The following is a 115,343-nucleotide window of genomic DNA, read 5'->3' as shown; positions in this document are numbered from 1 at the left end:
AATATATTAATTGGTGAATCAAATTAAATAAAACTTATCGTAAATTAGGTTTATGAACTTTTAATATAAAAATTAAAATTTGGAGGTGTTATTAATGATATTAAATGGAGAACAGAGAGAGTTTAGAGCAAACATAACAGTATCGGAGCTTTTAGATGAACTAAAGATAAATTCAGATAAAGTTGTCGTAGAAGTGGATAGAGTAATTCTTGATAAAAATGAATACGCAGTTAAAAACTTAAGTTCTGAATCTGAGGTGGAATTAATAAGGTTTGTAGGAGGCGGCTAAAATGAAGATATATGTAAATGAGGTAATTAGGGAAGTTTCAGATGATAGTACAGCCTATTCCATAAGAGAGGTCTTTAAAGCAGATGCAGATATCTTGATATATAACTCCTTTCCATTAAAGCAAGATATAAAAGTTAAGGAATTTGATAAGATTGTTTTAATAAAAAGAGGAGAGATGCCTTCGAAAGAAGAGCTAGAGGCTCTTATGGTCGCAAGACATACTCCTTTCGTTCATGAAGAACTTAAAAAAGCTAAGGTTGGGATTGCTGGACTTGGAGGTCTTGGTTCAAATGCAGCGGTGTCTTTAGCAAGAATGGGGATCGGGAGTCTTCTGCTTATTGATTATGACATAGTTGAACCAAGCAATCTAAATAGACAATATTATTTCGTAAGACATATTGGTATGAAAAAAACTGAAGCAATGAAGGATATAATAAGAGATTGCAATCCTTTCGTTGAGGTTGAAGTAATAGATATGAAACTTGATGAAAATAATATAAAAGATGTATTCAAAGACGTAGATATAATAATCGAAGCTTTTGATGATCCTACTGCAAAGGCAACTATAGTGAGAACAGTGTTAAGTTCAATGAAAGACAAAAAGATTATAGCAGCTTCTGGGGTTTCTGGGTTTTATAGCAGTAATACAGTTGTAACTAGAAAATTAAAGGACAACCTGTATATGGTAGGAGACTTAGAGACAGAGGCAGGAATAGGTTGTGGGCTTATGGCTTCAAGAGTTGCAGTTGCAGCTAATCATGAAGCAAACGCAGCAGTAAGAATTATTTTAGGGGAGGAAATATAATGGAAGATTTATTAAATATATGTGGAGTAGAACTTAAAAGCAGACTTTTTGTGGGGACTGGGAAGTACGGTTCAAATAAAATAATACCAGATATAATAAAAGCTAGTGGAACTCAAGTTGTCACTGCTGCCTTAAGAAGAGTTAACTTTAGTGATGAGGAAGAAAATATACTAAGTTATATAAATAATTGTGTTATAATGCCTAACACTTCAGGTGCAAGAAATGCTGAAGAGGCAATAAGGCTTGCTAGAATAGCAAAAGCTGCAGGCTGTGGCAACTGGGTTAAGATTGAGATTATGTCAGATAATAAATATTTACTTCCAGATAATTATGAAACTATAAAGGCTACAGAAGTTCTAGCTAAAGAAGGTTTTATAGTGCTGCCATATATGAATCCAGATATTATGGATGCTAGAAGAATGGTAAATGCAGGAGCGGCTGCTGTAATGCCTCTTGGAGCACCTATAGGAAGCAACAGAGGAATTAGAACAAAGGAAATGATACAAATACTTATTGATGAGATAAAAGTTCCAATCGTAGTAGATGCAGGAATCGGTAAGCCATCAGATGCTGCAGAAGCTATGGAAATGGGAGCTGAAGCTGTACTTATAAACACTGCGCTTGCGACAGCAGGAGATCCAGTACTTATGGCTGAAGCTTTTAAACTTGCAGTTGAAGGTGGAAGAAAAGGTTATTTAGCTAAGTTAGGTGCGGAGAGACCTATGGCTGAAGCATCATCACCATTGACTGGATTTTTAAGATAGGAAGTGAAATAAATGAGTTTTTACGATATAGCTAAGGAAGTCCAAGATTATAATTTTGATAACTTTCTTAACAACGTAACTGAAGATAGAATAGCACATATATTAAAGAAAGATAGGATAAGTAAAGAAGATTTTCTAAGCTTGCTATCACCAGTGGCAGAAAAATTCTTAGAGCCTATGGCACAAAAAGCACATAATCTTACTATGAGCAATTTTGGAAAATCAGTAGTTTTGTATACTCCACTATATATTTCAAACTACTGTGTTAATAGATGTGCTTATTGCAGCTATAACTTAGATAATAGTATAAATAGGCAAAAGCTTACTATGGATGAAATAGAGAAAGAGTGTAAAATTATATATGAAAGTGGACTTAGGCATGTTATCCTTCTTACTGGTGAGTCTAGATTTCATAGTCCAGTATCTTACATAAAGGATGCTGTTAAGATAATGAAAAAGTATTTTAACTCAATAGCAATAGAGATATATCCTTTGGAAGAAGCTGAATATAGAGAACTTGTAGAAGCAGGAGTAGATGCACTTACCATATATCAAGAAACATATGATATGGAGGTTTATGATAAGATACATCTTGGAGGTCCTAAAAAAGATTATAGATTTAGATTAGAAACACCAGAGAGAGCTTGCAAGGCAGGTATAAGAGGAATTGGTGTTGGTGCATTGTATGGACTCACTGACTGGAGAAAGGAAGCTTATCTTTCTGGACTTCATGCAAAATATATTGAAGATAATTTCCCTCATATGGAGATGAATATCTCTATTCCGAGAATAAGGCCTCATGCAGGAAGCTTCACTGACTTACAAGAGATTAGTGATAGAAACTTAGTTCAGATAATGCTTGCTTCTAAGTTATTCCTCCCTAGAGCTGGAATAAATATGACAACTAGAGAAAGTGCAGAGTTTAGAGATAACCTTATTCCATTAGGGGTAACAAAGATGTCTGCTGGGGTGTCCACGGAAATAGGAGGACATACCAAGGAGAAGGAAAGTAAAGGTGATGGACAGTTTGAAATCTCTGACACAAGAACAGTAGAAGAGATAAAAAACATGCTTTCATCAAAAGGATACTGTGCTGTTTTGAAGGATTGGGAATAAGTTTATGAATAAAGGAATTTATGTTATTACTAACAGAAAGTTAATTCAAGAAGGAACTCTTACAGAAATTATTGAAAGCGGTGTAAAAGGTGGAGCAGCAGCTATCATACTACGCGAAAAAGACCTAGATGCAGACTGTCTTATGGAAATTGCAATTAAACTAAAAGAAAAGGCGAAAAGCAATACATCATTATTCATAATTAATGGAAACTATGAAGTGGCAAAGCTTGCTCAGGCAGATGGATTACATTTAAGTTTCAATAATTTCATGAGTTTCCAGGAAGAATTTGATGGGATTTTAGGTGTCTCTGTACATTCTCTTGAGGAAGCTAAATTAGCAGAGCAAAATGGGGCAAACTACTTAATAGCTGGTCACATATTTGAAACCTCTTGTAAGGAAGGCTTAAAAGGAAGAGGATTAGATTTTTTAAAGAAAATATGTGAAAGTGTAAGAATACCTGTTATAGCTATAGGTGGAATAAGCGAACATAACATAAGCAATATAATGAACTGTGGTGCTTATGGTGCTGCAGTAATGTCATCTGTGATGCAAAGTAAAGATCCAGAAAATTATATATGTAGTTTAAGACATAAGTTGAATTTGTAGATAGTATAAATACCTTTAAATAAATTTTTAAAAATTGGTTTGAAGGTATTTATCTTTATAATATATATTTTGCAAGGTTTCTGATGTGAGTATAAAACAGGTTTAGAGATATGTATTCTATAAGTATGAAAATATACCATGAAAATGTATTAAATTAATGTTGATAATTGGGACAAGTTTTCAAGTATATTGTGTAGTGATGCGTTAGGGCGATGATTTTGAAGAAGGAATCAGAGAACAAGTTTTAAGTATATTTTGTAATAAATATAAAACATAAATACAAACATAAATATAAATATAAATATAAATATAAATATAAATATAAATATAGATAGAAATTTTAATTAATCGATTAAAGTATATTTATTTCAATATTTTTACGAATATAACTTATTAAATCTCATATATTTTTATATTTTCTTACAAAAATCCAGAGAAGTTTTGAAAATTGTCTTTGTTGGAACTTGTATAGCTTTAAAATCATTATTATAGAAATAATGAATATAAAAATTATAAAATTATAAAAATTAATATATTGGATATAAAATCAATATATTGGATATAAAAACTAATATATGTAGTTGCTGACTAATCTGAGCCTATCGGTGTTAATGAAGTTATTATCCGCTACTGAATAATTTAATAAAATATTTTTACAATTTGAAATTTTATCTATATTTAGAAGTACAAAGTAACGAAGATATCTTTCTAGATATTTTGTGGCTACTCCGTGAAATCTGCAAAGCAAAGAGTTGAGGTTTGGTCTGAAATATCTTATTCTCAGGTCAACGTCTTTTTTGTCTATGTGAGCTTTAGTGTATAATTTCTGAAGTTTATTATATTTTCTTGCAAGAGCTTTTAAATAAGAATTTTGATATGCTACTATATATGAAGCTTTATCTATTTCTGGATAGACTTTTTCGTTGAAAATGCGCATAGTACAATTGTTTTTAAAAGCTGGTTTGACAGCCATATGGTTATCTGATCCAGTTGCTGCAACAATCCAAATAGTCTCTCTTGTAGTATCTTTTGGGACAAACTTATCTGTTGAATCTAATTCATCGCTTAAATACATTTCTTCAATATTATTTTCTAAATTTCTGCAACCTTTAAAGTTTTCTTTTACAGGAGCTATTCCAATATGAATTGTTCCTTTTAGGTTTTTAAGGTTAATATCATCTAAAGTTAAGCTGTGGAGTATTTTGTGTCTCCAATAAAAGGCTGTTACTAAGCTAATGCCTAACTTTTTTGCACAAAACCTTAAAGATTTAGTCTCTACGAATAACTCTATAAATTTTATCCATGTACTCGCATCTTTTTTTGAATAACTCCATAATGAGTTAGTTGTTTTTGAAAAAGTTCTCTTACAATCTTTGCATATATACCTTTGTATTCCGTTATAAAATCCATATTTAACGTATTTTTTTGAATTACATTCAGGACAGCAGTCCACAAATCTTGTCTTATAAAAATCTTTTTTCAGTATCTTATTTTTGCACAAGTCTAATGTTTTTAGCTTTGTATGGTGATTGATCAACAGAAACACCTCTTCAATGGAATATTTAAACTGTAGTTATTATTTAAATACTTGCCATTTCTATAAGTTTTTAATCATTATCAACATTTCTTTAATACATACTCCAATGAGTCAAATATTGTGTTAAGTAGAGAGAAGGGAGTATCAAGGTTATAAAAGTTACGAAAATTATGAAAAATTTAAGAACTTATCATATCTATAATACCTATTGTAGGTAAAGGATAGGCTGCCCTTATAAAAATACAATTAATATGAGTTCCAGTACTGAGTGCAATAAAGTGTGTTTATAGTTTATATATAAGTTATAATTCATTAATTAACTAAAGCATTTCCTTTGATAGCTTCAAGAAAGCTTTTAATGCAGGAGAAAGCCACTTATCTTTATGGTAAAGTACCTGTGATACAATTCCAAAATCAGGGCCAACCCAATTTAAGGGAACTAATCTTCCTTGGTTTAATTCTTCATCTACAGCTACCTTAGGTAAAAGTGTTATTCCTAGTCCGCTCATAGTAAATTGTTTTATAGCTTGAACACTTCCAGTTTCCAAAACTACATTTGCCTTTAGATTATAACTGTTTAGGATATTCTCAAATACAGCTCTATAACTACAACCTAGTTCAGTTAATATAAGTGATTCTTTTGCAATGTCTTCTGGCAAGATTTCTTTCTTTTCCAATAAAGGATGGCCGGAAGCTGCTAAAAGAAGCATAGGCTCATCTAAGGATATTTCAGTTATAAAATCATTGGCTTCTATTCTAGTCCCCAAAGAGAAGGCCACATCAATAAAGTTGTCACGAAGAAAATGTCTAAAGTCAGTGCAGTTTCCAAACTTCATAGATACTTCAACATTAGGATAAAGTTTTCTGTACTCCTTTAGTATTTCTGGAAGTCTAAGTACGCATAGAGATTCAGCAGCGCCTATAGTTAGTACTCCGCTAGGGACATCTTCACTGGTCAAAACATTCTTTATCTCTGAAGAAAGTTTAATCATCTGTTTTGCATAAGGTAGCAGTTTTTTTCCTTGATGTGTTAAGGTTATATTTTTTCCTATTCTTTCAAAAAGTTTTACGCCAAGTTCATTTTCTAAAAGCTTGATTTGAGTGGTTATAGTAGATTGTGCATAACCTAAGGAGTCAGCCGCTTGAGTAAAACTTTGTAATTTACATATAGTGATAAAGGAATTGAGTTGTTTTAAATCCATAATATCATCTCCGTTCAAATTTTCCTCTCAGCACCTAGAGGAGTTTTTAAAATAGTTTCAATATTGAAGTGATACATCTAAATATACCATTAACATAAGATAATAATGTAGTATAAACTATAATATAGTATTATCAAGAAAATTGAACATATCAATCAAAACTTTCAATTTTACTAATGCATATGGTCATGATACCATATATTTAGATAAAACTGTATGGTGAAGCATAATAAATTTAAACAATTTCTTTATCAAATCCAAGAAACAATATAATTAGAATTAGGAGTGAATGATATGAGTGATAAGTTAAGAGTAGGGCTTATAGGCGGAACTGGGATGGTAGGACAAAGATTAACTATATTGTTAGATAATCATCCATGGTTTGAAGTTAAGGTTATAGCAGCCAGTGAAAGATCTGCTGGACTGACCTACGAAGAAGCCGTTAGGAATAGATGGAAGATGGAAAAACCTATCCCAGAAGTTTTGAAAAATATAGTTGTAAAGGATGGAGCGGCTGTAGAAGAAATATCTAAAGAGGTAGACTTTGTTTTCTGCGCTGTTTCTCTTAATAAAGATAAAACAAAGGAACTTGAAGAATTATATGCAAAGCATGAAGTTCCAGTGGTTTCATGTAATTCAGCTAATAGAATGGTAGAAGATGTTCCAATGGTTATTCCGGAAATAAATGGAGAGCATATTGAAATAATTAATAGTCAAAGAAAAAGACTTGGTACTAACAAAGGATTTATAGCAGTAAAACCTAACTGTTCAATTCAAAGCTATGTACCGGCAATAAGTGCTTTATCTGAATTTAAACCTAAGAGTATACTAGCATGTACCTACCAGGCAATTTCAGGAGCAGGAAAAAATTTTGAGGACTGGCCTGAAATGTTAGATAATGTTATCCCTTATATAGGAGGAGAAGAGGAAAAAAGTGAAAATGAACCATTAAAAATATGGGGGCAAATGAAAGATAATAAAATAGAGAATATTAAAGAACCAATAATAACAACTCAATGTATTAGAGTACCAGTTACTGATGGCCATTTAGCAGCAGTTTTTGTAAGCTTTGAAAGTAAACCGTCAAAAGAAGATATAATAAAGCTATGGGAAAATTTTAATATACCAGAGTCAGTGAGAACTCTTCCAAGTGCTCCTAAAAAATTTCTTAAATATTTTGAGGAAGCAGATAGACCACAAACAAGGCTTGATAGAAACTTTGAGAATGGAATGGGAATAACAATAGGAAGACTTAGAGAAGACAAGGTATATGATTATAAGTTTGTTTGTCTTTCTCACAATACTTTGAGAGGTGCAGCTGGTGGGGCAGTATTAATTGCAGAACTTCTAAAAGCTCAAGGATATATATAGTAGAAAATCAAGATTTTGTGTTAGTTGAATATAGAGTTATGGAAATTTCGCCTAGGAGGTAGTTATCCTAGGCGAAATTTATTAGCTGCAAGAAGCTTGCTTTGTTTTTTTTATTTTAAAGTGTGCCAATATTAAAGTAACAACAGGTATTATAACTTGAAAAGGAAAAGCGTAGTATTTGTAAACAGATAATGCCCAGTATTGCATTTCCATAGTACTATCATAAAGAATATAAGCTAAGTAGCTCATCAATAATCCTGTTTGAATTATTAAGGATTTGTAATCTTTAAGTCCAAAAAGTTTACTAATTCCATTGCTTGTAGCTATTAGGCAAATGCTAACCTTTATGAATATTGCGCTTACAAAAACTATTGCTACTGAAACCTCTACACGTTGAATAAATTCTCCTAAATGTATCCTGCTTATAGCAACATAAGAAGGAAAATATAGGAGTTTTAATGTACTTGGACCTAATACCATTATGTTTCTCATTGAAATGTATACAATGAAAGCTGAAGCTATAACAACTCCTTTAATAAGCACCTTATAGGAAGAGGTTCTTCTTTCTAAGCAAGAAAAAACTCCTGTAAAAACAACTACTTCAGCAAAAGGAAATGAAAAAGCTGAGAAGGTACCATTTAAAAATTGGCTAAGTTCTAAATCAAAAAAAGGCTTTAAATAGTGAAATCTCATTTGAGATATTACTAAGCTTGCAATTATAAATACAAAGGTTATGCAAATTATTAAAAGGATTCGTGAAGTTCTGGCCATGACTTCTACTCCATGAGTAGAACTCCAGATACATAATAATGATAGACACATTATGGTTACAATCATTGGTGTTTCTGGCAAAGCAAGAGTATTCATGAATTCTGCGAAGTTACGGATGACCAAGGCTCCTAAGTGAAAAAAGTACCATATGTATATAACACAAAGGAATTTACCTACATACTTTCCATATAACAATGGAAAGATATCAAATATATCTTTTTTGGGAAACAAATATAAAATTCTACAATATACTAGTAACAGCGGTATCACTAAAATAGTTGCTGCTATAATAGCAAGCCAACTGCTATTTTTGGCTTCTCCAGCAGCACCAAGTATCATAGTGCTGCCAAATACAAATAGAATGACTGTGTTAAGGGCTAGCTTATCACAAACAACTTCGTTCTCCATAATTACCACCTGTATAATTATTTTTGTATTATAAACTTGAAAAAGTTTTCTATAGGTTTAGCAGGGCTAAAGATATCTATTTTAAGAGCCAATGAAACAGCTATAATAAAAGATAAAATACACATTAAGCTACTTATATAAAAATCTTTTTTAAGACCCTGCTTAAATAGATTTACTTGATCTACTAAAACAATTACTATATAAAATAAAATAACTACTATTAACATATTAATCACCTATTTCTAGCGGTTTAGAAGTAGTAGCACTATTTTTTATCTTTACTTTGGAGGTTACAGATATTGGCAGTTCCTTAAATCTATCGCTCCAAGATGTGGATAGCTTTTTCCATGCCTTTGGCATATCTTCATGTACTTTTGTTCCAAAACCAAATATATCACTGCCATATTCTTCTTGAACTTTTCTTATTGAGTTATATATGGAATTTTGCAAAACCAGAGAAGCATTTCTTTCTATTTCTTTTCTCTGTTCCTCTTTATAAAATTCAATTAAAGGTTGGTCTTCGGCGATAGATACTACAGTTTCTGTCATAATATTAATATTAAGAGAATCGCCCTTTAAAACAGGTTTGATTTTAGTTTTACTTTGAAATATCTCTAAGGTAAGAGGTTTTTGGTTTTCTGTATATACTAACAGAAGACCACCTTTGATTTTATTAAGAGCAAAAAGTAAATATTTAGTCTCAGTTCCTTCAATGATGCCGATTAGAGTATCTTTTTTAAATATAGCAATTCCGTCTATACTCGGAGTTGGGATTCCAGACTGTTTGTTTAAGAAGACTCTTGGAACAGTAGCACTTTTACCTGGTTGTATTAAGCTATCAGCAAAATCCCAAAGATCTAGTATAGGAGCTCTAGAAGCAAGTTTTTGATTTTTTAATTGCCGTGACAGTTCTAATGACATAATCTTTCCCGAGGTTGGCGAAGCGGTGATTATTTCCTTAGCAGTTTTTTCGGTAGAAACTAATAGATACATATCTGACCTAGTTTCAGCGTCTCTAATGAACCAATCAATAATATTTCCAAGGCCCTCTCTTGCTAAAGAGGTACTAACTATTATACACTTAGCGTGGCTCCAGTAAAGCTTTCTATCAGAGATTGTAATCATATTTCGTGCTATATCAAAAATAGAATCACCAGTGAGAGTGATATACCTTGGGACTGATCTTGAATCTTTACCGCTTTCAATATCTATAATTTCAGCTGTCATTTCGTATTGTTTAGTAGTTTGACTCCTATCAATAGCTACTCCAGCAACTATAGACATACTTTCTATCTCTCTATAGTTCCAGCAGCCTGTTAGATTAACGCTAATAACTAATATCATCAAGATTGAAATACATTTTGAGATTTTCATTATATCACCTGTTTTTTTCTTTAATACGACCTTTTACAGAAACCTTGTAATTGTGTAAGCTTAGATACCACCAAGGAGCTCTTATAGGTGAATCTGATATAGAGTCAGAACCGAATGAACCTACAGTATTCATGTAATTAACCCCAAAGGAACGCAAGCTCATGAGATATACTATAAAGCCTATTACTCCAAAGAGATAACCATAAATTCCTAAAAAAGCTGATAAAATAAGAAAGATAAATCTTAGAAATATAGTAGCACCAACTATTTTTATATTTAATAGGCCTACGATTCCTGTTATAGCTACAATTATAACCATAGGTGCACTTACAAGCCTAGCATCTACTGCTGCTTGACCGAGTACCAATGCTCCAACTATACTTATGGCTTCTCCTAAGTCCGAGGGTAATCTTGTTCCAGCTTCTCTTAAAACCTCGAAACTAAAAATCATTAATATAGCTTCTACAATTGTTGGTAAAGGTACGTTTTCTCTGGCTGCATAAATACTAAGTAATAAATTTGTGGGTATCATTTCTTGGTTGTAGGTTACTATGGATATATATAGTGCTGGAACACTTACTGTAAATATAAAACCAATTATTCTTATAATACGATTGAAAGACATAAATAAATAATTGTTATAATAATCTTCACCAGATTGAAAATATTCGACGAATAAAAAAGGAACAGTTAATGCAAAAGGAGTTCCATCAACCAATATAGCTATTCGACCTTCAAGAATTTTCCCAACTACAACATCGGGTCTTTCTGTACTTCCAACGGTTTCAAAAGGAGAAAATTTAGCATCTTGTATCATTTCTTGAATATATTGAGAATCAAGTATACTGTCAATATTGATTTGATCTAGTCTGGTAATCAATTCATTTAATATCTTGTCTTGCACTTTACCTTCTATATAACATAAACATATATTCGTATTAGTTTCTGCACCTAGTCGTTTAAATTGAAATTTTAAATTAGTACTTTTAGCTCTTCTTCTTATTAATGATAGGTTAATCATTAGAGATTCTGTAAACCCTTCTTTTGAACCCCGTAGAGCTTTTTCAGAGGTTGGTTCATTTATAGCTCTAACTTTAAAATCCTTTGAATCAATTATAAGAACAGATGAAGAGTGGTCCACTAGAAGGATAGTATCGCCACCTATAATACAATTAATAATTTCATATATATCCGTAGACTCTTTTACATCGCTAGAAGGTATAATCTGATTCATAAGTTTATAAAAAATATTATCTGGATTATCTTTAGAAAGATCAGCATTCAAAATAGGTTTTATAATATTTTCACTTATGTAATCATCACTTACCATTCCATCAATAAAGATAGTAGAACATCTTATACTGGTTTGATATTGATTTTGAATGTTTCGTATCCTTAACGTATCATCCTTCGTAAATATTTGTTTAAACAACTCAATATTTGAGTCAAGTGAAGTTGAAAGCTTCTTATTATACTCAGCTTTTGATGGATTTTGTTTTTTTGGACCATCATTTGTACTCAATAATGTGACACCTCCTTCTAAGGTTCACTCTATATAATCCTAATTGTCATTCTATAAATACATAAAATTAACGGATATTGATGTAAAAATATATAACTATTGTTTCTATATAAGGTTTTATTTATTCATATTAAAAGTGGCATGTAATGAGCTAGATATATTTAATTTAGACAATTTAGTAATATAAGAACTTCTTCCTTACAGTTTTGTAAGGAAGTAAGTGATTTTGTAAGTGTACAGATATAGAGTAGAAAAGTAATAATGGATATAATTAGAACATGATAAGTGATGTTGACTTATAGAAAAGTTAAGGGAGAGATTTATAAATGGAGATATTAAAGGTAGAAAGTTTAAATAAAACCTACGGAAAAGGAGATAACAAGGTTGAAGCTCTTAAGGGTGTGAGTTTATCTATAAATAAAGGTGAATTTGTAGCTATAGTAGGGGCTTCAGGGTCTGGAAAGAGTACTTTATTACATCTTCTAGGGGGGTTAGATATACCGACTAGTGGAAAAGTAGTAATTGATGGAGAAAGTATATATGACTATAAAGAAGAAAAGCTAGCTATATTTAGGAGAAGAAAAATAGGCTTTATATTTCAGTTCTTTAACTTAATACCTGTACTAGATGTGGAAGAAAATATTTCGTTACCAGCACTTTTAGATAATGAAAAGGTTGATAAAAATTATTTAGCTGAAATTGTTGAGATATTAGGATTAACAGATAGAAGAGGACACTTACCTTCGGAGCTTTCAGGAGGACAGCAACAAAGAGTATCTATTGGAAGAGCGCTCTTAAATAAACCTTCAATAATACTTGCTGATGAACCTACTGGAAATCTTGATAGTAAGAATTCAAAAGAGGTTATAGAGCTTCTAAGATTTACTGCACGAAAATATAATCAGACACTAATACTCATAACCCATGATGTAAATATAGCAACTATGGCGGACAGGGTTATAACTATAGAAGATGGAATGATAGTTTCTGATAAAACATTGAAAAGTAAATAAGATTAGAGGCGAGGGAGAAAAGTTATGATAAGTAGCTATAAAGAAATAACTGGACGATATTTAAAAGCTAATAAAAAGAGAGCTCTGCTAACCATTATAGGAATAGTATTGTCAGTGGCATTAATCTCAACAATTGGGTTGTTTTTTAAAGGAATGCAACAGGTTGAACTAGATAATGCCAGAGAAAACTATGGTTCATTCCATGTTATGTATAAAGACACCACTGATAAGGTATTTGAACAGGTTGTAAACAACCCTAAGGTGGCAAAATACGGATATTATAAAGTAGATGAAGAGATAAAACTAAAAGACGATATAATCGCAAGTAAATTAGTAACTACAAATAAGGCGTTAGAGTTACTACCATTTAAAGTTAAAGAAGGACGAATGCCTAAAAATGAACAGGAAATTGCTGTTGAGAGATGGGCATTAAGCCATATAGCACAGTCAATAGCAGTTGGTGATAAAATAAATATTGGTGATAAAGACTATACGCTTGTAGGAATACTTGAAGATAGCTTTTCTATCCAAGACGGAAATAGAGCAAGAATAATTACAAAGAATGATAATTTATCTAAAGAAGATTCAATACTTTTAGTACAGGTTAAATCAGGTACAAATCTTAGAAAAGCAGTAAATGAGCTCACAAAGATAGGAGACGAGAAAAAGGTTTCAGAAAATGGACCAGTGTTGAGAATGGAAGGCGCTGGTAGAGAAGGCGATGGATTAGGTGGTTTATGGTCAGCTGTAATTATAATAGTTTCTATTGTAGTAGTTTGTACGGTAGCAGTTATATATAACTCTTTTCAAATTGGTGTTGTTGAGAGAATGAAGGAATTTGGTCTTTTAAGAGCAGTTGGAACTACACCTAAGCAGATAAGATTCATAGTACTTAAGGAAGCTACTATACTTGCTTTCATAGCGGTTCCTATTGGGTTAATATTTGGAATAATAGCTATATCTATATTATCGTTTGTATTTAAACTGATAGGTAGTGATTCTGTAGTAGCTACAAAGCTTGTAATAAGCCCAAGTATTCTAATAGTTAGCTTTGTAGTTGGTATTATATCTGTTTATCTATCTGCGCTATTGCCAGCTATATTTGCAGGAAGAATATCTCCGCTTTTGGCTATAAGCAGCAGAAGCTCAATAACAAAAGGAAAGATAAAAAAGACTGAAAATAGAATAATTAAAAAACTTTTTGGTTTTGAAGGTTCTATGGCTGCAAAAAATATAAAGAGAAATAGAAAAAGATATAGAATAACTGTATTTTCTATAGTTATAAGTATAGTTCTTTTTATAACCTTTAGTTCCTTTATGGATATGACCCTTACTGTAACTACTGAGCCTAATGAATCAAGAGATATACATTTCACAATCTATAATAATGATTACGATGAACACAAAACTAATACTAGTCTAAATTCTATGATTGAAGATGTAAAGAAATTAAACCCTGTAAAGGATGTTTATAAAAATTATAGATATTATCAATTTAAATCAGTAATCGATAGCAGCAAGGAACTAAAGGAAGTTAAGAATATAGGAAATATATATGAAAGTATAAATTATAATGGTAAGAAGCAAACTTCAGTAATTTCCTCGGTTCAACCTTTTGACGATAAATCTTTAGAAGCATCAAAGAAGTACTTAGTGGAAGGTAGTATTGATAAAGATAAATTAGAGAAGGAAAATGGAGTAATTTTAATAAAAAAGGACCGAATAGATAATGAATCAACTAAGAAAAAGTATTTAGGACCTATAGCTAATATTAAAGTTGGAGACCAGATTTCAATACAGTACGATGAAACCACTAATGTTTCAAGCGAATCTGAGGCAGAGGTGAAACAAAAGGAATTTGGAGAAGGAAAAGTAATAACTGTTAAAGTTATGGGAATAGTATCAACTGATCCTTTTGATAATAGTGGTAACCCAAGTGGTCTAAAACTTATTACAACAGAAGCGCTTACTAAGAAGTTTGTAGAGAAGGATAAGCTTGACCCCACTTCTCTATTAATAAAGATTAAAGATATAAAGGCAGATAAAACCGCAGCAGAACAAATAGAGAATCTTACTAAATCCAATACTTCACTTCACGTATACAATCAAATAGATAACAACAGGAGAGATAAAGCAAGTAACTTAATGATACAAATACTTATATATGGATTTATCACTGTAATTTCTCTTATAAGTTCAGTAAATATAATAAATACCATAACTACAAATATAATCTTAAGAAAGAGAGAGTTTGCAGCACTTAAATCTATAGGGCTTACTCAAAAAGGACTTAAAAAGATGATTGTACTAGAAGGTATTTTATATGCCGTAGCAGGAACCATATATGGCTCTATAATAGGCTGTGGATTGTCATATTTATTGTATAGGGCAATTGGGGGTGTGAGAGAGTTTGCATGGAAAGTGCCTATTGGTGCCATGATTATATCATTTATTGGATCATTAATAGTTGGATATTTATCAGTGCTTTCACCACTTTCAAGAATTAAGAAAACTAATTTAATAGAAGCTATACGAGAAGAATAACATTTATTTGTATGATAATCACTGAATATCAGAGAGGATATACGAATAGGAGGATCTATGAATAATAAGAAGAAGATTTTAATAGGTGTGGTAGTAGTTCTCTTCCTAGTAGCTATTGATGTCATGAAATTTAGCAGTAGATATAAGATAGATATTAATAACAAATCAGATAAAACAGCGAATAACTTAGAATTAAGATATAAAGTTAATGGTAGTATACAAAGTATATCAGAGCTAGAACCTAAAAAGCTTTGGGAGTATAAGGTCAACACCAGTGAACTTAAGAGTGAAGATCAAATATTGTTAACATACAAAGATAGTAAGGGCAATTACTATGAGCATTATTTAGTTGGTTATCTAGAAAAAGGGTATAGGGGAAAAGTTAATGTGGTTATAAATAAAATTGATGATTATGGTAAGTTAGAAATGAAGATAGAATAAGCAAAGGGGTTGTATCATTAGGTGTTAAATACATCATAAGTTATAAGCCAAGATAATGGGAGTTTGTCTTACAGAACTGTAAGACAAACTCTTTTTTTTGTAAGTCCATATTTATGGTGTACTAGGGTTAGCGAAGATATAATTAGTACATAGATAAGAGTTAGTGAAAAGTTTCTTTGAAAATATAAGTTTTATTACGAATTGGTACATCCATATATAACGGAAATAGAAAATAATAAAAATATTACCAACAAAGGAGAAGTTATCATGAATAAATTTATAGAAATAGTTAAAGTAGTATATTTGTGTATAGGATTAATGTTTTTTGCAAAAGAAGTAATTAATAATAGTAATGAAGATTTAAATCAAGATTTGCAGAATTATGGTATTTCTATATAATTATATGTAAGAAACAGTAATAAACTTATATTATTTAGTGAGGTGCATAAAATGGCAACTACGCTTCTGTTAGTAGAAGATGATCAGTCTTTGGCTCTTGGAATAGAATTTACTCTCAAAGATGAGGGGTATGATGTATTTAAAGCTTCAACCTTAGCTGAAGGAAGAGATATTTTTAAAAGTAAGAATATAGATTTGATAATACTTGATGTAAATTTACCAGATGGAAGTGGATATGAGTTATGTAAGGAGATAAGGAAAGACAGTGAGGTCCCAATTATGTTTCTAACTGCATTAGATGAGGAAGTAAATGTGGTTTTAGGGCTTGAAATAGGTGGAGATGATTATATAACAAAGCCTTTTAGGGTAAGAGAATTGTTATCAAGAGTTAAAGTTCTACTTAGAAGAACTGCTAAGAATCAAACAATTGGTAATAGATTAAAAAGTGGAGATATAATAGTAAATACTTCTAGTGCCACTGTTACTAAAAATGATAAAGATATAGTTCTTACGGCTCAAGAGTATAAACTCCTATTAATTTTCATAAATAAGCATGGAGTTCTAATGAAGAGGGATGAGATATTAGAGCAATTGATAGAAGGATCAGAAGCTTTCTTTGATGAAAATACATTAGCGGTTTATATAAAGAGAATAAGAGAAAAGATAGAAGATGATCCAAAACAGCCAGAATACATAGTTACTCAGAGAGGACTTGGGTACAAGTGGAATAAGGAAGTAGATAGTTTAGTTTAGGGAGAATTTAATATGAAAAAATATTTTGCAAATCCTGAGCTTAAATTAAGCTCAGTTATTCTTTTTTTATTAACAACAATATTTTTATTTATTACTTTATTTGCTTTAAAAATCTACAATAATAATCTCAAGGATGATTATATAAAAAGTGTTGGAGCTATTACAGCTAGAGTTATAGAAAAAGATCCATCCTTAGAAAAAGAAATTGTTCCACTTATAACAAGAGAAGCAAGTAAAGAGGAAAGAGAAAAAGGAGCGGAGCTTATAAAAAAGTATGGACTTACAGAAAGTTTAGACAATGAACTTTTTCCTTATATAAATGATGTTAGCAAGAAAAATAACTATACTATAATATTTATATTTTTATTTATAACTTTAATATTCTTCACACTTAATTATATACAGTACTCTTTTTTTTATAAGAGAATAAGAAGATTGACTTTAGGTGCTAAAAAAGTTATTGAAGGGGAGTATGAGATAAATATAAATGAGAATAAAGAAGGAGATTTTTCAAAGCTTGCAGTGTCGTTTAACTCAATGAAGGATATTATAAGAAATAATATAACAGAACTTGAAAAAGAAAAGCAGTTCTTAGTTGACTTACTTTCAGATATATCACATCAGTTAAAGACACCTCTTTCATCAATGATGGTTTATAACGATATACTGCTTAGTAAGGAGTTAGAAAAAGAGCAAAGAGAAAACTTTTTAATAAATAACGCTAATCAGCTTGATAGAATGAATTGGCTTATACAAAGTATGCTAAAGTTAGCAAAGCTAGATGCTAAAGCTATAGAATTTGATAAAGAAAGTCAAAGTCTTAATGAGACAGTAAGTGAAGCAATAAATGCACTTGATACTAAAGCTGATAAAGCTGAAGTGAAGATTAACTTTCAAGAAGATAGAGACATAGTATTCTATCATGACAGACTATGGTTAGAAGAAGCTATAATAAATATAGTTAAGAACGGAATAGAACATACACCTAAAGGAGGAACAATTGATATAACACTAGAAGAGAATCCGGTGTATAGAAGAGTCATAATTAAAGATACTGGTGAAGGTATAAGTGAAGAAGATTTGCCAAGTATTTTCAAGAGATTTTATAAGGCAAGAAACTCAAAAAAAAGTAATTCGGTAGGTATAGGATTAGCACTAGCTAAGTCAATAGTAGAATCTCATAATGGAATTATAGAGGCAAAAAGTAAATTAGGCGTTGGAACGAAGTTTATATTAACCTTTCACTGTTATAATATCTAAAACTCAATATGTTGATGCATTAAGATTAAGAAGCCCATATAACTTAATAGTTGAGTTTAGGAAATTTATATTTTAAATAAAATCTATAAAAGAAATTTTAAACGATTTTGATGTATAAAAGCTTCGTTTGTAGTTATGCACAAAAACCTAGCGTTTTTTATGGAAATTGCATTAAAAAGTGGATAATTATTAACATATTATTAGCATAAAAGATATAATTTATTAATAATTATTGTTTATAATAATATCATAGGATTATGAAATGAATAAGTTAGCAAAATGCCATTAACAAAAGAGCGTTTAATGTTATTGATCCCCTAATAAATAGCAGCTAGATTACCCCAATCTAGTTGCTTTTTAAACTATATAGATGTAAAGGATTTTATGTAAGATAAATACCAATAACAATATCTCGTCTTTGAGGAAGTCCACATAAATACTTATATGTTCAGTGAGAAATGTATCTTTAAATTTCTCGTGGATTGAATGTAAGAATTTTAGAATTCAAAGGGTATTACATATTATTTAATTAATAAAAGTGGAGAGAGAGTATGAGAAAAACATCTAAAAGTATTTTTGTTATCTTATTTGCTATGATAGTTTTTTTTACATTTCAAGTCATTAGTGTATACAAGTATTTTTCTAGCGTAAGGTCTACTCTGAAGAATAATTTCAGTATAGATGTTCCGAAACCCAAACATGAGATTAAGGTGATGTGTGATATACAAAGAATGCCATCAGAAGGAAGAGCCTATTCGGTTTTAGAATATGATGAAAACAATGCTAAAAAACTAAAGGATTTTAGTAAGTGGAAGTTAGTTGATGAAGAAAGTAAGGATGAAGTAAATGAGTTTGTAAATAGGTTTAAAGATTGTCTAGAGGTTAATAATAATGAGAAAGTTGAGTCTAGTAAATATATCCCACAAGTACAGGAAAAGACTTTATACTATTTTAAGTTAAATAAAAATGATTATGCAATTTTACTATTCAATGAAGACGAAAAGAGAATATATGTGTTAGAATATATTGATAGGTTTGAGAAATATAGTATGAGTTTTAAAAATTGAACAGTAGGAGTGATATAAATGAAGTCCTTAGTGGTTTTCTATTCTCTAGAAGGGGATACTAAATTTATTGCAGAAGCTATTAGTAAAGAATTAGGTGGAGAAATTGCTGAGATACAACCAGTTAAGCAAATACCTACAAGTGGATTTAGGAAATACTTATGGGGCGGAAAACAAGTCATGTTTAAAGATAAACCTGATATTGAGGTTATAGATAAGGATTTATCTAAATATGAGCTTATTGTTCTAGGAACTCCAGTATGGGCAAGTAGATTTGCACCTGTGTTCAATACTTTTCTAGAAAAGCATCAAATTGAAAATAAAAAAATTGCTTTGTTTTGCTGCCATGGTGGAGGAAAAGAAGGAAAGACTTTTGGGGATTTTAAAGAAAAGCTAAAAGGAAATGATTTTGTAGGTGAGATGGACTTCGAAGATCCTCTAAAGAAAGATAAAGATGAAAATTTATTAAAAGCAAAACAATGGATAAGAGATATAAAAGATAGATTGTAGTGAAAAATCCCCAATATGACTATAGTAATAGTTATATTGGGGATTAAATTTTAAAAGTAGCAACCAATAACGAAAATATTTCCAAATAATACATAAGAATTATTGATAATAATAAGATAGTTTGGTAAAATAAACACGAACATATGTGCGTGGGTGGTGAAATCTTGAAGATTGTTGCTAAGAATATAGAAATGTTAGCTTGGTTTGATATAAGTGGTAAACCTCATCCTGTAAGTTTTAAGGTTAGTGAAGGTAAAGATTATGTAATTAAGATTGATAGAGTAATTAAGTTATATAAGGAGCGAATAGTAGGAAATGATATGTTTATATTCGTATGCCAAAGTTTAATATCAGGCAATGAAAGATTATATGAGATTAAGTACGAGATGAGTACTTGTAAATGGATATTGTTTAAGTTTTAGGATATGTTTAAGATAAATCTTTGCGTAAACTCATTAAGGATGAACAACTCTAATCCTAAAAAAATAAATTCAATTGTAGAGTTGTTCACCTAAAGAGCGTTGGATGACTAATCAATTAATTTCAACACAGTGCTTTAACAGCGCCAAGTTTTAAAATCTGTAAGTATGATATAAATATTATTAAAGCTTATAAAGCTATAAAGAGTCTAGGGGAGTCCCCTAGACTTATTGAAAAGATAAATATTTTATTCTGAAAAACTGCTCTTTGTTATTAGCGCATTTATATAGCCTTTAAGTTCGCTATCCTCTACAGAGCCGTTTGATAAACCAAGTAATGCTAATACAAGAACTGCTATAGCGTTATTATCTACTCTAACAGTTACTCTATTGTTGCCTATATCTCCAAAGCTGATACTTTCAGTTTCATAGTCGAATTGGCCTTGAAGCTGTCTTTGATCTTGGTCTTGATCCTGATCTTGGTCCTGATCTTGATCTTGATCCTGAAGTTGTCTTTGACGTTGATCTTGGTCTTGAAGTTGTCTTTGATCCTGTTCTTGAAGTTGTCTCTGTAATTGAGCTTGAACTTGAGCTTGCTCTTGTAATTGAGCTTGTAATTGTTCTTGTTTTTGTACTATTAACTGAAGTAGTTCATATACTTCAGAAGGAGTCCTTTGTTTATCACCATTACTATATGCCATTATTTACACCTCATAATTTTATCATATTGTTTGAAGTTTATTAGTTGTAACAGTATTAAAGTTGTCCATTATTGTGGCGTATGAATAAAAGCTATTTACACGTCACTGACTAACTTGGTTAAAAGCCTCATATAAATAAGTCTTATAGTATAATATATGTTTAAATAGCTAATATGTTCTTAGAAATTTGTAATATAGATTAATGAAAATTTTATTATAAAATAGTATATATAAATTTTGAATAATATGGAGTTTGAATAAAGAATGGCGAAGCTCGAATGAATGATAATACTTATATGGAATATCAAGATGTTATTTGTAATAATGGATAAAGATAAGTTAGTTTCCAATAGATATATATAATAAGAATCCTAATTCTGAGCAACATACTAGTGTAATAAAAATTAATTATGATAAGGAGGAAATTATCATGGCAAGCAGAGGAAATAGAATTTTAGTTCCAGAAGCAAAAGACAAATTAAGTCAATTTAAGTTTGAGACAGCAAGAGAACTAGGGGTTAACTTAACTGAAGGCTACAATGGTAACTTGACTTCAAGAGAAAATGGTTCAGTAGGCGGATATATGGTTAAGAAGATTATAGAAAGCTATGAAAATGGTCTTAAATAGTACTTCTTTTCAAGCAGGGTAGAATAAAAAGGTTATTTACATACATTGGTGATATATAGTTACAGGCTAAAAAATAAAAGTAAAGCAGCTCAACCTGGAGCTGCTTTATTGTTGTATAGGAATATAAAAAATTTATTCCTGTTAATACTAGATATTTTAATGGGGTTAGAAGTTTTTTTATAGCTATAAAGCAAAGACTTAAAACTTATTCGTTTGTAAGTTTACTTATATGAATTGGGAAAGACACATGTTCAAAAATAAGCTTATTGAAGAAGGTTGCTTCAGCGACTTGCTTGAAAGGTTAAATAAAAATTGTCTATGTAAAATATTGGAAGGAATTTTAACATTCATATAGAAATAATAATATAAATATATATGTTTTTTAAGGGGTGAGCGAAGTGATAATAATAGCTTTAATATCTATAGGTGCTTTGATAAAGAGTATATCAATGTATTTAAATTCTTCTGCAGTGAAAAATATGAATGCAAATAACTTAAATATTAGAGTAAATAAATTATACTGTATTTATGGAATCGTTCTTATTTTATTCTCTACTCTGATAGCTCTTTTAGGCAGCTATGTAAATGTTGTGAAGGAAAATGTTTTTATTTCATTTATATCAGCAATATTTCTTTGTGTAGGAGCGTATATGGTGTTATATTGGAAAAACGTTGATATATATGTAACTGACAAAGAAATAAAATATATAAGTATATTTAAATCAACAGAAGTTATAAAATGGGATGAAGTAACTGATATTAGATTTAGTTATATGACAAGAGAATTAATTATGGAAGCATACGATATTAAGATAAAAATAGATATTTCAAATTCATCAATAGAGGCCTTCTTAGATATTATGAAGCAAAATATAAGCCAGTACTTTTATACGGATGCTATAGAAAAAGTTCAAAAACATAAGAAAGTTATGCAGCTTAATTAAACCTTAGCAATTATTTATTAAATATAAGGAAGCTGTTAAAAAAATTTCGCTGAAGAGGATTACTTCAGCGAAATTTTTTTATTTAAATCTAGTGAGTATAAATTAAGTTTTACATAAATTAAACCAACAAGTAAGGCTGATTTACATAAAGATACAATGGTGTATAAAGAAAAATATAGATATAAAGAATAAAATTCATTTTTATGAAGAAACTATAGAAAGATGTGAAAAATTCATAAAATATTAATAGAAATTTTACATTGACAAAACAAAACAAATAGTGATAAAATATTTGGTTAATTTGACAGTAAGGTTATTTAGAGGTATAATAGAAATAGGAAAGAGGGTGTTCATATGGAAAAGAGTAAGACATTATCTTCCATAAGGAAAGACATAGAAGGTCATATTGGTGAAAAAGTTATACTTAGAGCTAATGGAGGACGAAGAAAGGTTCTAGTTAATAATGGTGTACTTGAGAGTGTGTACCCAAGTATTTTTGTTATTAGATTAGAAACTGACACCCAAAGGACTGTGACATATAGTTATTCAGATGTATTGACAAAGACTGTACAGCTTGTATTTAAAGGATAATTAAAAACCTCGTTTTGTGGATTTGAAGTTATATATTTATGACTATGTTGCAAGTATAAATTTATTTTGTGATATAGGATTCATAATTATAAACTTTAAATCCCTACGAGGTTTTTAGTTTTTTTATTTAATATAACATAAATATTTTATTGAAAGTTTATTTAAAAACTATAATCAAATTAAACGTTTACAAATAAAACAAAAAAAGAAAGATGGTGGGTTTCCATCTTTCAACTATGGTATAAAAGGGTATTGAGAATTTATGAGAGGTTATATGGTCAATAACCATCTTTATAATACGACATATTTTTTAACTTGTCAACCTAAAAAATAAAAAAACTTGTTTGCTTTCGACAAAATCTGCAGAAATAATTAAGCAAATTTATATAAAAATTTAATCATAAATTTGAATCCTCCAGTGTATACATTATAGTAGGTATATTATGGGAGGGATAAAATTGGCAGGATTAGATGTGATAAAAGAAAATATCGAATGTGAACGACTTTTCAGTATAAGCTCATCTGATGCAGTATTGAAAGGTGAATACTTAATTCCGGATACCCATCCGGACGTGGTGAGGATACTTACCGTAGAGGCTAAACCTGTTATTACTAACAAGGAAGTAGTACAGGAAAGGGTTTATGTTGAAGGACAATTGGAGTACAATGTAATCTATTTAGCAAAAGAAGATGAAGGATTAGGAGTCCATACAATTACTTATAGCGATAAGTTTGCAAACTATATTGATGTTGCCGGCGCTGAACATAGAATGGTATGCGATGCAGAAAGTGAAGTTGAACATATTAATTCAAACATAATAAATGAAAGAAAAGTTAGCTTAGAATGTATTTTCTCAACAAAATGCACTGTATATAAGAAAGATAACTTTGAGTTTGTAAAAGATATTGAAGGTTCTGGCGACATTGAAATTAAAAAAAGAGTTGAAGCATTTGATAAACTTGTTTATGAAAAAGGTTTTGATTTATCAACTAAAGCAAGTTTACAAATTGGAATGGATAAACCACAGATAGGAAAGATCATCAAAATAAATGTGCAGCTTCATAAAAAAGAAATAAGGGCTTTAGAGGGTAAGGTTCAAGTATCTTGTTATTGCAAATTAGATCTATTATACAAAGCCGCAGATTCAAGAGAATTAGTTCCTATAGAGGATGATTTGTTTTTAACAAAAGAAGAAGAGGCAGATAGCGTTTCTTCAACTATGATAACTGATGGTGAGTTCAGAGTTACAGGAACTGAATATAGTATTAGTCAAGATGATTTAGGTGAAGCTAGAACCCTCGATATTGAGGTGCTACTAGGTGGACAACTAAAAGTATACAGCAAAGATGATTTAGAAATAATTGAAGATGCGTATTCTCCAATTAGAAATATGGAACTAAAGAAAGATGATGTGGAGATGACGGTGCTGCATGGTCAAGGAAATAATGAGACTATTATAAAGGACAATCTAGAGCCAGAAGAAAATTCTAATGAACCATTACAAATCTTAAGCACCACAGGAGAAGTAGTTTCATTGGAAAATAAGATTGTTGATAATAAGGTTGTTATAGATGGTATTGTAAATGTTAATGTAATATACAAAACTGCTGATGCAGAGAATAATGTTGCAAATATGAAGTCTGAAATTCCATTCACTACAGCTGTAGATATACAAGATATAAAGGATAATATGAAATCTATAGTGAAAGCGTGGATAGAGAGTCTTCAGGCATCCATAGAAGCACATACAATTGCAATAAAGGCAGTTATAAATGCAAGCGCTAAAGTATATCTTTTGAGCAAAAAGCAATATATTTCAGAAGTAGAAGAAAAAGAAGGCGAAGTTGCAGGTAAGAAAGCATCTATAACAATCTACTCAGTACAAAAGCATGACACTCTTTGGAGTTTAGCTAAGAAATTTAATACTACCATGGCTGAATTATTAAAGATAAATAATTTAGAAGGACCAGATTCAATTTGCGTAAATCAAAAGCTTATAATACCTGGAAGAGCTGTGATATAGATTCTATAGACAATTAATATTAATTTATAAATGAACTTTTAAGTGAGAGTATGCTTAAAAGTTCATTTTTTTTGATGTAAAGAAAAGTGTGGAAATTTTATAGCTATTAAACCTACATATTTCAATCGATGAAAAGACCTGTTGTTAAAAATTGAAAGTATTTTTTATATATTGGTAGGTAAAAATATAATTACTGCTGTTTTATGTAGTAGTACTATTACTTTAAATTATGAAGGACATTTATAACAAACCTAATTGTGAAAGGCTTTATTTATTCTCAGTAAAGGATATGTCAATTATTTATGGAGATCGTATATACTCTGCTTGATGTAATCTTGGTTACTAACTTCCATAAAGATAAATAACTGCTAAGTAAAATTTATTTGTCGAGCGAAAAGCCATTATGATAGTTAAGTTTATATTATAAAAGCTTTATTTAATAGAAATAGAATTTTTATTAAATAAAGCAATAACGATAAAAATGAAACGACGATTAATGTGTTTATCTGGAGGTAACTGGTAAATGAATAAATCTAAGGAACATGGTTAAAATAGAAAAATGAATGATTAGAGGTGATTTTTTGGTGAATATAAAATCTGAAGGAAATTTAATCATTATAGGAGGAGCAGAAGATAAAGAAGGAAATAAAGAGATATTAAAATATGTATGTTCTAAAATAAATAAAGAAAATGATGTATTAGCTGTGGCTACCATAGCTACAGAGAAACCTGAAGACGCAAAAGATAAATATAAAAAAGTCTTTACAGAATTAGGAGTTAAAAATATAGAGATATTGGATGTGCAACATAGAGATGATTGTACTCTGCAAAAAAATATAGATATAGTAAGAAAAGCTTCTATCATATTTTTTACCGGAGGAGATCAGTTAAGAATAACAAGTATAATTGGAGGAACGCCAATATATCAGGAGATACTTAGTGCTTCTGAAAGAGGTTGTTATATGGTTGGGACTTCAGCAGGAGCATCTGTTATGAGTGATACTATGATTGTGACTGGTGATGATGAAGAATCCCCTAGAAAATGTACTTTAAAAATGTCGCCAGGTCTTGGACTTGTGAAAAATATCATAGTAGACCAACATTTTTCTCAAAGAGGAAGAATAGGAAGACTTTTAGGTGGAGTGGCACAAAATCCTCAGGCTTTAGGAATAGGCATTGACGAGGATACTGCTATAGTTATACGTAAGGATGATCATCTTAAAGTTATAGGTTCAGGTGCAGTGTATATTTTGGATGGAAGTCAGATAACATATACAAATGTTTCTGAGCAGCATCAAGATGATTTGCTTAGTATTTTTAATGTAAAAATGCATGTTCTAGCTAAAGGACATAGATTTGATCTAGTTAGTAAGGCACCTTTTGAGGAGGAAAGTAATTAAAATGAAGCTTATTAAAGAAATAGTTTATGATGGGAAAAACATATATTCCCATAAGAAGTGCATAAGAGCAGATGTTGATTTGGAAGGTTATTGTGAGATTCCAAGTAAAGATATTCCTAATTTTAATGATACTCTTGTAAAGATGTTACCAGAATTAAATAAGCATAGATGTGGAATTGATGAGGATAATGGATTTGTAACGAGACTAAAAGAGGGTACATATCTTGCTCATATATGCGAGCATATTACTATTGCTATTCAAAATATATTAGGTATAGATGTAGCTTATGGGAAAGCGCGAGAGATAAAAGATGACCTGTATTATATGATAATTCAGTATGAACATAAAAATACGGCATTAGGAGCTATATATCTTGCGATTGATTTAATAAATTCTTTGATAGAGCAAAAAATGATTAACTTAGAGGAAAGGATAGAATGCCTAAAGAAAACAATGTCACAAGAGATGATGGGGCCAAGTACTAAAGCTATTTGTGATGCAGCACAAAAAAGAAAGCTTCCAGTTCTTAAGCTTGGAGATGGTGGAATGTACCAAATAGGGTACGGGAAGCAAGGGAAAGTTATAGCGGCAGCCTTAGGAGATTCTACTAGATGCATAGGAGCTGATATAGCTTGTGATAAGATGCTTACAAAACAGCTTTTAAAAGCTCAATTTATCCCTGTTGCTATAGGTGAAAAAGTATTCAATACTATAGATTTATTGCAAAAAGCTGATTATATAGGATACCCAGTAGTATTAAAACCTCAATTTGGAAACAAGGGTAAAGGGGTTATACTAAATATAACTGATCAAAAATCGTTACTTAAAGCTTATAAGGCTATAAATGATGATTATGAAGATATAATTATTGAAAAGTATATAAAAGGGCAGGATTATAGAGTCTGTGTCGTAAACAATAAAGTCATAGCTGCTGCAAGAAGGTTACCTCCATTTGTAATAGGAGATGGAACTACTAATATTAAAGACTTAATAAGAAATTTAAATAGTGATCCTAGAAGAGGGGAAAAGCATGAAAAGCCATTAACAAAAGTTAAGATGGATGAATGTTTAATTAACTGTATAAAAAAACAAGGTTTTAATATCTCATCTATACCAGTAAAAGGTGAAAGAGTGTCTTTGAGAGAAAATGCTAATTTATCTACCGGAGGTATATCAATAGATTGTACTGATGAGATATGTGAAGAAAATATAAAGTTATGTATTAGAGTGGCAAAAACCATAGGTTTAGATATTTGTGGGATAGATATATGTACAGAAAATATATCAGAACCAATCTTAGGTAGAGGAATAATAGTTGAGGTGAATGCAGCTCCTGGAATTAGAATGCATCATTACCCAACCTTTGGCGAAGAGAGAGATGTAGCTGGGGCAATAGTAGATATGATGTATGAAGGAAATCCTAAAAACATACCAGTTATTTCTGTAACTGGTACTAATGGCAAAACTACTACAACTAGGTTAATATCTCATGTAATAAGTCTTATGGGATATAGTGTTGGTATGACAACAACTTCAGGTGTAGTTATTAATGGAGAATATATTGATACCGGTGATGATACTGGTCCTAAAAGCGCAAAATCGGTATTGTTAAATAGAGATGTGGATGTAGCGGTGCTTGAAACTGCTAGAGGTGGAATAGTTAGAAATGGATTAGCTTATGATGTTGCAGATGTAGGTGTTATAACAAATATCACTGAAGATCATCTTGGAATAGATAATATAGATACAATGGAACAATTGGCTTTTGCCAAGGCTTTAGTTGCTGAAGCCGTTAAAGAAGAAGGGTATGCTGTTATAAATGTAGATGATATATGGAGTGTTAAGGTTTTAGATAGAATAAAAGATAAAAAGAAGATACTATTCTCTATGAATAGAGATAACCAATATATTAGAGAAAATATTATGCAAGGCAATCCTGTTGTTTATGCTTCTGATGGAGCTATATATGTTGAAAATGATAATAAAAGATATACGGTATGTATGATAAAAGATATCCCAATAACTAAGAATGGTAATTTAAAGTATAATATATATAATTGTTTAGCTGCATGCAGTGCATTAGTTGGTATAAATTTAGATTATGCGATAATTGCTAAGGGTTTAACAACCTTCTTTAGTGATGAAAACTCAAATCCAGGAAGGTTTAATGAGTATGATATAAATGGAACTAAGATTGTTTTAGATTATGGGCATAATATAGATGGGTATACTTGCGTTTTAGATGCTCTAAAAAGCATGCCTCATAATAGATTAATAGGAGTAATAGGTGTTCCAGGTGATAGAAACGATGACAGTATACAAAGATTAGGTGCTCTATCAGCTCAGTTTCTAGATAAGATATATATAAAAGAAGATTTAGATAAAAGAGGGCGGAGAGAAGGAGAGGTTGCAGATATTCTCTTAAAAGGTGTATTGGAATATAAAACACAAAAAGACATACATGTAATACTTGATGAAGTAGTAGCATTGGATAATGCTTTAAGTGATTCAATTCCTGGCGATGTAATAGTAGTATTCTTTGAAGAGTTTGAAAGGCTTGTTAATTATATCAAAGATAAGTCAGAAGAAGTAGTTGATTTAATCGAATTAGAAAATGTAGTTCATATGTAAAAAATTATTAGTTATAATTAAATAATCAAAGAGATCTACATAAAAACAACAGTGTGGTAGCTTAATTTAAGCTTCAGCTGTTGTTTTTTACTGTATAGGAAAGTGTAAAATTATCGTAAACCCAGTTTAGAGTTGTTTTATTGATTATATAAGATGAAATCCCATAAAACTATATATTGCATTTATTGCGATAAAATATATAATTATTATAGAACAAGGGGAAGGGTTGAAAATAAATGATACTAAAAGCTTATGCTAAAATAAATATAGCCTTAGATGTTATTGGTAAAAGAGAGGATGGTTATCATTTATTAAGAATGATAATGCAAACAATTGATTTATATGATGTTGTTCATATAAATAAAGAATTGAATAGTAATGATATAATTATAACTTGTGATAATCCCTTTATACCAACTGACGGTAGGAACCTTTGCTATAAAGCGGCTAAACTTTTTAAAGAAAAGTATAATATTTCAAGTGGAGTTAAAATTGATATAATAAAAAAAATACCAATGTCTGCAGGTATGGCTGGTGGAAGTACAGATGCTGCTGCTGTAATTAAAGGTATGAATGATATATTTGAAATCAATGCAACTGAAGAAGAACTTTTGGCTTTGGGGCTCCAGATAGGTGCGGATGTGCCTTATTGCATGAAAGGTGGAACAGCGCTTTGTGAAGGAATAGGAGAGCAAATTAAGCCTCTTAAGTCTTTTAAAAATTATATATTAGTTGTTGTTAAACCTCCATTCGGTGTATCCACTAAAGAAGTATATGGGTTACTTGATGTAAAACGTATATATAAGCACCCTAGAATAAACAATTTAATACACGAGATGAACTCAGGTAATATAAAGTTTGTAGCTGAGAATATGAAGAATGTATTAGAAAACGTAACTATCAGAAAACACCCTTTAATAAAAGGAATAAAATATAGTATGATTAATTTAGGTTGTTTAGGAACATTGATGAGCGGTAGTGGACCTACGGTTTTTGCTTTCTTTGAGGACATGGTAAAGGCTCAAAATTGTTATGACAAAATGAAAGAAAGATATAGAGATGTATATATAACTAGAACAATTTAAAATAAAGATGTATAAAGTAAAACCCCTTTGGCAATAATTACAAGTGTCAGGGGGTTGATTTTTTATGAAAAAAATATTATTTATTGTAACTATTATATTCTCATTAACTATAGGTATATTTTCCTATAATACTTTAAATAAGATAACGGTATATGGACAGGAAGATGGAAGTTCCGTAAGTGATGAAATAAAAGATAAATTAATAAGATTTCACGTAATAGCAAATAGTGATGATAAAAAGGATCAAGAATTAAAGCTTAAGGTAAGAGATGAGATACTAAAATATATAACTCCAAAGTTAAAAGACTCAAAATCAATAGATGAATCAAGGAAGATATTAAAGGAAAACGATGATCAAATCAAGAAGATAGCAAGTAAAGTAATAAAGGATAATGGTTATAGTTATTCGGTAAATAGCACCTTAGATCATGAAAATTTCCCGGTAAAAACTTATGGTAATATAACACTGCCTCAAGGCAATTATGAAGCTTATAGAGTTATAATTGGATCTGGGAAAGGACAAAATTGGTGGTGTGTTATGTTTCCACCTATATGCTTTATTGATATAACAAAGGGACAAGTGTCCTATGATGAAACTGAAAAGCAAATGAAAAGAGTTTTATCAGACAAAGAGTATGACGAAGTGGATAATCAAAGTAAAGTAGGGAAAGATAGCTCTAAGGATAAGGTAGAATTCAAATTTAAAATAAAAGAAATCTTTGATGATATTGTAAAAAAAATATAGCGTAATAAGGTTCTGTTTCTAACGATTAATTTGTTTCGAAATAGAACCTTAAAATTTTTTATAAATAAATATTTTATTTAATACTTGAATAAAGGCATTAAAATTATTAAACTATTATATAGTTGTAATTAATATGCTTACAATGCAAAAAAGCGTGTGTAGGCTAGGAGGAAAAGATGAAGAAGAAGGCAATAATTTCAATAGCAAGTAATCAAGTGCCAGCTGATAAAGAAGATCTTATTGAAGTGGTAACTCCAGGGGAGTTTTTAATTAAAGAAGATGGATATGAAGCAGTATATGATGAAACGGAAATATCTGGTATGGAAGGAACAAAGACTAAGATCTCTATAACTTCGAATGAGTTGATTCTTGAGAGGGAAGGTACTACTGCAACTAAGATGAACTTTCAAAAAGATAGTAGTTCAGTAAGTCTTTATAATACTCCTTATGGAATGTTAGAACTTAAAATAGATACTAAAGAGTTGAAGATAGACATAGATGAGTATGGTGGAGATGTATTTATTGATTATGATTTAAGTGTAAGTGGTCAAGAAAGCAATAATACTCAACTGAAAATAAATATAAAGACAAAAAACTAAGATATAACAGATCGGCTGTTTTTACACTGTTTATTAAAAAAATAGAGAAAAACTTATGGAAAGGTTTGGTGTTTGTTATTTGCGATTCTTTACTAAAGGAATTGTCTATAACAAATTCTAAATCTTTTTTAGCGCAAAGAAAAGATTTAGCTTTATACCGATTAAACCTATATATTTCAGTGTGGTTACAATCTTCTTTGAATATACAGTGGAAAACATAAACTTTATAAGTGAGATTGTAAATATTCACTGTTAAGATAACAAACTAATTATGTTATATGTATTAGTGCAAATCCTCATAATATAAAAATATAAATTTAGTGAGAAGGAGTTTAATCAGCAAATCAATTGGCAATAATTACAATATAAGTAGAGGTGAGGAAGTTGTATGGTAGATACTATAAAATAATTGAATTGTTATGCCAGTATCATGGAATTGACATAAATGAACACAAAGACTTTTTGAGAAGCAGAGAAAATAAATATATGTTTTTGTTATTGATGAAGAAGTATGATTGCATAAAAAAAGAAGAACTGTTAAACATATTGAGAGCTAAGTCTTCTAGAAGCATTAATTATAATGTGAAAAAGGCTGAAGAAAAGTTTTTGATAAATAAAGAATTTAGAGATAAATATCTATATGTTGAAGAAGAAATAGAAAAAATGCTATAAAAACATAAAAAAAAGACTAGAATAAGAATCTGATATGTGATAAAATACTATCATTGTGTTTAAGACAACAATTATCCATCTTAAATGGTGGGTAATAACTATTATAATAAATAATTATTACAGTGTCAATAGTTTTTTTAAATAGATTCTTAGGAGGAAAAAGTATGAGCAAGAGAACCACAAAGTATGTATTTGTCACAGGGGGAGTAGTTTCATCTTTAGGTAAGGGAATCACTGCTGCGTCTTTAGGAAGATTGCTTAAGAATAGAGGAATGAAAGTATCAATACAAAAGTTTGATCCATATCTAAATGTGGATCCAGGTACTATGAGTCCATATCAACATGGAGAAGTTTTCGTAACAGATGATGGCGCTGAAACAGATCTTGATTTAGGTCATTACGAAAGATTTATCGATGAAAATTTGACTAAGAACTCAAATGTAACTACAGGAAAAGTATACTGGTCTGTTATCTCTAAGGAAAGAAAAGGTGAATACTTAGGCGGAACAGTTCAAGTAGTTCCTCATATAACTAATGAATTAAAGAATCGTGTTTATAGAGTAGCTAAAGAAAAAGATATAGATGTAGTAATAACTGAAATTGGGGGAACTGTTGGAGATATTGAATCACTTCCTTTTTTAGAAGCTATAAGACAAATTAAGTATGAAGTTGGTAGAGAAAATGTGTGCTTTATACATGTTACACTAGTTCCTTATCTAGGAAAAGCAGGAGAGTTAAAGACTAAACCTACTCAACACTCAGTTAAAGAATTAACAGGAATAGGTATACAACCAGATATTATTGTTTGTAGAGCAGAGAAACCTTTATCAGATGATATTAAGAATAAGATAGGTTTATTCTGTAATATAGATGGAAGATCAGTTATACAAAATCTTGATGCAGAAGATTTATATGAAGTGCCACTTATGCTACATAATGAAGGTTTAGATAAATTAGTTGTTGAAAAGTTAAATTTAGGATGTTGTGATATTGATAATACACAATGGTCTCAAATGGTAGATAGAATAAAGAGTATTTCTAAAGTGACTAAGATAGCTTTAGTTGGTAAGTATGTAGAGCTTCATGATGCATATATTTCCGTAGTTGAAGCTTTAAATCACGGCGGATTACATAATGATTCTAAGGTTGAAATAGAGTGGATAAATGCAGTTGATGTTACTGCCGACAATGTAAATGCTTTACTTTCAGGAGTTGATGGTGTTTTAGTGCCAGGAGGTTTCGGAGATAGAGGAATAGAGGGCAAAATAGAAGCTATAAGATGGGCAAGAGAAAACAAAAAGCCATTCCTTGGTATATGTTTAGGTATGCAATGCGCTGTTATTGAGTTCGCTAGAAATGTTCTTGGATACACTGGAGCTAATTCATCAGAAATTGATCCGGAAACTAGTTATCCTGTAATTGATTTAATGCCAGAGCAAAAAGATGTAGAAGATCTTGGCGGAACTATGAGACTTGGATTATATCCATGTAAATTAGAAGAAAATTCTTTCTCGAAGGTAGCTTATTCAGATAGTCTAATATATGAAAGGCATAGACATAGATACGAATTTAATAATGAGTTCAGAAGTTCAATAGCAGATGCGGGAATGGTGATAGCTGGAACATCTCCAGATGGAAGACTCGTAGAAGTGGTAGAGATAGCAGACCATCCTTGGTTTGTAGCTGTTCAATATCACCCAGAATTGAAATCAAGACCTAATAGACCACATCCATTATTTAAAGATTTCATAGGTGCTGCTATAGCTAATAAATAATATATTTAAGTTTAGGTTTAACAAGAGGGGCTCTTGTTAAACCTTTTTCTTAATTATTTTAATATAAAGTTTAAGTGAGTTACTTATGTAAACAAAAAGTAACTGTTTATTTTACTAAAAAACTATACATTTTGTATATAAATAGTGAATAAAATTATCATTATTACTCAATAATTATATATATGAAAAAAATACTTGAAAATATGTTTCTAATAAAGCATAATATAAATGCTAATTGTATTATATATGTTACTGGAGCTAAATTGTGTTTAGTACAGAATAAATGTTCAAAAGACCAAAGTTTTTCTTGTTAGTCATTTCTAAATATTTTCAGTACTAATAAATAAAAACCAAGAAATTTCAAAATAACAGATCGATAAAATGTAATTTATGGATTAATAATATTCCTCTTAATATATTATTATGTTTATTTATATTGATTGCAGGCTGATATTTAGTATATTACAAAAACTTCAAATATGTAACAATTCAAAAATTTCAAATTAATAAGTTTGGAAGACTTATATGTTTTAGATTTTAGATATAATTAACCTTATATTTTCATTTCTATGTATTTCCTTTATTGATTCCCTTAAAAAAATATGGAGGTGTCATTTTGACAGCAGAATTTTACGAAAAGAAAACCTTAACTGAGCTAAGAGATTTAGCTAAAGATTTAGGGATAAAAAATATTTCAAAAAAGAAAAAAAGTGAGCTTATTGAAGAAATAGTTAAAAGTTCTCCGAATGTTATAAATAAAGATGGGGTTGAACTAAGAGAAAAAATTGCCCCTAAGTCAACCGATATAGAAAAAGAAGCAAAAGTAGTTGATAGACCTGTAGAAAGAATAGAGGAAGTAAAAGCTATTACTGAAAAGGTTGAAGAGCAACAAGAAAATGTAAGTGAAGAAAAAGTAGAAGAAAAGAAAGAACGATTAAAGGAAATGATCAATACCTCTAATTCAGCTAGAGGAATATTAGAGATAATGGAGACAAACAATTTTGGATTCTTAAGATGTAGGAATTATTTGACTTCAGATCAAGATATATATGTATCGCCATCTCAAATAAGAAGATTTAACTTGAGAACTGGGGATGAAATTGAAGGTAAAGTAAGAGAAGCAAAAGAAGGCGAAAAATTTAAGGCTTTATTATATGTAGAAAGAGTTAATGGAGAGAGACCGGAAACTGCTATTGGAAGAAAATACTTTGAAAACTTGACTCCTATTTATCCAAATGAGAGATTAAGATTAGAGACTAATGATGAGAAGGACTTATCATCAAGACTTATGGATCTTGTATCGCCTATAGGTAAAGGACAAAGAGGAATAATAGTTGCTCCACCGAAGGCTGGTAAAACAACTTTACTTAAGAAGATAGCGCAAAACATATCTAGAAATTATCCAAGTGTTACATTGATGGTTTTATTAATAGATGAGAGACCAGAAGAAGTTACGGATATGCAAAGAAGTATACATGGTGAAGTAATATACTCAACATTTGATGAGGAACCAATAAATCATACTAGAGTGGCTCAATTGGTTTTAGATAGAGCTAAAAGAATGGTTGAACACGGCAAGGATGTAGTTATTTTGCTAGATAGCTTGACTAGGTTATCTAGGGCTTATAACTTGACAATAAATCCAACAGGAAGAACTCTTTCAGGAGGATTGGACCCAGGAGCTCTTATAATGCCTAAGAAATTTTTCGGTGCAGCGAGAAAGATAGAAGAAGGTGGAAGTCTTACAATACTTGCAACAGCTCTTGTTGACACAGGTAGTAGAATGGATGATATGATTTTTGAAGAATTCAAGGGAACTGGAAATATGGAAGTTCACTTAGATAGAAAACTTCAAGAAAGAAGAATATTCCCAGCTATTGATATCTATAAGTCTGGAACAAGAAAAGAAGATCTACTTCTTAATGATGATGAAAAAGAAGCAGCATATGCTATAAGAAAAGTAATGTATAGAGAAGGTAATGTTGAAAGTATAACTGAAAAATTGATTGCGTTACTTTCAAAAACTAAAAATAATAAAGAATTCTTAAATATGTTTGATAAAAGTATTTTAGATAACAATTCAAGATAAAAATAAACAGGCTGTAAGTAAGGATACTTACAGCCTGTTTATTTTTCTAGTATATTATCAGCTAACGAAACTATAGCTTCTAATGAAAATTCTGAAGAAAGTCTGTAAAGGTTTTTCTTTAAAGTCTGTAACTCTTCAGGGCCTTCTATTAATTTGTCTAAGGAAGAATTTAAGTCTTTGAGATTATCCACATATATAGCACAACCTTCATTGGTTAGAAATTCAGTGTTTTCTGTTTCTTGACCAGGTATTGCGAAGGGAATCACAAGTGGTAAGTTTTTGACTATTGATTCTGTAACTGTGAGTCCACCGGGTTTTGAGATAATAATGTCGCTGTAATCCATTATTGCAGATATATCATTGGTGTAACCAAGGATATGAATTTTTTTATCTTTAATAGGAGACGAATACGAACTTAGAAGTTTATTTTTCAGGTTAGTATTCTTTCCACAAACAACTGTTATCCTAAGTTTATGTTTATTATTCACTAGTTCCTTAAGTACATAATATATATTTGTAAGTCCCATACTACCGCTCATAAGAAGTATATTGAAATAATCAGAATCTTTTACTTCTGCATATTCATGATTTTTAGTGTAGAATTCTCTTCTTATTGGAATTCCGTAGGGAAATATTAAATTAGAGTTTATCCCACGAGAAATTAAGTCGTTTTTTGTATACTCACTTCCGGTTACATAAGCATCTACATATTCAGATACATAAGTATAATGAGCTTTAAAGTCAGTTACTACAGAAATAAAAGGCAGTTCTGTAAGCTGATTTTTTTTAAGCATAGATACTACATTTATTGTAAAGGGGTGAGTGCCTATTATTAGATCGGGTTTGTTTTCGTCTATAAATTTTAGTAGTTTTCTTGAGGTTTTCCAAAAGGAGACTTTTATTATGTTATTCATAGATTTTATATTAGTAGCTTTGTAAAATGTACCGTAAAGGTTGGGTGCCTTTGTAGCAAATAGTTCATAACCTACAACGAGAACATTATTAAGTAATTTACTGCTATTATATAAAAAATCATATTTAATAACTTCATATCCAAACTGGGAAAAGGTTTCAACCAAAGAGTCTGCCGCCTGATTATGACCTTGTCCTGTAGATGCTGTTAAAATAAGAAGTTTCTTCATGTTTCTCACTCGCTTTGCTGATAAAATAATATAAAAATTGTTTTTAGAATATAGGTTTAATTTAATTTATATTTTAACATTTATTTCATAATAAAGATATAAAATTTCGTTTTATACCAGAATCTAGAAGTTAGAACTATTAAGTAACTAACAAATATATGAGAAAAAATCAGTTGATTTGGTTAAGGTTAACAATTATATAAGGCATCTTCAAAAATAGCTAATTAGGTACTAGCTATTTTTGAAGATGCCTAAATTCCAAACAAAAATGGGAAAGAGTTTATCTTTCCCACGATTGCTACTTTTCAAGACCAAATCTCTTCTTGAATTTATCAACTCTACCGCCAACATCAATGATTTTTTGTTTACCAGTGAAGAATGGGTGGCATTTAGAGCATATTTCTACTTTAAGTTCTGATTTAACTGAACCAGTTGTAAATGTGTTTCCACATGCGCACTTAACCACAGCATCGTTGTGGTATTCTGGATGTATGCCTTCTCTCATCTTGTTCACCTCTTTCGAAATAAATACTGTCGCTTTTGCAACTACTAAAGTATAGCATGACATAATACGTGAGTCAATAAGGAGGTAATAATAAATATGTCTATTAAACTACAGTTATGACATTTCATGATTGATGAAGAATATTTTACTAATTGACCAATCAATTATAAACAAAATAGAATAATCTTATGTATAGTATAGATAATAAATAAGATTTGATAATTGATAAGCTAATTCTACATGAATCTATATTTTAATAGATGCAGGTAGAATTAGTTTGCTTTGAAATGTAGAGCTTCCTTATATAATATAATATGTTCTTAAGACTGTAATATATTTAGATAAATTTAGAATGTAAAATTAATATATGAAGTGGTTCATCTATACATATAATGATATAATCATATCAAACACGTTTGAGGATGAAAAAAGGAGATTATTTTATGAGTAAATTATATTTTAGATACGGTGCTATGAATTCAGGCAAGTCAACTCATCTTATGCAGGTGGCATATAATTATGAAGAGAGAGGAATGAATATTTTAATTATAAAATCATCTACGGATAAAAAAGGTGGAGACAAGCTAGTATCTAGATTAGGTGTAGAAAGAACTGTAGATTTACTTGCTAAAAAAGATGACAATATTTTTGAAAAAGTATCTCAATGGGTAGAACTAAATGGCAAAATACACTGCATCTTAGTGGATGAAGTTCAATTTCTAAAAAGCTACCAAATAGATCAGCTACTTGAAATTGCTGTAGTTAAGGATATACCTGTAATATGCTATGGTTTAAGGACTGATTTTCAAATGAATGGTTTTGAAGGTAGTGAAAGACTACTATTAATTGCACATAGTATAGAAGAGATGAAGACCATATGTAACTGTGGAAATAAAGCTATATTAAATGGTAGAAAGATAAATGGTCGTTTTGTTTTTGAAGGTGAGCAAATAGCTATAGATAATGTTGATGATGTAGAATACGAGTCTTTATGTGGAGATTGCTATTTTAAATATAAAAAAACAAGGAATGAATAACTATAAAAATATTTAGTATAAAAGGATGGTATATATGAGGAAAACTAAGGTTGGAGGCCAGGCGGTACTTGAAGGAGTTATGATGCGAGGGGCTAGTGGTTTAGCAACAGCTATAAGAACTCCTAATGGAAATATAGAGGTTGATTTTAAAAACACTGTACCAGTATCTAAAAGATATAAGATACTTGGTGTGCCTGTAGTAAGAGGTTTTATATCTCTTGTGGATTCTATGGTGGAGGGTATCAAATGTATTAATTACTCTGCATCTTTTTTCGAAGAAGAGGAAGAACCATCAAAGTTTGATAAGTGGATAAATGATAAGTTTGGTGAGAAAAGTAATGATATAATAATGGGGTTTACATTATTGATATCTTTAATATTTTCAGTTGCGCTATTTGTAGCTATACCTACTGCAATTACTTCATTGTTCAAACATTTAGGGATAGGTGTAGTAGGACTCAATATGATTGAAGGTGTAATAAGAGTAATAATACTTTTAGGATATATGTATATAATAGGAAGACTTGACGACATAAATAGATTGTATCAATACCATGGTGCTGAGCATAAGACTATATTTTGTTATGAAAATGAGATGGAACTTACTGTGGAAAATGTAAAGAAGTTTGAAAGATTTCATCCAAGGTGTGGTACTAATTTTATGCTTCTAGTAATGCTAGTTAGTATATTTGCTTTTTCTTTTACTGGGTGGAACTCGCTTCCGGAGAGAATACTATCTAGAGTGATTTTGCTACCTTTAGTTTCTGGAATAACTTTTGAACTTATAAGATGGATTGGAAAAAGCGAAAGTTTCTTATCCCAATTAATAGCAGCACCAGGGTTAAAGCTTCAGAATCTGACTACTAGGGAACCAGAGGATGATCAAATTGAAGTTGCTATAAGAGCGCTTAAGGCAGCTGAAGGAATAAAGGATGATGAAACTATTGGTAAGCTGCTCAGTAAAGGTAATGAAACGCTTAAAGCAGCGGAAATAGATAGTTATGTTTTGGATTGTCAACTTATTTTAGGAAAAGTAATAGAAAAAGATAAACTTTATTTAATTACTCATAGGGAAGAATTGGTTGAAGAAGAAAAATGCAAAGAATTCTACGCTCTAATTGAGAAAAGAGAAAATAAAATGCCTATAAAGTATATTCTTGAACAAGCAGAGTTTTACGGAATAGAGTTACATGTTGAGAAGGGTGTTTTAATACCTAGAGCTGATACGGAGGTTTTAGTGGATGAAGTTTTGGGTATAATTAAGGATGGAGAAGTAATTGACTTATGTGATTTGTGCTGTGGTAGTGGTGCTATAGGTATTGCCATAGCAAAAAATCAAGAAAATGTTAAGGTAGATTTTATAGATATAGAAGATACTCCTGAGTTGGTTACTAAAAGAAATATAAGTGAGTTAAGCCTAGGGGGAAGATGTAGATTTATAAAAAGTAATCTACTAGAAGAAGCCATAAAAGAAAATAAGATTTACGATATAATTGTATCTAATCCACCGTATATTAAGGAAGATGTTATTCCTACATTAATGGAAGATGTTAAGGATTATGAACCTATCATAGCTCTTAGTGGAGGAGAAGATGGTCTTAATTTTTATAGAAGAATAATTGATGAAAGTATTCAGGTTCTTAAAGAAGGTGGAACAATAGCTTTTGAAATTGGATATGATCAAGGTGAAGCTGTAAAAGAATTACTAGTTGAAAAAGGATATAAAAATGTTAAAATAGTTAAGGACCTGGCATCGCTTGATAGAGTTGTAACTGCAAATAGATGATGTAAGTCAAATGTTACCGAACGGGGACAACTTTAAGACGGAAACTATAGTTTAAGGATAAAATGGTCTGTATATATTTCCTATTGATATGATAGGAATATATATGATATAATAAAAAAATATGAAATTTATTATTACGGAGTGATAGGATGATATTAGATAGATTAAACTTTATAGAAAATAAGTATGATGAACTTTCAGTAAAAATATCAGACCCATCTATCATGGCTAATCAGAACGAGTGGAGAAAACTTTGTAAAGAACATGCGGAACTAGAAATAGTTGTGAATAAGTATACACAATATAAAGATGTTTTAGATGAGATAGAAACCAATAAAGAAATGTTAGCTGAAGAAAATGATAGAGAAATGAGAGAAATGGTTCAAGAAGAGATAAAAGATCTTTCTGAACAAAAAAATGCATTAGAAGGTGATTTGCAAGTTTTATTACTTCCAAAAGACCCTAATGATGATAAGAACGTATTTATAGAAATCAGAGCAGGTGCTGGTGGAGAAGAAGCAGCGCTGTTTGCTGCAAATCTTTTTAGAATGTATACAAGATATGCTGAAAACCATAGATGGAAAGTTGAGCTTATGAGTACAAATGAAACTGATATTGGTGGATTTAAAGAAGTTGTATTCATGCTAAAGGGTGATAGCGCATATTCAAGACTTAAGTTTGAATCAGGCGTTCATAGAGTTCAAAGAGTTCCAGATACAGAATCAAGTGGTAGAATTCATACATCAACTGCTACGGTGGCTGTACTACCTGAAGTTGATGATGTAGAATTAGATATAAGTGAAAAAGATATTAGAATTGATGTATTTAGAGCATCTGGTCACGGTGGACAGTGTGTAAATACAACAGATTCAGCTGTAAGAATAACGCATCTTCCAACAGGACTTGTTGTATCTTGTCAAGATGAAAAGTCACAGCTTAAGAATAAAGAAAAGGCTATGAAAGTTTTAAGATCAAGACTTTTTGAAAGAGCTGAGGCTGAAAGAGCTGCTGGTATAGCTGAAGATAGAAAGAATCAAGTTGGAACAGGGGATAGAAGTGAAAGAATAAGAACATACAACTATCCACAAGGAAGAGTGTCAGATCATAGAATTGGATTAACGCTTTATAAACTAGATTCATTTTTAAATGGAGACATGGAAGAAATGATCCAAGGTCTTATAACTGCAGACCAAGCTGAAAAGATGAAAGCTATGGGAAATACTGAGTTTTAATTAGTTTGATTTTTAAGCCTTACATGAAAATGTAGGGCTTAAATAATACGATTAATAAAGGAGAGTAGCTACTATGCATATCTCAAAGGCGGTAAAGAAACAAAAAAAGTCGTATAGATTATTTTTGTTAAGTATGTTATTTCTCTTTTTTTCTCTACCTATAATAGTATTTCTTCTAGGGAAAACTACAATATTTTATACTAGTTATTTGACATTTTTAGAGGTCTTCATATTAATTGCTATTTTAGCTGTTGCAAATAGTATAGCTATTGATTTTAATTGTTCAAATAACAAGCTAAAGATAAGAACAGGAATTTTGAAAAGTGAAAATGTTATATTATGTGATAAAGTTGTTTTAGTACATACTGAAGGAAAAGACGAAAATATGGAAATTATAATTGTCACTACAGTAAAGCTTAGAAATAAATTTATGAAGCCTATAACAAAAAACTTTTTTAAAAAGTATCCTTACGTTGCAAATGAGTATAGAAAAATAAAAATACTTAAGCCTGAAGAACTATATTATTTTACTATTATAAAACATGGAGGACTCTTAAAATATCAGTTGTTAGATTTGGTATATAGGAATTGTGTTAAAGCAGTATATACGGATCTAAGTATAGAGAATGTAAAAATTGCAAGAGGCCAACTTGAGATTTAAGATCTAGAGGAAGTGAATTGTTTTGAAAACAGAAGTGAGAATAATTAATAATATTGAAGAAAATGTAGAGGATATTAAAAGAGCAGCAGAAAGCATAAAAAATGGTGGGACGGTAGTTTTTCCAACTGAAACAGTATATGGACTTGGAGCTGATGCTTTAAATGAGAATGCAGTAAAAAAAATATTTATTGCAAAAGGTAGACCTCAAGATAATCCGCTTATTATTCACGTTGCAAGCAAAGATATAGAGAAGTATGTTGAAGACATTCCAGAAGTTGCAGAGAAACTGATGAGTAAGTTTTGGCCAGGACCTCTTACTATTCTATTTAACAAGAATGCTATTATACCGGACATTACTTCAGCAGGACTTAGCACTATTGGAATAAGAATGCCAGAGGATAAATTAGCACTTAAGCTTATAGAGTTTTCTGAAACGGCTATTGCAGCTCCATCTGCAAATATATCTGGTAGACCGAGCCCTACTGATATATATAGATGCATTGAAGATTTAAATGAGAAGGTTGATTTTATAATTGGAGGCAATGAGAGCAATGTAGGATTAGAATCAACTATAATTGATTGTACAGTAACTCCGCCTTGTGTGCTTAGGCCTGGAGGTATAACTTTAGAGATGCTTAAAAAAATAGATCCTGAGGTGTATATAGATGCTGCAGTTATGAAGAAACCATCCGATGATATTAAACCTAAGGCGCCAGGTATGAAGTATAGACACTATGCACCTAAGGCAAAGGTTTCAATTGTTGAAGGTTCTTTAGAAAAAAGTGTTGAAAAAATAAATGAAATAGTGCAAAATTATATAGAAAAAGGGTTTCGAGTTGGTATCATGGCTACAGAAGAAACTAAGAATTTATACAAAGAAGGAAATGTTATTTCACTTGGAAGTAGAAATAATATTGAGGAAGTAGCCAAAAGTCTTTTTGAAACATTAAGAAAGTTTGATGATTCGGCAGTAGATTATATTATTAGTGAGGCATTTACTGAAGAGGGGATAGGTCTTGCCATAATGAATAGATTAAGAAAAGCTGCTGGGTTTGATATAATAAAAGCTTAAATTGGAGGGAAGTATGAATATTCTTTTTGTGTGTACAGGTAACACTTGTAGAAGTTGTATGGCTGAAGCTATATTTAACAGCAGCTGTGATATAAATGGTGTAAGAGCATATTCAGCTGGTATTTCAATAGTTCCTGGTAGCAAAACTTCCAAGCACTCTGCTAGTTTAGTCATGAATAATCTATCTTGCGATATTAGCGAAAGATCAGCAGTGCAGTTAACTTCCGATATGATAGAAAGCGCTGATTTAATATTGACTATGACTAGCTATATGAGAGATTTAATAGCTTCAAATTTCCCTAAAAAATCGAATAATGTATTTTCATTATGTGAATATGCTGGCGTAAAGGGCGAGATTTCAGATCCATACGGCGGTTCTATTGACGTCTATTCAAAAACATATGATCAATTAAAAAATATAATAGGTAAAGTATTGGTAAAAATAAAGGAAGATAAAGGCATTTTTTAATGCTTTAGTCTTCTTTTTTTATAAATTTTGGAGGTGTAATTATGAAAATAGCAATTGGAAGTGATCATGGTGGATTCAGGCTTAAAGGTGAAGTTATAGAGCACTTAAAATTAAAAGGGATAGAAGTAAAGGATTTTGGTACATTAACTGAAAGTTCTTGTGATTATGCAGATTATGCCATTCAAGTTGCAGAAGCAGTAGTGACAAAACAGTTTGATTTTGGTATATTAATTTGTGGCACTGGTATTGGAATTTCTATAGCTGCAAATAAAGTTCCAGGAATAAGAGCTGCAGTTTGTGCTGATACTTTTAGTGCACATGCTACAAGACAACATAATGATGCTAATATTTTAGCTATGGGTGAAAGAGTGGTAGGCACTGGATTAGCTTTAGATATTGTTGATACTTTTCTTTCAGCTGAATTTGAAGGTGGAAGACACACAACAAGAATAGATAAAATAGCTGATATAGAAAAAAAATATAATAGATAACATTGGAGGAATTTTTTTATGAGTAAAGTTACACAAATTGGACATCCGTTAATATTACACAAACTAGCATTTATAAGAGATAAGCACACAGGTTCAAAGGATTTTAGAGAGTTGGTTTCAGAAGTTTCTATGCTTATGGCATATGAAGTTACTAGAGATTTTCAAATGGAAGAAGTGGAAATAGAAACACCTATATGCAAAACTAAATGTAATATGTTAGCAGGTAAAAAGGTTGCAATAGTTCCTATTCTTAGAGCAGGACTTGGAATGGTTGATGGTATGCTTAAACTAATACCAGCTGCAAAAGTAGGACACATAGGTTTATATAGAGATGAAGAAACTTTACAACCAGTTGAGTATTTTTGTAAATTACCTCAAGATATAGCTGAAAGAGATATAATAGTAGTAGACCCTATGCTTGCAACTGGTGGTTCCGCTGCTGATGCAATAACTCTTTTGAAAAACAAGGGTGGTAAAAATATCAGACTTATGTGCTTAATATCATCACCAGAAGGAATCAAACATGTAACTAGTGTTCATCCTGATGTAGATGTTTATGTTGCAGCTATAGATGAAAAGTTAAATGAACATGGTTATATAGTTCCTGGACTTGGGGATGCTGGAGATAGATTATTTGGTACTAAGTAAGAGGGCGTTATGCCCTTTTTACTAATTTGGGGTGGAGTATAATGGATAGAAGAGATAAACACAATTATTATTTAGATATTGCAGAAACTGTTCTAGAAAGAGGAACTTGTTTAAGAAGAAATTATGGATCTATAATAGTAAAAAATGATGAGATAATTTCTACTGGATATACTGGAGCACCAAGAGGTAGAACCAACTGTATTGATTTGAAAAAATGCAGAAGAGAAGAACTTAACGTACCAAGAGGGACTCATTATGAACTTTGCAGAAGTGTTCATAGTGAAGCAAATGCAATTATAAGTGCTTCTAGAAAAGATATGATTGGTGCTACATTATATTTAGTAGGTAAAGATGCAAATACAGGTGAATTTGTGAAAGATGCCAATTCATGTGCGATGTGTAAAAGGCTTATTATAAATGCAGGTATTGAGATGGTTGTTATAAGGGATACTAAAAATGAATTTAGGATTGTTTATGTAGATGAGTGGATAAACAAAGATGACTCACTTAGTACTCAAACAGGTTATTAATTTTTTTGTTTTAAATTAACAAAGAGTTGCAAAATACATAATTATAATATAAACGTATATGAAACATAAATTTGCATAAGTTAGTTTGTGATAATTAAAATAACAACAACTTAAGTGTTGTTAAAATGTTCAAATTTTCATAGGTTTGATTTAGGAGGAATAAATTTGAATACTATAAAGATTATGACTATATTTGGAACAAGACCAGAAGCAATTAAGATGGCACCGTTAGTTAAAGAACTAGAAAAGAATAGTAATATTGTCTCTAAGGTGTGTGTAACTGCTCAACATAGAGAAATGCTTGATCAGGTGCTTGAGCTTTTTGATATAGTACCTGATTATGATTTAAATATAATGAAGACTAAGCAGACATTAACAGGTATAACTAATAGAGTGTTAGAGGGGCTTGAAGAAGTGTTTGAGGCTGAGAAACCAGACATGATACTAGTTCATGGGGACACAACAACAACCTTTGCTGGTGGGCTTGCTGCGTTTTATAAGCAGATTAAAGTTGGTCATGTTGAGGCGGGACTTAGGACTTTTGATAAGTACTTTCCGTTTCCTGAAGAGATGAATAGAAAGTTGACAGGAGCTATAGCAGACTTGCACTTTGCTCCAACTAAAGGGTCAAAAAATAATCTTCTTAGGGAAGGAATAACTGAAGAAGATATATATATAACAGGTAATACTGTAATAGATGCTATGAAACATACTGTTGAAAGTAATTATGTTTTTGAACATGAAGAACTTAACTATATAGATTTTGACAATAAAAAGGTAATAATGATTACTGCCCATAGAAGAGAAAACTGGGGCGAAGGAATAGAAAATATTTGTGATGCTTTAAATCATATAGTTGCAGAAAATAAAGATGTAGAACTTGTATATTTAGTTCACTTGAATCCTGTTGTTAAAGATGTAGTTTTTAGCAAGCTTGAAGGAAAGGAAAGGATTCACCTTCTTCCTCCTCTAGATACAAAACAAACTCATAACTTAATCAATAAGAGTTTTATGGTAATGACAGATTCAGGTGGACTTCAAGAAGAAGCACCTCATCTAGGAAAGCCAGTTCTAGTTCTTAGAGATGTAACTGAAAGACCAGAAGCTGTTGAGGCTGGTACAGTAAAGCTGGTTGGTACTGATGTGGAGACGATAGTAAGAGAGGCTAATGCATTAATAAACAATGACGAAGCATATAATGAGATGAGTAGATCGATAAATCCATATGGTGATGGTAAAGCGTCTCAAAGAATAGTTAAAGCTATATTAAAGTATTTTAATGTAACTTCAGAAAAAGTTGAAGAGTTCTAATCTTGTTATTTTTTTAACTGGAAGTAGTGATTTTACTACTTCCTTTTTTATTTTATATTTATTATATTGTAAGGTGCTATTTTTGCTACAAAACTATAGATAAATGTATATATAAATATATGAAAATTCATACAAACACTTTTATTTTGAAAAAAAGTATGGTAAAAATTCTAATATTGTTAATCATTATTAATTACAAAAAGATATATATTACCGTGAATTTCTTGATTATATAAATAAATGAAAAAAGATTATTTCGCTTTAAATTGCCATTGAAGATAATAATTAGTGAAAATAACAACTGTGTTTTAGATTGTGTTTTTTTTAACAATAGCTATTGATAAATATATGAAAAATAGTTATAATAAATAAAGAAGTTAAATATTGATAAAAAATTGTCTAATAATAAATAAACCTAGGAGGTAATTTTCATGAGAGAAGTTGTTATTGCAAGTGCAGTTAGAACTGCAGTTGGTTCATTTGGTGGAGCACTAAAGGACGTTCCAGCTGTAGATTTAGGAGCACTAGTTATAAAAGAAGCATTAAATAGAGCTGGAGTAGATGGAGCTTTAGTTGATGAAGTTATAATGGGTAATGTTATTCAAGCTGGACTTGGTCAAAACGTTGCAAGACAAGCGGTTATAAAGGCAGGTCTTCCAGTAGAAGTTTCAGCTATGACAATAAATAAGGTATGTGGATCAGGGCTAAGAGCAGTTAGTTTAGCAGCTCAAATGATTAAAGCAGGAGATGCTGATGTAGTAATCGCTGGTGGTATGGAAAGCATGTCTCAAGCTCCATATTTACTTAAGACTGCAAGATTTGGTCAAAGAATGGGCGATGGTAAAATGATCGACTCTATGATAAATGATGCCTTAACTGATGCTTTTAACAACTATCACATGGGTATTACTGCTGAAAATATAGCAGAACAATGGAATCTTACTAGAGAAGAGCAAGATGCTTTTGCAGCTGCGTCACAACAAAAAGCTGAAAGGGCTGTAAAAGAAGGAAGATTTAAGGATGAAATAGTTCCAGTTGTAATTCCTCAAAGAAAGGGAGAACCAAAAGTATTTGATACTGATGAATTCCCAAGATTCGGAACAACTGCTGAAACACTAGCTAAACTTAAACCTGCATTTAAGAAAGACGGAACAGTAACTGCAGGTAATGCTTCAGGTATAAATGATGGAGCTGCGGCATTTGTTGTAATGAGTGCAGAAAAAGCTGCAGAGTTAGGAATCAAACCATTAGTTAAGATAGTTTCTTACGGATCAAAAGGTCTTGATCCAACAATAATGGGATATGGTCCATTCCATGCTACTAAGAAGGCTTTAGAAGTTGCTAACTTAACAGTAGAAGATTTAGATTTAATAGAAGCTAATGAAGCTTTTGCTTCCCAAAGTTTAGCTGTTGCTAAAGACTTAAACTTTGATATGAGCAAAGTTAATGTAAATGGTGGAGCTATTGCATTAGGACACCCAGTTGGAGCTTCAGGTGCAAGAATACTTGTTTCATTACTTCACGAGATGGAAAAAAGAGATGCTAAAAAAGGTTTAGCTACTCTATGCATCGGTGGAGGATTAGGAACAGCTTTAATAGTAGAAAGAGTATAATTAAAACAGCCCATTGTAGGGCTGTTTTTTACTGTATAAAGATATACAACTTCGATCCGAAATCTATTTTTAAAACTCTCACGGATTCTGGTGAGAGGATTTAAAAATAATAAGTTTTACCACGAAGCTGTACAGCTATATATAGAAATAAACAACGAAAGTGAAACCTTCATAATGCTTTTTTGTTTTGAAAGGTTTTAGTAATAGTCAGTTGTTAACTCAGATGACGGAATATGTCAAGTATTTATATTTTGACTAAAATAAGTTCTTTATATTATGAATAAATATAGTAAAAATATATAGAATAATTATGAGTTGAAATATATCTAAAGTTTGAACTACGCACTTGAAAACTAAAATTTGTGGTTAATGAAAAACGTTTATCTAAATTTAGATTAAACTAACAGAGTATAATCTAAGTGACTAAAGTTGGTTAATTAATGTAAGAAGCAGATGTTAAAAATAGCAATAAGCAAATATGCAAGAAAAAGTGCGAAAAGATTCAGTGGATTTTAAAACTTTTATTATGGTTAAGAATGAAGAATTCATTAGATAAAGCATGTTCAGAGTTGTTTTGATACTGAATGGTGCAATAATATAAAAATTTTTTTTGAATAATTATAATAATGTTTATTCAATTGTGTTAAAAGATTTTAATATTAATATCTTGAAAAGTTTAATGTAATTCAATATAGTGTTAAAAAATAATGATTTATAAAAAACTTTATGTAATAAAATGTATTAAATGTAGTTTTGAAAATGTTATCATAGAGTATATTGTAGAAAAAAATATATTTTTAAATATTCGGAAAAATGATTGATTCTATAATATATGTTGCGGAAAAAAAGAAAAATGAAATTTCCAAGAGATATAGGACGTATTAGTGAATTACTAAGAGGTAATTTCACTTATTTAGCTTAAATAAGCTATTTAAGAACGAAATCAAAACTTTAAAGTAAGGACATACAGTAATATAATAATTTCGTGCTCGACATTAGGGGAGAATGATATGGATCGAACGGTATCAAAGTTTATTTTCGGAGTTTTTAGAGCAAACTTACTTATAGGGTTAAGTATTTCACTATTACTTACGAAATTATATAATATGAGCGTAGCGCTAGCGTTTTTTACAGGCATAGTAGTCTCATCAACAATATTAATAATTAAAGGTTATAGTATACATACTTTACTTAATTTTTCGAAAAAGAAAAGTGTTTTATTGGCATATATAGGTTATATGCTCCAATTTGTAATCATTATTGCAGTTGCTTTTTTATTTATTAGTGATTATATTTGTTTGATAGCCTATATACTGGGTACATTAGCTCAGTTTTTAGGTATTATTTTATATTGTTTTATAGATAGGAAAGGAAGTGATTAGGGTTGGTAGAATTAGATCCCATTATTGTTTACAAAGTTCCTATTGGCGGAACGACATTTAATATAACTTTGGCTCTAGTTATAGAATGGATTGTCTTGGTTATTATTGCAGCAGCATGCATAATTTCTACAAGAAATCTTAAAAAGATTCCAGATAAAAAACAAACTGTGCTTGAAGCCATATATGAATTTGTAAATAATACTGTAGTAGATAATATGGGTGAGAGCTTTAAAAGTTTCGTACCTTACATTGGTACAATTGGTGTTTATCTGTTATTTTTGAATCTTATAGGTCTATTAGGATTCAAACCACCGACTATGAATATTAATGTTGTTATTTCATTTTCGTTGATGACTTTTCTTTTAGTTCATGGAACTGCAATTAAGAGGGTAGGATTTGGACATTACTTAGGTGGATATGCAAAACCATTTTGGCCTATGTTACCTCTTAATATTTTGGAGAGAGCTATTTTACCAGTTTCATTGAGCCTAAGACTTTTTGGTAATATTTTAGCTGGAACTGTTTTAGTTGAACTAATATATTATGCACTTCATCACATAAGTTGGTTTGCCCAATTAGGTATTCCGATATTATTTCACGGATACTTCGATATATTCGATGGGCTTATACAAATGGTCATATTTGTAATGTTGACCATGATAAATATTAAAATTACAGTTGAGCATTAAAAACACATTTTTAAGGAGGATTTTGGAATGGATATTAGATTATTAGGAGCAGGTATAGCGGTATTAGCAGGTCTTGGAGCAGGTATAGGTATTGGTATTGCAACAGGTAAAGCCGTTGAAGGTATATCAAGACAACCAGAAGCTAGTGGTAAGATAACAACTACATTATTGATTGGTGCTGGATTCGCAGAAGCAACAGCTATTTATGGACTATTAGTATCTATATTATTAATATTTGTTGTAAAGTAACGTTAAAAGCTATTAGTAGGCAAATAAATTATTGTTTGGAATTTTAAATATAATAATTAGTTTTGCTCCGAAGGGAGGCTAAGATGTAGATGTTGGAGATAAAATGGCCAGAGGTCTTAGCAGCATTAATTAATCTTTTGGTTCTATATGCTATTGTTAAACACTTTTTCTTTGGAAAAGTAGGTAAGGTAATTGAGGATAGACAAAGCGATATACAATCAAAGCTTGATAAAGCTGATGAGGACACTGAAAAAGCTAGAATGTTATTATTAGAAAACGAAAGAGTTTTAAGATCTGCTAAGGATGAAGGTAAGAAAATTACTGAAGCTCAAAAACAAAAAGCAGATAAGATTTATGAAGAAATTGTAGAGCAAGCAAAAACTGAAGCTCAAACTTTATTAGATAGAGCCACAGTAGAAATAAACAGAGAAAAGCAGAAAGCAGAACAAGAAATAAGAGAGCAGGTTGTCGATTTAGCAGTGCTTATTTCTACAAAAGCTCTTGAAGAAAGTATTGACGAGGATAAGCATAAAAAACTTATCAATGACTTTATTGCTAAGGTAGGTATCTAATTATGTATGAATATTTAGATAGAAGATACGCACTTGCTCTTTATAAAATAGCAGAAGAAAAAGGAAAAGTTGAAGAATATCTTCAAGATCTTAGGGAGATATGTGATTTAGTTTACAATAATCCTGACTTCTTTGAAGTTATTAAACATCCGCAAATAAGTACAAATAAAAAGAAGAAGACTTTTATTAATATATTTAAAGAAAAAATTGATGATGAATTACTTTCTTTTCTATTAATATTAATAGAAAAAGATAGAATTCTTTATTTAAGACAAAAACTAGATCAGATGGAAAAAATCTATCTAGAAAGAAATAATACACTTATCGCAAACGTGAAAAGTGTAATTCCTTTAGAAGAGATACAATTAAAAAGTTTGAAAGAAAAGCTTGAAAAGAAATATGATAAAAATATTATCTTTGAGCAAGAGATTGATAAGAGCATAATAGGTGGACTTTACGTTAGGGTCGGAAATGACGTTATTGACGGAACAATAAAGCTAAAGCTTGAAGAGATGAAGGGCCTAATGCTTAAGAGAGAATAGAGGTGAATCCATGAATATTAAACCGGAAGAGATAACATCTATAATTAAAAGAGAAATAGAAAAATACGAAAAGCAAATCGAAACTGTAGATTCAGGTACAATTATTCAGATCGGTGATGGTATTGCTAGAGTTTACGGTTTGGATGATTGCATGGCAGGTGAACTTCTTGAATTCCCTAACAATGTCTATGGAATGGCTCAAAATTTAGAACAAGATAACGTAGGATGCGTTCTTCTAGGTTCTGAAGAAGGGATCAAAGAAGGGGATATTGTTAAGAGAACTGGAAAGATAGTTGAGGTTCCAGTAGGAGATGCCTTAATTGGAAGAGTTGTAAATTCATTAGGTATACCAATAGATGCTAAAGGACCAATAAAGAATGATGGTTACAGACCAATAGAAACACCGGCTCCAACTATAATTGATAGAAGTTCAGTTAATGAACCTCTTCAAACTGGTATAAAAGCTATCGACTCAATGATTCCAATCGGAAGAGGTCAAAGAGAACTTATAATTGGAGATAGACAAATTGGTAAGACTGCTATAGCTATAGATACAATCTTAAACCAAAAAGGTAAAGATGTTATATGTATATACGTAGCTATAGGTCAAAAACAATCTACAGTTGCTCATATATTTAACACTTTTACTGAAATGGGAGCAATGGATTATACTATAATAGTTGCATCCACTGCAGCTGATTCGGCACCACTTCAATATCTAGCTCCATATGCTGGATGTTCAATGGGTGAATATTTTATGAATCAAGGCAAACATGTATTAATAGTATATGATGATTTAACTAAGCATGCTGTAGCTTACAGAACGATGTCCTTACTACTTAAGAGACCACCAGGAAGAGAAGCTTATCCAGGAGATGTTTTCTACATTCACTCAAGATTACTTGAAAGAGCAGCAAAGTTGTCTGCTAAGAATGGTGGAGGTTCATTAACTGCGCTTCCTATAATAGAGACACTAGCTGGTGATATCACGGCTTACATTCCAACAAATGTTATATCCATAACAGATGGTCAGATATTCCTTGAGTCAGAACTATTCAATGCAGGTCAAAGACCAGCGGTTAACTCAGGTATGTCGGTTTCCAGAGTTGGTGGTAATGCACAAATAAAAGCTATGAAACAAGTTTCAGGTACCTTAAGACTAGAACTTGCTCAGTATAGAGAACTTGCAGCTTTTGCTCAATTTGGTTCTGACCTCGATAAAGATACTCAAAGAAGACTTGAAAAAGGTAAGAGACTAATAGAAGTGTTAAAGCAAGATCAATATTCAGGTATGGATGTTGAAAAGCAAATAATAATCCTTTATGCTGCTGTAAATGACTTCTTATCTGATATAAAAGTATCTGACGTAAAAGCGTTTGAAAAAGACTTCTTAGAATATATTGATACACATCATAGAGATATTCCAAAGTCAATTGCTGAAGGTAAAGTTTTAACTGATGAAATTAAATCAAGCCTTGAGCAAGCAATAGCAGAATTTAAGAAGATATTTTTAGCATAGCTTTTTTAAGCTATGCAATCTTTTAGGAGGTGGAATGGATGGCAGGAGCTGGACTTTTAGATATAAAAAGAAGAATTAAGTCAGTAACCAACACCAAAAAGATAACTAAAGCCATGGGACTTGTTGCCACTTCTAAACTAAGAAAAGCTAGAATGGAATTGGAAACCAATAATAGATATTTTAATTCTATCCAGAAAGTTGCAGACGAGTTGATAAAGTCTATAGATGATGATAATAGCAGTAGTTACATAAAAGGAAATGAATCAGCGAAAAAACTGTATATTGTGCTTACTTCAGATTCTGGTCTGTGCGGAGGCTTCAATCATGGTGTGGCTTCTAAGTTACATGAAGTAGCTGGTTTAGATACTTTAAATAATGTTGTTATGGTCGTTGGTCAAAAAGGTATATCGTATGTAAAAAAATATGGCTTTGAGACAACAGCTGAATATGTTCAAATTCCAGATGTACCTACTGTTAAAGAAGCAAAGACTGTAGTTGAGCATGCTTTAAGGTTATATAAAAACAATGAAGTTGGCGAAGTTAATGTAGTATATACTCATTTTTACTCACCAGTTAAACAAGTAGTAACTGTTGATAAACTTTTACCAATAGTTAAAGATGAAGACAAAAATGCAAAAAGAAGTGATTTCTTAATAGAGCCGAATAATTCATCAATTGTTGAAAATACATTTAATGTATATTTTAGGGGGAAACTTCTTAATTCATTACTTCATTCTAAGGCAAGTGAACAAAATTCAAGAATGCAAGCTATGGACGGAGCTACTAAGAATGCTAATGATCTTTTGGATGCATACAATATTAAATATAATAGAATAAGACAAGGCGCTATTACTCAAGAAATTAGTGAAATAGTGAGTGGAGCAAATGCGCAAAAATAGTGAGGAGGTATACTAATGCCTGGCAGTATAGGAAAAGTAGTTCAGGTTATAGGACCTGTTATTGATATCAAATTTGATACAGATGCACTTCCTAATATATACAATGCTATTGAAATAGATATGGGAGACCATACAGTAATAGCAGAAGTTGAACAACATATTGGAGATGACATAGTTAGAGCAATAGCTATGGAAGCTACAGAAGGACTAAGAAGAGGTATTGATGCTGTTGATAGCGGAAAACCAATTACTGTTCCAGTTGGTCAAAATGTTTTAGGAAGATTATTTAATGTTTTAGGAAAGACTATGGACCAAGAAGGAGACGTTACAAGTGAATTTAACTATCCTATCCATAGAGCAGCACCAACTTTTGCTGAACAATCTGTTGAGCCTGAAATGTTTGAAACTGGAATTAAGGTTATAGATTTATTAGCACCATATCAAAGAGGCGGAAAGATAGGCCTATTTGGTGGTGCAGGTGTTGGTAAGACAGTTCTTATACAAGAACTTATAAATAATATAGCAAAGCAACACGGTGGATTATCAGTATTTACAGGTGTTGGTGAAAGATCAAGAGAAGGTAATGACCTTTTAGCCGAAATGAAAGAATCAGGGGTTATCAAAAAGACTGCACTAGTATTCGGTCAAATGAATGAACCACCTGGAGCAAGAATGAGAGTTGCTCTTACAGGACTTACAATGGCTGAATATTTCAGAGATCAAGGCCAAGACGTACTTTTATTTATAGATAATATATTTAGATTTACTCAAGCGGGATCAGAAGTTTCAGCACTTCTTGGAAGAATGCCTTCTGCCGTTGGATATCAACCAACTCTTGCTACTGAAATGGGTGCTTTACAAGAAAGAATTACATCAACGAAGCATGGATCAATTACATCGGTTCAAGCAGTTTATGTGCCTGCCGATGACTTAACTGACCCAGCTCCAGCAACAACATTTACACATCTTGATGCAACAACAGTTTTGTCAAGAAGTATTTCTGAACTTGGTATCTATCCTGCAGTTGATCCACTAGATTCAACTTCAAGAATTCTTGATCCAAGAGTTGTTGGTAGAGAGCACTACGATGTTGCTTCAAAAGTTAAACATATACTTGAAAGATATAAGGAATTACAAGATATCATAGCAATACTTGGTGTTGATGAACTTTCAGAAGAAGATAAATTAATAGTTGGAAGAGCTAGAAAAGTTCAAAGATTCCTTTCACAGCCATTTACAGTTGCAGAGCAATTTACAGGAATGCAAGGAAAATACGTTCCAATTGCTGAAACTATAAGAGGTTTTAGAGAAATACTTGAAGGAAAACATGATAATCTTCCTGAGTCAGCTTTCTTATTTGTAGGGTCAATAGACGAAGTTGTAGAAGCTGCAAAGAAGATGTCCTAATTAGGGCACATAGAGGAGATTAATTATGAATACATTTAATTTACATTTAATTACTCCTAATAGAGAAATATTCTCTGGAGATGTTATTAATATTCTTTCAAAAAATAGTGATGGTGACTTTGAAATTTACTCAAATCACGTTGCTTATATAACTAATACAATACCTACAGTAACTAAGTTTGTGGATGCTAATAATAAGGAATATTCTGTGGTTACTTCCACAGGAATAGTTCAATTTAAAGATAATGAGCTGATTTTTGCTTGTGATTCGGCTGAATGGCCTGAGGAAATAGATGCTAGAAGAGCAGAACAAGCTAAAGAAAGAGCAGAAAAGAGACTAGAAGGTTCTGTAGATATAGATGTATATAGAGCTAAAGTAGCCTTAGCAAGAGCTATGGCTAGATTACAGATAAAGAAATAGGCTCTTAAAAAGCAAGTCAATTGATGACTTGCTTTTTTTTATAGAAAAAGCTAGAAAAATAAAACTTATTTTCATAAAATAATTTATAATAGGAGATGCACAAAAAACGCTGAGAAGATAATTTTAGCGGTTTTGTTTTCTAAAATTAAATAAATATTATTTTTACTTATATAATTTATGATTAATTAACAGAAACTAAATGTACTGAAAAATACAAAATAATATAAGTGACATTTAATGTAATATTCACACTTTTTACCAAAATAGATATATTAATAATATATCTATTAATATTCAAGTAGATTTAAGCTTGTGTAAAATATTCGTATACTACATTTTATCAAAGTCCTTAAGTAGTTGTACAAAGGGAAAAATGGAATTATATTGAATAAAAGCACTAAACTTGGACAATAATCAAATAGAAAGGGCGGGATGTTATGAGGATAAAGTATTCTTTATTATCAGCTATTCTATTGATTTTTTCTTTTTGTTTATTTTGTCAAAGTATAAGTGTCGACTATGATTCAATATCTAATAATATACTCAAAGAAAATTCAGCAAAAATTATCGAGTGTGGTGTGAAAGTACAATATAAGTCGAAGAAAAGTTTTGATGATATATGTCAAAATATCTTCACAAATGTAAGTAGATCATACGTTATAGTGTCTAAAGAAATTAAACCAAGCTACTTTGATATAACCTTCAAAAAAGATAATATAGCTTATGAAATATTTGCGAGTGTTGAAGATAGTGTTACTATGGTTTCAGCAACATCTATAGCCACAGATAATAGAAATGAGACAAATGGTTTAAAGAAACAATTAGAAAAAGTACTATACGATGCCTCAATAGATGTACAATATTTTAGCTATGTTAAGGGCAAGATAATTACAGATAACATCAAAAATAACATAGAATTAACAGAAAGAGCCCTTGTTAAGTATGGTGGAGCTGCAGATGTAGATACTATTAAGCTAAATTCAGGTTTTACTGGTGTAGCAAGATTAAAAGACAACACAGCCATAAACTATGCTATTAGTGAAAATGATAAAGGAACATACTTAATTATTGGTACACCAATAATTTTTATAACATACTAACAAGGTTAATGGAGGATAATATGGATAAAATCAGAGTTAAGGGTGGGAATGAACTATCAGGTGAAATAAAAGTAAGTGCAGCAAAGAATTCTGTTCTTCCGATAATTGCAGCAAGTATATTAGGTAACGACAAAGTTAAAATAAATAACGCTCCTATGCTTGAAGATGTTTATGTAATATGTAATGTGTTACAGGAACTTGGATGCAATATATCTTTAGATAAAATAAACCAATCTATAACTGTTGATTCATGTAATATAAAACCTATAAATGCTAATAATGATTTAGTAAAAAAAATGAGAGCTTCATTTCTTATTATGGGACCAATGCTATCTAGATTAGGATATTGTAAACTTTCGCTACCTGGAGGATGTAATATAGGAAGTAGACCTATAGATTTACACTTAAAAGGATTTAAAGCCCTTGGTGCAGAAATTGAAATTGGGCATGGATATGTAGAGGCTAAGGCAAAAAGACTTGTAGGAAATAGGATATATCTAGATTTTCCATCAGTTGGTGCTACAGAAAACATAATTATGGCATCAGTTTTTGCAAAAGGAACTACAATAATTGAAAATGCAGCTGAAGAACCTGAAATTAAAGATTTAGCTGATTTTCTAAATTCAATGGGTGCTATGATTGATGGTGCTGGCAGAGGGAAAATAGTAATAGAGGGTGTTGATAATCTTAAAGGAACTGAGCACACTCCTATATATGATCGTATTGAAGCAGGAACTTACATGATTGCAGGTGCTATAACACATAGCAAAATCAAAGTAATAGGAACAAATGAAGAGCATTTAAGACCAGTGATAGAAAAACTTAAAGAAAGTGGAGTAAAGATTGAAATCTCAGAAGAAGAACAGAGTATAGTTGTTGACGGAAGAAATATAATAAAATCTGTTGATATTAAGACTATGCCATATCCAGGCTTTCCTACCGATATGCAAGCTCAAATGATGAGTTTATTAGCTCTGGCTAATGGAGTGAGTGTCATAACTGAAACTGTATTTGAAAACAGATTTATGCATGTTTCTGAGCTATCTAGGATGGGAGCAAATGTAAAGATTGATGGAAGAACTGCTCTCATAGAAGGTGTTCCTAAAATTACAGGTTGTGAGGTTAAGGCCACTGATTTACGTGCTGGAGCAGCGTTAATAATAGCTGGATTAGCTGCAGAGGGTGAAACAGATATAACTGATATATATCACATAGATAGAGGTTATGTTGAAATAGAAAAGAAACTAAGATCTATAGGAGCTACAATAGAAAGGTACTCTGCAGATTAATATATTTTGGTCATATTTAATGAATTTAAATTGAATAGTTAACCTATCAATTCAATAAAACTCAGATTGCTATTAAAGTAATCTGAGTTTTATTTTTATGCTAAAATAAAAAATTATGTAAGTGTATGGGATTATATATGTAATATATTAATAAGTTATATGAATAATTAGCATAAACAAAGTTTATTAAAGATATAAAAGGTAATAATATGTTCCTCAAAGCATATAAATTTATTATAGAAAAAATAAATATTTACAAAGGTCAAAAAATTGGAGACCGCGTTTTAACGCTAACAAGAAATGTAGGAGGAGCTTATGAGAGTTGGTAATGGAATAAATAAAAGATATATATGGGGCTTTGGAATAGTCTTTTTTGTTTGTTTTTTTATACCTATTTTGATTTCCTTATTACAAGGAAGTAGTAGTAATTTTAACAAAAACATATCGAATATAAAGAATTTTATTTATGATAATAATAATAAGGGGTCAGAGGGTAACAATCTAAATGTTAATAAAATAAAGGTATATAGAACTGATGCTAAGAAGATTGAAGAGATGGACTTAGAACAATACCTATATGGTGTAGTTGCTGCTGAGATGCCTGTTAATTTTAATTTAGAAGCATTAAAGGCTCAAGCGGTGGCTGCAAGAACTTTTGCTGTAGCAAGAGTAATAAATAAGTGTTCTCAGGCAAATGGTGGTGACATATGCGATTCAACACATTGTCAAGTGTATATAGATAAGAATAGTAAGATAAATCAATGGGGTAAAGATAAAGCAGAAGAATATTGGAATAAAATTGTACAAGCAGTTGATAGTACCAAAGGACAAATTTTATCTTATGGAGGTTATTTAGTGGTGAATCCACAATATTTTGCTGTTAGTTCAGGCAAGACTGAAAGCTCCAAAGAGGTGTTCGGTAATGATATACCTTATCTTGTTTCGGTTGATAGCCCAGGGGAAGATAAGGCTACAAAATATAAAAGTACTGTTTCTTTGACTTATGATAAATTTATTAGTTTGATTAGTGGTAATTATAAAGATGCTGGACTTAAGAAGGCTTCATTGAAATCTCAAGTAAAGATTCTCTCTAGAACAGAAGGTGGGGGCGTAAATGAGGTTTCACTGGGAAAGACTACTGTTAAAGGGACAGAGCTTAGAAAACTACTTTCACTAAATTCAACTAATTTTTCAATATCCTATTCTAACGGAAAAATAGTATTTAATTGCATTGGTTATGGACATGGAGTTGGACTTAGTCAGTGGGGGGCAAACGCCATGGCTGGATCTGGAGATGATTATAAGAAGATATTAAAACACTATTATACTGGGATTGATATACTTGGTATAGAAGCGGTTAAAGCAAAGTAGAGGAGATTTTAAATAAATATATAACTCCCAATTATTGTTGAGTTATAAATATAGAATTAGGCAATACTAGAAATATATGTATTGCCTAATTCTTTTTTATTATAAAGGAAAATATAAGGTTTTACTGCTGTTAAAACTATATACTTTAAAGGTTTTTATCAACATTTTGTAGAATTTTGTTGGAATTTATATGAAAAAAATATAGGAAAAAATGTATTTTTTAGTAGTGTAAGGACAGACTAGTTAATGGAGGTGTTCATATGGACAAAAAAAATAACAAATTTTTAAGCTTTTTTAAGAAGGAGGGTTTTTACGTAATTCTATTCGTGTGCTTATGTGTAGTAGCCACATTTGCAGCAATAACTGCAAGAAACAACTCTAAGAAAGCAACAACAGAAGCAAATAAGAGTAATGTTGCTATGAATATAAATGAGTCAGATAAGTCTACTACTCAAATGCCAGATGCTGAACAAGTAAAGAAACCCACAACTTCAAGTAACGCGACTGGAGTGACTGTTCCAAATACTAAGACTGTTACAAATACATCAAAGGTAACTTTTAGTAACCCTATTTCTGATGGAGCAGTATCTAGAACATTTTCAGATGGATCAAAACCAATTGAGATTAAAGGTTTTAATGTTTGGACTACAGTGGTAAAAGGCATTGGTGTTAATGCAAAGAAAGGCACTACAGTTACCGCTGCAGCAGATGGAAAAGTTACTGAGATAGCAAATGGAGATGAATTTGTAGGAACATATGTAGTGATTTCACATTCTAATGGAATGAAAACAGTTTATACAAATTTAGACCCTCAAGTTTCTGTTAAGAAAGATGAAGTGATTAAAGCTAAACAAACAATTGGTAAAGTTGGTGACACAGCAAGAATGCTTAAGTTTGAGTCATATGCTGAACATTTAGGTTTTCAGATACTTGACTCAAAAAATCAACAAGTTGATCCAAGTAAGTATATAAAATTCAATACAGCAGCAAAATAATTACTTTTTATTCAGTCATTTTCTAAATAGAAGATGACTGAATACTTAGAAAAAGTAATTTAGTTTAAAGGTAGTGCATATTTATTAATATAGCTAATTAAGGAGGTAGCATTTTGAAAGACTACATTGAGGAAAGAGTCTTAGAAGTTGCACAGTATATTATCGATTCAAAAGCTACAATTAGGAAAACAGCAAAAGTATTCGGAGTAAGCAAAAGTACGATTCACAAGGACATGACAGAAAGATTACCAAAGATCAATCCAGTAATTGCTCAAAAGGCAAAGATTATATTGGATTTGAATAAAGCAGAGAGACACATAAGAGGAGGAAAGGCTACAAAATTAAAGTATAAAGCTATTGAAGGTTAATCACATTCCATGTATAATTTATATGATAAATTATGTAAAAAATGCTCAAATTATGTTTATATAAATAGAATTTTAGGAGTGAATTGGAATGTGGTTTTTGGGAATGGGAACAGATATAGGAATTGATTTAGGTACGGCGACTGTGCTTGTTTATATAAAGGACAAAGGCGTCGTTTTAAAGGAACCATCTGTAGTTGCTATAGATAAAAACAGTAATAAAATATTAGCTGTTGGAGAAGAAGCAAGACAGATGATTGGAAGAACACCAGGAAATATTGTTGCTGTACGTCCACTTAGAGACGGTGTAATTTCAGATTATGATATGACTGAAAAAATGCTAACATATTTTATAAGAAAAGGGTGTGGAAAGAAAAGAGTATCGGCGCCTAAAGTCATGGTATGTGTCCCTTCTCAAGCTACTGAAGTAGAAAAAAGAGCCATAATTGATGCTTCAAAAAATTCAGGTGCTAGAACAGTTTATTTAATAGAAGAACCTCTGGCAGCTGCGGTAGGTGCTGGAATTGATATAAACAAGCCAAGTGGCAATATGGTTGTTGATATCGGTGGAGGTACAACAGATATAGCTGTAATTTCTTTAGGGGGAATTGTAGTAAGATCTTCTATAAAAATTGCTGGTGACAAATTTGATGAAGTAATCATTAAATATATAAGAAATAAATATAAACTAATGATTGGTGAAAGAACAGCAGAAGATTTGAAAATTAATGTTGGTTCTGTGTTTAAGGACTTAAGAAACCTTACTATGCCAGTAAAAGGAAGAAACCTAATAACTGGACTTCCAGATGTTGTAGATATAACTACTGAGGAAATAAGGATAGCTTTAAAAGAAACTGTAAGGATGATTTTAGAAGCAGTTCACTCTGTATTAGAGAGAACACCACCTGAACTAGCAGCTGATATTATAGAACATGGAATAATAATGACCGGAGGCGGTGCATTATTACATGGACTTGATAAATATTTAGAATCAGAGATAGGTGTTTCTGTAAGAGTAGCGGATGATGCAATTTCCTGTGTTGCAATGGGGACAGGCATTGCTCTAAAGAACTTTGAAAAATTAGAACTTAATAAGGATATGGAAGTTGAACTTGTTGAGTAGTAAAAGGGACAGAATATAATTCTGTCCCTTTTACTATGTAGAAAATTATAAAGTTTTTAAGTTATTATAAGAGAAATATTTCAATAGGTTTATTAGATTTTAATTATGACATTAAAAAATAAAACTTAACTGTGTGTAAGTTTTCTAATATGGACTTGGAACAGCAGATATGGAAAAGAACTCAATGAAAAATATCTATTCATTGAGTTTTTTACTTTATTTCTGAAAATTGCTTAAGTAGTACGAATGTACTATTGAATTGACAATAACTTGTGCCATTTCCATTATTAAATTTAACCTGATAGAACGACTAGTAAATATCTCTGAATTTTCACTAGAGTCAACGATACCAATTATTGAGGCGTCGCCGACATCAGGAAGAGTCTTGCCTACACCTTTACCAGGATGTATAGGGTAATCTCTTGTATGAATTTCACCAATTGAATTTGAATCTCCTAGACATGCATCTATTCCTATTATACAAGCTTTAGGATGGCTTGAGTAAATTTCAGTTAGTTTTCTATCAAGATTTAATGCATGTATTGGCGACGCTATTGTGCCGTATATAGGAAGTGGAAAAAATTTATCTTTCAGCATTGTACCAACTAGTGGGCCAAGGCAATCTCCTATGCATTTGTCAGTACCTATACAGACTATAACGGTGTTATCTTTAATGTAATTCTTTAAAAAGTAAGCTATCTCGTAGTAAGCAAGTGATGACTTATAATTGACCTTTATCTTATTCACTATCCCACCTCCCTCATAATAAATTTATATGAGGCAAATATATGAAATATTAAAAAAGAATAAAATATTGATATACTGTCAATATTTTTAATATCAGGAGGTGCTTATATGGATGCTAAACAAAAAAGATATAGTTACATAGTTATTTTTATCACTTTTATTTCAGTTGAAGTAATGGTTGTAAACAGTAAATATAGTTATGAAAAGTTACAAGTAAGCAGCAAACAAAACTTTACAAGTAAGCAGAGCAATATCGGCAAAGAAAAACAACCGAAACAAAATAATGATGATAATAAGCAATCATTAGATAAATCAAAATCTCAAAATGAAAGTACAATAAATACTAACATAGATAGTTCAGCAAAAAGTAATGTAGACTTAAATAGCCAAAATATAAGTTCAAGTGATTCAACATTAGAAAATAATTACGAAGCTCATATGAACCAAGAAGATGATTATGAAAGTAGAATATTTGATGAGAAAACTGTTCCTACAGTTTCAATTTTTAAGATTGACAAGAATACAATATTAAATAAAATAAGTATGGCAGATAAAGCAAAGTTAATATATTTGTCACGAAAACTATCTATTGCTGATTATGATTATATACAGGAAGATCTGAAGAGTAGTAATGAAATAGAGGCATCAAAAGATATATTTAGTATACTAAAGAAAAAATTATCAGATAATGACTATGAAAAGGTGAAAAATATACTTAGTCCATATATAGACGTGGATTACATTGAGAAGAACATAGGAAATTAATTGATTGAAGATAAAAAGATATTTGAATAAGATAAATAATTTTAGTTATTAATAATATAGGGATCAGTATAGTATTTAGTATTAATAAGAAGAAAAACAGAGTAAAGAAAGAATAAAGTGATTATATGGAACTATACGGCTTTAAATTGGGGTTGAAAATAATAAGATAACATTATATACTAATCCTTGTCGATTGGCACCGACAAAACAAAACAGCAAAGATTAAACTTATCAATAGTTTAGTTAAAGCTTATATGGAGGAGTTCCCGAGTGGCCAAAGGGGGCAGACTGTAAATCTGTTGCAAGTTGCTTCAGTGGTTCGAATCCACTCTCCTCCACCAATTTAAATTGATAAATTAAGGGCGCATAGCTCAGCTGGGAGAGCATCTGCCTTACAAGCAGAGGGTCACAGGTTCGATCCCTGTTGTGCCCACCATTAATTTAAAAATTAATAATATGCTGGCATGGCTCAACGGTAGAGCAGCTGACTTGTAATCAGCAGGTTGTAGGTTCGATTCCTATTGCCAGCTCCAAAATTAGGGAGGAGTTCCCGAGTGGCCAAAGGGGGCAGACTGTAAATCTGTTGCAAGTTGCTTCAGTGGTTCGAATCCACTCTCCTCCACCAATTTTAAAATAACAAATTAAGGGCGCATAGCTCAGCTGGGAGAGCATCTGCCTTACAAGCAGAGGGTCACAGGTTCGATCCCTGTTGTGCCCACCATTAATTTAAAAAATCAATAATATGCTGGCATGGCTCAACGGTAGAGCAGCTGACTTGTAATCAGCAGGTTGTAGGTTCGATTCCTATTGCCAGCTCCATTTATGGAGGAGTTCCCGAGTGGCCAAAGGGGGCAGACTGTAAATCTGTTGCAAGTTGCTTCAGTGGTTCGAATCCACTCTCCTCCACCACAAAGACACTTATAGTGGTGTCTTTTTTGTATGAATAAAGATAATTAAATAATGTAACTCTTATCAAGAGAGGTGGAGGGAAAGGGCCCTATGAAACCCGGCAACCGGTGGTATACACTATGGTGCCAATTCCTGCAGATAAACTGCGAGATAAGAGAGATGAAATTATAAATCTCTTCTTTGAAGAGATTTTTTTGCTGTATAGGGAAGTGTAAAACTTTTAACTTAGCTAAACCTAGATATTTCGATGGCTTATAAGTTTTTTATGGCTATGCAGTAAAACAAAAATCTTGTTCGCCTGCCATAGTTATTATAAGTTGTTTAGAGAGGCAGCTGCGTAAAAAAAAATCATGGGCAATGGCCTAAATGATTTTTCAATAATTATAATTTTTTATGAAGGGAGGAATTAACTGTTTTATTTTAGAAGACAGTTAAGTTTTGAATGAAAAGATTATTTACATCAGAATCAGTTACAGAAGGACATCCAGATAAAATTTGTGACCAAGTTTCAGACGGAATATTAGATGCTATATTAGAAAAAGATCCTAATGCTAGAGTTGCATGCGAGACAGCAGTAACAACAGGTATGGTTGTAGTTATGGGGGAAATATCTACTAATTGTTATGTAGATATACCTAAAATCGTAAGACAGACAGTAAGAGAAATAGGCTATGATAGAGCTAAATATGGATTTGACTGTGATACATGTGCAGTACTAACTTCAATAGACGAACAATCAGCTGATATTGCTATGGGAGTTGATGAAGCATTAGAATCCAAAAAGGGTGAAATGGATAAGATTGAAGCAGTAGGTGCTGGAGATCAAGGTATGATGTTTGGATTTGCTACAAACGAAACAGATGAATATATGCCTATGCCAATAGCTTCAGCTCACAGATTATCAAGAAGATTAAGTGAAGTGAGAAAAAATGGTACGTTAGAGTATCTAAGACCAGACGGAAAGACTCAAGTTACAGTTGAATATGAAGACAACAAACCAGTTAGAATAGATGCGATTGTTGTTTCTACACAACATGGTCCAGAAGTATCTCAAGAGCAAATAGAAAAAGATATAAAAGAACATGTTATAAATGCTGTAATACCAGCAAACCTATTAGATGAAAATACAAAGTATTATATAAATCCTACTGGTAGATTTGTAATAGGTGGACCTCAAGGAGATAGTGGTTTAACTGGAAGAAAGATAATAGTTGACACTTATGGTGGATATGGAAGACACGGTGGTGGTGCTTTCTCAGGAAAGGATCCAACTAAGGTAGATAGATCTGCAGCTTATGCAGCAAGATGGGTTGCTAAAAACCTTGTTGCAGCAGGTGTTGCTGATAAATTAGAAATAGAGTTAGCTTATGCAATTGGAGTAGCTAAACCAGTTTCTATAGAAGTAGATACTTTTGGAACTGGAAAAATCGGAGATGACAAAATTGTTGAGATAGTTGGCAAAGTGTTTGACTTAAGACCAGGTGCTATAATAAGAGATCTTGATCTTAGAAGACCTATATTCAAGCAAACAGCAGCTTATGGACATTTTGGAAGAACTGATGTTGAGTTACCTTGGGAACAATTAAATAAAGTTGAAGAAATAAAGAAATATATATAGAAAAAATGCTGCTTTTAAGCAGCATTTTTTATTTAGAAATATATAATTCAATTACATCTTTAGTATTATAGGGTTTCGAACTTAACTGTTGAGCTATATTTGCTCGGTAATCATCAGAAGCTATGATTATCGAGCAAGTTTAATTTAAGTTTTTATAATGCAATACTAAATTCTAATTTAAATACTAAAATATTTTATAAAATTAACATGTATAGAGGTATAGATATGTTAATTCTTAAAAAGATTAAAGGATTATATGTTTTTATTAAATACAACTTTACCTTTTACAAGAACTGATTGTATATTGATTTCCTCATCGAATAATAATAAGTCAGCATCATAACCTTCTTTAATCAAACCTTTTGTGTCTTCAATTTTACAATGTTTTGCAGCATTAAAAGAAGCCATTCTTATTATTTCATATAAAGCATAAGAAGTGTTATTTTTTACGTTTTTTACTGCCTTATCTAATGTTAATATAGAACCAGCTAAAGCTCCATTTCTTAGCCTAGCAGCGCCATTCTTAACTATTACATCCTGACCTCCTAAAGAATAATCTCCATCAGGCATGCAGCATGCCATCATTGCATCTGATACTAATAGAACTTTATTAATGCCTTTAATTTTATAAGCTGATCTAAGTGAAGGATAGGCAATATGAATACCATCTGATATAGTTTCGGTGGTAATATTTGTATCAAAAATTGCGCCTACCACACCAGGTTCTCTATGGTGAAAAGGAGTCATAGCATTAAAAAGGTGAGTTGAGTGAGATACTCCAGCTTTAATTCCTTCTACTGCCTCAGAATAACTTGCTTTAGTGTGCCCCATTGACACAGCAATATTCTTATCCTTTAGAAAAGTGATGAGTTCCTTAGCACCATCTACTTCTGGAGCAATGGTTATAGCAGTTACAGTAGTTATATTTTCACCAACCATTTTCTTAAAGTTAGCTATTGTTGGTTCTAAAATAAAATTAGGGTTCTGAGCTCCAATCATTTCTGAACTTATAAACGGTCCCTCTAAATGTACACCTAATACATTCGCGCCATCAGTTCCGTTATTTTTTGCGTAGGTTATAGCTTCAATAGATTTACTTATATCTTCCGTTGATACAGTCATGGTAGTTGGCAAAAAGGATGTTGTTCCATGTTGTACGATGGTTTTTGATATTTCATTGATAGCTTCATAGGTTCCATCCATAGTATCGTAACCACCGGCTCCATGTATGTGAACATCTATAAAGCCAGGGGATAAGTATAGACCCATTGCATCGATTGTATCGCAATCAATATTATTTTCTGGATTTATGGCTTTAATCTTTCCGTCTTCAATAAGTACTGAGCCTTCTTCAATTTTATCGAAGAAAATTATTTTACAATTTTTTATTAATAACATCAAATCACCTCATATTTATAATAATACTAAAACTGATTTATATAAATACAATTTAAAAGGTAAATATTTATTTTTTAATTTTGTAAGTAATTATAGCTACAATTAATCTGATTTATAAAGGCAACAATATTTACAAGTGAAATTATTCTGTAAATATTTAAATACTGTATGTTGTGATATAATCTATAATAGAATATTGTGAAATAAAACTAGGAGAGATAAAATGGAAGTTATAAGAGGCATTGTTGATACAATAGTTTATAAAAATGATGAGAATGGATATGTTGTAGCTAAGATAAAAACAGATAAGTCTCTTATAACTATTGTAGGGGTGATCCCTTATATTGGAGAAGGCCAAAATCTGGAGATGAAAGGCAATTGGGTTTTACATCAACAATTTGGACGACAGTTTAAGGTTGAAGAATGTGAAGAGATAATACCTAATACTGTAGAAGCTATAGAAAAGTATTTGGCATCAGGTTTAATTTATGGAATAGGTCCAATTACTGCTAAGAAAATTGTCAGTAGGTTTGGTGAAAAAACTTTAGAAATAATGGATAGCCATATTGAACGCCTTGGTGAGATAGAAGGAATTGGAGCAAAAAAATTAGAACTTATAGTTGAATCTTATGTTTCTCAAAGGGAACTTAAGAATATTATGATTTTCTTTCAAGCACATGGAGTTACAACAAATCAATGTATAAAGATTTATAAGAGATTTGGAGGAAACTCAATAAATATTGTTAAGGAAAATCCTTATGTTTTATGCGAGGAGATAACTGGAATAGGATTTAAAACCTCGGATAAAATTGCTAGATCATTAGGTATTGAAGTTGATTCGCCATTTAGAATACAGAGCGGACTTAAATACGTTATTAATGATTTTTGTGCTAATGGTAATACATTTATGCCTAAAGAATTATTAATAAAAGAATCTGCAGAAGTGCTTACAGTTGATACGAGTGTAATAGAAAAAAATATATATGACAGCTCAATGGATGGCAAAATAAAGATAGACAGAATAGATGATATAGAAGCAGTATTTAACTTATATTACTATTATTGTGAATTAGGTATAACAAATAGGATGCTAACACTAGCAATAAGTAATTTCCAAAATATTAATTTAGATCTAGAATTTGAAATTGATACTTTTGAAAATAAAAATAATATAAGTTTTGCTAAATCGCAAAAAGATGCAATAGTTGGTGCTTTTACAAATGGAATTGAAATTATCACAGGTGGTCCAGGAACTGGTAAAACAACAATAATAAAGTGTATAATAGAAATGTATGAAAAGGCTGGTATGAGAGTTATGCTAGGGGCTCCAACAGGAAGGGCAGCTAAAAGAATGACTGAATCTACCGGCAGAGAAGCTAAGACTATACACAGATTGTTAGAGATGGGGGTAAGTGATGATGAGGATGTTTCTATGTTCTCTAAAGATGAAGGCTCTCCTCTAGAGGCAGATGTTGTTATAGTAGATGAGGCTTCCATGATAGACATAGTTCTCATGAATAACCTTTTAAAAGCTATTAGGGTTGGAACAAGAGTTATCATAGTTGGAGATATTGATCAGCTTCCGTCTGTTGGCCCGGGAAATGTTCTTGCAGATCTTATTGAGAGTGAGTTTACTAAGGTTGTAAGATTAAAAGAAATATTTAGGCAAGGCAGGGAGAGTTTGATTGTTACTAATGCGCATAGAATAAATGAAGGCGAAATGCCTTTATTAAATGAAAAAGATAAAGATTTTTTCTTCATAAAAGAAACAGAGATAGATGCAATACTTATGACTGTCATTGATTTGATAAATACAAGACTACCTAAATTCAATAAGAAGTGGGATAAGTTAAAGCAGATTCAGATTTTATCTCCGATGAAGAAAGGTGTGCTTGGTATAACAAACTTAAATAATAAGCTTCAGGAAATCCTCAATCCCAAGAGTAAGGATAAGAAAGAAAAGCAAATGAAAGATATTGTTTTTAGAGTTGGAGATAAGGTAATGCAAACTAAAAATAATTATTCATTGAAATGGACTAGAATAAGCGGATTTGGAGAGAATGAAGGTGTAGGGGTTTTTAACGGTGATATGGGGTTTATTGACTCTATAGATGAGGAAAATAGATCATTAAGTGTTATATTTGAAGATGAAAAAAAAGTGATTTATGATTACATATTTCTTGATGAGCTAGATTTGGCATATGCTATAACAATACATAAAAGTCAAGGAAGTGAATTTCCAGTTGTTATAATACCTTCTTTTATGGGGTCTCCGCTGCTTATGAACAGAAACCTACTTTATACTGGTATAACAAGAGCGAAAGAATTAGTGGTTGTTGTTGGTGGTATAAAAGCACTTAAATATATGGTTGACAATACTAGAAGTAACGAAAGATATTCTTCATTAAAATGGAGAATTAAAGATATTATATCTAATGATGCATTTATGTCTGAATAGGTGAGGAGTTAATATGGTTAATATTGAGATGGATAAAAGATATGTTGAATTAAATCATACAGTTAATAAAATAAACGATTGGTATGAGAAAGATGAATGTAGACTATTAAATATAATCACTGTCCCTTATAATACGTCGAGAATATTTAGAGAAATCATAACAAATATCTTATCTAATAATAAAAAAATACTTTATGTAACTCAAGATGGAAAAGTAAATGAAGATATAGTGAAATACCTTAAGATGTCTTTTGGTTTTAAAAGTTATTCTATAATAAGAAGTGGAAGTTATCATAGTAATACCTACCTTCATTTTATAAGCCATGAAAACATTAGATTTATAGAAGAAGATTATGAATTGATTATTTATGATGATATAACCAGCTTTTCAAGACAATGTAAATTGGAGATACAAAATTCTGTTGACTTCTTATATAAAAGATCAAATAAGGTCATAGTATATAGCACAGAAGCTGTTTTTATAAACTGTCCCTATATACAGCTTGGAAATTGTTTCAGAATGGCACCTTTTGTTGAACCTAGAATTATAACCACAAGGATAGATTTGAACAAAGATATACCATATCTTTTATATGATTATCTAAAATGGTTTAGAGAAAACAATAGGAAAGTAATAATACACACACCTTCTAAAGATAAGAGTGAAATAGTATACAATTATTACAACAATATATTAAATGTTTCTTCAAGGATGAAATTAGTTAAAGTAACTGATAGTAGTGAGCTAAAAACAATAGAAAAGTTACATGAAATAAAAGATAAACCTGTGATGGTTATAACGAATCTAATAGTGCAGCAATTTGATCAACTAGATAATATTGACGTAATAATATATTTTGCTGATGATAAGTTTTTTGATTATAAAAAAATAGTGTATCTTTGTGGTAAAGTAAGTAAAGTAAGAGGAGCTCAAGGAGAAGTTATACTCCTAGCAAATGAAGTTTCTGCTCAAATGGAGTGTGCGAAAGATTTAGCAAGGGAGTTTAATAAGGCTGCGTGGGAAAAAGGATTACTGAAATAATTAAATATATATTAGAATGTGTATTAGAAGTAATTTATCCACATTCCAATAAGTGTTTGTGTTGTGAATTAGATACTGATACTGAATCTATTTGTAATAGATGTTTAAATAATGTAGCTTATATCAGTGGAGAATATTATTTAGACAAAGAAAATAAAGTTAAGTGTCGTAGTGCTGCTTATTATTCTGGCAGTATTAAAGAACTCATAATCAATTTAAAGTACTCTGCTAATTTTGAAAGCGCAGAATTTCTAGCTAGGATTCTTAATAAAAAAATGAAAGATGAGCATATTAGTGGAGACTTAATTACCTATGTTCCTATATCTAAGGCTTCATCAAAGAAGCGAGGATTTAATCAATGTAGAGCAATAGGAAGACAATTATCAAATTTTAGTGGAATTAGATTGATTAACACTTTGAAAAGATCAAAAGAAGTAAAGGAACAGAAAAGGTTAACTATTGATGAAAGAATTGAAAATATGATTGGAGTATTTGAAGTTAGCTCAGTTGAAGATATAAAAGATAAAAAAGTTATATTAATAGATGATGTGATTACTACGGGTTCAACACTTATGAGTTGTAGAGATGCACTCATAAAGGCGGGTGCTGGAGAAGTAATCCTCTTGACTGTTGCAAAAAGTAATATATAATAGATAATAGGGGCTAGGTTTGTGGTTGAAAGTCGATGCCAGTCGCAGGCGAAACGATCCACGTAAGTTGAACAAAAGGTTTAATGAGCATGGTGCGGCTTAGAGGTAAGTCCTGCCAGTAAAACTGAGAGAATGAGTAGTGAGAGGTTGAGTCCGGGTAGCAAAAGTTCCAGCAGGCGAGTGTGGGGTCAAAGACCAGGTCAACTAGCTTTAAAGTAGGTATTAGCATTTATATGTTGATACCTACTTTTATTTTTGCTTTTGCTTAGAATAGAGATATACCACTTCAATCTAAAAACTATTTATAAAGCAAAAGGTTATTAATAATTAAAAGGATTGTTGGTATATTATTAATTGTAGAGAAGTGAATAAAGTATAACCAGAAATAATATAAATATATAATTAGATAGAGGATAATAAAAAAACAAATAAATCGAAATAATGTACAAGCCTACGATAATTGGAGAATAATAAAGGAATATAAGATTAAATTGATTAAATTTTCTGTAAATTCAAATAATAATACTTGTTATTATTTAAGTAACTGTGTAAAATTAAATTAACAAATAGAACATTAACAAAGGTTAAGAAAATAAAACTTATATAGAAGCATTTATAAATATAATCTCATATATAAGTAAATACTTAAAAAGTAATAAAAAAACATAACCTTTTAATTAGGAGAGGGGCTGACCATATGAAAGTTACAGTATTAGCAAAAAACATAGTATTAACAGATCCTTTAAAGGAAGCGGTGGAGAGGAAAATATCAAAACTTGAGAAATATTTCACTCCGAATGTGGAAGCCAAAGCGACATTAAGTGTGCAAAAGAACAGACAAATAATTGAGGTTACAATTCCTTTTAATGGTGCTATATTAAGAGGAGAAGAAGCTACAGATGATATGTACAAATCAATAGATTTAGTGCAAGAAAAAATTGAAAGACAAATAAGAAAGCAAAAGACAAAGCTTTCTAGAAGATATAATAATGCAGAATCAGTAAGATATATTAATTTTGATAATGTGCCTAATGTTGATCCTGAAGATGATGAAGCACAAATAGTTAAGACAAAGAGATTTGGAATTAAACCAATGGGTGCTGAAGAGGCAGTTCTACAAATGGAACTAATAGGACATAACTTCTTCGTTTTCCAAGATGCAGACACTAATCAAGTAAATGTAGTCTATAAGAGAAGAGATGGAAATTACGGATTAATAGAACCTGAGTATGAATACTAAAATTAACAATAACATGGGCTGACTGTAATGGTCAGCCCATTAAATGTTTGACTACAATATTAGTTATAGGATAAAATATAGAAAAACTTCCACTCTGATAGTGGTTTAAATATAAATAATTATAATAAATAACTAAATGTTTTTAAAATGTTTACAATATTAGCTAGAATATGGTTTAATTTTACTATAAATACCCGTATCAATTATTGAAAAGTTATGTAAATAAGTGATATAATTTAGAGAGTTATGAAAATATACAGAAGTGTGAGGAAAATAACATGGGGATACTTACTAAGGTTTTTGGGTCTTATAGCGAAAGGGAAGTAAAGAGAATTATTCCTATCGTTGATAAAATAGAAACTTTTGATGGTGCAATGCAAGCATTAACAGATGAGCAGCTAAGAGGAAAAACAGAAGAATTTAAAAATAGATACAAAAACGGAGAAAGTCTAGATAGTTTATTACCAGAAGCTTTTGCCGTAGTTAGAGAAGCATCTTATAGACTACATTCTGAGAAGCATTACAGAGAACAGCTTATAGGGGGTATAGTTCTTCATCAAGGAAGAATTTCAGAAATGAAAACTGGTGAAGGTAAAACTCTATGTGCTACTTTACCTGCGTACTTAAATGCTATCTCAGGAAAAGGAGTTCACATAGTTACTGTTAATGATTATCTTGCAAGAAGAGATATGGAGTGGATGGGAGAAATATATCAATTCTTGGGTCTTACTACAGGAGTAATACTACATGATCTTGACAATGACCAAAGAAGAGCAGCTTATAATGCTGATATAACATATGGAACTAATAATGAATTTGGATTTGATTATCTAAGAGATAATATGGTTATATATAAAGAGGAAAAGGTTCAAAGAGAACTAAGTTTTGCTATAGTTGATGAAGTTGACTCCATTCTTATAGATGAAGCTAGAACGCCTCTTATCATATCTGGAGCTGGCGAAAAATCAACTGATTTCTATAAGATAGCTGATTTCTTTGTAAAAAGATTATTTAAAGAAAAACATTTTACTGTAGATGAAAAAGCTCATTCAGTAATGCTTACTGAAGAGGGAATAAAAGAAGCGGAACTTGCTTTTGGTGTTGATAACTATGCTGATGCTGATAATATGGAATTGCAACATCATATAACTCAAGCTCTAAAAGCAAATTACTTAATGAGATTAGATAAAGATTACATGGTTAAAGATGGAGAAGTAATCATAGTTGATGAATTTACTGGAAGACTTATGGAAGGTAGAAGATACTCTGACGGGTTACACCAAGCCATAGAAGCTAAAGAAGGTGTTAAGGTAGAAAGAGAATCTAAAACTTTAGCAACTATTACATTCCAAAATTATTTTAGAATGTATAAAAAACTTTCAGGTATGACTGGTACTGCATTAACTGAAGAAAATGAATTTAGAGAAATTTATGGATTAGATGTTATTGTAATTCCTACACATAAACCTATAAAGAGATTAGATAATGCAGATGTAGTTTATAAGACAGTTGCTGGTAAGTTCAACGCTATTGCCGAGGAAATACAAGAAACAAATAAAACTGGTCAACCGATGCTAGTAGGTACAACTAGTATCGAAAAATCAGAGGCACTTTCTGCACTTCTTAAGAGAAAAGGTGTAAAGCATCAGGTACTTAATGCAAAGTACCACGAGCAAGAAGCAGAAATAATTACTCATGCTGGTGAAAAGGGTATGGTAACTATAGCTACTAATATGGCTGGTAGAGGTACCGATATCAAGCTTGGAGAAGGTGTAGTTGAGCTTGGAGGTCTGAAAATTATCGGTACAGAAAGACATGAATCAAGAAGAATAGATAACCAGCTTAGAGGACGTTCAGGTCGTCAAGGAGATCCAGGAGCATCAAGATTCTACATATCATTAGAAGATGATCTTATGAGAATATTTGGTTCAGATAGATTACAAGGTGTAGTAGAAAAACTTGGTTTATCAGATGATGATGCTATTGAAAGTAAGATGGTTTCAAAATCTATAGAAAACGCTCAAAAGAAAGTTGAAGGTAACAACTTTGATGTAAGAAAGACTTTGCTTGGTTATGATGATGTTATGAATAAGCAAAGAGAAGTAATATATAAACAAAGAGCTCAAGTTCTTGAAGGAGAAACTCTAAAACAACAAGTTCAAGATATGATAAGAGACGTTGTATATGCATCAGTTGATTCACATATATCTGGTGAAGAAGAAACTTTTGATGATGAAGTGAAACAGTTAATAAGTTATATGGAAGATTTATATATACCACAAGGAATGTTTGAACCTAAGGATTTAGAGGTTTTATCAAATGATGAAATGAAAGATAAACTTTTAAACTTAGCCAATGATATATATAGAGAAAAAGAACAACACTTTGGTGAAGAGCAGATGAGAGAAGTTGAAAGAGTTATACTTCTTAGAGTTGTTGATACAAAGTGGATGGATCATATTGATAATATGGATCATTTAAAACAAGGTATAGGACTTAGAGCATATAAGCAACAAGATCCTGTTCAGGCTTACCAATTTGAGGGAAGCAATATGTTTGATGAAATGATCGAAAACATAAAGGTTGACACTGTGAAGCTTCTATTCCATGTTCAAATGGAACATACACCTGAGAGAGAAAGAGTCGTTGAAGAAACAACAACAAATCTTGTTGATGATTCAATAAAAAAACAACCAACAAAAAAAGAAGCTAAGGTTGGAAGAAATGACCTATGTCCTTGCGGAAGTGGTAAGAAGTACAAAAACTGCTGCGGAAGAGAAGTAGTTTAATATTATAAAAATCAAGTGAAAAAAAGCAGCCGATATCTATCGGTTGCTTTTGCTTTTTCCTCTCATAAATATATTTAATGCGTTAGTGCCTAAATTTAAATGTTCCTACAGGAGATGCTATATGAGTGAGTAATTAGAATTAAATGATTTACGGAGATTGAACAGCGTTAGGAAACTGTATTGTCCGAACACAGTGAGTTATACAGTTTTAGCTGTTTAATCGGAGAAAATCATATTAATTCTTTACGAAACTTATCTAAGCATTGGATGTAGGAATATTTAAATTTAAAAAAGTATTAAATTATTCTATCCACTTGGTAGTTGTTTAATGTTGTAAAATTATTATATAATGATATACTATAACTTAGTTTAATAAAGTAGGGGTGATTTGTATATGATGCTTGAATTAGAAAATCAACTTTTAAAGTTGAATGAGTTTAAAAATATACTTAAGGAAATGGGGGCTTCACTTTGACATCCCAGAATTAATGAAGAAGTCAAGTGAGCTTGAATTTAAAATGCAAGAAAAGGATTTTTGGGAAGATGTTAATAAAGCACAAAAAATAACTCAAGAATCTAAAACTCTAAAAGATAAAATTGCTAGATATGAATCTTTGTGTGAGAGAGTAGATGACATAGAAGTTCTAGCAGAATTAATTGATGAAGAAGATCATAGCACAGCAAATGAGATTATAAGTGAAGTAAAGAAGTTAGATGATGACATAGATATATTTAGAATAGAAATTATGCTGTCAGGAGAATATGACAGAAATGATGCTTTATTGACTTTGCACACAGGTGTAGGAGGTACTGATGCCAATGATTGGACTGAGATGCTTCTAAGAATGTATACAAGATGGTGTGAAAAGAAGGGATATAAGGTAGATACCTTAGATTACTTGGCTGGAGATGAAGCTGGTGTGAAGAGTGTTACCTTAAGAGTTAAAGGTGAATTTGCTTATGGATATTTAAAAACTGAAAAGGGTATACATAGGCTTGTTAGAATATCACCTTTCAATGCTAATGGGAAAAGACAAACTTCTTTTGCTTCGGTAGAAGTACTGCCAGAGCTTACAAAAGATCAGGATATAGAGATAAATCCAGTTGATTTAAGAGTTGACACCTATAGAGCAAGTGGAGCTGGTGGTCAGCATGTTAATAAAACTGAATCTGCCGTAAGAATAACTCATATTCCTACAGGTATAGTGGTTCAGTGTCAAAATGAAAGAAGCCAGCATTCTAATAGAGATGCTGCTATGAATATGCTTAAATCTAAGCTTATTGAACTTAAGGAAAGAGCTCATAAAGAAAAAATAGAAGATTTGACTGGTGAATTAAAAGACATGGGATGGGGAAGTCAGATAAGAAGTTATGTTTTTCACCCATACTCAATGGTAAAGGATCATAGAACTGGTACGGAAACATCAAACGTAAATGCTGTTATGGATGGAGATATAGATATGTTTATAACTTCTATATTAAGAGGAGAAAGTAAGAACATAAACTAATTGATAATTTTAAAGGCAAGTAGTCATTAATGATTACTTGCCTTTAGTCTAGTCAAATTTACCTTTATTTTTTTTAGGTATTAGTAGCAATAGAAATAGTATCGTAGAAACGAAATAACCAGCTATATAGAAATCTTTATTATATATTTCTAAAATATATCGATTACTATAGCAATATTTTATGATCTGATTCCAAGAGGCTTTATAATCTCTTTCAATTGATGATTTATCTATAAAATAAGAAGTATCATTAGGTGTGTGAATTTTTGATAAATCAGAATCGCATATTGTAATGCTATCAATTCCAGCACTAATGAAACTAGCGTGATCTGATGCATTTCTAGCTTCTGTATTAAATGCAATATTATTAGATTTACAGTAATCTTGTAAACTACTAGATGTAATACTCCTATTAGAGTTTTCTCCAGTCATTATAGTCATTGGGATATCTTTTGCTCCACCAATCATATCGAAGTTTATAGAATTACCATTCTTAAGTAGATCGTGATTTTTATCAACAAATGCCTTTGAACCCAACAAACCTAATTCTTCTGCATTGAAAGAGACAAAGATGACATCTCTTTCAGGCGGAAACATAGAAGATATGGTACGAGCTAGCTCCAACATAAAGGATGTTCCAGATGCATTATCCAAAGCTCCTCCATAGATATTTCCTGATAAATCTTTTCCTAGATGATCGTAATGTGAGGATAAGATAAGTGGTGGCAGTTTTGGATTGGTGCCTTTGATTACGCCTACTACATTATTAAGTGTTATATCTTCAACTTTGTAAGGAATAAAACAATCTATTGTGTATCCTTTTTTATTATAGGTTAGAAGATCATCATATACTTTTGAACTAATATAGATATACATCTCAGAGGATGACTTGGAGATAAATGAACTCCTAAAGTTGAAATTATCTGTGGAGACTATAAAAATAAAACTTTTATTATCTTGGACAATTTCTATAGCAGAAGGGTATATTCTAAAATCATCATTTGGATTTACCGTTACATGGTTTGTCCTATAATTTAGGAAACTATCTTTAAAGTCAACTCCGTATTCGTAGTTCTTTATGAGAGATTTTTCTTTGTTATAAACTCTAAGGAAAGGGGCATCATCACCTTTGATTGGTGTAGCAGCAGTAAAGGCATCATAATAATCATTAACTAGAGGAGAAAGATTGTACTTAATAAAAGAATTTTTTATGTATTCTCCTGCTAATTTATTTCCTAGAGTTCCTGGTAGTCTTCCTTCCATTGTGTCTGAGGATAAATAACGTATATTTTCTATAACTTTATTTGAATCAAAATATTGCAATTTATTAGAATACATAAATGAAATGTTGGATATTAGAATACAGATTGTTAATATAAGGGATATTAAGTTTCTTGCCATATCAAGCTCCTTAAAATTAGTATCAGTTAATTCTATGAGAATAAAAAGAAGGATATTCAATTTAAATATTGAAATAATATAGAAAGACATTAAAAATTAACCATACATTTTTTAAAATTAAGAATGTTGGTTATATAGAGGTACCACTTCGAACCGAAATCTATTTTTAAAGCTCTCACGACTTCTGGTGAGAGAATTTAAAAATATAAGTTTTAATACGAATTGGTACATCCATAAAATAAGACCGCATACTAGGGAGGTAAATATGAACAACATCAATGTAACTTTAGCTAAGGAGCTTAATATAAGCATAGAGCAAGTAGAGAATGTAATAAAACTGCTTGATGAAGGAAACACTGTTCCCTTTATATCAAGATATAGAAAAGAAATAACAGGTGGATTATCTGACGATGTATTAAGAAAGTTTTTTGAAAGACTCAACTATTTAAGAAATCTATTAGATAAAAAAAATGATGTAGTTAGGCTAATTGAAGAGCAAGGTAAGTTAACCGAAGAACTTAGAAATCAAATAATGAATTCAAATACCTTAACTGAGGTTGAAGATATATATAGACCTTATAAGCCTAAAAAGAGAACAAGAGCTACTATAGCAGTGGAAAAGGGACTAAAACCACTTGCAGAAATTATATTAGAAGGTAATTTTACTGGTAATATATTAGAGGAAGCTGAAAAGTATGTTAGTGAAGATAAAGGGGTTGCTTCTGCAGATGAAGCTCTTCAAGGGGCAATGGATGTAATTGGTGAAATAATATCTGATGATGCCGACTATAGAAAATGGATAAGAGATTTAGTAAAGAATGAGGGGATAATTGAAACTAAAGGCAATACATCAGAATCATCACCGTATGAGATGTATTATGAATACAGAGAGTCTGTAAAGACTATTCCATCACATAGAATATTGGCAATAAATAGAGGTGACAAGGAAAAGTTCTTATCAGTTAAGATTTTAATAAATGAAGAAAAAATATTGAATTATTTGATGAGGAAAAATTTAAAGAATAATTCTATTACAGATAGATATATTGAACTTTCAGTGAAAGATAGTTTTAAAAGATTAATATTTCCTTCAATAGAAAGAGAAATAAGAAGTGAACTTACAGATATAGGAGAGCAAGGTGCTATCGATATATTCAAAGCTAACTTAAAAGCTCTGCTTATGCAAGCACCCATAAAGAATAAGATTATTATGGGATACGACCCTGGCTTTAGAACTGGTTGCAAGATCGCTATTCTTGATGATACAGGTAAGTTCTTGGATAAAGCTACTGTTTTCCCAACGGTGCCTAGAAATGATGTAGCTGGAACGATAAAAGTTTTGAAAGAGCTTATATACAAATATAACGTAGAGGTAATATCTTTAGGAAATGGTACTGCATCTAGAGAATCAGAAGAAGTAATAGCAAAACTTATAGCTGAAGTTAAGAAGGAAACAGGAAAAGAGATGTTTTATGTTATAGTTTCTGAAGCTGGTGCTTCAGTATATTCTGCATCTGAGCTTGCTGCTAAAGAATATCCAGACTTAGACGTTACAGTTAGGGGAGCTATATCAATAGGTAGAAGATTACAAGATCCACTTGCAGAGCTTGTAAAAATTGATCCTAAAGCTATAGGGGTAGGGCAGTATCAACATGATGTTACTCAAAAGAAATTGGATGAATCTCTTACTGGGATAGTTGAAGATTGTGTTAATAATGTTGGGGTGGATTTAAATATAGCAACTCCATCATTGTTAAGTTATATATCAGGTATAAATCCATCCATAGCAAATAACATTGTAGCTTTTAGAGAAGAGAATGGAAAGTTCACAAGTAGAAAGCAGCTTCTAAAAGTTAAAAGATTGGGTCAAAAAGCCTATGAACAATGTGCTGGTTTTTTAAGAGTTATGGAAAGTAAGGAACCATTAGATAATACTTCAGTTCATCCAGAATCTTATGAGGTAGCAAGAAAGCTTATTGAAAGACTTGGTTATAGCAATGATGATTTAAGAAATGGAAATTTAAGAGATATAGATGAAAAGCTTAAAGAATTCAATTTAGTAGAACTAGCAAAAGAATTATCAGTTGGATTGCCTACCCTTAAGGATATTGTAAAAGAAATAAAGAAACCAGGTAGAGATCCTAGAGAGGAGTTACCTAAGCCAATATTTAAGTCTGGGGTAATAGATATAAAAGACTTAAAGCCAGGAATGATGCTTATGGGAACAGTTAGAAATGTATCAGACTTCGGAGCATTTGTAGATATAGGTGTGCATCAAGACGGCTTAGTGCATAAAAGCCAAATGGCAGATAGATTTGTAAAGCATCCGTTAGATGTTGTTAAAGTAGGGGATGTAGTAGAGGTAAGGATATTAGAGGTTGATGAGAAAAGAAAGAGAATTTCCTTATCAATGAAAAAAGAATAGACATAATTATGTCTATTAGATAGAGGATGTGTTTGGCAACTAAAGCGCTGTTTTTTAGTAAACAGCGCTTTAATTTAAGCTATATTTCAGTAGAAAACTAATAGAGAGTTGTGAAAATGTATACATAAAATATATTTGTATAAACATATTGTCAAAATATAAACAAGGTTATATAATGAGTATATAAAAATTAATATTATCTTCAGGGCGGGGTGTGATTCCCCACCGGCGGTAAAGCCCGCGAGCCGAGAGGCATGATTCGGTTAAATTCCGAAGCCGACAGTAAAGTCTGGATGAAAGAAGGTAAAAGAGTAAAATTAGTCTATTCAGCCCTGGTGACTTTTATTTCATCAGGGTTTTTTATATTTATTTAGGTTGATTTTATTCTTGAGCCCCAGAGGATATAACTTTTGGGAGGGTTTACTATGAAACAAACAAATCAAGCAACATCAAAATTAAATGTGCAAATTAAGATTGCACTGCTAGGAACTATTTCGTTTCTATTAATGTTTTTTGAATTTCCAATATTACCAGCTGCACCATTTCTAAAAATAGATTTTAGTGATCTGCCAGCGTTATTAGGAACTTTCGCTTTAGGGCCAATAGCAGGGATTGCTGTTGAACTTATTAAAAATATTCTTGTTGTATTGATAAAAGGCACTAGTACTGCAGGTATAGGCGAATTTGCTAATTTTGTAATAGGCGCAGTATGGGTAATTGTAGCGGGCTTTACTTATAAGAGAAATAGAACTATAAAAGGTGCTATACTTGGATTATCTTTAGGAACTATTGCATTAACTATAGCTGGGCTTTTGGGTAATTATTATGTATTCTTACCATTGTACAATAAAATTGTACCAGTATTGAGTCCTGAAATTATAAATTATCTTATAACGATAATTCTTCCTTTTAATTTAATAAAGGGAATAGGTGTATCAGCAGTTACTTTAGCTCTATATAAAAAAGTATCACCAATTTTATATAGCCAACCACCTATAAATGCAAAGAAAATAACTAATTAATAAAATAATATTTTAAATAAAATAAAAAAGAATGATAAAAAAATATCATTCTTTTTCATTTTTCATTATATTAATATTAATCTATTTTATTGGTAACTTAACTTCAAAGATAGTCCTCTCATCATCGCTATAAGCTGAAATACTTCCTTGATGAAGTTCTATAATATTTTTTGTTATTGCTAGTCCAAGTCCAGAACCAGCTATTTTGCTATTTCGAGATTTTTCTACTCTATAAAATCTATCAAATATATAAGGTAAATCTATTGTTGATATTGATTGGCCATAATTTATTACTTGCACAATCGCCATATTTTCTTTAACTTTTGTTGTTATATCAACATACCTGCCATCTTGTCCGTACTTAATAGCATTTGACAATAAATTTTCAAAGGCTCTAACCAATTTACCTGCGTCAGCATTTACAGTTAGCTTATCTTCTGAAAAATTAACCCTAGACTTCATATTTGCGTTCTTAAATTGATATTCAAAGTAGGCAACTACTTGACCCAATAGCTCAACTAAATTAATATCAGACTTATTTAGAGTGATAGTATTATTTTGCATCTTAGTAAGCTCAAACAAATCATTAATAAGTACATTTAAGTTTTTTGCTTTTTCATAAGCTATATTAGTATAATATCTGAGTTCTACTTCATCTTTGTATTGATCTCTATCGATTATCTCTAAATAACCTATTATTGAGGTTAGTGGAGTTCTTAAATCATGAGAAACATTAGTAATTAAATCAGTTTTTGTTTGCTGTGCTCTTCTTTCTTCCACGGTTATATTTTTTAGTTGCCTCGAAATATTATTTATATTTTCTACTAAGCTTTTTATATCACCATTTGATTTAACTTCTATTGATCTATCTAAGTCTCCATTTGCCATTGTTTCAGTTTCATTGATTATAGCAACTAAGCTTTTAGTTTTTCTATATGTTATAAGTAAATATATAGAAGTAAAAACAAGTGCACCGAAAATCAGGGAGGTATTGCTTCCCAAAGCTATATATCTGATAAAAACCCATATGCTCCAAAGGTATCCAGAACTGTTGTTATCATAGAGGTTTCCGTATGAATATATTAAAAGTTTTCTGCTTATACCATAAATAGTATATGTAAGTAGTATAGATATAAAGATATCAACTAATGGTAATAACCAATGTTTATAGAATCTACTATTTCTCAATTTTATAACCAACCCCCCATACGGTATGAATTATTTTATTACCTTCCATATATTGTTCTAGTTTATCTCTAATTCTGCTCATATGGACCATTACGGTATTATTAGACTGAAAATAGGTTTCCTTCCAAACTCTTTGAAAGATCTCCTCGGCACTAAAAACTCTCCCTCTATTTGTGGCCAATAGATAAAGGATTTCAAATTCTCTTGCTGTAAGATCTATGTCTTTATCATCTATAGTTACCTTATGCTTATTTTTATTTATTATCAATGACTCTATGGTTATAATCTCATCTGAGGATTGAGTTCTAGTGTTTAAAAAATATGCTCTTCTAAACAATGCCCTTATCCTAACTGTAAGCTCCAAATGATTAAAAGGCTTACACACATAATCATCTGCACCAGTCATTATTCCTTGTATTTTATCCATATCTTCTGCTTTTGCACTTAGCATAAGAATTGGAATGTTATACTTTTCCCTTGTTCTTCTGCAAACTTCTAACCCATCCATATTTGGCATCATTATATCTAAAACCATTAGGTGAATTTCTTCTCTATCCAATATTTCTAAGGCTTCTTCTCCACAACTTGCTTTAAATACAGTATAGCCTTCATTTAAAAGGTTTATCTCTAATAAATCTCTTATTTCCTTTTCATCATCTACTACAAGAATATTATTTTTCATTTTCTTCTCCAACTTTATAATTATTTACGTAAATATTCTTCTAACGTAATCTTGTTATCATATATATATTTAGCGGCGCTTTTTCCAACGTATCTAATATGCCAAGGTTCATATTCTATGCCGGTTATATTTTTCTTGCCATAAGGATATCTTATAATAAAACCAAATCTATAGCAATTCTCTGCTAGCCAATCTGCTTCTTTTGTGCCTTTTACAAAATATTTTCCTTGATTTGTTATATCAATGCATAGTCCTGTCTGGTGCTCACTGTATCCAGGTCTAGCTACGTATGCATCTGCAAGTTTCTCTCCTTGTAATAATACTCGATTGTTGTAAGTATTTTCTTGTGTTTTATATGATCTATATGCAGAGTTGCCAAGCAATATTATTCCGTCTTTTTTAGCTTCAGCTACTAATTGCTCTAGTGGCTTTGCAATAATTCCTGCTACATGTTTTTCTTCATTACTTACGCCAGAGGCAAACTTTATATTGGGTATTGTTAAATCCTTTGGTGTATAAGCTTGTTCAAGACTGTGGTCTTCGTTTACTAATAATAGTTGAGATTTTATATCTTTATTAGTTTCATCGTCTTTATAAGAATTATTCACATTCACTGATTGATCACTTATGTTTGAATCAGAAATAGTTTCTTTAAAGGTTGAAATGTATTTTGTTAAATATAGAAAACCGCAAATTATAATAATAACTACCAAAATGTTTCTTAATCCATTTCTCATATTGTACACACTCCTTCAAATATAGATAAACTACTTCAATCCTTGGACTACAAATAAAGATTTCGATGCTTCTACTAATCTTTATTCGGATAAATTCTAATATGAAGTAGTTTATCTATGCCATGAGTTAATTGTAGAAGATAGACTTTACAGTAATTATAAAAATTTCTTAAGAAATCTTAAGTTTTCGCAATGGAACCCTATAGTGTACTTCGGTAATGCTATATCTACTGTTTTCTTAAAAAGAAAATATAAATACTGTCATATTGTGTAAGTGAATTAGAATAGATTTTAGAGTGTGTTATAGATGTACTACTGAATTTGAAGATGAAGTAGTACATCCATATATAAAGATGGAGGAGTATATTGGATTGTATATTTATATGGATAAATAGGTAGATAAACATTAATAAGTAATAATTTAATAACGTAAGAAAATTAAAGAATAATGAAAGTATTTGCCTTTAAGAAGTGTTGATAATTAATTTTAATTGATAATGATTATTTACAAATAACAAGATTAGGATTATTATTAAATCAGACAGAAACAATCGGAATTAAAAGGTTGTTTTATAAGAGAGGTGTTTTAATTGAAACTTAATATACTAATTGGAGGAAGCGCTGGACAGGGAATGGATACAGTTAGCGTGTTCCTTGAAAAAGCTCTGAAAAAAGGTGGATTTTATGTTTTCTCAAATAAAGACTATATGTCTAGAGTAAGAGGTGGACATAACTTCACACAAATAAGATTTGGAGATGAACCAATATATTCTCATGATTCAAAGTTAGATTTAATACTTGCATTGGATAGAGATACAGTAGAAATCCATAAAGATAAGTTAAATAAAGATGGAATAATAATAGCTGACGAAGCTATACAGTATGATGATAAAAGATTAGTTAGACTTCCATTACTAAAGACTGCTAAAGATTTAGGATTATCAAAGGCTTTTACTTTTGTTGCGGCAGGAGTAATCTTAAAGCATTTTGGTGTGAAGGGAAATTTTGAAGATTTTATAGCTAAGAAGCTTGCTGAACCTATTAGAAATAAAAATATAGAAGCCTTCAGAAAAGGCGGAGATTTAGTGGAGAAAAGATTCGACATAGTAGGTAAAGATTTATCTGAGCATTTAATCATAAATGGAAATGATGCAATTGGATTAGGTGCATTAATTGGAGGATTATCATTCTATTCAGCATATCCGATGACTCCAGCTACAAGTGTAATGACATATCTTTCAAAGAAATCATTACAAGCTGGTATAGTGATTGAACAAGCAGAAGATGAAATAAGTGCTATAAATATGGCAATAGGAGCATCCTATGCAGGGGCTAGAGCTATGACAGGATCATCTGGTGGTGGTGTAGCGTTAATGGTTGAAGCTTTTGGTCTCGCTGGAATAACTGAAACTCCACTAGTAGTAATTGACTCACAGAGGCCAGGACCAGCAACAGGACTGCCAACAAGAACAGAACAAAGTGATCTTAGTTTTCTACTAACTGCATCTCAAGGAGAATTTCCGAGAGTGGTTTTAAGTGTAAGAAATGCTGAAGATGCGTTTTATCAAACTTTTAGAGCACTAAATATAGCAGATAAGTATCAAACTTTAGTAATACTATTAACAGATCAATATCTTGCGGATTCTAATATAACAATACCTAGATTTGCTCTTGAAGAATTGAAAATTGAAAGACATATTTGGGATGGCGTTGGCTTAGATGAAGAATATAAGAGATATAAAGTAACTGAATCAGGAATTTCACCAAGACTAATACCTGGTAAGGTCAAAGGGCAAGTGGTTTTAGTGGACAGTGATGAACATACTGAGTACTCACATATAACTGAGGAAGCTGCTGTAAGAAATGCTCAGATGGAAAAAAGAATGAGAAAGCTAGACTTGCTGATAAAGGAAGATCTACAAGAACCTGATTATTTTGGTGGAGAAGATATAGATGTGCTTTTAGTAGGTTGGGGATCAACTTATGGTGCAATCAAAGAAGCAGCTGAAACACTAAACAATTCTGGAGTTAAGGTTGGAGCACTTTCTTTTGGTGATATATATCCTTTACCAGAAAAACTTTTGAGAAAATACAGTGGCAAAGCTAAAAGGGTAATAAATGTAGAGCAAAACTTTACAGGTCAATTAGGTAAACTTATAACACAAGAAACAGGAATATTAATGGATGATAGTATTTTGAAATATGATGGACGTCAGATAACTTCAGATGAAATAGTTTCAAGACTATCTGGGGAGGTTTAAGATATGATAGAGTTAAAGTTATATCAAAGTAATGATGAAAATACATGGTGTCCAGGGTGTGGTAATTTCTCTATACTCGATGGTATAAAAGAAGCGGTGGCTGAGCTTAATATATCACCAGAAAAACTAATGATGGTCTCTGGTATTGGTCAGGCAGCGAAAACTCCACATTATATAAGAGCAAATGGATTTAATGGACTTCATGGTAGGGCTCTCCCTCCTGCACAAGCTATAAAAATGGTTAATCCAGAATTAAAAGTCATAGTTACTTCTGGTGATGGAGATGCCTATGGAGAAGGTGGAAATCACTTTATTCATAATATAAGGAGAAATGTAGATTTTGTTCAATTAGTTCACGATAATCAAATTTATGGACTTACAAAGGGGCAAGGATCTCCAACAACAGCAAGAGGACAAAAAACTTCTATGCAGTTTGAAGGAGTGATATCTGAACCTTTAAATCCTCTAGCTTTGGCGATTTCAGCTGGTGCTACTTTTGTTGCAAGAAGTTTCTCTGGGGATAAAGAACATTTAAAGAGTATGATTAGGGCAGCTATAAATCACAAGGGTTATGCACTGATTGATATAATGCAGCCTTGCGTTAGTTTTAATAAGATAAATACCTTTAAGTGGTATAAGGATAGGGTTTATTATTTAGATGAAAACTATGATTCAAGTGATAAAGGCGCGGCAATAATTAAAGCTATGGAATTTGGAGATGGTGGAATACCTCTAGGAATACTTTATAAGGAAGAAGGTAAGCCAACATTCCATGAGCTGCACCCAGTACTAAGTGCTGGAAATATAATGGTTGATAGAAAGTGGACTCCAATAGATGGAGAAAAGTTTGTAGAAGAATTTATGTAATATAAGATATGAAAATAAAGGGCTGTCACTAAGTAATTAGTGAACAGCCCTTTTGCTAAGTAAGCTTGTAGAAGAGATGGATTAAAAGATTTATGTTTTACTTATTCTCTCATTATGGGAAATAAAGCAATTATAAGTTTCTTTATTTCCATCTTTTCCACATAATCAGAGCATCTTCGCCATTATCTTCATAGTATTTTTTTCTAATACCTTCTTCTACAAAAGCATATTTTGAATAAAGCTTTTGAGCAGGTATGTTTGAGACTCTTACTTCTAAAGTCATGGCTACTACTTTTTTCTCGTTGCATGTTGCTATCATCTTATTTAATATCTTGTCTCCAACCCCTAAGCTTCTATAATCAGGATGAACTGCTATATTAGTTATGTGGCCTTCATCAATTATTATCCACATTCCACCATAACCTATCACTTGATCATCAAGCTTAGCAACAAGATAAGTTGCAAAGTTATTTTCGAGTTCCTGCTCGAAGGATCTTCGACTCCAAGGGTGTGGGAAAGAAAGTTTGCTTATTTCCAATACAGAATCAATATCGTCTATATCCATAGATTCTATGTTTGTAACCATTAATCTAACCCCATCTTTTTATCATATTCTCTTTCGGCCTGTGACTTTCTAAGATAAAATGGAGCAGTATCTTTTTCATCACAAATACCATTCTCTAATAAATTTATGCCTAATAATCCTAAAGTAGAAGCCCTAGCATAATTAAGATGAGGAGGGGAAAATAATGCATTGTTAAGGGACGTTTTTAAAGTTTCAAGATGCTTCTCAGTTCCATCTCCTACAAAGAGTACAGAATCAGACTCTTCCTTAAATCTAGTTATAAGCTCTTCAATGGAAAGAATCATGTAATCGGTCAATCTTTCTAATCTTCCTGAAACATTTTTATATAAAGCAGTATATACGTTTCCTCTTAAAGCATCCATAATTGGGCATATTATTCCGTTGTGAGTAATTACATTATATGCAAGTCCATCTAAATTAGAGATAGATATTATAGGTTTTTTACTTCCTAAACTCAACCCTTTAATGGTTGCCATGCCTATTCTAAGTCCAGTGAAAGAGCCTGGTCCTTTGGAAACCACATATCCATCAATATCATTTATGCTTAAATCACTAAGTTTTAGTACTGAATCAATCATAGTCATAAGTATTTCAGAATGCTGTTTTTTATCTGTTATATTTATTTCACTTACTACAGAACTATTTGAAACCAGAGCTACAGTAGCACTGCTTGAAGATGAATCTACTGAAAGAACTATCATATACTTAACTCCTTAAGATAATCATATCTATTTCCAAAATATTTTATTGTTACTTTTCTCAAATTCTCTCCCTTTTCAGGAAGTTTTGAGAGCTTTATATGAACAAATTGATCTGGTATAAGCTCTTCTATGTAATTAGCCCATTCTATAACGCTTACGCCATTTCCAAATATGTACTCATCAAAGCCTATTTCATATATTTCATCAGGATCTGATACTCTATATACATCAAAATGGAATAAAGATAGTCTGCCACTATGGTACTCATTAACAATGTTAAAAGTAGGACTAGTTATGTATTCTTGAACATTAAGTCCTTCGGCGATACCTTTAGTAATATGAGTCTTACCTGTACCTAAGTCACCAGTAAGACAAAAAATATCACCGGGCTTACACATAGAACCTATTTTTCTTCCCAGCTCAATAGTATTATCAACAGAATCAATTATAAATTCCATAATAATCTCCTTTCGAGAATAAAACCTTTTACTTTTATTATTCTAACCAATAATTTATAAAAAGAAAAGGTAATCTAACGATTACCCAAGAGCATTTTTTAAATTTTCTACTGCTATCTTACATATTGAACCATCTTCAACCATAGTATCAAGTATGCAAAATGCCATATCCTTATTCATTCCTTTACGGTAAGGCCTGTCTTCGGTAAGTGCCTGATATATGTCACAAACTGCCATTACTCTACATTCTTCAGATAACATATCTCCACTTATCCCTTTAGGATATCCTTTTCCGTTTAGCTTTTCATGGTGATTGGAAGCCCAATTACTTATCTCTTCTATACCATCCATTGAATCTAATATTAGTCTGGTGAAATAAGCATGAGATTTTATTCTTGAAAATTCATCCCCATCCAGTGGACCATTTTTGTCTAAAATTTTTGATGGTATTGCAAGCTTTCCTATATCGTGGAAAAGCCCCGCAAGCTTCATTTTTAAGCACTTTTCATCATTATAACCAATATGCTTAGAAACCATATATGCGAGTTCAGCGATACCACGTGAATGCCTAGCTGTAAATTCACTTTTAGCATCTATCATGTCAGCAAATATTTCACCTATGTTTATCAATTCTTGCATGTTTAATTTTATGTCTATAGGTGGGACTAGGTGATTTATGACCAAATCTAGATATCTATTGTTCTCAAGGTTTAACCAAAATTCATCAGCAGAACTAATTTTCAGAAAGGCTTCGTAGATATTCTGTGAAAAAATCCTATTAACATTGTCTAAAATTAAGCCTTTAATCTTATCTTTTTGTTCAAAATATGGAGCATGGGTATTGTACTCTGAGTCTATTATGTCGCTCATTCTAAGTATCTGACTAATTATAGGTATCTCAGTTTCTTTTTTTTGAAACACTCCATTTCCATCCCAGTGCTCGTGATGATAAAGTATTGCATCGGAAAGGTAACATATCTTTGGGATATGTTTTACTATATTTGAGCCTTCTAGACAATGAATACTAATTATTTCATCAACTGAATAATTTTTATATAATACATTTCCATAGCCTATGTCATGTAACAATGAACACATATATAGATCCTTATAAGTATCTTCATCTAGCTGCAAGGCATTTCCAAGTTCTAAAGCTATATACGCAGCTCGCTTTGAATGATACGTATAATCATCAAATACGATGTCTTGGATTGTTACCCCGTTTAAGTTTTCTCTAACAACCTTCTCAACAGACTTCTCCGCTAGAGATACTGTTATTGATAAAGCAGGTATTATAGTATCGATTGAAACTTGCATAATGCTTACCTCGTTAAGAAAAATGTCGAATATCATTTTATCATAATTTGACAATAATGTCATTAAGAAAGTAACATTAATATTTGAATTTATATTAAATTAGATATAAAATAAAGAATAGATAAAAGTGAGGTGGCGTAATGAAAAAAATTGATATGAAAAAGTTCACTTTTATATTGATAGGTATCAATATAATTTTTTTCATATTTATAAGCACGTATTATAAGCCAAAGGTAGTTAATACAATAAATGACGATGTAGAACAGAGGGATACATATTTAAATATAATAACTACAAATAAGTTTATTTATTCTGCAACTAAACAACTGGTGAAAGATAAACACAATGTAACATATATGTTTAATAATAATTTAGATAGTATAAATTTTAAGTTTACAAATGATTCTTTGGATAATGTTTCAAAATATGATTTACTTTTATATATGGGGTCTAGTTCGGAACCTTGGATAAATAGCTTTATAGATGGATTAAAAAAAGGAAAGGTAGGCATTGTTAATCTTTCCAGAGGCACTAAAACGTTGAATTATGTAAAGTCTCATACCATATCTGGATATGATATAAAAATAAATCCTTACTATTGGTTAAGTCCTGATGAATATAAGATTATGCTTTATAACATAAAAAGTTCAATTCAAGATAAAGACCCGAAAAATAGGGATTTCTATGAAGAAAGTTATGAAGAGATTATATTAGAACTAGATAAACAGAGTAAAGATGCTAAAGACTCTGTAAGTTCTTTAACCGGGTATACTGTATATACAACGGATGAAGATCTAGATTATCTTACGAAGTATTTAGGTATAGATATTATAAAACTTACAGATTTAACTAAGATTGATGATTATAAAAAAATGCTTGGTGAATCAGTAAGTAAAACCTTAATATTATATAGTGATCAGGCCAAATTTAATGAGTTTAGCAGTAAGATAACTGGAACATCATATTATCAAATGGAGATTAAAATACCACAGTATGATGATCAATATAGATCTTATCTAGAAAATGTAAGTTCAAAATTTAAGGCTTTGAATAAAAAGTTATAAGTATTTTTATATACTTGTAACTTTTTTTATTGCCTAGTATTAAATGAATATTGTTTATGCAGCTATGATGAATTCTTTGCAACTTAAGAATGATAGTAAAACTTATAAAATTATTAAATCAGTTTAAACAGTGTTTTTTCAATAAATAATACTGAATTTTATGTATTACATATGAAACTTAGCATAACATAACAAAATGAAAGAATTTTTTAAATTATTGGATAATTTTAAAAAATAATATATAATTACCGTGATAAATGGCTTATAATATATATATAAGGAAATCGAGGGGGAGAGACTATGCTAGTAAAAACTATAATATTGCCAAAAAAAGATTTAATAACAGTCACATCTGATACAACAATAGGAAGAGCCTTAGAGATAATGGACCAAAACAAGTTTTTATCAATTCCTGTTGTTGATGGAGAATACTTTAAGGGCTCAATAGCACAAGACATTATTTACAAGTTCTATTTTGAAAAAGGTGCTGATAAGAAGAGCTTATTAGAGGACTTTTCAGTATCTCACCTACTAAGAAAAAGCATACCTAAGATAAATCTTTATGAAGAAGTTGAAAAAGCAGTGGGATTACTAGAAGAAACTCATGTTTCCTTTGTCGCAGTTGTTGATGAATTTGATAAATTTGTAGGGATTTTAACTCATCATGCGGTATTTGAGCAATATACTAATGTATTTGGGCTTAACAAAGGTGAAAGAATGGCAGTTACTGCTTATGATGTACCAGGACAAATATCAAGGTTGTCAAAGATACTTACAGAAAATCAAGCTGATATAGTCAGTTTTGTTGTAATAGATCCGAAAAGTGTTACTGATGTAAGAGAAATAGTTGTAAGAATGAAGACTAAAAATTTAGAAATAATTAAAGAAAAAGTAAAGGCTGCTGGATTTAAAGTAGTTTAGTAGTCAATTTATTAAGGCTCTTGTATAGTAAAGTATTGATATATACTATAAGTGTAGATTAGAAGTTTAAATATAACTGTTTCTTAAAAAGGTATCATATAATTTAAATAAGTTATATAAGATGCCTTTTTAAATATGTTATTTTAGCAGTTCAAAAATATAAGTTTTATTACTAAGTGTACATCAATAAAAATTAGTACAAAAAAATGTTGCGTTATTTTAAAGAATGTTATATAATCTTATTTGTTCGAAGGGGTATAGCTCAACTGGTAGAGTGGCGGTCTCCAAAACCGTAGGTTATGGGTTCGATCCCTATTGCCCCTGCCAAAGGATTAGTAGAAAAGTTTTCTACTAATCCTTTTTTTATTTCAACAGATATTATTGAAGCTAGGAAGCCTAGTACGTCTGTGATTGATTTTTTTTCTAATTGATTCAAAAAAGGTAGAATCATATATTAATTATTTTACTTTGAATACATATCTATATACAGATGAATTACCAGATTGAAGTTGCCGTTATCAATTTGTTAATTTATCTTTTTTTTATTCTGATCAAAAAGCAATCATGAAAAAACTATAAAAGTATAAAATCATTATATAAAAAAGTAAATACATATAATTGAAATATTTAAGCAATTATTTTAATTTAAATAAATTTGTTTTATAAATTTTTTGACGATAAACAAATTTTTTAATGTTTGTACTAATTTCATCCAATTTATGCATTAGACTTTTATCAGAGAATTGATAAATCTGATATTAAGATGAAACTTGCTAATTCTAAATTTATATACTAATTAATTAACAATTTAATAAAATTGTTATAAATCTAGTAAATTTAATTGCTTGCTAGATGATATTAATTATAAAATTGGAAAAAAACTACCCTTGAAAATGTTTACTTACTACCAAATTAGATATCTTATAGTAAAAGAATAAAAAAATACATGTGAAAATTAACATTTAATAATAAATTCAAAAAACTATTTACAAAATGATAATTTGTAACTATAATTTTTTATATAAACTTAAGAAAAATAACAATGAATGAGGAGATGTTAGTCGGGGGACAAGTGATACAAAATAATAACAAGTTATTTGTATTGAAAAGCGGAAATTTAGTACATATTAGAGATTTAGTTAGAAATTAGTATCTATAAACATATTTAAAAGGGGGACTTAAAAAGATGTTTAAATACACATTAAAGAGAATTGCTATCAGTTTATTAACTATATTTATAGTAATTACAGCAACTTTCTTTTTAATTAGAGCAATTCCAGGGGGACCATTTACAGGAGAAAAGAAATTAGCACCTTCGATTTTAGAAAACTTAAACAGAAAGTTTGGACTAGATAAACCAATGGGACAGCAATACACTACATATGTTAGTAGTATTGTGACAAAAGGTGATTTAGGACCTTCAATGATGTATGAAGGAACAACTGTTAATGATATAATTAAAAAGTTTTTCCCGGTTTCAGCAAGATTAGGACTGGCTTCTGTAATTTTCTCATTGATATTTGGGGTATTACTTGGAATACTTTCAGCATTAAAGGAAAACAAATGGCAAGATAGAGTGGCGATGGTCATATCAACCATTGGTGTAACAGTACCAAGCTTCGTAATGGCTACATTGTTAACTTATTTCTTTGCTATACAATTAAAATTATTCCCTGCAACAGGTTTGAAAAACTTATCATCCTATGTTCTTCCTACAATAGCCTTAGGTGGTTATTCGATGGCCTTCGTATCTAGATTATCAAGATCGAGTTTGGTAGAAGTTTTAAGACAAGATTTTATAAGAGTTGCAAAGGCAAAGGGATTACCACAAAGAGTTGTAATAGCTAAGCATGCTCTTAGAAATTCACTTATTCCAATAATTACTTATGTAGGACCACTTTTAGCATCAGTACTGACAGGAAGCTTTGTAGTTGAATCTATTTTTGGTATTCCTGGATTAGGAAGAGAATTTGTTACAAGTATTGGTAATAGAGACTACACTGAAATAATGGGATTGACAATTTTCTACTGTGCGTTCCTAGTAGTATGTAATTTAGTTGTTGATATTTTATATGGATTTGTAGATCCTAGAATTAAAATACAAGATTAGTGGAGGCGTGGAATAATGGAAGTTACAAAGGATCTATTTGAATTAGTTCCAGATAATGAAAAAGATAAAGAGGGCGTTGCAAGACCTTCTATGACATATTTACAGGATGCATGGAGAAGACTTAAGCAAAACAAGTTAGCTTTATTCGGACTAGCTGTGATTGTTTTTATGGCTCTATTCGCTATTTTTGTTCCAATGTTTTCTCACTATGATTATTCTACACAAGATTTTAGTATAGCCAACAAAGGTGCAAGTTCTGCACATATTTTTGGAACTGATAAGTTTGGAAGAGATATTTTTACAAGAGTAGCATATGGTGCTAGAATTTCTCTTACAGTTGCATTAGTAGCTAGTGCATTAAATGTACTTATTGGAATAATATATGGTGGAGTTTCTGGGTACTTTGGTGGCTGGGTAGATATGGTTATGATGAGAATAGTTGATATACTAAACTCAATACCAATGTTGATATACGTAATACTTATAAGTGTTGCTTTAGGTTCAAGAGATATAAAAGGTATAATTATTGCCATGACAATCTCAATGTGGACTACTATGGCTAGAATAGTTAGAGGTCAAATCTTAACTTTAAAAGAACAAGAATTTGTACTTGCTGCCAAGACACTTGGAGTTAAGCCGTTTGCAATAATATTTAGACATCTTATACCAAATAGTATGGGTTCTATAATAGTAACATTAACTTTAGCAATACCTGAAGCTATATTTACTGAATCATTCCTTAGCTTCGTAGGGGTAGGTATATCTGCACCTAAAGCATCGTGGGGTACTTTAGCTTCAGAAGCTGTTGAAATGATGAGAACTCATCCATCACAATTATTGATTCCTTCCTTAGCAATTTGTATAACAGTTTTTGCGTTTAATATGCTTGGCGATGGTTTAAGAGATGCCTTAGACCCTAAGATGAGAAAGTAGGAGGAAAATATAATGCATGAAAAAATACTTGAAGTAAATGATTTACAGACTTCTTTCTACACGCATGTTGGAGAAGTAAAAGCGGTTAGAGGGGTATCCTTTCATTTAAACAAAGGAGAAGTACTTGGAATCGTTGGTGAGTCTGGAAGTGGTAAAAGTATCACTATGATGAGTATTATGAGACTACTTGCTGAAAGCGGAAAAGTAAAGAAAGGCACAGTAGTTTTCAATGGAGAAGAAATAAGTAGCTTTACAGATAAAGAAATGGAAAAAATCAGAGGTAATGAAATGAGTATGATCTTCCAAGATCCTATGACTTCATTAAATCCAGTTTTAACAGTAGGCGATCAGCTTATGGAGCCATTGAAGAAACATTTAAAAATCACTGGTGAAGAAGCAAGAAAAAAGGCAGTTGAAATGTTGAGTTTAGTAGGTATTCCAAGTCCAGATAAGAGACTTAAGCAATACCCACATGAATTTTCAGGTGGAATGAGACAAAGGGTTATGATAGCAATGTCACTTATATGTAACCCTAAGCTTATAATAGCTGATGAGCCAACAACAGCTTTAGATGTTACAATTCAAGCACAAATACTTGAATTACTTAAAGAACTAAAGGACAAGTTGAATACATCAATCATAATAATAACTCACGATTTGGGAGTTGTTGCTGATATTTGTAATAGAATAAATGTAATGTATGGTGGAGTAGTAGTAGAGAGTGGAACTACTCAGGATATTTTCTACAAGTCAAGACATCCATATACATGGGGACTTTTAAATAGTGTTCCTAATCCTAAGTTAGACACTAAAGAAAGATTAAAACCTATAGAAGGTACACCACCAGACTTATTGAATCCTCCTAAGGGATGTCCTTTTGCTCCTAGATGTGAGCATGCAATGAAAGTTTGTATGGAGGCTATGCCTGAGAAGTTTAATATATCAGAAAACCATTATTCAGCTTGTTGGTTAAACCATCCTATGGCGCCAAAGGTTGAAAGAAAGTTACCTGATGAAGCAGTAGAAGAATCTCCAAAAGGCACAGGGAGGTAATCAGACAAAATGGAAGATAAAATTTTATTAGAAGTTAAAAATTTAAAAAAATATTTCCCGATAAAAAAGGGTATACTAGGTACACAAGTGTCTAATGTAAAAGCAGTAGATGATGTATCTTTTAGTATAAAAAAAGGTGAAACTTTAGGATTCGTAGGAGAATCAGGTTGTGGTAAGACTACAACTGGTAGAACAATCATTAAATTATATGAGCCAACGGCTGGTCAAATAATTTATGATGGTAAGGATATAGCTAAGTTAAGTCCAGGGCAAATGCGCCCTTTAAGAAAGAAAATGCAGATGATATTTCAGGATCCATATGCATCACTAGATCCAAGAATGACTGTAGGGGATATAATAGGTGAAGCTATTGATGCTCAAAAGTTACTTGGTAAAGGTGAAAGAAATGATAAGATAACTTATCTTTTAAAGAAAGTTGGTCTTAATGGAGATCATGGATCAAGATATCCACATGAATTTTCAGGTGGTCAAAGACAAAGAATTGGTATTGCTAGAGCATTGGCAGTTGATCCAGAATTCATAGTTTGTGATGAACCTATATCAGCTTTGGACGTTTCAATCCAGGCACAGGTTGTAAATATGCTTGAAGATCTACAACATGATTTAGGATTAACATATCTCTTTATAGCTCATGATTTGTCTATGGTTAAACATATTTCTAACAGAATTGGGGTAATGTATTTAGGGCACTTAGTTGAAATTGGAGAAAGTAATGAATTGTATAGCAAGCCTTTACATCCATATACTCAGGCTCTATTATCAGCTATTCCTATACCAGATCCTAATATGGCAAGTAAAAACAAAAGAATTGTGTTGCAAGGAGAGACTCCTTCACCAATAGATCCACCAGTTGGATGTAGATTTAAAGACAGATGTAAGTATGCTAAGCCTATATGTTCACAAGTAACTCCGTTACTGAAAGAAGTAGGTAAAGATCATTCTGTTGCATGCCATTTATATTAATAAGGTATAAATTAGTTTAAATAAATTATACAAATTTCCATTATAAGGGGGTACAATAATGTTAAAAAGAAACAAAATGAAGGTTCTTTCATTAATTCTTGCTACTCTAGTAGTAGGAACAACTTTTGTAGGCTGTGGTAAAAAAGATGACGCATCTTCTACAGCAAAGGTTGAACAGGTTGTAAAGTATAACCTTGGGGCTCAACCAAAAACTATAGATCCAGGTCTAAACAACTCTGTTGAAGGCGGTATTGTTGACGTTAATGCGTTTGAAGGATTACAAAACGTAGATGCTAACAATAAAGTTACTCCAGGTGTTGCTGAAAAATATGAGGTATCAAGCGATGGAACTAAATATACATTCCATTTAAGAAAAGATGCAAAGTGGTCAGATGGTAAAGGTGTTACAGCTAATGACTTTTACTATGCTTGGACTAGAGCTTTAGCTCCAGAAACTGCATCAGACTATGCTTACCAATTGTTCTACATCAAAAATGGTGAAGCATATAATGGTGGAAAAGCTAAAGTTGCTGACGTAGGAATAAAAGTAGTTGATGATTATACACTAGAAGTTACTCTAGAAGCTCCAACAGCTTATTTCTTAGCTTTAACTGCATTCCCAACTTACTTCCCAGTAAGAAAAGATATAATTGAAGCTAACAAAGAAGGATGGGCTACTGATGCAAAGACATTTGTATCTAACGGAGCATATAAGATGACTGAATATGCTCAAAAAGATCATATGACATTCGTTAAAAGCGATAGCTATTGGGATAAAGCAAATGTTAAGCTTGAAAAAATCCAATACACACTATTAGACAATGAAACATCTGCATTAAATGCTTTCGAATCTGGTGAAATAGATGCTACTGATTTATTACCAGCAGAACAAAAGCAAAGCTTAATCAAAGATGGTAAAGCTAAGGTTTATCCATACCTTGGAACATACTACTACTCAATCAATGTTACTGACAAGAATGTTCCTGCTGAAGTTTCTAAGGCATTAAAGAATGTTAATGTAAGAAAAGCTCTTAGCATGGCTATTGACAGAACTGCAATAGTTGATAATGTAACAAAGGGTGGAGAACAACCAGCTACATCATACGTTCCAAAGGGAATAGTTGATAGTGCTGCTAAAGAATTTAAGAACAAAGATTATATAAAGACATCAGCTGATGTTGAAGGTGCTAAGAAGTTACTTGCTGAAGCTGGATACCCAGATGGAAAGAACTTCCCTAAACTTGAAATTAAGTACAACACAGGACAAGGACACCAAAACATTGCTCAAGCTATACAAGAAATGTGGAAGAAGAACTTAGGAATCGACGTTACACTAGTTAATGAAGAAAGAAAAGTTCAATTAGATGACTTAAGCAAGCAAAACTATATGGTTTGTAGAACATCTTGGATTGCTGACTACAATGATCCAATGACATTCGTTGATATGTTTGTTACTGGTGGAGGAAACAACAACCCAGGTTACTCAAACCCAGAATATGATAAGCTAATTTCGGTTGCTAAGAAGGAAACAGATCCAGCTAAGAGAACTGATGCAATGCACAAAGCTGAAGACATTCTTATGGCTGATGCTCCTGTAATTCCAATATACTACTACACTAACGTTCTTGCACTTAAGAACAATATAACTGATTTACAAAAGTCTCCATTAGGATTTGTATACTTCAGAAATACTGTAGTAGAAGCTGCTTCTAAATAAGATTTTTTATCACTTGCGTTTAGCATGAGATAATATATAAAGTGGTAGTGTCTTTAGTTGTTAATTTAACTAAAGATACTACCTTTTAATATGAGGATGATTAAATGTTCTTATTCTATGGAAATCCACAATAAACTATTGCACATGCTTAATAAATATGATATTATATCACTTGTAAGTGCTATTATAGGGGTATAGCTCAACTGGTAGAGTGGCGGTCTCCAAAACCGTAGGTTATGGGTTCGATCCCTATTGCCCCTGCCAATATAATGCATGAAGCTTACAAGACTAATCCGCGAATATTCTTTTGGATATTCGTGGATTTTTCTTATATTTATGTACTAACTTTAAAAGAGTGTTAATATATGAGTTATAATTAATAGGTTTCATCAATTAAGTAATTATTGTAATATTAATTCGAAATGTATTATATAATCTCAAATTATTTTAATAGATTCTATAAATTATACTTCAGTAAAACTTGATTATAACGATAATTTAATTAATAATAAAATTTACAACATATAGAAAATATAGTATAATTATGTTTGCTGTTTATATTTGTAATTAGTATTAATTAATATATTTTTTAATATTATTACATTGAATCTACATAAGAAAATAATAGATCAATGACTTTATAATCATATAAATTTTGCATTAAGTGTAAAAAGATTTGTAAGAGCTCTTAAGTATTAAATTGGGGTGGAAAAATGTACTATTATTTTAAGTATTATAAGAAAAAAGGCATTATAAGAAATATCATTAAAGGATATATAGCAAATGAAGAATTAACATATATGATAAAAGAGTATATAGATGTTATAGGAACAATACACACTGATAATAAGATATTAGTAATGGATGTTTCTAACTTGGAACTTGTGAAGTCAGAAGTAAGTGATAACTATTGTGAATTCTTAAGAAGTACATCTAAAGAAAAATGGGCGATAAGCATTATAATAATGCCAAAATCTATAATCGGAAGCTACCAGCTAAAGAAATTTATTAAGAACTCAGGCATAAATCCAATTTTAGTTAATAGTAGTCGAGAAGCTATAAATGTAATAAAAAACTATAAAGGAAGTACATACCAGAATTGCATATAATTCAATAGGCTATTAAAGTTTATTGTGGTTAATATAATAGTGTAAACCAAAAAGGTTTACTGCTGATGTATCGTTTAGACTAAAAGAAGTTTTAAAGATATTGCTGTAAAGCAAAAAATTTAAATTTTAATTTAGGATATTACGATGCAAAGGAAGCCATCTCAAAACCAAAGGAGGAATGTTATATGTCAAGATCAAGAACATTAGTTCCAGAGGCGAAACAAGGATTATCTAAGTTTAAATTTGAAGTAGCAAGAGAACTAGGGGTTCCATTAGGTGATTATAATGGAGATCTAACATCAAAACAATGTGGTTCCGTAGGTGGAGAAATGGTAAAAAGAATGGTAGAGGAATTCGAGGGACACATGACAACTAATCACTAGTCATAGTGGAACGCATTTGGTAGGTTGAATCTTAATTATGTAATCTGACCATTAAGGGAGGAGTTACTATGAGTAATGATGTACCGCCAGATAGTATATTCTAATACCGGGGCACAAGAAATTGTGCCCTTTTATTCTTTAAAAAATTAGAGATTTTTTTCAGTAATTCTTCTTAAATTAAATAATGATATACTCTTAAGTTTGCATGTTTTTAATAGAAGTTTTTGATAACATAATTTCTTTGCAATTGAAAGATGCTTTATAAGGAGGAATAAGTCATGAATTGGAAAAAAGGTATAGTTACTTTTGATGATGGTTCAAGTTATGATGGAGAATTTTTAATAAATGAAGAAGGACAGATTTACAACATAAAAGTATTTAAAGATGGTAAAGCGATAAAAGAAGTTGATGCAGAGGAATTTGCTAGTAGTTTAGGTAAAAGTGTAGAGGACGTTTATCCATACAAAGCAACTTTTGGTCAGAATATATATAAATAGTGAAGTTATGTGTAAAAAGAGGCTTAGCCTCTTTTTTTTGATTTATTTTTATGCTAAAATGAGAACAAAAGTTCGTTGTGTAAAATAGCAAATGGAGGATACTATGGATAAAATAAAAATATTGCACTGTAGCGATTTGCATTTTGATACTCCCTTTACAGAGTTATCTACTGATATAGCTGAGCAAAGAAAGGAAGAGCTTCAAGATACATTCGGTTCCATAATTGAATTGGCAAGCAATGAGAAGGTGGATGCTATTTTATTAGCAGGTGATATTTTTGATAATTTACGTGTGAGAAAGAGCACCTTGGATTTATTGAGAAAGAAGCTTGAAAGTATTCCTAAAATAGAAGTATTTATAGCGCCTGGAAATCATGATCCTAATAATGATAGATCTTTTTATAGCATGATAAACTGGCCGAGTAATGTTCATATATTTGGAGCTGGTTTTACAAGGTATAAGCTAAAAGAAAAGAACGTTGTTGTATATGGAGCTGGCTTTACAGGTAATTATGTGAAAAGGTCTATGCTAAGAGATTTTAAGCCTAATAATGATGATGAAGGTCTAATAAAGTTAATGGTACTTCATGGAGAAGTAGAGAATGGAAATAATTTAAATGAATACAATCCAATAACTGTTGAAGATATAGAAAACTCATCTATGAATTATATAGCTTTAGGACATAGACATCAATTTTCTCAAATAAAAAGAGCTGGTAATACCTTATATGCTTACTGTGGGTGTCCAGAAGGTAGGGGCTTTGATGAGTTAGGAGAAAAGGGAATTATATTAGGAGAAGTAGGACAGAATTTCAATAACCTTAAATTTATTCCAACTAACAAGAGAACTTATTTGGTTATGTCTGTTAATATAAGTGATGCAATGAATTATGATGATATCAAAGAAAAAATATTGAAAATAACAAGCGAAGAAAGCAGAAACAAAAACTTGTATAAAATCATATTAACAGGAGAAATTCATGAGGAATTTAATATAGATGTAGAGCTAATGCTCAATAAATTAGTAGAACATTTCTATTTTATTAAGTTAGAAGATTCAACAAAAATAAAAATGGATATAGCTGAAGTTATTGAAGAACATTCTGTAAAAGGTATATTTGCAAAGAAGATACTGGAAAAAATAGACCAATGTACAGAGGATGAGAGAGCTATATATGAATTAGCATTGAAGATTGGTATACAAAGTCTTTCTGAAGGAGAGATTAGACTAAATGATAATTAAGAAGATAGATATCAAGAGTTTTGGAAAATTAAGAAATAAAGAAATCAACTTTACTGAAGGGGTTAACATAGTATATGGTCATAATGAGTCAGGAAAAAGTACTATCCAAACATTTATAAAAGCATGCTTTTATGGAATGAATAGTAAGAGAGTAAAGGATGTAAGAGAAAATGAAAGACTCAGATATCTCAATTTTAATGACAATAAAGCAGAAGGCGAAATTCATTTTGAATATAATAACGATAACTATATAATAAGAAGAACTTTTGGAAGTACAAAGAAAGAAGATACGATACAAACTATTGATTGTATAACAGGTGAAGAAATTCCATCTCTTAACATAGATAATGTAGGAAAAAATATATTTGACGTTAATTCTGCAGCATTCGAAAACACTCTTTTCATTAAACAATTAAGCGCTGAAGTGAAAAATTCAAAGGAAGATGATATCTTACATAAAATATCTAATTCATTTCAAACGGGTAACGAAAATATATCTTATCAAAAAGCAAAAGATACGCTAGATCAGTATAAAAAATCACTGGTAACCCAAAGAAAAGGCGGCAAACTTGATTTGCTTAAGGTAAGATTTGATACTTTACTTGATGAGAGAAATAATGCTATAAGATTAGCAGAGGCAAATTTGAATAACGAAAAAAATTACCTGGAAGTCAAAGCTATGAGGGATGAACTTGAAATCACTATTAAAAAGCTTGAAATCTATAAAAAACATTTGAAAAGGTTAAAGCTAAAAGAAGAATATGGTGAGATAACGGATTATCTAAGGAAGAGTCAGGAATTAAAAAAGAGAAAAGAAGAATATGAATACAATTTAATTTCTAACAATGGTGTAATTGATTATTATTTTTTAGATGGGCTACAGGAAGACGTAACAGGCTTATTTAATCTTTTAGATATAAATAATCAAAGAAAAGAAGAAGAAAAACAACTTCTTGAAGAACTTGAAGAAAAGAATAACTATTTAAGTATATATGAGAACTTTGGAGAGCTTGATTTAAATATTGATGAGAAGCTTATAAAAGTTTCAATAGAGCAGAAGCTTATAGAAGAGAAGATATCTATGATATTGGATACAAATGAAGAGATAGATAAAATAGAGTATGAAATAAAACAAAAGATAAATAACTTAAGAGATTATAAAACTATAAGTGAGCACAGAGAAGAAATAAATAGGTTGCTTCTTAATTATGAAGAAGATTTGAAGGAAATTAAGTTTTTAATCGATAGAAACTCAAAAACAAAAGTGGAAAAAAAACAAATTGAAAGATTAAAAGTTAAAAATAGAGCTATCAGCTCCGTATCATTAATATTAAGCATATGTGCTGTGTTTTCAGTTTTTGCAGCGTTAACAAGCCTTTTGCCACTAAATATTGGTGTTGTAATAGCTTTTATATTATTCATAATTAGTGGAATTATGTTTATGGCATCTAGCAGGAATAAATATTATATTGAGCAAGGCTTAATTAATTTAGAAGAACAGAGTACAATAAGTACTTTGACTGATTCATTTAAGCAATATGAAGAACAATTAAACAAGTATTTTAATATTACAGGAAGTACTGATCACATAAGTTTTAAAAAGTATTTGAATACCTTTGATACTTGTAATAATCAAATAGAAATTCTTAAAGCAAGGATTGGTGAAAAGAGAAATAGCATTAAGACTATGAACCTCTATGAACTAGAAGATAGTGCAATTAGAAATGAGAAAATTATTAATTCAGTTCTATCAATTACAAATAGTAGAGATATAGAAGAGTTTGTTAAGAATATAAAGCAGTATAGAATTATTAATCAGGAAAAGGAGGAAATAGATAATAGAATAGTGTCTATAAGAAAAAACCTTGATTATCTTCAAAACGATATAAAGTTAAAGAAAGATACAATTTATAGTAAGTTGAAAACTCTTGGATTAGAACATTTAGATATTGAAGATATTCCTGAACAGATAAAAAATATGAGATACAAGCTTCAACAGCGTGAAGAGATAATGGTGAGACTAAATTCAATTGAAGAAACTTATAAGTTACTTTTAAAAGATAGAGATATACAAGCTATAGAAGAGGAAGTTAAAGAAATAATTAACGAAACTAATGAATTTTCATATGAAAATGAGGATGAGATAGAAAATGATATACGTTCAAAACAACAGGAACTTCTCAATATAGAAAAAGAGATGAAGGATATAGAGTATAGCATAAAAAATATATTCCTAACAACAAGAAGACTTGATGTAATTGAGGAAGACATAGAATCAGTTAAGGAACAGATAAAAGAAGGTGAAAAGACTGTAAGGGCAATCGAAGTAGCTCAGGCTATTATGGATGAATCTTTTAAAGAGATACAAAAGAGTTTCGGACCAGTATTAAATGAGAAAGTTACAGCTATCTTAAGTAAAATCACTATGGGAAAGTATTCAGATGTTAAAATAAATGAAACCTTTGAAATCACCATTAAACAGAGTAGTGATGGAAGATATATAAAGGCTGAATACTTAAGTAATGGCGCTTGGGATCAAGCTTATATCTCTTTGAGGCTCGCTTTAATCGATATGATATTTGAAAATAAAAACGTGCCTATAATTTTAGATGATGCGTTTGTACAGTATGATGATGAAAGACTTGAGAATATACTTAATTATTTATATGAAATATCTGATATGAGACAAATAATTATATTTACTTGTCAAAAAAGAGAATTAAATATAGCTTGTAATAGGGATGGAGTAAATACAATAAGTATTTAATTTGAAATTTTTATGTATTTTAAAACCTAATATTGACAATACTTTTTAAAGATTGTATACTTTAAATCGTAATGCAAATCATTTGCAAAAAGGAGTGTCGATATGAATCTTAGAAGGTTGGGTTTAAGGATAGCAACTGTACTTTCATCTCTAGTACTAGTTATTAGTTTTGTAGGATGTACTAAAAGCGCAGTGAAAACCGATAGCGATAAACTAAAAGTTACTGTTTCAATAAATCCTTTAAAAGAATTTGCGGAAGCTATAGGTAAAGACAAGATAGATGTAAATGTAATGGTTCCAGAAGGTATGGAGCCACATGATTTTGAACCTAAGAGTAAGGATCTTGTAGAACTAAACAAAGCAAGTATATTTGTTTATAACGGCTTCGGCATGGAAGAATGGTTAGATAAAGTTGAAGATACCATAGAAGATAAAAATAAAATTCAGTTAATTGATAGTTCAAAAGGTATAGAACAAATAAAAACTGATGGGAAAGTTGATCCACACATATGGTTAAGTTTAAAAAATGCAGAAACTCAGTCTTATAACATAAAGGAAGCTTTAGTGAAAGCGGATAGTAAAAATAAAGACTTTTATGAGAAGAACTACAAGGAATTCACTGATAAACTTGAAAAACTTTATGGCGATAATAAAATAAAATTCAATGAGCTGAAGACTAAGGATTTTGTTACTGGTCATGAGGCATTTGGATATCTATGCAGAGATTTTGGTCTTACGCAAATGAGCGTAGAAGATGTATTTGCAGAAGGAGAAATAACTCCACAAAAACTAAAAGATCTTGTAGAGTTCTGTAAAGCTAATAATATAAAGACAATCTTTTCAGAGCAATTAGCAAGTCCTAAAGTGTCACAGACATTGGCCAATGAAGTAGGAGCTAAAATTGAAACAATTTACACTATAGAAAGTAAAGAAGACAATAAAGATTACTATGAAAGTATGAAAGATAATTTAGATAAGATATACAATAGTTTAAAATAGTAAAGATATTGTTAAAGCGTCGTGTTGAAATTAAGTGGTTATTCATCCGATGCTTTAATGAGCTTACGCAAAGAGCATCCCTGCATAACCACTTAATTTCAATAGTATTCTTAAAAATAGATAATAATAAAAATATAACATAGATGTATCATTATAAAATAGTTAAATTTATATTTTGCCGTAGCTATTTAAAAATAATTAGTAGGCGAAAGTAGTTTAATTATGAAATGATGCATCTTTATATTTATATATATAAATTATAGGTTAGATTAATTTCAAGACGGTACTTTATGAGCGTTAAATTATAAAAGTATGATACATCTATAGATTGTTAACTTCTAATCTTAAAGATTGTTTTTATTCTTTAGAAAATTATATCTCAATTATATCTGTGGATTAAGATGTACCACTTCGATCCGAAACCCATTTTCAAAACTCCTCTGGGTTCTGAGAGGAGCTTTGAAAATAAAAATTTTATTACGAAGTGGTACATCCATAATTATGTGAACAGACTTAAGACATAGTATAAGTCAAAGAATAAAAAAAGAATATGTCGCCTGTAAGATTCTTCACGTACGTTCAGAAAAGGCAGATGCGCAAAAAAATTCAATAAAAAAATCGATTTATCGAATTTTTTATTACAGAATATGTTAAAATCATATATAGTGTAAACATATTTTAGGAGGTGTCGGATGGATAAGAGTTTTTATGAGAATAGGAAAAGTGAAGGTGAAAAAGTATATAAAGAAATTGCTAATAAATGCAATTTAGTAAGTTTTTTAAGGCTTGCTACTTTTATGGTTTTTATAGCTGTATGTTTTTTTATATATTATATGGGAAAAAACTATTTAATATATGGTGTTGTGATTATATCAGTAGTTCTTTTTATATACTTTGTATATTTGCATTCAAAGAAGTTAGAGGAAAAGATTAGAAGAGAAAAGTATATTGAGATAAATGAAGAAGCAATACAAAGAATAGATGGTGGATGGAAGAAGTTTCAAGATACTGGATCGGAATTTTTGGATATAAAACATCCATTTGTTAATGACCTAGATATATTTGGTGAACACTCATTATTCCAATGGGTAAACACAACAAAAACTTCTTATGGTAGAAAGAAACTGGCTTCATTATTATCATTAAATGAACTTCCAAGTAAAGAAGAGATTTATGAGAGACAGCAGGCTGTAAAGGAGCTAGGAAAAAATATAGATTTTAGACAAAAGCTTCAGGTTGAAGGAAGTCTTAAAGATTCGGCACTAGGCGATACAGAGAATTTTATACAATGGTGTAAAGGTAAAAATGAAAATATTTTAGGTAGTTTTATGAAGATTGCAATGATTTTACTTCCAGTAGTCTTTCTATCTGTAACATTTTTGTACTTTTTCACTGACTATATAATATCAATATTTCCTGTATCTATAGGTATTCTCAACTTCTTAGTATTAAAGCTTGGCACTAAAGAAAGAAATGAAGCCTTAGACATAGTTTATGAGCTTAAGAGCAGTATATATACTTATTTTAATATGATTAAGATAGTAGAGGATGAAAGTTTTGATTCAAATAAGCTAACAAAAATCAAGTCGATGCTTATTAACGATCAGTACAATTTTATTCATGAAATGAAAGAGTTAAATTCCATTGCTAACAAGATTGCAGACAGAAAAAACATGATATATATAATAGTAAATGTAGCCTTACTTTGGGATTATCATCTACTAACAAGACTAGAATATTGGAGAAGAAAAAATAGTTCAAGATTGGAGCAGTGGCTTGAAGCATTAGGAGAAATTGAAACTCTATGCTCAATAGCTAATATAAGCGGAGATAACCCAAATTGGACTTATGGAGAGATAACTGAGGATTTATCACTTGAAGGAGAAAATGTCAGTCATCCATTAATAGGGGAAAGAGCTATAGCTAACAGTTTTTCGCTTAATAATAACAATAGGATTATGTTGGTTACTGGATCAAATATGTCTGGTAAGAGTACATTCCTTAGAACTATAGGTATAAATACTATTTTCACATATATAGGAGCTCCGGTTAACGGTACTGCATATAAGTGTCCAATACTTAATATATATACCTGTATGAGAATAGGAGATAATCTAGAGGAGAACATATCTTCATTCTATGCAGAAATATTGAGAATAAAGAGTCTTATAAATGCTACTGATAATGGCGAAAGAGTGTTGTTTATGTTAGATGAGATTTTCAGAGGAACAAATTCAAAGGATAGGCATACAGGGGCTGAAATTTTAATTAATCAGCTTAGTGAAAAAACTGCTATAGGGCTTGTATCTACACATGATTTAGAGTTATGTGATTTAGAAGAGAACAATAAGAAAGTGATAAATTATAATTTTAGAGAACACTATGAAAACAATGAAATTAAATTTGATTATAAGCTAAGAAAAGGAAAATCTACTACTAGAAATGCTATTTATCTTATGAAGATGGCTGGAATCAATATCTAGATATTGACAGTAGCATTAGGGTAGAGTAAAATTATACCGATAAAACTCCAAAATGTTATATTTATTTTATTTTGAATAAAACATACACTTTGGGGTTTTGTTATTTAAATAGATTACTTTATATTGAAATGTAAGTTAGATTATAAAGTAGTATATTAATAAAATAATGAATATGGTGGATTATGAAGAGAAAAATAAATTGGGTAGTTGTTTTAGTTTTGTTATTGTTTGCATTGGCCTCCACAACTTATGGATGGAAAAGCTCACCGAAGGTTATTGTTAATGGAGATGAAAATGTGGCTGAAACCTTAAAGGATAATGTAAATGTATTCTGTAAGGATATAGGCCCAAGAGATTATAACAACTATGATAATCTAGAAAAGAGTAAGCAGTACATAATAAGTAAATTTAAAACAATGGGATACAACATAGGTATACAAGACTATCAAATTGGTGATAAAACATTTTCTAATATTATTGCTACAAAAGATTGTTTAAATAAGAATAAGGATAGTAAGACTGTTATAATAGGGGCTCACTATGATTCAGCTTTAGGTTCAGCAGATGGTGGAGCGTCTGGAATATCAGCTTTGATTACATTAGCTGATTTGTACAAGAATACTAATTCCTATCATAATGTAAGATTTGTAGCCTTTGTAAATGGAGAAAAAGTATTTGCAAAAACTGACCAAATGGGTAGTAAAATATATGCAGATTATATAAAACAACAAAATGAAAATATTGAAGGTGTAATAGTGTTAGATTCAATAGGTTATTACTCAGATAAGCCTCTATCACAAAGATATCCTTTTATAGGGCCTTCAATGCCTAATAAGGCTAATTTCTTAACAGTAGTAGGGAATTCTAATTCAAAAGATTTAGCTAGGAATGTTACAAATTACTTTAATGACAGTTCAGGGCTTCCAGTTAAAAATATAAACCAGGATTTTTTAATTGGTTATGGAATAAAGGACAGCTATTCATTTTCAGAGAACGGATTTAAAACAGTTTTATTTACGGATACTTCTATATATAGATTTGAACACATAAATAGAGAAGATGATACGGTACAAGCTATAGATTTTAAATATATGAGTGAGATTGTAAAAAATCTAAAGGAGTATTTAATAAGTTACTAAAATAGTATATAATTAATACATTACATTAAATTATATTGAATAAAATTTTGAGTTCAATATAATTTTTTTCTTTTATATGTACGGAGGTAAACAAATGAATTTTGAGGGAAATCAGAATAGATACATAAATTCTAAGCATCTCGGTGTACAAGTGGTAAAAGGTTATTTACATACAGGAAAAACTTCAGCAGCCTTGCATAGGACTATAAATCTGAAAAATAATTATTGCTTATACAATAGTGATAAGATCGCTTTTATAACTACCAATAATAACAATAAAATGCTTGTTCAGTCTTTTTATGAAGAGACAGTTAAAAAGAATAAACCTAGCAGTATTACCTTATTTTCGCTTATAGAAAAGGATGTTGAATTTTTTTCTTTAGATGAATTAATTGATTTGTACTTCGAATTATATGTTGAAGGTAATGGAGTTAATAATTTTAAAGATATAACAGAATCAGATAAGCTTTTAATATTAAGAGAAGTTTTAGAAGCTAATGAGCATAGTATAAATAAAATTAGAACAGTAAAAAACAGTTCTATATATTTTATACTTGACGAGATACAATGGATAAAGGCAAGTATGCTATCAAAGGAAGAGTATGCTGAGATTAACAGAAAAGGAAGAGTGAAAGCTGTAAGAAAAAATTCTTCGGCGAGAGAATTGCTTTATAGCCTGAATCTACAGTATCAAAGTAAAATGAAAGAACTATATTTCATTGATAAATATGATAAGACTAAGTATGCAAAGTCTATGGTTGAAAAGGATAATAACAAATACATACATATACTTCTAGATAATTGTGAAAATTTAACTAGAGGAGAGCTTAATTTTATTAAGGCTTTATATGCTAAGAAAGACTATTCATCATTTACATATCTTATAAATACAATTGAAAGTTCAGAAAGATACGCATGGCTTAAAAATGGAATAAAGTTAAACTACATGAATGAGTTTGATACATTCAAGAATTATAGATTTGCTTGTAGCTCGGTGGAAAAAATAGATAATTACTCACTAGAAAGATTTACGTATATTAACTTAAAACATAAGAGTGTGCATACATTTATGATAGATGGAGCATCTAGTAGTAATGAAGTAATAATTGATTATAGTGATAAGCAAGAAGTTATTAAGGAAGAAGAACTTGTTGAAGTACCTATGTATAGCGATATTGCTGCTGGTGAACCTATACCAATGAACGGAGAACAGGAAAGTAATTTTTATATTCCATACAATTGGATTAGAGGAAAGAAAGACAACTTCATACTTCATGTAAAAGGTGATAGTATGAAAAATGCTAATATTAACGATGGAGATTTTGTTGTTATAAGAAGACAACAATCTGCAAATCACAATGATATAGTAGCAGCAGAGATAGAAGGTAGCGCTACACTAAAGAGACTGAATTTGAAAGATAAAATTCCATACCTTATGCCTGAAAATCCAAAGTATCAACCTATTTCCCTTGAAAATAGAGATGCATCTATTTTAGGCATTGCAATTGGAGTTATAAAGCAAATATAAATCAGACCTGTGGTCTGATTTTTTTTCTTTTAATTGAGAAGAGAAATACTAAAGCTACATATTTTTTTATCAAAGAAGTAAATAAAAGTGAAATAAATAACTATTTATGGCATAATTATAATAAGAGATATGATGAGGGGATGAGGCAATGGGGTATGTTATACTAGATTTAGAATTTAATAATCTTAAAAATATAACTAAATATTATCCTGATTTTTATAGTCTTTATGAACAATTTAAAGAACCTAAGTTAGAAAATGAGATAATTGAGGTTGGAGCAGTAAAGCTTGATAAAATGATGAATTGCATAAGCCAATTTAAAACATACGTAAAGCCAAGTGCTTTAAATGTACTAAACCCTAAGATTACTGAAATTACGGGAATAACTGATGAGAATTTAAGGCTAGGAATAACCTTTAGTGAAGCAATGGACAAACTTAAGAAATTCGTGGATGATGATTCAATAATATGCTCTTGGGCTAAGGATGATATAGCTGAAATATTTAGAAATGCATTTTATCACAATTATAATGATGTAAGTTGGTTAAAAGAATATCTAGATATACAAGAATATGTAACTAAAATTCTTGGACATAAAAAAGCATTAAGCTTAAAAAACGCTTTAGAGGAATTAAAGATAAAAGTGGATGAAAGTAAACTACATGATGCATTAAATGATGCAGTGTATACATCAGAAGTATTTAAAAGACTTTTTAATAATAGGATAGTCAAAAGTTATATAGTTAAAGATGTTTATAATATGCCTGCAATTATGATAAAAGATCTTCAAAACTATAAGATAGATATTTCGAAATTAGATTATAAGTGCCCAAAGTGTAAAACTAATATAACTGTGGAAAGGCCCTTGAAACTTTTTAATTGGAGGTTTATGGGCATTGGTAAATGTCCAAAGTGTAATACAAAAGTTTTACAAGAGGTTATTGTTAAAAAGACCATAAGTGGGGATGAGGTTTATAATAATGTTAATAGTGTATTAAATGATATTGAATATACTGATTATTATTATAAGTTTGAAAAGGCAAACTAAATTTTAAGTTTGCCTTTTCTAGTGTCAAAGGTAATTGGCCACTTAGCAAGAAGTTAATATGTACTTAAGATTTTAGAAATAATTTCATGTAATAATAGATTAATGCTCTTATTTACTCTTTTAGTTATATTTGAATGCAAAAGTACATGTTATAGTTTGATTATCGGTTATCACATAAAGACCTATCTTACTAATATTTGGGTTTAGTATATATCCCTTATAATCTTCAATTAGTGATTGAGTTAGCATTGTATTGTTGATAGAATATTGATTAGTCAATCGCTGCTTGTAAATGCAATATTTTATATCAGAGCTAGTCTGATATATATATAAATCATTTTCATAGGGTTTGAAGTTATTAAGATAAATCTGTGCTGAATTGCTAAGTTCGCTATCTATAGAAAACTGAGCTAAAGAATAATATGATCTAAGTGTATTTATATGATCTAAACACTTAGTTTTGTAAAGATCTATGTAGCTACTTTGCTCAGAATGATATGGTTTTGTATCAGCCATGCATGAATCGCAAAGTATGCTTAGAGATACAATAAGTGAAAAATAGAAACATAAAAACTTTTTCATAAAATCACTCCTATACTTATTGTTCCATTTTAGGAATAAAATATACTGACAGTAGCTTTATTAATTTGTAGTGTTTTGGAAATAATTAATTTGATATAAATTAATAGTAATATTTATATTATTGATAAAGTGTAAATTAATATAAATGTAATAACATTTGCATAATAGATATGTTAAAATGATTAAGAGAGAGTCATAAAAATTTTGTTTGGGAAGGGTAACATATGAATATTGCATTTTTTCTAACACCTAAAAATGAAGTTATTTACGAGAACACCGATGCAACCATGAGACAGGTAATGGAAAGAATGGAGCATCATGGATATACAGCAATTCCTCTTATTGATAGAAACGGAAAGTATGTTGGAACTCTTACAGAAGGAGATCTTCTGTGGAAGCTAAAGAATACTCCAGATCTAAATTTCAAAAATACCAATGCAGTGAAGGTTAAGGAGATATATAGAAGAGTTAACCATAAGAGTGTATCAATAAATTCAGATATAGAGAGTATAATTTCCTTATCTATTTCACAAAACTTTGTTCCAGTGGTAGATGATAATGGTACGTTTATAGGAATAATCAAAAGAAGTGACATAATAAACTATTGTTATAATACATTAAAAAGCACAATTGCATAAATTAGTTTAATTTTATATTAAGTTACTTAGAAGCTATCTATAAAGATAGCTTTTTTTATTTTGGTGTTGTTAAAGCATCGTGCTGAAATTAATTGGGTAAATGTCTGATTTTGTTAAGGTGTGATAATTATTATCATTTAATCTAATTTATGTTATAATTATAAGAGCAATAATTTATTAGTTACGTCTAAGGATAGTAAATATCATAGAGATATAAAAAGGAAATGTGTAAAAGATTGATTAAGATGGATATGAGGTGAAGAGATGCTGATGATAATATCTCCAGCAAAAACACTGGATTTTAGTAATAAAAATCAAGAATTAAGACTAAATAGACCGAAGTTTTTAAAATATTCAAACATACTGATAGATGAGTTAAGAAAGAATTCTCCAGATGATATTAGTAGATTGATGAAAATTAATTTATCACTGGCAGAAATGAATCATACTAGATATTTGCAATGGACGAAAGAAAAAAGCGATATAGACAAGCATGCGGTTCTAGCTTTTAAAGGAGAGGTATATAGAGGATTGATGGCAGGAGATATGTCAGTAGAGCAATTAGAGTTTGCTGACAAACACTTAAGAATACTATCTGGTCTATATGGGATACTTAAGCCTCTGGATGGAATAAAACCTTATAGACTAGAGATGGGCACAAAGTTAAAGCAGGGTATTCATAAAAATCTTTATAGTTTTTGGGGAGATAAGATAGCAGAGGATATCAATGGCGAGCTTGATAAGCATAGTAAGAGATTTTTGATAAACTTAGCTTCAGAAGAATACTATAAAGCAGTTAAGGAATATATTAATCACCCCGTAATAAATATAACATTTAAAGATAGAAAAAGAGGGGTTTATAAGATAATACCTATATATGCAAAGAGGGCAAGAGGCCTTAT

At 30.8% G+C, this 115,343-nt stretch carries 103 protein-coding genes, 9 tRNA genes and 2 riboswitches (1 of these 114 cut by a window edge); of the genes, 93 read left to right on the top strand and 19 right to left on the bottom strand.

Annotated features, from left to right (window positions below; genetic code table 11):
• The first annotated feature begins 94 nt into the window (after positions 1–94).
• Genes thiS through JHL18_RS12710 form a run of 5 tightly spaced genes read left to right on the top strand, consistent with a single transcriptional unit; the run spans position 95 to position 3,581 of the window.
• Complete coding sequence (thiS, locus tag JHL18_RS12730) at positions 95–289, top strand: sulfur carrier protein ThiS (RefSeq protein WP_200269706.1); 195 nt, start codon at positions 95–97, stop codon at positions 287–289.
• A gap of 1 nt (position 290) precedes the next feature.
• Entirely contained in the window at positions 291–1,094 is an 804-nt protein-coding gene (thiF, locus tag JHL18_RS12725) for a sulfur carrier protein ThiS adenylyltransferase ThiF (protein ID WP_200269704.1), read from the top strand.
• Positions 1,094–1,858: a thiazole synthase gene (locus JHL18_RS12720; RefSeq protein ID WP_200269702.1), complete on the top strand. Its 765-nt coding sequence runs from the start codon at positions 1,094–1,096 to the stop codon at positions 1,856–1,858. Before thiF ends, JHL18_RS12720 begins: the two co-directional genes overlap by 1 nt.
• Positions 1,859–1,870: 12 nt before the next feature.
• Positions 1,871–2,974: a 2-iminoacetate synthase ThiH gene (gene thiH, locus JHL18_RS12715; protein ID WP_200269700.1), complete on the top strand. Its 1,104-nt coding sequence runs from the start codon at positions 1,871–1,873 to the stop codon at positions 2,972–2,974.
• A gap of 4 nt (positions 2,975–2,978) precedes the next feature.
• The gene (locus JHL18_RS12710; RefSeq protein ID WP_200269698.1) at positions 2,979–3,581 is read left to right on the top strand and encodes a thiamine phosphate synthase; all 603 of its coding nucleotides are present in this window, start codon (positions 2,979–2,981) and stop codon (positions 3,579–3,581) included.
• Positions 3,582–4,149: 568 nt separating this feature from the next.
• Here JHL18_RS12710 and JHL18_RS12705 read toward each other — a convergent pair.
• Together JHL18_RS12705 and JHL18_RS12700 are read right to left on the bottom strand one after the other, a co-directional pair.
• Positions 4,150–5,118, bottom strand: a complete 969-nt coding sequence (locus JHL18_RS12705; RefSeq protein ID WP_200269696.1) for an IS1/IS1595 family N-terminal zinc-binding domain-containing protein — start codon at positions 5,116–5,118, stop codon at positions 4,150–4,152.
• Between the two features lie 320 nt (positions 5,119–5,438).
• Positions 5,439–6,320 carry a LysR family transcriptional regulator gene (locus tag JHL18_RS12700; protein WP_200269694.1) on the bottom strand — a complete coding sequence of 294 codons (882 nt, stop codon included), beginning with the start codon at positions 6,318–6,320 and terminating at the stop codon, positions 5,439–5,441.
• A gap of 294 nt (positions 6,321–6,614) precedes the next feature.
• Here JHL18_RS12700 and asd point away from each other — a divergent pair, with 294 nt between their 5' ends.
• Positions 6,615–7,691, top strand: coding sequence for an aspartate-semialdehyde dehydrogenase (gene asd, locus JHL18_RS12695; protein ID WP_200269692.1), 1,077 nt, complete (start codon positions 6,615–6,617; stop codon positions 7,689–7,691).
• A gap of 81 nt (positions 7,692–7,772) precedes the next feature.
• Here the strand turns inward: asd and JHL18_RS12690 are convergent, their stop codons facing one another.
• The 3 genes from JHL18_RS12690 to JHL18_RS12680 all read right to left on the bottom strand — a co-directional run bounded on the left by JHL18_RS12690 (position 7,773) and on the right by JHL18_RS12680 (position 11,766).
• Complete coding sequence (locus JHL18_RS12690) at positions 7,773–8,870, bottom strand: GerAB/ArcD/ProY family transporter (protein ID WP_200269690.1); 1,098 nt, start codon at positions 8,868–8,870, stop codon at positions 7,773–7,775.
• Between the two features lie 228 nt (positions 8,871–9,098).
• A complete protein-coding gene (locus JHL18_RS12685) occupies positions 9,099–10,244 on the bottom strand; it encodes a Ger(x)C family spore germination protein (protein WP_200269688.1) in 1,146 nt (381 codons plus the stop codon).
• A gap of 4 nt (positions 10,245–10,248) precedes the next feature.
• Entirely contained in the window at positions 10,249–11,766 is a 1,518-nt protein-coding gene (locus JHL18_RS12680) for a spore germination protein (protein WP_200269686.1), read from the bottom strand.
• 326 nt (positions 11,767–12,092) lie between these two features.
• On the opposite strand from JHL18_RS12680, the gene JHL18_RS12675 reads away from it, so the two are divergent.
• From JHL18_RS12675 to JHL18_RS12640, 9 genes are all read left to right on the top strand, one after another.
• On the top strand, positions 12,093–12,779 hold the full coding sequence (locus JHL18_RS12675) for an ABC transporter ATP-binding protein (RefSeq protein ID WP_200269684.1): 687 nt from the start codon (positions 12,093–12,095) through the stop codon (positions 12,777–12,779).
• 24 nt (positions 12,780–12,803) lie between these two features.
• A complete protein-coding gene (locus JHL18_RS12670) occupies positions 12,804–15,323 on the top strand; it encodes an ABC transporter permease (protein WP_200269682.1) in 2,520 nt (839 codons plus the stop codon).
• A 57-nt stretch (positions 15,324–15,380) separates the two neighbouring features.
• Complete coding sequence (locus JHL18_RS12665) at positions 15,381–15,764, top strand: hypothetical protein (protein ID WP_200269680.1); 384 nt, start codon at positions 15,381–15,383, stop codon at positions 15,762–15,764.
• A gap of 267 nt (positions 15,765–16,031) precedes the next feature.
• On the top strand, positions 16,032–16,163 hold the full coding sequence (locus JHL18_RS26245; RefSeq protein WP_274600956.1) for a hypothetical protein: 132 nt from the start codon (positions 16,032–16,034) through the stop codon (positions 16,161–16,163).
• 51 nt (positions 16,164–16,214) lie between these two features.
• A complete protein-coding gene (locus tag JHL18_RS12660) occupies positions 16,215–16,916 on the top strand; it encodes a response regulator transcription factor (RefSeq protein WP_200269678.1) in 702 nt (233 codons plus the stop codon).
• 12 nt (positions 16,917–16,928) lie between these two features.
• Positions 16,929–18,176 carry a HAMP domain-containing sensor histidine kinase gene (locus JHL18_RS12655; protein WP_200269676.1) on the top strand — a complete coding sequence of 416 codons (1,248 nt, stop codon included), beginning with the start codon at positions 16,929–16,931 and terminating at the stop codon, positions 18,174–18,176.
• 551 nt (positions 18,177–18,727) lie between these two features.
• The gene (locus JHL18_RS12650) at positions 18,728–19,243 is read left to right on the top strand and encodes a hypothetical protein (RefSeq protein WP_200269674.1); all 516 of its coding nucleotides are present in this window, start codon (positions 18,728–18,730) and stop codon (positions 19,241–19,243) included.
• An 18-nt stretch (positions 19,244–19,261) separates the two neighbouring features.
• Positions 19,262–19,750 (top strand): flavodoxin family protein, encoded by a 489-nt coding sequence (locus tag JHL18_RS12645; protein WP_200269672.1) that lies wholly within the window; start codon positions 19,262–19,264, stop codon positions 19,748–19,750.
• A gap of 164 nt (positions 19,751–19,914) precedes the next feature.
• Positions 19,915–20,172: a hypothetical protein gene (locus tag JHL18_RS12640; protein ID WP_200269670.1), complete on the top strand. Its 258-nt coding sequence runs from the start codon at positions 19,915–19,917 to the stop codon at positions 20,170–20,172.
• A gap of 245 nt (positions 20,173–20,417) precedes the next feature.
• Here JHL18_RS12640 and JHL18_RS12635 read toward each other — a convergent pair whose 3' ends face one another.
• Positions 20,418–20,870, bottom strand: a complete 453-nt coding sequence (locus tag JHL18_RS12635) for a hypothetical protein (RefSeq protein ID WP_200269668.1) — start codon at positions 20,868–20,870, stop codon at positions 20,418–20,420.
• A gap of 430 nt (positions 20,871–21,300) precedes the next feature.
• Between JHL18_RS12635 and JHL18_RS12630 the strand changes: the two genes are divergently transcribed.
• The 12 genes from JHL18_RS12630 (at position 21,301) to rho (ending at position 36,054) form a co-directional block, all read left to right on the top strand.
• Complete coding sequence (locus tag JHL18_RS12630; RefSeq protein ID WP_183278749.1) at positions 21,301–21,498, top strand: alpha/beta-type small acid-soluble spore protein; 198 nt, start codon at positions 21,301–21,303, stop codon at positions 21,496–21,498.
• 398 nt (positions 21,499–21,896) lie between these two features.
• On the top strand, positions 21,897–22,442 hold the full coding sequence (locus JHL18_RS12625; RefSeq protein WP_200269666.1) for a hypothetical protein: 546 nt from the start codon (positions 21,897–21,899) through the stop codon (positions 22,440–22,442).
• 354 nt (positions 22,443–22,796) lie between these two features.
• Positions 22,797–23,033 (top strand): Veg family protein, encoded by a 237-nt coding sequence (locus JHL18_RS12620; protein ID WP_183278747.1) that lies wholly within the window; start codon positions 22,797–22,799, stop codon positions 23,031–23,033.
• Between the two features lie 458 nt (positions 23,034–23,491).
• Positions 23,492–25,057, top strand: a complete 1,566-nt coding sequence (locus tag JHL18_RS12615) for a DUF3794 and LysM peptidoglycan-binding domain-containing protein (protein WP_200269664.1) — start codon at positions 23,492–23,494, stop codon at positions 25,055–25,057.
• A gap of 584 nt (positions 25,058–25,641) precedes the next feature.
• Positions 25,642–26,457 (top strand): cyanophycinase, encoded by an 816-nt coding sequence (locus JHL18_RS12610; RefSeq protein ID WP_420839224.1) that lies wholly within the window; start codon positions 25,642–25,644, stop codon positions 26,455–26,457.
• Between the two features lies 1 nt (position 26,458).
• Positions 26,459–29,089 carry a cyanophycin synthetase gene (cphA, locus tag JHL18_RS12605; RefSeq protein WP_200269660.1) on the top strand — a complete coding sequence of 877 codons (2,631 nt, stop codon included), beginning with the start codon at positions 26,459–26,461 and terminating at the stop codon, positions 29,087–29,089.
• A 236-nt stretch (positions 29,090–29,325) separates the two neighbouring features.
• Positions 29,326–30,174 (top strand): 4-(cytidine 5'-diphospho)-2-C-methyl-D-erythritol kinase, encoded by an 849-nt coding sequence (ispE, locus tag JHL18_RS12600; protein WP_200269658.1) that lies wholly within the window; start codon positions 29,326–29,328, stop codon positions 30,172–30,174.
• A gap of 64 nt (positions 30,175–30,238) precedes the next feature.
• Positions 30,239–30,919, top strand: coding sequence for a stage II sporulation protein R (gene spoIIR / locus JHL18_RS12595; protein WP_200269656.1), 681 nt, complete (start codon positions 30,239–30,241; stop codon positions 30,917–30,919).
• A 176-nt stretch (positions 30,920–31,095) separates the two neighbouring features.
• Entirely contained in the window at positions 31,096–31,518 is a 423-nt protein-coding gene (locus JHL18_RS12590) for a YwiB family protein (RefSeq protein WP_200269654.1), read from the top strand.
• A gap of 384 nt (positions 31,519–31,902) precedes the next feature.
• Entirely contained in the window at positions 31,903–32,190 is a 288-nt protein-coding gene (locus JHL18_RS12585) for a hypothetical protein (RefSeq protein WP_207753016.1), read from the top strand.
• Positions 32,191–32,354: 164 nt separating this feature from the next.
• Positions 32,355–33,965 (top strand): CTP synthase, encoded by a 1,611-nt coding sequence (locus JHL18_RS12580; protein ID WP_200269650.1) that lies wholly within the window; start codon positions 32,355–32,357, stop codon positions 33,963–33,965.
• Between the two features lie 616 nt (positions 33,966–34,581).
• On the top strand, positions 34,582–36,054 hold the full coding sequence (rho, locus tag JHL18_RS12575) for a transcription termination factor Rho (protein ID WP_200269648.1): 1,473 nt from the start codon (positions 34,582–34,584) through the stop codon (positions 36,052–36,054).
• A 38-nt stretch (positions 36,055–36,092) separates the two neighbouring features.
• Here the strand turns inward: rho and JHL18_RS12570 are convergent, their stop codons facing one another.
• Both JHL18_RS12570 and rpmE read right to left on the bottom strand, forming a co-directional pair.
• Positions 36,093–37,196, bottom strand: a complete 1,104-nt coding sequence (locus tag JHL18_RS12570) for an MGDG synthase family glycosyltransferase (RefSeq protein ID WP_200269646.1) — start codon at positions 37,194–37,196, stop codon at positions 36,093–36,095.
• Between the two features lie 298 nt (positions 37,197–37,494).
• On the bottom strand, positions 37,495–37,701 hold the full coding sequence (gene rpmE, locus JHL18_RS12565) for a 50S ribosomal protein L31 (RefSeq protein ID WP_183279837.1): 207 nt from the start codon (positions 37,699–37,701) through the stop codon (positions 37,495–37,497).
• 443 nt (positions 37,702–38,144) lie between these two features.
• On the opposite strand from rpmE, the gene JHL18_RS12560 reads away from it, so the two are divergent.
• The 26 genes from JHL18_RS12560 (at position 38,145) to mreB (ending at position 62,474) form a co-directional block, all read left to right on the top strand.
• The gene (locus JHL18_RS12560; RefSeq protein ID WP_200269644.1) at positions 38,145–38,738 is read left to right on the top strand and encodes a thymidine kinase; all 594 of its coding nucleotides are present in this window, start codon (positions 38,145–38,147) and stop codon (positions 38,736–38,738) included.
• 34 nt (positions 38,739–38,772) lie between these two features.
• Positions 38,773–40,524 (top strand): peptide chain release factor N(5)-glutamine methyltransferase, encoded by a 1,752-nt coding sequence (gene prmC, locus JHL18_RS12555; RefSeq protein ID WP_200269642.1) that lies wholly within the window; start codon positions 38,773–38,775, stop codon positions 40,522–40,524.
• 149 nt (positions 40,525–40,673) lie between these two features.
• Positions 40,674–41,756, top strand: coding sequence for a peptide chain release factor 1 (gene prfA / locus JHL18_RS12550; RefSeq protein ID WP_200269640.1), 1,083 nt, complete (start codon positions 40,674–40,676; stop codon positions 41,754–41,756).
• 73 nt (positions 41,757–41,829) lie between these two features.
• On the top strand, positions 41,830–42,417 hold the full coding sequence (locus JHL18_RS12545; RefSeq protein WP_200269637.1) for a hypothetical protein: 588 nt from the start codon (positions 41,830–41,832) through the stop codon (positions 42,415–42,417).
• 22 nt (positions 42,418–42,439) lie between these two features.
• Positions 42,440–43,489: an L-threonylcarbamoyladenylate synthase gene (locus tag JHL18_RS12540; RefSeq protein WP_200269635.1), complete on the top strand. Its 1,050-nt coding sequence runs from the start codon at positions 42,440–42,442 to the stop codon at positions 43,487–43,489.
• A 13-nt stretch (positions 43,490–43,502) separates the two neighbouring features.
• Positions 43,503–43,958: a low molecular weight protein arginine phosphatase gene (locus JHL18_RS12535; protein ID WP_200269633.1), complete on the top strand. Its 456-nt coding sequence runs from the start codon at positions 43,503–43,505 to the stop codon at positions 43,956–43,958.
• 41 nt (positions 43,959–43,999) lie between these two features.
• Positions 44,000–44,449, top strand: coding sequence for a ribose 5-phosphate isomerase B (gene rpiB, locus JHL18_RS12530; RefSeq protein ID WP_200269631.1), 450 nt, complete (start codon positions 44,000–44,002; stop codon positions 44,447–44,449).
• An 18-nt stretch (positions 44,450–44,467) separates the two neighbouring features.
• Positions 44,468–45,097, top strand: coding sequence for a uracil phosphoribosyltransferase (gene upp, locus JHL18_RS12525; protein WP_200269629.1), 630 nt, complete (start codon positions 44,468–44,470; stop codon positions 45,095–45,097).
• A gap of 41 nt (positions 45,098–45,138) precedes the next feature.
• Positions 45,139–45,627 (top strand): deaminase, encoded by a 489-nt coding sequence (locus JHL18_RS12520; RefSeq protein WP_200269627.1) that lies wholly within the window; start codon positions 45,139–45,141, stop codon positions 45,625–45,627.
• Positions 45,628–45,792: 165 nt separating this feature from the next.
• On the top strand, positions 45,793–46,938 hold the full coding sequence (gene wecB, locus JHL18_RS12515) for a non-hydrolyzing UDP-N-acetylglucosamine 2-epimerase (RefSeq protein WP_274600955.1): 1,146 nt from the start codon (positions 45,793–45,795) through the stop codon (positions 46,936–46,938).
• 431 nt (positions 46,939–47,369) lie between these two features.
• Complete coding sequence (locus JHL18_RS12510) at positions 47,370–48,551, top strand: acetyl-CoA C-acetyltransferase (RefSeq protein ID WP_200269625.1); 1,182 nt, start codon at positions 47,370–47,372, stop codon at positions 48,549–48,551.
• A 1,010-nt stretch (positions 48,552–49,561) separates the two neighbouring features.
• Positions 49,562–49,933, top strand: coding sequence for a hypothetical protein (locus JHL18_RS12505; protein ID WP_200269623.1), 372 nt, complete (start codon positions 49,562–49,564; stop codon positions 49,931–49,933).
• A gap of 2 nt (positions 49,934–49,935) precedes the next feature.
• Positions 49,936–50,622, top strand: coding sequence for a F0F1 ATP synthase subunit A (locus tag JHL18_RS12500; protein ID WP_200269621.1), 687 nt, complete (start codon positions 49,936–49,938; stop codon positions 50,620–50,622).
• 27 nt (positions 50,623–50,649) lie between these two features.
• The gene (atpE, locus tag JHL18_RS12495; RefSeq protein WP_200269619.1) at positions 50,650–50,871 is read left to right on the top strand and encodes an ATP synthase F0 subunit C; all 222 of its coding nucleotides are present in this window, start codon (positions 50,650–50,652) and stop codon (positions 50,869–50,871) included.
• A 92-nt stretch (positions 50,872–50,963) separates the two neighbouring features.
• Positions 50,964–51,443 carry a F0F1 ATP synthase subunit B gene (locus JHL18_RS12490; RefSeq protein ID WP_200269941.1) on the top strand — a complete coding sequence of 160 codons (480 nt, stop codon included), beginning with the start codon at positions 50,964–50,966 and terminating at the stop codon, positions 51,441–51,443.
• A gap of 2 nt (positions 51,444–51,445) precedes the next feature.
• Positions 51,446–51,985, top strand: a complete 540-nt coding sequence (locus tag JHL18_RS12485) for a F0F1 ATP synthase subunit delta (protein WP_200269617.1) — start codon at positions 51,446–51,448, stop codon at positions 51,983–51,985.
• Positions 51,986–51,995: 10 nt separating this feature from the next.
• Positions 51,996–53,504, top strand: a complete 1,509-nt coding sequence (atpA, locus tag JHL18_RS12480) for a F0F1 ATP synthase subunit alpha (protein WP_200269615.1) — start codon at positions 51,996–51,998, stop codon at positions 53,502–53,504.
• A gap of 38 nt (positions 53,505–53,542) precedes the next feature.
• Positions 53,543–54,403, top strand: a complete 861-nt coding sequence (atpG, locus tag JHL18_RS12475; protein ID WP_200269613.1) for an ATP synthase F1 subunit gamma — start codon at positions 53,543–53,545, stop codon at positions 54,401–54,403.
• Positions 54,404–54,418: 15 nt separating this feature from the next.
• A complete protein-coding gene (gene atpD, locus JHL18_RS12470) occupies positions 54,419–55,810 on the top strand; it encodes a F0F1 ATP synthase subunit beta (RefSeq protein ID WP_200269611.1) in 1,392 nt (463 codons plus the stop codon).
• Between the two features lie 25 nt (positions 55,811–55,835).
• Complete coding sequence (atpC, locus tag JHL18_RS12465; RefSeq protein WP_200269609.1) at positions 55,836–56,231, top strand: ATP synthase F1 subunit epsilon; 396 nt, start codon at positions 55,836–55,838, stop codon at positions 56,229–56,231.
• A 437-nt stretch (positions 56,232–56,668) separates the two neighbouring features.
• Positions 56,669–57,331 (top strand): hypothetical protein, encoded by a 663-nt coding sequence (locus tag JHL18_RS12460; RefSeq protein WP_200269606.1) that lies wholly within the window; start codon positions 56,669–56,671, stop codon positions 57,329–57,331.
• A 20-nt stretch (positions 57,332–57,351) separates the two neighbouring features.
• Positions 57,352–58,620, top strand: coding sequence for a UDP-N-acetylglucosamine 1-carboxyvinyltransferase (murA, locus tag JHL18_RS12455; protein ID WP_200269604.1), 1,269 nt, complete (start codon positions 57,352–57,354; stop codon positions 58,618–58,620).
• A 315-nt stretch (positions 58,621–58,935) separates the two neighbouring features.
• Entirely contained in the window at positions 58,936–59,991 is a 1,056-nt protein-coding gene (spoIID, locus tag JHL18_RS12450) for a stage II sporulation protein D (protein ID WP_200269602.1), read from the top strand.
• Positions 59,992–60,251: 260 nt separating this feature from the next.
• Positions 60,252–60,986: a M23 family metallopeptidase gene (locus JHL18_RS12445; RefSeq protein ID WP_200269600.1), complete on the top strand. Its 735-nt coding sequence runs from the start codon at positions 60,252–60,254 to the stop codon at positions 60,984–60,986.
• Positions 60,987–61,099: 113 nt separating this feature from the next.
• Positions 61,100–61,354, top strand: coding sequence for a sporulation transcriptional regulator SpoIIID (gene spoIIID, locus JHL18_RS12440; RefSeq protein ID WP_183278713.1), 255 nt, complete (start codon positions 61,100–61,102; stop codon positions 61,352–61,354).
• Between the two features lie 88 nt (positions 61,355–61,442).
• Positions 61,443–62,474, top strand: a complete 1,032-nt coding sequence (gene mreB, locus JHL18_RS12435) for a rod shape-determining protein (RefSeq protein WP_200269598.1) — start codon at positions 61,443–61,445, stop codon at positions 62,472–62,474.
• Between the two features lie 216 nt (positions 62,475–62,690).
• On the opposite strand, the gene yyaC is transcribed toward mreB, so the two are convergent.
• A complete protein-coding gene (yyaC, locus tag JHL18_RS12430; RefSeq protein WP_200269596.1) occupies positions 62,691–63,221 on the bottom strand; it encodes a spore protease YyaC in 531 nt (176 codons plus the stop codon).
• 108 nt (positions 63,222–63,329) lie between these two features.
• Between yyaC and JHL18_RS12425 the strand changes: the two genes are divergently transcribed.
• From JHL18_RS12425 to metK, 9 genes are all read left to right on the top strand, one after another.
• Positions 63,330–63,986: a hypothetical protein gene (locus JHL18_RS12425; RefSeq protein WP_200269594.1), complete on the top strand. Its 657-nt coding sequence runs from the start codon at positions 63,330–63,332 to the stop codon at positions 63,984–63,986.
• Between the two features lie 256 nt (positions 63,987–64,242).
• Positions 64,243–64,327 (top strand) — tRNA-Tyr (locus JHL18_RS12420).
• 19 nt (positions 64,328–64,346) lie between these two features.
• Positions 64,347–64,422 (top strand) — tRNA-Val (locus tag JHL18_RS12415).
• A 22-nt stretch (positions 64,423–64,444) separates the two neighbouring features.
• Positions 64,445–64,519 (top strand) — tRNA-Thr (locus JHL18_RS12410).
• 7 nt (positions 64,520–64,526) lie between these two features.
• A tRNA-Tyr gene (locus tag JHL18_RS12405) sits at positions 64,527–64,611 on the top strand.
• Between the two features lie 20 nt (positions 64,612–64,631).
• Positions 64,632–64,707 (top strand) — tRNA-Val (locus JHL18_RS12400).
• A gap of 23 nt (positions 64,708–64,730) precedes the next feature.
• A tRNA-Thr gene (locus tag JHL18_RS12395) sits at positions 64,731–64,805 on the top strand.
• 5 nt (positions 64,806–64,810) lie between these two features.
• A tRNA-Tyr gene (locus JHL18_RS12390) sits at positions 64,811–64,895 on the top strand.
• A 57-nt stretch (positions 64,896–64,952) separates the two neighbouring features.
• Positions 64,953–65,052, top strand: a riboswitch (SAM riboswitch).
• 285 nt (positions 65,053–65,337) lie between these two features.
• Positions 65,338–66,513 carry a methionine adenosyltransferase gene (metK, locus tag JHL18_RS12385; RefSeq protein WP_200269592.1) on the top strand — a complete coding sequence of 392 codons (1,176 nt, stop codon included), beginning with the start codon at positions 65,338–65,340 and terminating at the stop codon, positions 66,511–66,513.
• 252 nt (positions 66,514–66,765) lie between these two features.
• Here metK and nagA read toward each other — a convergent pair whose 3' ends face one another.
• Complete coding sequence (nagA, locus tag JHL18_RS12380) at positions 66,766–67,911, bottom strand: N-acetylglucosamine-6-phosphate deacetylase (RefSeq protein ID WP_200269589.1); 1,146 nt, start codon at positions 67,909–67,911, stop codon at positions 66,766–66,768.
• A gap of 223 nt (positions 67,912–68,134) precedes the next feature.
• On the opposite strand from nagA, the gene recD2 reads away from it, so the two are divergent.
• The 6 genes from recD2 (at position 68,135) to prfB (ending at position 77,598) form a co-directional block, all read left to right on the top strand.
• Complete coding sequence (recD2, locus tag JHL18_RS12375) at positions 68,135–70,369, top strand: SF1B family DNA helicase RecD2 (RefSeq protein WP_200269587.1); 2,235 nt, start codon at positions 68,135–68,137, stop codon at positions 70,367–70,369.
• 13 nt (positions 70,370–70,382) lie between these two features.
• The gene (locus JHL18_RS12370; RefSeq protein ID WP_200269585.1) at positions 70,383–71,411 is read left to right on the top strand and encodes a hypothetical protein; all 1,029 of its coding nucleotides are present in this window, start codon (positions 70,383–70,385) and stop codon (positions 71,409–71,411) included.
• Complete coding sequence (locus JHL18_RS26465) at positions 71,387–72,061, top strand: phosphoribosyltransferase family protein (RefSeq protein WP_200269583.1); 675 nt, start codon at positions 71,387–71,389, stop codon at positions 72,059–72,061. Before JHL18_RS12370 ends, JHL18_RS26465 begins: the two co-directional genes overlap by 25 nt.
• A 697-nt stretch (positions 72,062–72,758) precedes the next feature.
• The gene (gene hpf, locus JHL18_RS12360) at positions 72,759–73,301 is read left to right on the top strand and encodes a ribosome hibernation-promoting factor, HPF/YfiA family (RefSeq protein WP_200269581.1); all 543 of its coding nucleotides are present in this window, start codon (positions 72,759–72,761) and stop codon (positions 73,299–73,301) included.
• Positions 73,302–73,579: 278 nt separating this feature from the next.
• Complete coding sequence (gene secA, locus JHL18_RS12355; RefSeq protein ID WP_200269579.1) at positions 73,580–76,090, top strand: preprotein translocase subunit SecA; 2,511 nt, start codon at positions 73,580–73,582, stop codon at positions 76,088–76,090.
• Positions 76,091–76,484: 394 nt separating this feature from the next.
• Positions 76,485–77,598 (top strand): peptide chain release factor 2 gene (prfB, locus tag JHL18_RS12350; protein WP_200269577.1). Its coding sequence is split into 2 segments (ribosomal slippage): positions 76,485–76,562 and positions 76,564–77,598, totalling 1,113 coding nucleotides; the frame shifts between segments, so codons are not numbered across the junction.
• Positions 77,599–77,646: 48 nt separating this feature from the next.
• On the opposite strand, the gene JHL18_RS12345 is transcribed toward prfB, so the two are convergent.
• Positions 77,647–78,999, bottom strand: a complete 1,353-nt coding sequence (locus tag JHL18_RS12345; RefSeq protein ID WP_200269576.1) for a M28 family metallopeptidase — start codon at positions 78,997–78,999, stop codon at positions 77,647–77,649.
• Between the two features lie 265 nt (positions 79,000–79,264).
• Here JHL18_RS12345 and JHL18_RS12340 point away from each other — a divergent pair, with 265 nt between their 5' ends.
• Both JHL18_RS12340 and JHL18_RS12335 read left to right on the top strand, forming a co-directional pair.
• Entirely contained in the window at positions 79,265–81,424 is a 2,160-nt protein-coding gene (locus JHL18_RS12340; RefSeq protein WP_200269575.1) for a Tex family protein, read from the top strand.
• Positions 81,425–81,618: 194 nt separating this feature from the next.
• A riboswitch (FMN riboswitch) is annotated at positions 81,619–81,733 on the top strand.
• 116 nt (positions 81,734–81,849) lie between these two features.
• Complete coding sequence (locus JHL18_RS12335; protein ID WP_200269574.1) at positions 81,850–82,446, top strand: ECF transporter S component; 597 nt, start codon at positions 81,850–81,852, stop codon at positions 82,444–82,446.
• A gap of 81 nt (positions 82,447–82,527) precedes the next feature.
• On the opposite strand, the gene JHL18_RS12330 is transcribed toward JHL18_RS12335, so the two are convergent.
• The 3 genes from JHL18_RS12330 to JHL18_RS12320 are packed head-to-tail and all read right to left on the bottom strand — an operon-like array spanning position 82,528 to position 85,053.
• On the bottom strand, positions 82,528–83,634 hold the full coding sequence (locus tag JHL18_RS12330; RefSeq protein ID WP_200269572.1) for a sensor histidine kinase: 1,107 nt from the start codon (positions 83,632–83,634) through the stop codon (positions 82,528–82,530).
• The gene (locus tag JHL18_RS12325; protein ID WP_200269570.1) at positions 83,624–84,316 is read right to left on the bottom strand and encodes a response regulator transcription factor; all 693 of its coding nucleotides are present in this window, start codon (positions 84,314–84,316) and stop codon (positions 83,624–83,626) included. The genes JHL18_RS12330 and JHL18_RS12325 overlap by 11 nt, the downstream gene beginning before the upstream one ends.
• A 20-nt stretch (positions 84,317–84,336) precedes the next feature.
• The gene (locus JHL18_RS12320; protein ID WP_200269568.1) at positions 84,337–85,053 is read right to left on the bottom strand and encodes a M15 family metallopeptidase; all 717 of its coding nucleotides are present in this window, start codon (positions 85,051–85,053) and stop codon (positions 84,337–84,339) included.
• Between the two features lie 590 nt (positions 85,054–85,643).
• On the opposite strand from JHL18_RS12320, the gene JHL18_RS12315 reads away from it, so the two are divergent.
• Together JHL18_RS12315 and JHL18_RS12310 are read left to right on the top strand one after the other, a co-directional pair.
• Positions 85,644–87,314 carry a 2-oxoacid:acceptor oxidoreductase subunit alpha gene (locus tag JHL18_RS12315; protein WP_200269566.1) on the top strand — a complete coding sequence of 557 codons (1,671 nt, stop codon included), beginning with the start codon at positions 85,644–85,646 and terminating at the stop codon, positions 87,312–87,314.
• Positions 87,315–87,317: 3 nt separating this feature from the next.
• Positions 87,318–88,181, top strand: a complete 864-nt coding sequence (locus tag JHL18_RS12310; RefSeq protein ID WP_200269564.1) for a thiamine pyrophosphate-dependent enzyme — start codon at positions 87,318–87,320, stop codon at positions 88,179–88,181.
• Positions 88,182–88,323: 142 nt separating this feature from the next.
• Here JHL18_RS12310 and rimI read toward each other — a convergent pair whose 3' ends face one another.
• The 4 genes from rimI to JHL18_RS12290 all read right to left on the bottom strand — a co-directional run bounded on the left by rimI (position 88,324) and on the right by JHL18_RS12290 (position 91,243).
• The gene (gene rimI, locus JHL18_RS12305; protein WP_200269562.1) at positions 88,324–88,767 is read right to left on the bottom strand and encodes a ribosomal protein S18-alanine N-acetyltransferase; all 444 of its coding nucleotides are present in this window, start codon (positions 88,765–88,767) and stop codon (positions 88,324–88,326) included.
• On the bottom strand, positions 88,767–89,468 hold the full coding sequence (gene tsaB / locus JHL18_RS12300; protein WP_200269560.1) for a tRNA (adenosine(37)-N6)-threonylcarbamoyltransferase complex dimerization subunit type 1 TsaB: 702 nt from the start codon (positions 89,466–89,468) through the stop codon (positions 88,767–88,769). The genes rimI and tsaB overlap by 1 nt, the downstream gene beginning before the upstream one ends.
• Positions 89,465–89,926, bottom strand: a complete 462-nt coding sequence (tsaE, locus tag JHL18_RS12295; RefSeq protein ID WP_200269558.1) for a tRNA (adenosine(37)-N6)-threonylcarbamoyltransferase complex ATPase subunit type 1 TsaE — start codon at positions 89,924–89,926, stop codon at positions 89,465–89,467. Before tsaE ends, tsaB begins: the two co-directional genes overlap by 4 nt.
• A gap of 81 nt (positions 89,927–90,007) precedes the next feature.
• Positions 90,008–91,243, bottom strand: coding sequence for an HD domain-containing phosphohydrolase (locus tag JHL18_RS12290; protein ID WP_200269556.1), 1,236 nt, complete (start codon positions 91,241–91,243; stop codon positions 90,008–90,010).
• Positions 91,244–91,383: 140 nt separating this feature from the next.
• On the opposite strand from JHL18_RS12290, the gene JHL18_RS12285 reads away from it, so the two are divergent.
• The 19 genes from JHL18_RS12285 to JHL18_RS12195 all read left to right on the top strand — a co-directional run bounded on the left by JHL18_RS12285 (position 91,384) and on the right by JHL18_RS12195 (position 113,221).
• Positions 91,384–92,307 carry a metal ABC transporter substrate-binding protein gene (locus JHL18_RS12285; protein WP_200269554.1) on the top strand — a complete coding sequence of 308 codons (924 nt, stop codon included), beginning with the start codon at positions 91,384–91,386 and terminating at the stop codon, positions 92,305–92,307.
• 300 nt (positions 92,308–92,607) lie between these two features.
• Complete coding sequence (locus JHL18_RS12280) at positions 92,608–93,228, top strand: CBS domain-containing protein (protein WP_200269552.1); 621 nt, start codon at positions 92,608–92,610, stop codon at positions 93,226–93,228.
• Between the two features lie 251 nt (positions 93,229–93,479).
• A tRNA-Trp gene (locus JHL18_RS12275) sits at positions 93,480–93,555 on the top strand.
• A gap of 859 nt (positions 93,556–94,414) precedes the next feature.
• Positions 94,415–95,338: an ABC transporter permease gene (locus JHL18_RS12270; RefSeq protein WP_200269550.1), complete on the top strand. Its 924-nt coding sequence runs from the start codon at positions 94,415–94,417 to the stop codon at positions 95,336–95,338.
• Between the two features lie 15 nt (positions 95,339–95,353).
• On the top strand, positions 95,354–96,271 hold the full coding sequence (locus JHL18_RS12265; protein ID WP_207753015.1) for an ABC transporter permease: 918 nt from the start codon (positions 95,354–95,356) through the stop codon (positions 96,269–96,271).
• A 12-nt stretch (positions 96,272–96,283) separates the two neighbouring features.
• Entirely contained in the window at positions 96,284–97,324 is a 1,041-nt protein-coding gene (locus tag JHL18_RS12260) for an ABC transporter ATP-binding protein (protein WP_200269548.1), read from the top strand.
• A 9-nt stretch (positions 97,325–97,333) separates the two neighbouring features.
• Positions 97,334–98,308 (top strand): ABC transporter ATP-binding protein, encoded by a 975-nt coding sequence (locus tag JHL18_RS12255; RefSeq protein ID WP_200269546.1) that lies wholly within the window; start codon positions 97,334–97,336, stop codon positions 98,306–98,308.
• Between the two features lie 58 nt (positions 98,309–98,366).
• On the top strand, positions 98,367–100,025 hold the full coding sequence (locus tag JHL18_RS12250) for a peptide ABC transporter substrate-binding protein (protein ID WP_200269544.1): 1,659 nt from the start codon (positions 98,367–98,369) through the stop codon (positions 100,023–100,025).
• A 188-nt stretch (positions 100,026–100,213) separates the two neighbouring features.
• Positions 100,214–100,289 (top strand) — tRNA-Trp (locus tag JHL18_RS12245).
• 449 nt (positions 100,290–100,738) lie between these two features.
• On the top strand, positions 100,739–101,134 hold the full coding sequence (locus JHL18_RS12240; RefSeq protein ID WP_200269542.1) for a hypothetical protein: 396 nt from the start codon (positions 100,739–100,741) through the stop codon (positions 101,132–101,134).
• A 185-nt stretch (positions 101,135–101,319) separates the two neighbouring features.
• The gene (locus tag JHL18_RS12235; protein ID WP_183278684.1) at positions 101,320–101,517 is read left to right on the top strand and encodes an alpha/beta-type small acid-soluble spore protein; all 198 of its coding nucleotides are present in this window, start codon (positions 101,320–101,322) and stop codon (positions 101,515–101,517) included.
• A 278-nt stretch (positions 101,518–101,795) separates the two neighbouring features.
• The gene (locus JHL18_RS12230; protein WP_200269541.1) at positions 101,796–102,014 is read left to right on the top strand and encodes a hypothetical protein; all 219 of its coding nucleotides are present in this window, start codon (positions 101,796–101,798) and stop codon (positions 102,012–102,014) included.
• 103 nt (positions 102,015–102,117) lie between these two features.
• Positions 102,118–103,257, top strand: a complete 1,140-nt coding sequence (locus tag JHL18_RS12225) for a metallophosphoesterase family protein (protein ID WP_200269539.1) — start codon at positions 102,118–102,120, stop codon at positions 103,255–103,257.
• The gene (locus JHL18_RS12220) at positions 103,247–106,024 is read left to right on the top strand and encodes an ATP-binding protein (protein WP_200269537.1); all 2,778 of its coding nucleotides are present in this window, start codon (positions 103,247–103,249) and stop codon (positions 106,022–106,024) included. The genes JHL18_RS12225 and JHL18_RS12220 overlap by 11 nt, the downstream gene beginning before the upstream one ends.
• 117 nt (positions 106,025–106,141) lie before the next feature.
• Positions 106,142–107,023, top strand: coding sequence for a metal ABC transporter solute-binding protein, Zn/Mn family (locus tag JHL18_RS12215; RefSeq protein WP_420839226.1), 882 nt, complete (start codon positions 106,142–106,144; stop codon positions 107,021–107,023).
• A gap of 692 nt (positions 107,024–107,715) precedes the next feature.
• Positions 107,716–109,506, top strand: a complete 1,791-nt coding sequence (locus JHL18_RS12210; protein WP_200269533.1) for a MutS family DNA mismatch repair protein — start codon at positions 107,716–107,718, stop codon at positions 109,504–109,506.
• Between the two features lie 182 nt (positions 109,507–109,688).
• Complete coding sequence (locus tag JHL18_RS12205) at positions 109,689–110,645, top strand: M28 family peptidase (protein ID WP_200269530.1); 957 nt, start codon at positions 109,689–109,691, stop codon at positions 110,643–110,645.
• Positions 110,646–110,739: 94 nt separating this feature from the next.
• Complete coding sequence (gene lexA / locus JHL18_RS12200) at positions 110,740–112,173, top strand: transcriptional repressor LexA (RefSeq protein WP_200269528.1); 1,434 nt, start codon at positions 110,740–110,742, stop codon at positions 112,171–112,173.
• A 148-nt stretch (positions 112,174–112,321) separates the two neighbouring features.
• Entirely contained in the window at positions 112,322–113,221 is a 900-nt protein-coding gene (locus JHL18_RS12195) for a 3'-5' exonuclease (RefSeq protein ID WP_200269526.1), read from the top strand.
• A gap of 120 nt (positions 113,222–113,341) precedes the next feature.
• Here the strand turns inward: JHL18_RS12195 and JHL18_RS12190 are convergent, their stop codons facing one another.
• Complete coding sequence (locus JHL18_RS12190; RefSeq protein WP_200269524.1) at positions 113,342–113,803, bottom strand: hypothetical protein; 462 nt, start codon at positions 113,801–113,803, stop codon at positions 113,342–113,344.
• 224 nt (positions 113,804–114,027) lie between these two features.
• On the opposite strand from JHL18_RS12190, the gene JHL18_RS12185 reads away from it, so the two are divergent.
• Both JHL18_RS12185 and yaaA read left to right on the top strand, forming a co-directional pair.
• A complete protein-coding gene (locus tag JHL18_RS12185; protein WP_200269522.1) occupies positions 114,028–114,441 on the top strand; it encodes a CBS domain-containing protein in 414 nt (137 codons plus the stop codon).
• Between the two features lie 264 nt (positions 114,442–114,705).
• Positions 114,706–115,343, top strand: partial view of a peroxide stress protein YaaA gene (gene yaaA, locus JHL18_RS12180; RefSeq protein ID WP_200269520.1) — the 5' portion only. It continues 124 nt past the right edge of the window; the window shows 638 of its 762 coding nt (coding positions 1–638); it begins with the start codon at positions 114,706–114,708; its stop codon lies off the right edge, out of view.

The organism is Clostridium yunnanense (assembly GCF_016595795.1).
In the GTDB taxonomy this organism is placed as follows: Bacteria; Bacillota; Clostridia; order Clostridiales; family Clostridiaceae; genus Clostridium_AR; species Clostridium_AR yunnanense.
This window is presented reverse-complemented; position numbering and strand designations above follow the sequence as displayed.

Bases quoted from the DNA above. Each gene is read 5' to 3' on its own strand.
- tsaE (WP_200269558.1), bottom strand. From the start codon at position 89,926: ATGGAATTTATAATTGATTCTGTTGATAATACTATTGAGCTGGGAAGA.
- JHL18_RS12290 (WP_200269556.1), bottom strand. From the start codon at position 91,243: ATGCAAGTTTCAATCGATACTATAATACCTGCTTTATCAATAACAGTA.
- JHL18_RS12185 (WP_200269522.1), top strand. From the start codon at position 114,028: ATGAATATTGCATTTTTTCTAACACCTAAAAATGAAGTTATTTACGAG.
- rpiB (WP_200269631.1), top strand. From the start codon at position 44,000: ATGAAAATAGCAATTGGAAGTGATCATGGTGGATTCAGGCTTAAAGGT.
- JHL18_RS12425 (WP_200269594.1), top strand. From the start codon at position 63,330: ATGGATGCTAAACAAAAAAGATATAGTTACATAGTTATTTTTATCACT.
- JHL18_RS12570 (WP_200269646.1), bottom strand. From the start codon at position 37,196: ATGAAGAAACTTCTTATTTTAACAGCATCTACAGGACAAGGTCATAAT.
- JHL18_RS12320 (WP_200269568.1), bottom strand. From the start codon at position 85,053: ATGAGAAATGGATTAAGAAACATTTTGGTAGTTATTATTATAATTTGC.
- prmC (WP_200269642.1), top strand. From the start codon at position 38,773: ATGAGGAAAACTAAGGTTGGAGGCCAGGCGGTACTTGAAGGAGTTATG.
- JHL18_RS12685 (WP_200269688.1), bottom strand. From the start codon at position 10,244: ATGAAAATCTCAAAATGTATTTCAATCTTGATGATATTAGTTATTAGC.
- atpG (WP_200269613.1), top strand. From the start codon at position 53,543: ATGGCAGGAGCTGGACTTTTAGATATAAAAAGAAGAATTAAGTCAGTA.
- JHL18_RS12505 (WP_200269623.1), top strand. From the start codon at position 49,562: ATGGATCGAACGGTATCAAAGTTTATTTTCGGAGTTTTTAGAGCAAAC.
- JHL18_RS12650 (WP_200269674.1), top strand. From the start codon at position 18,728: ATGAGAAAAACATCTAAAAGTATTTTTGTTATCTTATTTGCTATGATA.
- nagA (WP_200269589.1), bottom strand. From the start codon at position 67,911: ATGTTATTAATAAAAAATTGTAAAATAATTTTCTTCGATAAAATTGAA.
- JHL18_RS12545 (WP_200269637.1), top strand. From the start codon at position 41,830: ATGCATATCTCAAAGGCGGTAAAGAAACAAAAAAAGTCGTATAGATTA.
- JHL18_RS12270 (WP_200269550.1), top strand. From the start codon at position 94,415: ATGTTTAAATACACATTAAAGAGAATTGCTATCAGTTTATTAACTATA.
- JHL18_RS12690 (WP_200269690.1), bottom strand. From the start codon at position 8,870: ATGGAGAACGAAGTTGTTTGTGATAAGCTAGCCCTTAACACAGTCATT.
- JHL18_RS12660 (WP_200269678.1), top strand. From the start codon at position 16,215: ATGGCAACTACGCTTCTGTTAGTAGAAGATGATCAGTCTTTGGCTCTT.
- JHL18_RS12285 (WP_200269554.1), top strand. From the start codon at position 91,384: ATGAAAAAAATTGATATGAAAAAGTTCACTTTTATATTGATAGGTATC.
- thiF (WP_200269704.1), top strand. From the start codon at position 291: ATGAAGATATATGTAAATGAGGTAATTAGGGAAGTTTCAGATGATAGT.
- JHL18_RS26245 (WP_274600956.1), top strand. From the start codon at position 16,032: ATGAATAAATTTATAGAAATAGTTAAAGTAGTATATTTGTGTATAGGA.
- secA (WP_200269579.1), top strand. From the start codon at position 73,580: ATGGGGATACTTACTAAGGTTTTTGGGTCTTATAGCGAAAGGGAAGTA.
- JHL18_RS12675 (WP_200269684.1), top strand. From the start codon at position 12,093: ATGGAGATATTAAAGGTAGAAAGTTTAAATAAAACCTACGGAAAAGGA.
- JHL18_RS12520 (WP_200269627.1), top strand. From the start codon at position 45,139: ATGGATAGAAGAGATAAACACAATTATTATTTAGATATTGCAGAAACT.
- JHL18_RS12635 (WP_200269668.1), bottom strand. From the start codon at position 20,870: ATGGCATATAGTAATGGTGATAAACAAAGGACTCCTTCTGAAGTATAT.
- JHL18_RS12485 (WP_200269617.1), top strand. From the start codon at position 51,446: ATGTATGAATATTTAGATAGAAGATACGCACTTGCTCTTTATAAAATA.
- JHL18_RS12250 (WP_200269544.1), top strand. From the start codon at position 98,367: ATGTTAAAAAGAAACAAAATGAAGGTTCTTTCATTAATTCTTGCTACT.
- upp (WP_200269629.1), top strand. From the start codon at position 44,468: ATGAGTAAAGTTACACAAATTGGACATCCGTTAATATTACACAAACTA.
- JHL18_RS12460 (WP_200269606.1), top strand. From the start codon at position 56,669: ATGAGGATAAAGTATTCTTTATTATCAGCTATTCTATTGATTTTTTCT.
- JHL18_RS12235 (WP_183278684.1), top strand. From the start codon at position 101,320: ATGTCAAGATCAAGAACATTAGTTCCAGAGGCGAAACAAGGATTATCT.
- JHL18_RS12230 (WP_200269541.1), top strand. From the start codon at position 101,796: ATGAATTGGAAAAAAGGTATAGTTACTTTTGATGATGGTTCAAGTTAT.
- JHL18_RS12645 (WP_200269672.1), top strand. From the start codon at position 19,262: ATGAAGTCCTTAGTGGTTTTCTATTCTCTAGAAGGGGATACTAAATTT.
- lexA (WP_200269528.1), top strand. From the start codon at position 110,740: ATGAATTTTGAGGGAAATCAGAATAGATACATAAATTCTAAGCATCTC.
- JHL18_RS12665 (WP_200269680.1), top strand. From the start codon at position 15,381: ATGAATAATAAGAAGAAGATTTTAATAGGTGTGGTAGTAGTTCTCTTC.
- JHL18_RS12255 (WP_200269546.1), top strand. From the start codon at position 97,334: ATGGAAGATAAAATTTTATTAGAAGTTAAAAATTTAAAAAAATATTTC.
- ispE (WP_200269658.1), top strand. From the start codon at position 29,326: ATGATACTAAAAGCTTATGCTAAAATAAATATAGCCTTAGATGTTATT.
- JHL18_RS12325 (WP_200269570.1), bottom strand. From the start codon at position 84,316: ATGAAAAATAATATTCTTGTAGTAGATGATGAAAAGGAAATAAGAGAT.
- JHL18_RS12370 (WP_200269585.1), top strand. From the start codon at position 70,383: ATGGTTAATATTGAGATGGATAAAAGATATGTTGAATTAAATCATACA.
- hpf (WP_200269581.1), top strand. From the start codon at position 72,759: ATGAAAGTTACAGTATTAGCAAAAAACATAGTATTAACAGATCCTTTA.
- atpC (WP_200269609.1), top strand. From the start codon at position 55,836: ATGAATACATTTAATTTACATTTAATTACTCCTAATAGAGAAATATTC.
- thiS (WP_200269706.1), top strand. From the start codon at position 95: ATGATATTAAATGGAGAACAGAGAGAGTTTAGAGCAAACATAACAGTA.
- JHL18_RS12240 (WP_200269542.1), top strand. From the start codon at position 100,739: ATGTACTATTATTTTAAGTATTATAAGAAAAAAGGCATTATAAGAAAT.
- tsaB (WP_200269560.1), bottom strand. From the start codon at position 89,468: ATGATAGTTCTTTCAGTAGATTCATCTTCAAGCAGTGCTACTGTAGCT.
- JHL18_RS12445 (WP_200269600.1), top strand. From the start codon at position 60,252: ATGGACAAAAAAAATAACAAATTTTTAAGCTTTTTTAAGAAGGAGGGT.
- JHL18_RS12535 (WP_200269633.1), top strand. From the start codon at position 43,503: ATGAATATTCTTTTTGTGTGTACAGGTAACACTTGTAGAAGTTGTATG.
- JHL18_RS12720 (WP_200269702.1), top strand. From the start codon at position 1,094: ATGGAAGATTTATTAAATATATGTGGAGTAGAACTTAAAAGCAGACTT.
- JHL18_RS12560 (WP_200269644.1), top strand. From the start codon at position 38,145: ATGAGTAAATTATATTTTAGATACGGTGCTATGAATTCAGGCAAGTCA.
- asd (WP_200269692.1), top strand. From the start codon at position 6,615: ATGAGTGATAAGTTAAGAGTAGGGCTTATAGGCGGAACTGGGATGGTA.
- mreB (WP_200269598.1), top strand. From the start codon at position 61,443: ATGTGGTTTTTGGGAATGGGAACAGATATAGGAATTGATTTAGGTACG.
- JHL18_RS12340 (WP_200269575.1), top strand. From the start codon at position 79,265: ATGAACAACATCAATGTAACTTTAGCTAAGGAGCTTAATATAAGCATA.
- JHL18_RS12265 (WP_207753015.1), top strand. From the start codon at position 95,354: ATGGAAGTTACAAAGGATCTATTTGAATTAGTTCCAGATAATGAAAAA.
- metK (WP_200269592.1), top strand. From the start codon at position 65,338: ATGAAAAGATTATTTACATCAGAATCAGTTACAGAAGGACATCCAGAT.
- JHL18_RS12580 (WP_200269650.1), top strand. From the start codon at position 32,355: ATGAGCAAGAGAACCACAAAGTATGTATTTGTCACAGGGGGAGTAGTT.
- atpE (WP_200269619.1), top strand. From the start codon at position 50,650: ATGGATATTAGATTATTAGGAGCAGGTATAGCGGTATTAGCAGGTCTT.
- JHL18_RS12310 (WP_200269564.1), top strand. From the start codon at position 87,318: ATGATAGAGTTAAAGTTATATCAAAGTAATGATGAAAATACATGGTGT.
- spoIID (WP_200269602.1), top strand. From the start codon at position 58,936: ATGAGAGTTGGTAATGGAATAAATAAAAGATATATATGGGGCTTTGGA.
- JHL18_RS12280 (WP_200269552.1), top strand. From the start codon at position 92,608: ATGCTAGTAAAAACTATAATATTGCCAAAAAAAGATTTAATAACAGTC.
- JHL18_RS12345 (WP_200269576.1), bottom strand. From the start codon at position 78,999: ATGGCAAGAAACTTAATATCCCTTATATTAACAATCTGTATTCTAATA.
- JHL18_RS12510 (WP_200269625.1), top strand. From the start codon at position 47,370: ATGAGAGAAGTTGTTATTGCAAGTGCAGTTAGAACTGCAGTTGGTTCA.
- rpmE (WP_183279837.1), bottom strand. From the start codon at position 37,701: ATGAGAGAAGGCATACATCCAGAATACCACAACGATGCTGTGGTTAAG.
- JHL18_RS12220 (WP_200269537.1), top strand. From the start codon at position 103,247: ATGATAATTAAGAAGATAGATATCAAGAGTTTTGGAAAATTAAGAAAT.
- JHL18_RS12335 (WP_200269574.1), top strand. From the start codon at position 81,850: ATGAAACAAACAAATCAAGCAACATCAAAATTAAATGTGCAAATTAAG.
- JHL18_RS12260 (WP_200269548.1), top strand. From the start codon at position 96,284: ATGCATGAAAAAATACTTGAAGTAAATGATTTACAGACTTCTTTCTAC.
- recD2 (WP_200269587.1), top strand. From the start codon at position 68,135: ATGGAAGTTATAAGAGGCATTGTTGATACAATAGTTTATAAAAATGAT.
- atpD (WP_200269611.1), top strand. From the start codon at position 54,419: ATGCCTGGCAGTATAGGAAAAGTAGTTCAGGTTATAGGACCTGTTATT.
- JHL18_RS12590 (WP_200269654.1), top strand. From the start codon at position 31,096: ATGAAGAAGAAGGCAATAATTTCAATAGCAAGTAATCAAGTGCCAGCT.
- JHL18_RS12655 (WP_200269676.1), top strand. From the start codon at position 16,929: ATGAAAAAATATTTTGCAAATCCTGAGCTTAAATTAAGCTCAGTTATT.
- JHL18_RS12700 (WP_200269694.1), bottom strand. From the start codon at position 6,320: ATGGATTTAAAACAACTCAATTCCTTTATCACTATATGTAAATTACAA.
- thiH (WP_200269700.1), top strand. From the start codon at position 1,871: ATGAGTTTTTACGATATAGCTAAGGAAGTCCAAGATTATAATTTTGAT.
- spoIIR (WP_200269656.1), top strand. From the start codon at position 30,239: ATGAAAAAAATATTATTTATTGTAACTATTATATTCTCATTAACTATA.
- JHL18_RS12190 (WP_200269524.1), bottom strand. From the start codon at position 113,803: ATGAAAAAGTTTTTATGTTTCTATTTTTCACTTATTGTATCTCTAAGC.
- cphA (WP_200269660.1), top strand. From the start codon at position 26,459: ATGAAGCTTATTAAAGAAATAGTTTATGATGGGAAAAACATATATTCC.
- prfA (WP_200269640.1), top strand. From the start codon at position 40,674: ATGATATTAGATAGATTAAACTTTATAGAAAATAAGTATGATGAACTT.
- JHL18_RS12710 (WP_200269698.1), top strand. From the start codon at position 2,979: ATGAATAAAGGAATTTATGTTATTACTAACAGAAAGTTAATTCAAGAA.
- JHL18_RS12195 (WP_200269526.1), top strand. From the start codon at position 112,322: ATGGGGTATGTTATACTAGATTTAGAATTTAATAATCTTAAAAATATA.
- JHL18_RS12210 (WP_200269533.1), top strand. From the start codon at position 107,716: ATGGATAAGAGTTTTTATGAGAATAGGAAAAGTGAAGGTGAAAAAGTA.
- murA (WP_200269604.1), top strand. From the start codon at position 57,352: ATGGATAAAATCAGAGTTAAGGGTGGGAATGAACTATCAGGTGAAATA.
- JHL18_RS12620 (WP_183278747.1), top strand. From the start codon at position 22,797: ATGGAAAAGAGTAAGACATTATCTTCCATAAGGAAAGACATAGAAGGT.
- JHL18_RS12670 (WP_200269682.1), top strand. From the start codon at position 12,804: ATGATAAGTAGCTATAAAGAAATAACTGGACGATATTTAAAAGCTAAT.
- rimI (WP_200269562.1), bottom strand. From the start codon at position 88,767: ATGGTTACAAACATAGAATCTATGGATATAGACGATATTGATTCTGTA.
- JHL18_RS12205 (WP_200269530.1), top strand. From the start codon at position 109,689: ATGAAGAGAAAAATAAATTGGGTAGTTGTTTTAGTTTTGTTATTGTTT.
- atpA (WP_200269615.1), top strand. From the start codon at position 51,996: ATGAATATTAAACCGGAAGAGATAACATCTATAATTAAAAGAGAAATA.
- JHL18_RS12630 (WP_183278749.1), top strand. From the start codon at position 21,301: ATGGCAAGCAGAGGAAATAGAATTTTAGTTCCAGAAGCAAAAGACAAA.
- JHL18_RS12225 (WP_200269539.1), top strand. From the start codon at position 102,118: ATGGATAAAATAAAAATATTGCACTGTAGCGATTTGCATTTTGATACT.